At 33.4% G+C, this 114,570-nt stretch carries 128 protein-coding genes and 2 tRNA genes (1 of these 130 only partly in view); 77 read left to right on the top strand and 53 right to left on the bottom strand.

From position 1 onward, the window contains the following. Positions 1-689 carry the 3' portion of a cupin-like domain-containing protein gene (locus tag RM538_RS10570; RefSeq protein ID WP_311333402.1) on the top strand. The gene continues 175 nt to the left of window position 1, outside the view, so the window shows 689 of its 864 coding nt (coding positions 176-864); its start codon lies off the left edge, out of view; the stop codon is at positions 687-689. A 2-nt stretch (positions 690-691) separates the two neighbouring features. Here RM538_RS10570 and RM538_RS10565 read toward each other — a convergent pair whose 3' ends face one another. The 3 genes from RM538_RS10565 to RM538_RS10555 all read right to left on the bottom strand — a co-directional run bounded on the left by RM538_RS10565 (position 692) and on the right by RM538_RS10555 (position 3,375). Further along, positions 692-1,165: a regulatory protein RecX gene (locus tag RM538_RS10565; protein ID WP_311333401.1), complete on the bottom strand. Its 474-nt coding sequence runs from the start codon at positions 1,163-1,165 to the stop codon at positions 692-694. 58 nt (positions 1,166-1,223) lie between these two features. Further along, the gene (locus RM538_RS10560; RefSeq protein ID WP_311333400.1) at positions 1,224-2,765 is read right to left on the bottom strand and encodes a ribonuclease E/G; all 1,542 of its coding nucleotides are present in this window, start codon (positions 2,763-2,765) and stop codon (positions 1,224-1,226) included. Positions 2,766-3,084: 319 nt separating this feature from the next. Then, positions 3,085-3,375: an HU family DNA-binding protein gene (locus RM538_RS10555; RefSeq protein ID WP_311333399.1), complete on the bottom strand. Its 291-nt coding sequence runs from the start codon at positions 3,373-3,375 to the stop codon at positions 3,085-3,087. 125 nt (positions 3,376-3,500) lie between these two features. Between RM538_RS10555 and mutY the strand changes: the two genes are divergently transcribed. The 5 genes from mutY (at position 3,501) to RM538_RS10530 (ending at position 7,965) form a co-directional block, all read left to right on the top strand. Then, the gene (gene mutY / locus RM538_RS10550; RefSeq protein WP_432279808.1) at positions 3,501-4,577 is read left to right on the top strand and encodes an A/G-specific adenine glycosylase; all 1,077 of its coding nucleotides are present in this window, start codon (positions 3,501-3,503) and stop codon (positions 4,575-4,577) included. Between the two features lie 53 nt (positions 4,578-4,630). After that, positions 4,631-5,089 carry a single-stranded DNA-binding protein gene (locus RM538_RS10545; RefSeq protein ID WP_311333397.1) on the top strand — a complete coding sequence of 153 codons (459 nt, stop codon included), beginning with the start codon at positions 4,631-4,633 and terminating at the stop codon, positions 5,087-5,089. A gap of 21 nt (positions 5,090-5,110) precedes the next feature. Then, positions 5,111-6,439 (top strand): gliding motility-associated protein GldE, encoded by a 1,329-nt coding sequence (locus RM538_RS10540; RefSeq protein WP_311333396.1) that lies wholly within the window; start codon positions 5,111-5,113, stop codon positions 6,437-6,439. Continuing rightward, positions 6,436-6,990, top strand: a complete 555-nt coding sequence (gldD, locus tag RM538_RS10535) for a gliding motility lipoprotein GldD (protein WP_311333395.1) — start codon at positions 6,436-6,438, stop codon at positions 6,988-6,990. The genes RM538_RS10540 and gldD overlap by 4 nt, the downstream gene beginning before the upstream one ends. An 87-nt stretch (positions 6,991-7,077) precedes the next feature. Continuing rightward, entirely contained in the window at positions 7,078-7,965 is an 888-nt protein-coding gene (locus RM538_RS10530; RefSeq protein WP_311333394.1) for a DMT family transporter, read from the top strand. A 41-nt stretch (positions 7,966-8,006) separates the two neighbouring features. Here RM538_RS10530 and RM538_RS10525 read toward each other — a convergent pair whose 3' ends face one another. Together RM538_RS10525 and RM538_RS10520 are read right to left on the bottom strand one after the other, a co-directional pair. Continuing rightward, positions 8,007-10,073: a M16 family metallopeptidase gene (locus tag RM538_RS10525; protein ID WP_311333393.1), complete on the bottom strand. Its 2,067-nt coding sequence runs from the start codon at positions 10,071-10,073 to the stop codon at positions 8,007-8,009. A 23-nt stretch (positions 10,074-10,096) separates the two neighbouring features. Continuing rightward, positions 10,097-11,413, bottom strand: coding sequence for a M16 family metallopeptidase (locus RM538_RS10520; protein ID WP_311333392.1), 1,317 nt, complete (start codon positions 11,411-11,413; stop codon positions 10,097-10,099). A gap of 202 nt (positions 11,414-11,615) precedes the next feature. On the opposite strand from RM538_RS10520, the gene RM538_RS10515 reads away from it, so the two are divergent. From RM538_RS10515 to RM538_RS10490, 6 genes are all read left to right on the top strand, one after another. Continuing rightward, a complete protein-coding gene (locus RM538_RS10515; protein WP_311333391.1) occupies positions 11,616-12,059 on the top strand; it encodes a DUF4199 domain-containing protein in 444 nt (147 codons plus the stop codon). Positions 12,060-12,174: 115 nt separating this feature from the next. Beyond that, the gene (gene rplU, locus RM538_RS10510; protein ID WP_311333390.1) at positions 12,175-12,876 is read left to right on the top strand and encodes a 50S ribosomal protein L21; all 702 of its coding nucleotides are present in this window, start codon (positions 12,175-12,177) and stop codon (positions 12,874-12,876) included. Between the two features lie 41 nt (positions 12,877-12,917). Next, complete coding sequence (rpmA, locus tag RM538_RS10505; protein WP_311333389.1) at positions 12,918-13,181, top strand: 50S ribosomal protein L27; 264 nt, start codon at positions 12,918-12,920, stop codon at positions 13,179-13,181. Positions 13,182-13,315: 134 nt separating this feature from the next. Then, a complete protein-coding gene (locus tag RM538_RS10500; RefSeq protein WP_311333388.1) occupies positions 13,316-13,900 on the top strand; it encodes a DUF3332 domain-containing protein in 585 nt (194 codons plus the stop codon). Positions 13,901-13,993: 93 nt separating this feature from the next. Then, a complete protein-coding gene (locus tag RM538_RS10495; protein WP_311333387.1) occupies positions 13,994-14,362 on the top strand; it encodes a hypothetical protein in 369 nt (122 codons plus the stop codon). After that, positions 14,331-14,534 carry a hypothetical protein gene (locus RM538_RS10490; protein ID WP_311333386.1) on the top strand — a complete coding sequence of 68 codons (204 nt, stop codon included), beginning with the start codon at positions 14,331-14,333 and terminating at the stop codon, positions 14,532-14,534. Before RM538_RS10495 ends, RM538_RS10490 begins: the two co-directional genes overlap by 32 nt. Before the next feature lie 53 nt (positions 14,535-14,587). Here RM538_RS10490 and ahcY read toward each other — a convergent pair whose 3' ends face one another. Then, positions 14,588-15,904 (bottom strand): adenosylhomocysteinase, encoded by a 1,317-nt coding sequence (ahcY, locus tag RM538_RS10485; RefSeq protein ID WP_311333385.1) that lies wholly within the window; start codon positions 15,902-15,904, stop codon positions 14,588-14,590. Positions 15,905-16,025: 121 nt separating this feature from the next. Here ahcY and RM538_RS10480 point away from each other — a divergent pair, with 121 nt between their 5' ends. The 9 genes from RM538_RS10480 to RM538_RS10440 all read left to right on the top strand — a co-directional run bounded on the left by RM538_RS10480 (position 16,026) and on the right by RM538_RS10440 (position 22,846). Continuing rightward, complete coding sequence (locus tag RM538_RS10480; protein ID WP_311333384.1) at positions 16,026-16,661, top strand: 4'-phosphopantetheinyl transferase superfamily protein; 636 nt, start codon at positions 16,026-16,028, stop codon at positions 16,659-16,661. Between the two features lie 6 nt (positions 16,662-16,667). Further along, entirely contained in the window at positions 16,668-17,369 is a 702-nt protein-coding gene (locus RM538_RS10475; RefSeq protein ID WP_311333383.1) for a phosphoglycerol geranylgeranyltransferase, read from the top strand. A gap of 90 nt (positions 17,370-17,459) precedes the next feature. Continuing rightward, on the top strand, positions 17,460-17,720 hold the full coding sequence (locus RM538_RS10470; protein WP_311333382.1) for a thiamine-binding protein: 261 nt from the start codon (positions 17,460-17,462) through the stop codon (positions 17,718-17,720). Next, positions 17,704-18,336, top strand: coding sequence for a nicotinamide riboside transporter PnuC (pnuC, locus tag RM538_RS10465; RefSeq protein WP_311333381.1), 633 nt, complete (start codon positions 17,704-17,706; stop codon positions 18,334-18,336). The genes RM538_RS10470 and pnuC overlap by 17 nt, the downstream gene beginning before the upstream one ends. Continuing rightward, positions 18,297-18,863, top strand: coding sequence for an AAA family ATPase (locus RM538_RS10460; protein WP_311333380.1), 567 nt, complete (start codon positions 18,297-18,299; stop codon positions 18,861-18,863). Before pnuC ends, RM538_RS10460 begins: the two co-directional genes overlap by 40 nt. Then, a complete protein-coding gene (locus RM538_RS10455; RefSeq protein WP_311333379.1) occupies positions 18,863-20,392 on the top strand; it encodes a DUF4301 family protein in 1,530 nt (509 codons plus the stop codon). Before RM538_RS10460 ends, RM538_RS10455 begins: the two co-directional genes overlap by 1 nt. Next, positions 20,392-20,796: an alternative ribosome rescue aminoacyl-tRNA hydrolase ArfB gene (gene arfB, locus RM538_RS10450; protein WP_311333378.1), complete on the top strand. Its 405-nt coding sequence runs from the start codon at positions 20,392-20,394 to the stop codon at positions 20,794-20,796. The genes RM538_RS10455 and arfB overlap by 1 nt, the downstream gene beginning before the upstream one ends. Before the next feature lie 196 nt (positions 20,797-20,992). After that, positions 20,993-21,361 carry a hypothetical protein gene (locus RM538_RS10445; RefSeq protein WP_311333377.1) on the top strand — a complete coding sequence of 123 codons (369 nt, stop codon included), beginning with the start codon at positions 20,993-20,995 and terminating at the stop codon, positions 21,359-21,361. A gap of 138 nt (positions 21,362-21,499) precedes the next feature. Further along, complete coding sequence (locus RM538_RS10440; protein ID WP_311333376.1) at positions 21,500-22,846, top strand: sigma-54-dependent transcriptional regulator; 1,347 nt, start codon at positions 21,500-21,502, stop codon at positions 22,844-22,846. Here RM538_RS10440 and RM538_RS10435 read toward each other — a convergent pair. Further along, the gene (locus tag RM538_RS10435) at positions 22,835-25,279 is read right to left on the bottom strand and encodes an ATP-binding protein (RefSeq protein WP_311333375.1); all 2,445 of its coding nucleotides are present in this window, start codon (positions 25,277-25,279) and stop codon (positions 22,835-22,837) included. The genes RM538_RS10440 and RM538_RS10435 overlap by 12 nt on opposite strands. Positions 25,280-25,595: 316 nt before the next feature. Here RM538_RS10435 and RM538_RS10430 point away from each other — a divergent pair, with 316 nt between their 5' ends. Next, a complete protein-coding gene (locus RM538_RS10430) occupies positions 25,596-27,809 on the top strand; it encodes a TonB-dependent receptor (protein WP_311333374.1) in 2,214 nt (737 codons plus the stop codon). Here RM538_RS10430 and RM538_RS10425 read toward each other — a convergent pair. Further along, entirely contained in the window at positions 27,806-28,240 is a 435-nt protein-coding gene (locus tag RM538_RS10425; protein WP_311333373.1) for a hypothetical protein, read from the bottom strand. The two genes, RM538_RS10430 and RM538_RS10425, sit on opposite strands and share 4 nt — an antisense overlap. A gap of 139 nt (positions 28,241-28,379) precedes the next feature. Here RM538_RS10425 and greA point away from each other — a divergent pair, with 139 nt between their 5' ends. Beyond that, on the top strand, positions 28,380-28,856 hold the full coding sequence (greA, locus tag RM538_RS10420) for a transcription elongation factor GreA (RefSeq protein WP_311333372.1): 477 nt from the start codon (positions 28,380-28,382) through the stop codon (positions 28,854-28,856). Next, positions 28,857-29,246: an HIT family protein gene (locus RM538_RS10415; protein WP_311333371.1), complete on the top strand. Its 390-nt coding sequence runs from the start codon at positions 28,857-28,859 to the stop codon at positions 29,244-29,246. Positions 29,247-29,250: 4 nt separating this feature from the next. Here the strand turns inward: RM538_RS10415 and RM538_RS10410 are convergent, their stop codons facing one another. Together RM538_RS10410 and RM538_RS10405 are read right to left on the bottom strand one after the other, a co-directional pair. Further along, on the bottom strand, positions 29,251-29,592 hold the full coding sequence (locus tag RM538_RS10410) for a hypothetical protein (RefSeq protein ID WP_311333370.1): 342 nt from the start codon (positions 29,590-29,592) through the stop codon (positions 29,251-29,253). Next, a complete protein-coding gene (locus RM538_RS10405; protein WP_311333369.1) occupies positions 29,592-30,758 on the bottom strand; it encodes a sensor histidine kinase in 1,167 nt (388 codons plus the stop codon). The genes RM538_RS10410 and RM538_RS10405 overlap by 1 nt, the downstream gene beginning before the upstream one ends. A gap of 94 nt (positions 30,759-30,852) precedes the next feature. On the opposite strand from RM538_RS10405, the gene RM538_RS10400 reads away from it, so the two are divergent. From RM538_RS10400 to RM538_RS10370, 7 genes are all read left to right on the top strand, one after another. Next, positions 30,853-31,683 (top strand): flavin reductase family protein, encoded by an 831-nt coding sequence (locus tag RM538_RS10400; protein WP_311333368.1) that lies wholly within the window; start codon positions 30,853-30,855, stop codon positions 31,681-31,683. A gap of 113 nt (positions 31,684-31,796) precedes the next feature. Next, positions 31,797-32,171, top strand: a complete 375-nt coding sequence (locus tag RM538_RS10395) for a DUF3127 domain-containing protein (protein ID WP_311333367.1) — start codon at positions 31,797-31,799, stop codon at positions 32,169-32,171. 162 nt (positions 32,172-32,333) lie between these two features. Further along, on the top strand, positions 32,334-32,513 hold the full coding sequence (locus RM538_RS10390) for a hypothetical protein (protein ID WP_311333366.1): 180 nt from the start codon (positions 32,334-32,336) through the stop codon (positions 32,511-32,513). Further along, the gene (locus RM538_RS10385) at positions 32,510-32,929 is read left to right on the top strand and encodes a pepsin/retropepsin-like aspartic protease family protein (protein WP_311333365.1); all 420 of its coding nucleotides are present in this window, start codon (positions 32,510-32,512) and stop codon (positions 32,927-32,929) included. Before RM538_RS10390 ends, RM538_RS10385 begins: the two co-directional genes overlap by 4 nt. 42 nt (positions 32,930-32,971) lie before the next feature. Next, positions 32,972-34,348, top strand: a complete 1,377-nt coding sequence (locus RM538_RS10380; protein ID WP_311333364.1) for a short-chain fatty acid transporter — start codon at positions 32,972-32,974, stop codon at positions 34,346-34,348. A gap of 150 nt (positions 34,349-34,498) precedes the next feature. Further along, positions 34,499-35,113 carry a leucyl/phenylalanyl-tRNA--protein transferase gene (aat, locus tag RM538_RS10375; RefSeq protein WP_311333363.1) on the top strand — a complete coding sequence of 205 codons (615 nt, stop codon included), beginning with the start codon at positions 34,499-34,501 and terminating at the stop codon, positions 35,111-35,113. Between the two features lie 93 nt (positions 35,114-35,206). Continuing rightward, on the top strand, positions 35,207-35,545 hold the full coding sequence (locus RM538_RS10370; RefSeq protein ID WP_311333362.1) for a tetratricopeptide repeat protein: 339 nt from the start codon (positions 35,207-35,209) through the stop codon (positions 35,543-35,545). On the opposite strand, the gene RM538_RS10365 is transcribed toward RM538_RS10370, so the two are convergent. Next, entirely contained in the window at positions 35,542-36,105 is a 564-nt protein-coding gene (locus RM538_RS10365; protein WP_311333361.1) for a DNA-3-methyladenine glycosylase I, read from the bottom strand. The genes RM538_RS10370 and RM538_RS10365 overlap by 4 nt on opposite strands. Before the next feature lie 189 nt (positions 36,106-36,294). Here RM538_RS10365 and RM538_RS10360 point away from each other — a divergent pair, with 189 nt between their 5' ends. Then, positions 36,295-36,921, top strand: a complete 627-nt coding sequence (locus RM538_RS10360) for a thioredoxin family protein (protein ID WP_311333360.1) — start codon at positions 36,295-36,297, stop codon at positions 36,919-36,921. Here the strand turns inward: RM538_RS10360 and RM538_RS10355 are convergent. From RM538_RS10355 to RM538_RS10325, 7 genes are all read right to left on the bottom strand, one after another. After that, a complete protein-coding gene (locus RM538_RS10355; RefSeq protein WP_311333359.1) occupies positions 36,918-37,643 on the bottom strand; it encodes a hypothetical protein in 726 nt (241 codons plus the stop codon). The two genes, RM538_RS10360 and RM538_RS10355, sit on opposite strands and share 4 nt — an antisense overlap. Positions 37,644-37,704: 61 nt before the next feature. Further along, complete coding sequence (truB, locus tag RM538_RS10350; protein WP_311333358.1) at positions 37,705-38,412, bottom strand: tRNA pseudouridine(55) synthase TruB; 708 nt, start codon at positions 38,410-38,412, stop codon at positions 37,705-37,707. Positions 38,413-38,421: 9 nt separating this feature from the next. Next, positions 38,422-38,790: a hypothetical protein gene (locus RM538_RS10345; protein WP_311333357.1), complete on the bottom strand. Its 369-nt coding sequence runs from the start codon at positions 38,788-38,790 to the stop codon at positions 38,422-38,424. Between the two features lie 7 nt (positions 38,791-38,797). Then, positions 38,798-39,589 (bottom strand): undecaprenyl-diphosphate phosphatase, encoded by a 792-nt coding sequence (locus tag RM538_RS10340; protein WP_311333356.1) that lies wholly within the window; start codon positions 39,587-39,589, stop codon positions 38,798-38,800. A gap of 3 nt (positions 39,590-39,592) precedes the next feature. Beyond that, the gene (locus RM538_RS10335; RefSeq protein ID WP_311333355.1) at positions 39,593-39,853 is read right to left on the bottom strand and encodes a DUF3098 domain-containing protein; all 261 of its coding nucleotides are present in this window, start codon (positions 39,851-39,853) and stop codon (positions 39,593-39,595) included. 31 nt (positions 39,854-39,884) lie between these two features. Further along, the gene (locus RM538_RS10330; protein WP_311333354.1) at positions 39,885-40,238 is read right to left on the bottom strand and encodes a hypothetical protein; all 354 of its coding nucleotides are present in this window, start codon (positions 40,236-40,238) and stop codon (positions 39,885-39,887) included. Further along, positions 40,222-41,100, bottom strand: coding sequence for a cell division protein FtsX (locus RM538_RS10325; protein WP_311333353.1), 879 nt, complete (start codon positions 41,098-41,100; stop codon positions 40,222-40,224). Before RM538_RS10325 ends, RM538_RS10330 begins: the two co-directional genes overlap by 17 nt. Before the next feature lie 144 nt (positions 41,101-41,244). On the opposite strand from RM538_RS10325, the gene RM538_RS10320 reads away from it, so the two are divergent. After that, on the top strand, positions 41,245-44,232 hold the full coding sequence (locus tag RM538_RS10320) for a leucine--tRNA ligase (protein ID WP_311333352.1): 2,988 nt from the start codon (positions 41,245-41,247) through the stop codon (positions 44,230-44,232). 83 nt (positions 44,233-44,315) lie between these two features. Beyond that, complete coding sequence (locus RM538_RS10315) at positions 44,316-45,005, top strand: zinc metallopeptidase (protein ID WP_311333351.1); 690 nt, start codon at positions 44,316-44,318, stop codon at positions 45,003-45,005. A gap of 77 nt (positions 45,006-45,082) precedes the next feature. Here the strand turns inward: RM538_RS10315 and RM538_RS10310 are convergent, their stop codons facing one another. Beyond that, on the bottom strand, positions 45,083-46,453 hold the full coding sequence (locus RM538_RS10310; RefSeq protein WP_311333350.1) for a saccharopine dehydrogenase family protein: 1,371 nt from the start codon (positions 46,451-46,453) through the stop codon (positions 45,083-45,085). 70 nt (positions 46,454-46,523) lie between these two features. On the opposite strand from RM538_RS10310, the gene RM538_RS10305 reads away from it, so the two are divergent. Both RM538_RS10305 and pckA read left to right on the top strand, forming a co-directional pair. Then, a complete protein-coding gene (locus RM538_RS10305) occupies positions 46,524-46,925 on the top strand; it encodes a DUF423 domain-containing protein (RefSeq protein ID WP_311333349.1) in 402 nt (133 codons plus the stop codon). A gap of 64 nt (positions 46,926-46,989) precedes the next feature. Continuing rightward, positions 46,990-48,600, top strand: coding sequence for a phosphoenolpyruvate carboxykinase (ATP) (gene pckA / locus RM538_RS10300; protein ID WP_311333348.1), 1,611 nt, complete (start codon positions 46,990-46,992; stop codon positions 48,598-48,600). 75 nt (positions 48,601-48,675) lie between these two features. Here the strand turns inward: pckA and RM538_RS10295 are convergent, their stop codons facing one another. Continuing rightward, positions 48,676-49,422: a uroporphyrinogen-III synthase gene (locus RM538_RS10295; RefSeq protein WP_311333347.1), complete on the bottom strand. Its 747-nt coding sequence runs from the start codon at positions 49,420-49,422 to the stop codon at positions 48,676-48,678. A gap of 27 nt (positions 49,423-49,449) precedes the next feature. Beyond that, positions 49,450-50,133 carry a DUF4271 domain-containing protein gene (locus RM538_RS10290; protein ID WP_311333346.1) on the bottom strand — a complete coding sequence of 228 codons (684 nt, stop codon included), beginning with the start codon at positions 50,131-50,133 and terminating at the stop codon, positions 49,450-49,452. 85 nt (positions 50,134-50,218) lie between these two features. Between RM538_RS10290 and RM538_RS10285 the strand changes: the two genes are divergently transcribed. Genes RM538_RS10285 through RM538_RS10275 form a run of 3 tightly spaced genes read left to right on the top strand, consistent with a single transcriptional unit; the run spans position 50,219 to position 52,748 of the window. Continuing rightward, the gene (locus tag RM538_RS10285) at positions 50,219-50,959 is read left to right on the top strand and encodes a polyprenol monophosphomannose synthase (protein ID WP_311333345.1); all 741 of its coding nucleotides are present in this window, start codon (positions 50,219-50,221) and stop codon (positions 50,957-50,959) included. Further along, the gene (locus tag RM538_RS10280) at positions 50,959-52,299 is read left to right on the top strand and encodes a dihydroorotase (RefSeq protein ID WP_311333344.1); all 1,341 of its coding nucleotides are present in this window, start codon (positions 50,959-50,961) and stop codon (positions 52,297-52,299) included. The genes RM538_RS10285 and RM538_RS10280 overlap by 1 nt, the downstream gene beginning before the upstream one ends. Then, complete coding sequence (locus RM538_RS10275; RefSeq protein WP_311333343.1) at positions 52,299-52,748, top strand: DUF4296 domain-containing protein; 450 nt, start codon at positions 52,299-52,301, stop codon at positions 52,746-52,748. The genes RM538_RS10280 and RM538_RS10275 overlap by 1 nt, the downstream gene beginning before the upstream one ends. Here the strand turns inward: RM538_RS10275 and RM538_RS10270 are convergent. After that, the gene (locus tag RM538_RS10270; RefSeq protein WP_311333342.1) at positions 52,745-53,800 is read right to left on the bottom strand and encodes an NAD-dependent epimerase/dehydratase family protein; all 1,056 of its coding nucleotides are present in this window, start codon (positions 53,798-53,800) and stop codon (positions 52,745-52,747) included. The two genes, RM538_RS10275 and RM538_RS10270, sit on opposite strands and share 4 nt — an antisense overlap. A gap of 40 nt (positions 53,801-53,840) precedes the next feature. Between RM538_RS10270 and tyrS the strand changes: the two genes are divergently transcribed. Continuing rightward, positions 53,841-55,139 (top strand): tyrosine--tRNA ligase, encoded by a 1,299-nt coding sequence (tyrS, locus tag RM538_RS10265; protein WP_311333341.1) that lies wholly within the window; start codon positions 53,841-53,843, stop codon positions 55,137-55,139. Next, positions 55,139-55,429 (top strand): DUF1272 domain-containing protein, encoded by a 291-nt coding sequence (locus tag RM538_RS10260; RefSeq protein WP_311333340.1) that lies wholly within the window; start codon positions 55,139-55,141, stop codon positions 55,427-55,429. Before tyrS ends, RM538_RS10260 begins: the two co-directional genes overlap by 1 nt. A gap of 12 nt (positions 55,430-55,441) precedes the next feature. Here the strand turns inward: RM538_RS10260 and RM538_RS10255 are convergent, their stop codons facing one another. The 6 genes from RM538_RS10255 to RM538_RS10230 all read right to left on the bottom strand — a co-directional run bounded on the left by RM538_RS10255 (position 55,442) and on the right by RM538_RS10230 (position 60,618). Then, positions 55,442-55,645 (bottom strand): hypothetical protein, encoded by a 204-nt coding sequence (locus RM538_RS10255; RefSeq protein WP_311333339.1) that lies wholly within the window; start codon positions 55,643-55,645, stop codon positions 55,442-55,444. A gap of 156 nt (positions 55,646-55,801) precedes the next feature. After that, positions 55,802-56,251, bottom strand: a complete 450-nt coding sequence (locus RM538_RS10250) for a YHS domain-containing (seleno)protein (RefSeq protein ID WP_311333338.1) — start codon at positions 56,249-56,251, stop codon at positions 55,802-55,804. A gap of 33 nt (positions 56,252-56,284) precedes the next feature. Further along, a complete protein-coding gene (locus RM538_RS10245) occupies positions 56,285-56,800 on the bottom strand; it encodes a DUF350 domain-containing protein (protein WP_311333337.1) in 516 nt (171 codons plus the stop codon). A gap of 7 nt (positions 56,801-56,807) precedes the next feature. Then, positions 56,808-57,845, bottom strand: coding sequence for a hypothetical protein (locus RM538_RS10240; RefSeq protein ID WP_311333336.1), 1,038 nt, complete (start codon positions 57,843-57,845; stop codon positions 56,808-56,810). After that, a complete protein-coding gene (locus tag RM538_RS10235) occupies positions 57,842-58,816 on the bottom strand; it encodes a LuxE/PaaK family acyltransferase (RefSeq protein ID WP_311333335.1) in 975 nt (324 codons plus the stop codon). The genes RM538_RS10240 and RM538_RS10235 overlap by 4 nt, the downstream gene beginning before the upstream one ends. A 92-nt stretch (positions 58,817-58,908) precedes the next feature. Then, positions 58,909-60,618, bottom strand: coding sequence for a T9SS type A sorting domain-containing protein (locus RM538_RS10230; RefSeq protein ID WP_311333334.1), 1,710 nt, complete (start codon positions 60,616-60,618; stop codon positions 58,909-58,911). A 236-nt stretch (positions 60,619-60,854) separates the two neighbouring features. Between RM538_RS10230 and RM538_RS10225 the strand changes: the two genes are divergently transcribed. Both RM538_RS10225 and RM538_RS10220 read left to right on the top strand, forming a co-directional pair. Continuing rightward, complete coding sequence (locus RM538_RS10225; RefSeq protein WP_311333333.1) at positions 60,855-61,538, top strand: response regulator transcription factor; 684 nt, start codon at positions 60,855-60,857, stop codon at positions 61,536-61,538. Then, positions 61,538-62,578 (top strand): sensor histidine kinase, encoded by a 1,041-nt coding sequence (locus RM538_RS10220; protein ID WP_311333332.1) that lies wholly within the window; start codon positions 61,538-61,540, stop codon positions 62,576-62,578. The genes RM538_RS10225 and RM538_RS10220 overlap by 1 nt, the downstream gene beginning before the upstream one ends. Here RM538_RS10220 and RM538_RS10215 read toward each other — a convergent pair. Further along, complete coding sequence (locus RM538_RS10215; RefSeq protein WP_311333331.1) at positions 62,552-63,613, bottom strand: glycosyltransferase; 1,062 nt, start codon at positions 63,611-63,613, stop codon at positions 62,552-62,554. The two genes, RM538_RS10220 and RM538_RS10215, sit on opposite strands and share 27 nt — an antisense overlap. Positions 63,614-63,697: 84 nt before the next feature. Between RM538_RS10215 and trmB the strand changes: the two genes are divergently transcribed. The 7 genes from trmB to RM538_RS10180 all read left to right on the top strand — a co-directional run bounded on the left by trmB (position 63,698) and on the right by RM538_RS10180 (position 68,257). Further along, positions 63,698-64,378 (top strand): tRNA (guanosine(46)-N7)-methyltransferase TrmB, encoded by a 681-nt coding sequence (trmB, locus tag RM538_RS10210; RefSeq protein WP_311333330.1) that lies wholly within the window; start codon positions 63,698-63,700, stop codon positions 64,376-64,378. A gap of 31 nt (positions 64,379-64,409) precedes the next feature. Next, positions 64,410-65,036, top strand: a complete 627-nt coding sequence (locus RM538_RS10205; RefSeq protein ID WP_311333329.1) for a LysE family transporter — start codon at positions 64,410-64,412, stop codon at positions 65,034-65,036. After that, positions 65,029-65,352, top strand: coding sequence for an MGMT family protein (locus tag RM538_RS10200; RefSeq protein WP_311333328.1), 324 nt, complete (start codon positions 65,029-65,031; stop codon positions 65,350-65,352). Before RM538_RS10205 ends, RM538_RS10200 begins: the two co-directional genes overlap by 8 nt. Positions 65,353-65,480: 128 nt before the next feature. Further along, complete coding sequence (locus RM538_RS10195) at positions 65,481-66,620, top strand: Mrp/NBP35 family ATP-binding protein (RefSeq protein ID WP_311333327.1); 1,140 nt, start codon at positions 65,481-65,483, stop codon at positions 66,618-66,620. A 1-nt stretch (position 66,621) separates the two neighbouring features. Further along, a complete protein-coding gene (locus RM538_RS10190; protein ID WP_311333326.1) occupies positions 66,622-66,867 on the top strand; it encodes a NifU family protein in 246 nt (81 codons plus the stop codon). Between the two features lie 3 nt (positions 66,868-66,870). Next, positions 66,871-67,923: an NAD(P)/FAD-dependent oxidoreductase gene (locus RM538_RS10185; protein ID WP_311333325.1), complete on the top strand. Its 1,053-nt coding sequence runs from the start codon at positions 66,871-66,873 to the stop codon at positions 67,921-67,923. 4 nt (positions 67,924-67,927) lie between these two features. After that, positions 67,928-68,257 carry a 2Fe-2S iron-sulfur cluster-binding family protein gene (locus RM538_RS10180; RefSeq protein WP_311333324.1) on the top strand — a complete coding sequence of 110 codons (330 nt, stop codon included), beginning with the start codon at positions 67,928-67,930 and terminating at the stop codon, positions 68,255-68,257. Here the strand turns inward: RM538_RS10180 and RM538_RS10175 are convergent, their stop codons facing one another. From RM538_RS10175 to RM538_RS10150, 6 genes are all read right to left on the bottom strand, one after another. Then, positions 68,258-69,154: a metallophosphoesterase family protein gene (locus RM538_RS10175; RefSeq protein ID WP_311333323.1), complete on the bottom strand. Its 897-nt coding sequence runs from the start codon at positions 69,152-69,154 to the stop codon at positions 68,258-68,260. 42 nt (positions 69,155-69,196) lie between these two features. After that, positions 69,197-69,973: a DUF3050 domain-containing protein gene (locus tag RM538_RS10170; RefSeq protein ID WP_311333322.1), complete on the bottom strand. Its 777-nt coding sequence runs from the start codon at positions 69,971-69,973 to the stop codon at positions 69,197-69,199. 170 nt (positions 69,974-70,143) lie between these two features. Next, positions 70,144-71,322, bottom strand: a complete 1,179-nt coding sequence (locus RM538_RS10165) for an acyl-CoA dehydrogenase family protein (protein ID WP_311333321.1) — start codon at positions 71,320-71,322, stop codon at positions 70,144-70,146. A 52-nt stretch (positions 71,323-71,374) separates the two neighbouring features. Beyond that, positions 71,375-72,034 (bottom strand): tRNA1(Val) (adenine(37)-N6)-methyltransferase, encoded by a 660-nt coding sequence (locus tag RM538_RS10160; protein ID WP_432279807.1) that lies wholly within the window; start codon positions 72,032-72,034, stop codon positions 71,375-71,377. A gap of 54 nt (positions 72,035-72,088) precedes the next feature. Beyond that, complete coding sequence (rimM, locus tag RM538_RS10155; protein ID WP_311333319.1) at positions 72,089-72,613, bottom strand: ribosome maturation factor RimM; 525 nt, start codon at positions 72,611-72,613, stop codon at positions 72,089-72,091. Between the two features lie 11 nt (positions 72,614-72,624). Continuing rightward, positions 72,625-73,173 carry a 30S ribosomal protein S16 gene (locus RM538_RS10150; protein ID WP_311333318.1) on the bottom strand — a complete coding sequence of 183 codons (549 nt, stop codon included), beginning with the start codon at positions 73,171-73,173 and terminating at the stop codon, positions 72,625-72,627. A gap of 156 nt (positions 73,174-73,329) precedes the next feature. On the opposite strand from RM538_RS10150, the gene RM538_RS10145 reads away from it, so the two are divergent. The 5 genes from RM538_RS10145 (at position 73,330) to RM538_RS10125 (ending at position 80,782) form a co-directional block, all read left to right on the top strand. After that, the gene (locus RM538_RS10145; protein ID WP_311333317.1) at positions 73,330-74,133 is read left to right on the top strand and encodes a DUF6252 domain-containing protein; all 804 of its coding nucleotides are present in this window, start codon (positions 73,330-73,332) and stop codon (positions 74,131-74,133) included. 118 nt (positions 74,134-74,251) lie between these two features. Continuing rightward, positions 74,252-78,601: a DNA polymerase III subunit alpha gene (gene dnaE / locus RM538_RS10140; RefSeq protein WP_311333316.1), complete on the top strand. Its 4,350-nt coding sequence runs from the start codon at positions 74,252-74,254 to the stop codon at positions 78,599-78,601. A 222-nt stretch (positions 78,602-78,823) separates the two neighbouring features. Beyond that, positions 78,824-79,141, top strand: coding sequence for a thioredoxin (gene trxA, locus RM538_RS10135; protein WP_311333315.1), 318 nt, complete (start codon positions 78,824-78,826; stop codon positions 79,139-79,141). Positions 79,142-79,236: 95 nt separating this feature from the next. Further along, positions 79,237-79,785: a ClpP family protease gene (locus tag RM538_RS10130; RefSeq protein ID WP_311333314.1), complete on the top strand. Its 549-nt coding sequence runs from the start codon at positions 79,237-79,239 to the stop codon at positions 79,783-79,785. Positions 79,786-79,852: 67 nt separating this feature from the next. Continuing rightward, positions 79,853-80,782, top strand: a complete 930-nt coding sequence (locus RM538_RS10125; RefSeq protein WP_311333313.1) for a DUF58 domain-containing protein — start codon at positions 79,853-79,855, stop codon at positions 80,780-80,782. A 125-nt stretch (positions 80,783-80,907) separates the two neighbouring features. On the opposite strand, the gene RM538_RS10120 is transcribed toward RM538_RS10125, so the two are convergent. Further along, positions 80,908-80,981: transfer RNA gene (locus RM538_RS10120), tRNA-Asp, on the bottom strand. Positions 80,982-81,315: 334 nt separating this feature from the next. Between RM538_RS10120 and RM538_RS10115 the strand changes: the two genes are divergently transcribed. Beyond that, positions 81,316-81,756 (top strand): nuclear transport factor 2 family protein, encoded by a 441-nt coding sequence (locus RM538_RS10115; RefSeq protein ID WP_311333312.1) that lies wholly within the window; start codon positions 81,316-81,318, stop codon positions 81,754-81,756. A 1-nt stretch (position 81,757) separates the two neighbouring features. Here the strand turns inward: RM538_RS10115 and RM538_RS10110 are convergent, their stop codons facing one another. Beyond that, entirely contained in the window at positions 81,758-82,414 is a 657-nt protein-coding gene (locus RM538_RS10110; protein WP_311333311.1) for an HAD family hydrolase, read from the bottom strand. A gap of 74 nt (positions 82,415-82,488) precedes the next feature. Here RM538_RS10110 and RM538_RS10105 point away from each other — a divergent pair, with 74 nt between their 5' ends. After that, a complete protein-coding gene (locus tag RM538_RS10105; protein ID WP_311333310.1) occupies positions 82,489-83,043 on the top strand; it encodes a nitroreductase family protein in 555 nt (184 codons plus the stop codon). A gap of 49 nt (positions 83,044-83,092) precedes the next feature. Further along, positions 83,093-83,857 (top strand): hypothetical protein, encoded by a 765-nt coding sequence (locus tag RM538_RS10100; protein ID WP_311333309.1) that lies wholly within the window; start codon positions 83,093-83,095, stop codon positions 83,855-83,857. 46 nt (positions 83,858-83,903) lie between these two features. Here the strand turns inward: RM538_RS10100 and RM538_RS10095 are convergent, their stop codons facing one another. After that, the gene (locus tag RM538_RS10095; protein WP_311333308.1) at positions 83,904-84,404 is read right to left on the bottom strand and encodes a DUF456 domain-containing protein; all 501 of its coding nucleotides are present in this window, start codon (positions 84,402-84,404) and stop codon (positions 83,904-83,906) included. A 149-nt stretch (positions 84,405-84,553) separates the two neighbouring features. On the opposite strand from RM538_RS10095, the gene RM538_RS10090 reads away from it, so the two are divergent. The 4 genes from RM538_RS10090 (at position 84,554) to RM538_RS10075 (ending at position 88,041) form a co-directional block, all read left to right on the top strand. Continuing rightward, positions 84,554-84,910 carry a BlaI/MecI/CopY family transcriptional regulator gene (locus RM538_RS10090; protein WP_311333307.1) on the top strand — a complete coding sequence of 119 codons (357 nt, stop codon included), beginning with the start codon at positions 84,554-84,556 and terminating at the stop codon, positions 84,908-84,910. A 5-nt stretch (positions 84,911-84,915) separates the two neighbouring features. Then, the gene (locus RM538_RS10085; RefSeq protein ID WP_311333306.1) at positions 84,916-86,334 is read left to right on the top strand and encodes a M56 family metallopeptidase; all 1,419 of its coding nucleotides are present in this window, start codon (positions 84,916-84,918) and stop codon (positions 86,332-86,334) included. Further along, the gene (locus RM538_RS10080; protein ID WP_311333305.1) at positions 86,327-87,469 is read left to right on the top strand and encodes a tetratricopeptide repeat protein; all 1,143 of its coding nucleotides are present in this window, start codon (positions 86,327-86,329) and stop codon (positions 87,467-87,469) included. The genes RM538_RS10085 and RM538_RS10080 overlap by 8 nt, the downstream gene beginning before the upstream one ends. Positions 87,470-87,561: 92 nt before the next feature. Continuing rightward, positions 87,562-88,041 (top strand): energy transducer TonB, encoded by a 480-nt coding sequence (locus RM538_RS10075; RefSeq protein WP_311333304.1) that lies wholly within the window; start codon positions 87,562-87,564, stop codon positions 88,039-88,041. Here RM538_RS10075 and RM538_RS10070 read toward each other — a convergent pair. The 3 genes from RM538_RS10070 to RM538_RS10060 are packed head-to-tail and all read right to left on the bottom strand — an operon-like array spanning position 88,038 to position 90,858. Beyond that, on the bottom strand, positions 88,038-88,922 hold the full coding sequence (locus tag RM538_RS10070) for a hypothetical protein (protein WP_311333303.1): 885 nt from the start codon (positions 88,920-88,922) through the stop codon (positions 88,038-88,040). The genes RM538_RS10075 and RM538_RS10070 overlap by 4 nt on opposite strands. A 47-nt stretch (positions 88,923-88,969) precedes the next feature. Continuing rightward, positions 88,970-90,100 carry a glycosyltransferase gene (locus RM538_RS10065; RefSeq protein ID WP_311333302.1) on the bottom strand — a complete coding sequence of 377 codons (1,131 nt, stop codon included), beginning with the start codon at positions 90,098-90,100 and terminating at the stop codon, positions 88,970-88,972. Then, positions 90,097-90,858 carry a hypothetical protein gene (locus tag RM538_RS10060; protein ID WP_311333301.1) on the bottom strand — a complete coding sequence of 254 codons (762 nt, stop codon included), beginning with the start codon at positions 90,856-90,858 and terminating at the stop codon, positions 90,097-90,099. Before RM538_RS10060 ends, RM538_RS10065 begins: the two co-directional genes overlap by 4 nt. A 239-nt stretch (positions 90,859-91,097) precedes the next feature. On the opposite strand from RM538_RS10060, the gene ruvC reads away from it, so the two are divergent. The 9 genes from ruvC to RM538_RS10015 all read left to right on the top strand — a co-directional run bounded on the left by ruvC (position 91,098) and on the right by RM538_RS10015 (position 98,915). Next, complete coding sequence (gene ruvC, locus RM538_RS10055; RefSeq protein WP_311333300.1) at positions 91,098-91,652, top strand: crossover junction endodeoxyribonuclease RuvC; 555 nt, start codon at positions 91,098-91,100, stop codon at positions 91,650-91,652. A gap of 11 nt (positions 91,653-91,663) precedes the next feature. After that, positions 91,664-92,218, top strand: coding sequence for a hypothetical protein (locus tag RM538_RS10050; RefSeq protein ID WP_311333299.1), 555 nt, complete (start codon positions 91,664-91,666; stop codon positions 92,216-92,218). An 82-nt stretch (positions 92,219-92,300) separates the two neighbouring features. Continuing rightward, entirely contained in the window at positions 92,301-92,957 is a 657-nt protein-coding gene (locus RM538_RS10045) for a DUF3667 domain-containing protein (RefSeq protein WP_311333298.1), read from the top strand. Next, the gene (gene hemW, locus RM538_RS10040; protein ID WP_311333297.1) at positions 92,957-94,087 is read left to right on the top strand and encodes a radical SAM family heme chaperone HemW; all 1,131 of its coding nucleotides are present in this window, start codon (positions 92,957-92,959) and stop codon (positions 94,085-94,087) included. Before RM538_RS10045 ends, hemW begins: the two co-directional genes overlap by 1 nt. A 21-nt stretch (positions 94,088-94,108) precedes the next feature. Beyond that, positions 94,109-94,858 (top strand): cyclase family protein, encoded by a 750-nt coding sequence (locus RM538_RS10035; RefSeq protein WP_311333296.1) that lies wholly within the window; start codon positions 94,109-94,111, stop codon positions 94,856-94,858. Then, positions 94,855-95,781 (top strand): transglutaminase domain-containing protein, encoded by a 927-nt coding sequence (locus RM538_RS10030; RefSeq protein WP_311333295.1) that lies wholly within the window; start codon positions 94,855-94,857, stop codon positions 95,779-95,781. The genes RM538_RS10035 and RM538_RS10030 overlap by 4 nt, the downstream gene beginning before the upstream one ends. A 3-nt stretch (positions 95,782-95,784) precedes the next feature. Further along, entirely contained in the window at positions 95,785-96,141 is a 357-nt protein-coding gene (locus RM538_RS10025) for an MmcQ/YjbR family DNA-binding protein (protein WP_311333294.1), read from the top strand. A gap of 6 nt (positions 96,142-96,147) precedes the next feature. Continuing rightward, positions 96,148-97,920, top strand: coding sequence for a MutS-related protein (locus tag RM538_RS10020; protein ID WP_311333293.1), 1,773 nt, complete (start codon positions 96,148-96,150; stop codon positions 97,918-97,920). After that, positions 97,920-98,915, top strand: a complete 996-nt coding sequence (locus RM538_RS10015; RefSeq protein WP_311333292.1) for a metal-dependent hydrolase — start codon at positions 97,920-97,922, stop codon at positions 98,913-98,915. Before RM538_RS10020 ends, RM538_RS10015 begins: the two co-directional genes overlap by 1 nt. Positions 98,916-99,112: 197 nt before the next feature. Here the strand turns inward: RM538_RS10015 and RM538_RS10010 are convergent, their stop codons facing one another. After that, positions 99,113-99,358 carry a hypothetical protein gene (locus tag RM538_RS10010; protein ID WP_311333291.1) on the bottom strand — a complete coding sequence of 82 codons (246 nt, stop codon included), beginning with the start codon at positions 99,356-99,358 and terminating at the stop codon, positions 99,113-99,115. A 54-nt stretch (positions 99,359-99,412) separates the two neighbouring features. Then, positions 99,413-99,847 carry a YybH family protein gene (locus RM538_RS10005; protein ID WP_311333290.1) on the bottom strand — a complete coding sequence of 145 codons (435 nt, stop codon included), beginning with the start codon at positions 99,845-99,847 and terminating at the stop codon, positions 99,413-99,415. 63 nt (positions 99,848-99,910) lie between these two features. On the opposite strand from RM538_RS10005, the gene RM538_RS10000 reads away from it, so the two are divergent. Next, a complete protein-coding gene (locus RM538_RS10000) occupies positions 99,911-100,804 on the top strand; it encodes an ATP-grasp domain-containing protein (RefSeq protein ID WP_311333289.1) in 894 nt (297 codons plus the stop codon). On the opposite strand, the gene RM538_RS09995 is transcribed toward RM538_RS10000, so the two are convergent. The 5 genes from RM538_RS09995 to RM538_RS09975 form a co-directional block, all read right to left on the bottom strand. After that, positions 100,801-101,469, bottom strand: coding sequence for a peptidoglycan DD-metalloendopeptidase family protein (locus RM538_RS09995; protein WP_311333288.1), 669 nt, complete (start codon positions 101,467-101,469; stop codon positions 100,801-100,803). The genes RM538_RS10000 and RM538_RS09995 overlap by 4 nt on opposite strands. Positions 101,470-101,608: 139 nt before the next feature. Continuing rightward, positions 101,609-102,709: a DUF4407 domain-containing protein gene (locus RM538_RS09990; RefSeq protein WP_311333287.1), complete on the bottom strand. Its 1,101-nt coding sequence runs from the start codon at positions 102,707-102,709 to the stop codon at positions 101,609-101,611. Positions 102,710-102,895: 186 nt separating this feature from the next. After that, positions 102,896-104,857 (bottom strand): M56 family metallopeptidase, encoded by a 1,962-nt coding sequence (locus RM538_RS09985; protein ID WP_311333286.1) that lies wholly within the window; start codon positions 104,855-104,857, stop codon positions 102,896-102,898. Positions 104,858-104,859: 2 nt separating this feature from the next. Next, positions 104,860-105,225: a BlaI/MecI/CopY family transcriptional regulator gene (locus RM538_RS09980; RefSeq protein WP_311333285.1), complete on the bottom strand. Its 366-nt coding sequence runs from the start codon at positions 105,223-105,225 to the stop codon at positions 104,860-104,862. 81 nt (positions 105,226-105,306) lie between these two features. Continuing rightward, positions 105,307-106,554 (bottom strand): hypothetical protein, encoded by a 1,248-nt coding sequence (locus tag RM538_RS09975; protein ID WP_311333284.1) that lies wholly within the window; start codon positions 106,552-106,554, stop codon positions 105,307-105,309. A 98-nt stretch (positions 106,555-106,652) separates the two neighbouring features. Between RM538_RS09975 and RM538_RS09970 the strand changes: the two genes are divergently transcribed. Beyond that, positions 106,653-107,237, top strand: a complete 585-nt coding sequence (locus tag RM538_RS09970) for a PhnA domain-containing protein (RefSeq protein WP_311333283.1) — start codon at positions 106,653-106,655, stop codon at positions 107,235-107,237. On the opposite strand, the gene RM538_RS09965 is transcribed toward RM538_RS09970, so the two are convergent. Together RM538_RS09965 and RM538_RS09960 are read right to left on the bottom strand one after the other, a co-directional pair. Next, complete coding sequence (locus tag RM538_RS09965) at positions 107,234-107,968, bottom strand: hypothetical protein (RefSeq protein ID WP_311333282.1); 735 nt, start codon at positions 107,966-107,968, stop codon at positions 107,234-107,236. The genes RM538_RS09970 and RM538_RS09965 overlap by 4 nt on opposite strands. Positions 107,969-108,073: 105 nt before the next feature. Further along, complete coding sequence (locus tag RM538_RS09960; protein ID WP_311333281.1) at positions 108,074-109,462, bottom strand: dipeptidase; 1,389 nt, start codon at positions 109,460-109,462, stop codon at positions 108,074-108,076. Between the two features lie 71 nt (positions 109,463-109,533). On the opposite strand from RM538_RS09960, the gene RM538_RS09955 reads away from it, so the two are divergent. Both RM538_RS09955 and RM538_RS09950 read left to right on the top strand, forming a co-directional pair. Continuing rightward, on the top strand, positions 109,534-110,241 hold the full coding sequence (locus tag RM538_RS09955) for an aspartyl/asparaginyl beta-hydroxylase domain-containing protein (protein ID WP_311333280.1): 708 nt from the start codon (positions 109,534-109,536) through the stop codon (positions 110,239-110,241). Positions 110,242-110,288: 47 nt separating this feature from the next. Continuing rightward, a tRNA-Leu gene (locus tag RM538_RS09950) sits at positions 110,289-110,370 on the top strand. Between the two features lie 54 nt (positions 110,371-110,424). Here RM538_RS09950 and pdxH read toward each other — a convergent pair. Beyond that, on the bottom strand, positions 110,425-111,000 hold the full coding sequence (gene pdxH, locus RM538_RS09945; RefSeq protein ID WP_311333279.1) for a pyridoxamine 5'-phosphate oxidase: 576 nt from the start codon (positions 110,998-111,000) through the stop codon (positions 110,425-110,427). A 14-nt stretch (positions 111,001-111,014) separates the two neighbouring features. After that, positions 111,015-112,049, bottom strand: a complete 1,035-nt coding sequence (locus RM538_RS09940; protein ID WP_311333278.1) for an endonuclease/exonuclease/phosphatase family protein — start codon at positions 112,047-112,049, stop codon at positions 111,015-111,017. A 47-nt stretch (positions 112,050-112,096) separates the two neighbouring features. On the opposite strand from RM538_RS09940, the gene RM538_RS09935 reads away from it, so the two are divergent. Continuing rightward, complete coding sequence (locus RM538_RS09935) at positions 112,097-113,323, top strand: BaiN/RdsA family NAD(P)/FAD-dependent oxidoreductase (protein ID WP_311333277.1); 1,227 nt, start codon at positions 112,097-112,099, stop codon at positions 113,321-113,323. Position 113,324: 1 nt separating this feature from the next. Next, positions 113,325-113,852: a DUF1697 domain-containing protein gene (locus RM538_RS09930; RefSeq protein ID WP_311333276.1), complete on the top strand. Its 528-nt coding sequence runs from the start codon at positions 113,325-113,327 to the stop codon at positions 113,850-113,852. Here the strand turns inward: RM538_RS09930 and RM538_RS09925 are convergent. Then, the coding region (locus RM538_RS09925) for a tail fiber domain-containing protein (protein WP_311333275.1) at positions 113,844-114,570 on the bottom strand (727 nt) is incomplete at its 5' end. The two genes, RM538_RS09930 and RM538_RS09925, sit on opposite strands and share 9 nt — an antisense overlap.

The following is a 114,570-nucleotide window of genomic DNA, read 5'->3' as shown; positions in this document are numbered from 1 at the left end:
TGTATGATGATAGACCCGTAACACATGAAGATGGCTTTAACGAGCCACATGCAAAAATGTTGATGAGTGAATATATAGATTTACTCAAAACAGCCCCTACCAAATACCGTATTTTCCTCTGGAATATCTTGAAAGAAGTTCCAGAATTGCAAAAAGATTTTACCTACCCGGATTTTGGAATTAGGCTTATGAAGGGGTTACCTATGTTGTTTTTTGGGGGAGAAGACAGCCATACGTTTATGCATTATGATATAGACTTGGCTAATATTTTTCACTTTCATTTTCACGGAAAAAAAGAAATTATCCTTTTTGACCAACAACAGAATGATTATCTATATAAAATCCCTCATTCCTTAATAACTAGAGAAGATATAGACTTCTCCAACCCAGACTATTCTAAATGGCCTGCCTTAAAAAAGGCAGAAGGCTATAAAACACACCTAAATCATGGTGAAGTATTATATATGCCAGAGGGCTATTGGCATTATATGAAGTATGTTACCCCCGGATTTTCTATGAGTCTGCGTGCTATTGCGCGCAATCCTAAAAATCTAGCCAAAGCAGTATATAATGTTATTTGGATGCGTCATTACGATAACTTTATGCGTCGCAGAAAAGGACAAGCTTGGATAGATTGGAAAAATGAGCAGGCGGTTGAGCGGACACAAGCGAATCTTGAGGTTATTTAGATTTAAGAAAGCTGCCTAACCTTCCCCCAAACCAGCTCAGGTTCCCAGCCCCGATAAAAAAGATAATCGGCTAGTTTTTTCTTCTTTTTATTTATGTTTATTTCGGAAGTAAGTTGTTGTAGTCTTTTCTCAGCAAGCGCCTCAAAGGTCTGTAAATAGGCATCTTCTGGGATTTCTTTTAAAGCAATTTTTATATTGTATTGTCCAATAGCTCTAACTTTTAATTCTCTAACAATACGTTGCTTTCCCCATTTTTTTGTGTTGAATTTCCCTCTGGCAAATGCTTTTGCAAAACGGGTTTCATTCAAGTAGTTTTCTTCAATTAAATGTGCGGTAATAAGATTAATGGCTTCAGGAATCATTTTCATATCCCGTAATTTTTGTTGTACTTCTTTATGGCAACGTTCTTGGTAGGCACAGTAACGTTCTATGCGTTTTTTTGCTTCTTCTACTGTATATGTTTTTTGGGACGGCATATAGTTTCAAAAGTATGTAAAAACAAAAAACCCTGCCAATTACTTGACAGGGTTTGTATTATAATATCTCCTCGCCATTTTTATCGACAAAGTGATATTCAAGATACGTGTAAGCATCTCTCGGTTGAATTTTTACCCATTTTTTGTGCTCCATGAACCATTTGGTTCGCACAGATGGAAATCCTTTTGTTAAAAAGGCTGCTATAAAAGGATGCGTATGTAACGTTAACTTTTTATAGTCTTTTTTGAAGAGTTTTTTAACATCTTCGTTTATTCTATTGACCACGTTTATTGGTGCTTCTATTTCACCATCGCCTCCAGAGGGGGCTTCTTCTCGCGTTTTTATATTCATTTCGGGTCGTACGCGTTGTCTTGTAATTTGTATTAAACCAAACTTGGTTGGAGGTAGAATTTTATGCTTAGCACGGTCATCTTTCATTTCGTTTCTAAGATGCTCGTAAAGCTTTTTTCTATTGGCAGCAGTTCCCATATCTATGAAATCTACTACTATTATCCCTCCCATATCTCGTAAACGTAATTGTCTTGCTACTTCACTAGCAGCGATTAAATTTACTTCGAGTGCTGTTTCTTCTTGGTTATTAGATTTGTTACTTCTATTTCCACTATTTACGTCAATGACGTGCATAGCTTCTGTGTGTTCTATAACCAAATAAGCTCCTTTACTCCCCGATACGGTTTTACCAAAGGATGTTTTAATTTGACGCTCAATCCCAAATTTTTCAAAAATGGGAACTTTAGAGTCATAATGTCTTACAATACCTTCTTTATTGGGTGCAATTTCTTGCACATAATCTTTTATTTGTAGATAGAGGGTTTCATCATCAATACAAATATTGGTGAACGAATCGTTAAATACATCTCGAATAATAGATGCACCTCTGTCTAGCTCGCTTAGCACCTTACTTGGGTGGTGCGCCCCCCGTAGCTTTTTACACATCGCTGTCCAGCGATCAGTGAGATTTTGTAAATCTCTATCCAGTTCTGCTACTTTTTTGCCTTCTGCTACAGTACGTATAATAACACCAAATCCTTTAGGTTTTATGCTTGTAATTAAGCGTTTTAACCTTTCTTTTTCTTCTCTAGACTCTATTTTTTGAGAAATAGAAACTCTATCTGAAAATGGGACTAACACAATATATCTTCCAGCTATTGATAGCTCAGAGCTTATACGTGGTCCCTTAGTAGAAATGGGTTCTTTTACAATTTGTACCAGAATAGATTGATTGGATTTTAATGCATTGTTAATGCCTCCATTTTTATCAATCTCTTTTTCTAATGGGAATTCTTTTAAAGAGTACTCTTTAAGTTTACCTGTGCTTACACGTTTTACGAATTTTAAAAGCGAAAGTACTTTTGGACCTAAATCATGGTAATGCAAAAATGCATCTTTTTCATACCCTACATTTACAAATGCAGCGTTGAGACCTTGAACAGTTTTTCGAATTTTGGCGATATAAATATCTCCTACCGAAAATTTATTGTCCTCTTCCTCTTTATGTAATTCTAATAGTTTTCCATCTTTTAAAAGGGCAAAATCAACTTCTTGTGAACTGGATCTAATAAATAATTCGTAGCTCACTATTCATGATTTTTTCCCGACATTTTATCGGGATGGATTAAACAATAATTTTATCACAGGTTTTTTGCTACCAATTGGTAGCGATTAACCCGTTGAAATAGCTAGTCTTTACAGTTAAAAAGGTGTTGCTATTTCGTTTTCAAAGAACGATTTTGTATTGCTGTAAACAAAAAAAGTAGTGAAATACTACTTTTTCTTGTGGCGGTTAGCGCGTCTTCTTTTCTTACGCTTATGCGTTGCTACCTTATGTCTTTTTCTTTTTTTACCACTTGGCATATGTATAATTATTTTTTGTTTTGTATGCTACAAAACGTTATTATTACTTTACTTCTACGTTAGTTTTAACACCTTCTACAAATACTTTAGCAGGCTTAAATGCAGGTATATTGTGTGCAGGAATTTTAATTGTTGTATTCTTAGATATGTTTCTTCCTGTTTTTTCTGCTCTCTTTTTAATTATAAAGCTTCCAAAACCTCTTAAGTAAACATTGTCACCACCTTCTAGTGAGTTTTTCACTTCGTCCATAAAGGTTTCAACTGTAGCTTGTACATCCCCTTTTTCCATTCCTAATTTTTCTGAAATCTTTGCTACGATATCTGCTTTCGTCATATTCTTAATTTTTAATTTATTCTTTATAGGTTTATTTTTTTCAAGACGGCAAATATAATCATTTTAAAATCAATTTGTCAAAGGTAATGGGTTAAAAAATAAATAGATAAACTTACATTTGTCTAATGTTGAAAATGGATACTGAATTTTCTAAAAGGCTTATTTCTTGGTACCTACAAAACAAACGAGAATTGCCATGGCGTACTACGACAAACCCTTATGCTGTTTGGCTTTCAGAAATTATTCTACAACAAACCAGAGTTGCTCAAGGATTACCTTATTACCAAAAGTTTATAACTACATTTCCAAGTATTCATGATTTAGCTGCTGCACCTCAAGAACAGGTATTAAAACTATGGCAGGGATTAGGGTACTATTCAAGGGCAAGAAACCTCCACGAAACGGCAAAAAATGTTGTGGTTAACTATAATGGAAAATTTCCAGATAACTACAAAGAACTACTCAATTTAAAGGGTGTTGGTGATTATACAGCAAGTGCTATTGCTTCAATTTGTTACAATGAAGCTGCTGCAGTTGTAGACGGCAATGTGTATAGAGTATTGTCTCGTATTTTTGGAATAGAAACACCTATAAACAGTACAAAAGGGCAAAAAGAATTTAAAGCTCTTGCACAACAATTAATAAACCCTCAAAAACCAGGGACTCATAACCAAGCAATTATGGAGTTTGGTGCTCGATATTGTGTGCCGCAAAACCCAGATTGTAGTAACTGTATATTTAATGATAGCTGTGAGGCCTTTGGTAAAAGAAAAGTTGCTTCCCTTCCTTTTAAATTGAAGAAAGGTGCTATCAAAAAGCGGTATTTCAATTATTTGGTTTTTATTTCAGAAGATAACAAAACACATATAGAACAACGTACCAAAAAAGGTATTTGGCAACAATTGTATCAATTTCCTTTGGTTGAAACGAAAAATCAAGCAACCATTAAAACTTTAATGGAAGACAATGACTTTTTAAAACTTACAAATCAATTTTCTGAAGTTGATATTACTCAATATAACAATGCACCCATACTTCATAAGTTATCACATCAGCATCTCTATACAACATTTTGGATTATTTTTATTTCTGAAAAGCTCCAAAACGGAATTGCCATTAGTACAATTGATGACTATGCAGTACCTGTTTTAATTTCAAATTTTATTTCGGAATTTACGACATTCAATAATTTGAAAAATTAACTATATTTAAAGAACAAAACATACCTTTGTACAGGTAAAAACAATATACAACTATGAGTGGAACATTGAATAAAGTAATGCTTATTGGGCATACAGGAGATGAAGTTAAAATGCATTATTTTGAAGGAGGAGGAAGTATTGGTCGTTTTCCGCTTGCAACTAATGAAAGCTATACCAATCGTACTACTGGAGAGAAAGTAGTAAACACAGAGTGGCACAATATTGTTGTACGTAATAAAGGTGCAGAAATCTGCGAGAAATATTTAAAAAAGGGAGATAAGGTTTATATAGAAGGGCGTCTTAAAACTAGAAAATGGCAAGACGATTCTGGTAATGATAGATATAGTACAGAAATACAATGTACAGACTTCACTTTTTTAACACCTAAAAATGAAAGTGGATCTACAATGCCTCAATCAAACGGCGGGACACAGCAACCCTCTCAACAAGCTACGAGTTCTCAACCCAAAACCGAAGAACATCTAGGTGAAGAGGATGATCTTCCGTTTTAAAGTTTAACTAAGCACACCATTTTGGATATAGAGCCTCCTAGTTTATTACTCATAAATGCGCTAAGCTTTCCGCAAATTATAAGCTTGGTAGTGCTTTTTGTACTACTTTTTTGCTCTGCCTTAATCTCTGGTGCAGAAGTAGCTTTTTTCTCTTTAACATCCACAGATTTTGACGCCTCAAATGGAAATGAACCTCCCAAAAAAATGGAGCTGGTTCAGCGGTTATTGTCTAAACCTAAAAAGTTACTCGCAACTATTCTTGTAGCCAATAACTTTATAAATATTGCTATAGTATTATTATTTGACTCACTCACTTCTTTTCTCTTTGCGAATATTGATTCTGTTTTATGGGGGTTTTTAAACGTACGATTTATAGTTGAGGTTGGTGTTGTTACATTTTTAATATTACTCTTTGGCGAAATTTTACCAAAAATTTATGCAAGCCGAAATAAAGTTTCTTTTGCTTCTATGATGGCATTTCCGTTACGTTTCCTAGATGTTATTTTTACTCCGTTGAGTATGCCTATGCGCGCAATCACAATTTTTATGCAAGAACGTTTTGGAAAAAAAACAAGTAATATTAGCGTTGATCAATTATCTCAGGCTTTAGAACTAACTAATGAAGAAGATACTACTAAAGAAGAACAAAAAATATTACAAGGTATTGTCACTTTTGGAAATACAGATACCAAACAAGTAATGAAACCTCGTATGGATATTTTTGCTTTGAACGAAGAACAACTGTACAAAGATATCATGCCTGAAATTATTGATAAAGGCTACTCCAGAATACCGGTTTATAAGGATAACATAGACAATATTACAGGTATCTTATATGTAAAAGATTTAATGCCGTACATAGAGCGTAAAAATTTAGATTGGCAAGATCTAAAAAGAGAAGCGTATTTTGTTCCTGAAAATAAAAAACTAGACGATTTACTGAACGAGTTTAAGGAAATGAAAATGCACCTTGCTATTGTTGTAGATGAGTATGGAGGTACAAGTGGATTAATCTCTTTAGAAGATATTATAGAAGAAATTGTAGGTGAAATAAGTGATGAGTTTGACGATGATGATTTAATTTTTTCTAAACTTGATGATAATAATTATGTTTTTGAAGGAAAGACTCCACTCAAAGATTTTTACAAAGTAATTCAACTAGAAGACAATCAAGTGTTTGAAGATGCCAAGGGAGAATCTGAAACCCTAGCAGGATTTTTATTAGAAATTTCCAGAGGATTTCCTAAAAAAGGAGAAGTACTAAAGTTTCATGAATATTCGTTTACTATTGAAGCGTTTGAGAACAAACGTATAAAACAAATTAAATTGACAATCACGTCTGTAATATGAGGTTTTTTCTGGTTCTTTTAGGGTTTCTTTTTTTAACTTCTTGTGGTGAGGATACAATTGTAAAACCAAACGCTCTATTAGCTTTAGAATACCCAGTGGGGGAATATAAAAAGCTTGAAACAGATTGCCCTTATGCCTTTTTAAAAAACACAAATGCTCAAATTAAAAAACAAAAAGGGTGTGGTCTTAACATTTATTACCCAAATATGAAAGCGTCGGTTTTTATAACCTACCAAAAAGTAAAGGACTCTAACCTTACGGGTTTATTATATGATGCCCAAAAACTTGCTTATGGTCATAATATTAAAGCCAATAGTATCCCAGAGCAGCCTTTTGTAAATCCTGATAATAACACCTATGGAATGTTATATATGATAAATGGAGATGCTGCTTCACAATCTCAATTCTATATAACTGATAGCACAAAGCATTTTGTAACTGGGGCATTATATTTTGAAGCAAAACCCAATTTCGATTCTATATATCCAGCAGTCATGTACCTTAGAGACGACATGCGTACTATAATGGAGACTATGGAGTGGAAAGAGTAGTACTTTACTCCTATCTTTTAAAGTCTAGTTAATTTCTAAATACAAGCATTAACATTCTAAATAATTTGTCACCTTTGCAACTTCTTTATGAAAGGTATCGATAAAAAATGGGTGTTTCTTTTTATTCTCTCTGTAGTTTGGGGGAGTAGTTTTATACTTATTAAAAAAGCGCTTATAGGGCTTACACCTCTTCAATTAGGAGCTTTAAGAACTATTTTTGCAGCAATTTTTCTACTTATTATTGGATTCAATAAGCTAAAGCTAATTAAAAAAACAGAATGGAAATGGATTACCATTTCTGCATTTGTTGGAACTTTTATTCCTGCTTTTTTGTTTGCATTTGCAGAGACAGAAATAGATAGTGCTATTGTTTCAGTATTAAATTCTACTACACCAATAATGACTCTTTTGCTTGGTGTTGCAGCATTTTCTATTGGTTTTTCAAAAAATCAATTGGCAGGAGTAATTGTGGGTCTTTTGGGAAGCTTATTACTTATTTGGAGCGGAGCAGCTGTAAATCCAAATCAAAATTATTGGTATGCTTGTTTAATATTAATTGCATCGGTTTGTTATGCAACAAATGTTAACATCATTAAACGGTATTTGCAACATACTCCAGCAATGGCAATTACAGCTGGACACTTTGTAGTGATTTTAATACCAGCAATTTTGGTCTTATTTTTTTCTGGATTTTTTAACCAAGCAACATTAACTTCAGAAGAATTGATGCCTTCTTTAGGCTACTTGTTATTACTTGCGGTAATAGGAACTGGTCTAGCTAAAATTTTATTTAATACACTAGTACAAATAAGCACTCCTGTTTTTGCTACTTCTGTGACGTATACTATTCCTATTGTTGCTTTGTTTTGGGGTTTGCTTGATGGTGAAAAGTTTAGTCTTCAACAAGGAGCCGCTGCCTGTCTTATTATTTTTGGGGTGTATTTGGCAAATAGAAAGAAAAAAAAGACCACTTAAAACAAGTGGTCTTTTTCTTCACAATTTATTTGGATTTTAAATTATTCAAAATCGGCATCAGAGACACCTTCATTTATAATAATCTTACTAATAACAAACTTTAATTCTTGAGGTCCAAAAGATTGTGAAATAATGTGAGGCATTTTTATGCCATTAACTTCTTTGTAATCTGCAAAATTTGTAGTGGTTTTTACTTCTTGTCCATTTGCTTTTTGTACAGCATCTGTTCTTACTTTTAGACCAGTGCTTTTGTCGTAATAGTTAACACTATCGCCTCCTAAGGAAACAGCATATGCATCTTTACCGTCTATATTCTCAATTCCTTTTAATGTTGCACCTTCTGCAGTAAGTTCTGGGAAAGGTTTTGCTTGCATCAAAGCAGCTTCGTTTTGCTCATCTGTATATTCAATGCGTTGTCCTTGTGCCACCATATATCCTTTTTTCCCGTCAAAAATTACTTTTTGCATTGGATTTCCACCCATAGAAACTACAACAGAAGATTGACTTTTAGTTGTTGTTATTGTCTCAAGACCTAGCTGCATTCCTTGCATTTCTGCACTAGCAACCATTTTTATAGATTTTACATTTAATAGTGCGTCTTTCCCACCAATTGCTTTAATGTAATTGTCCAATACAGATTGTGCTGTTACACCCGCATCAATTTGCTTGTTATAATTAGGCTCCTCTGTAGGTTCACCAAACTTATCGAAATATGATACAGGAATTGGTTTTCCATTAGGCCCCTTTAAGTTTTTAAGCGATGTAATCACTTCACTTCCTTTACCAACAATTACAATTCTTAGATTATCAGACTTAAAATATTTCTTAGCAACTCTATTAATGTCTTCTGGAGTTACTGCATTAATTTTCTTTAAGTAGTTTTTGTAGAAGTCTTCAGGAAGATCCTGTGTTTTAATATTTAGCGCATAGTTTGCGATAGTTCCAGGTCTTTCTAATGCCAAAATAAACCTCCCGGTAAACTTTGCTTTTGAGTTAATTAATTTTTGACGATCAATTTTTTGCTCCGCCATATTATTAATCTCTCTTAAAATTTCTACAACTGAACTATCTGTTACCTCATTACGTACACTTGCAGTAGCAGTAAAACGAGTTACCTCTTTATCTCCTCCAATGTTTGAATACGAACCGTACGTCCAGCCTTTATCTTCTCTTAAGTTTAAAAATAAACGCCCTTCTCCACCGCCACCAAGAATATCGTTAGCTAATAGAACAGCATGATAATCTGGGTCACTCATCTTTAAATTTACTAGATTTTGTACTGTAACTTCAGACTGTACAGCATTAGGCATGTCTATAAAGTTTACTTGAGTGTATTGTACATCCTTAGGCGTAGTGTAGGTTAATTCTGGTACTGCAGACATCTTCCAATCTCCTAAATGTTTCTCTAATAATCGCTTAGTTTCATTATAATCTACATCACCAAGAACAACTAAATAGCCATTTTTTGGAGAAAAGTAATCACTGTAAAAGCTTTTTACATCTGCAAGAGTTAGCGCTTCAACTTTTTCTTGTGTAACAAACTCCCCTTTTGGGTGGTTTTTCCCATAAGCTAATGCAGTATTTACTCTCCCGGAAACAGCAGTTACCGATTTTTCTTGACTTTTAAGACCTTCTAAAACTAAATCCTTTTGTTTTTTAAACTCTTCTTCTGTAAATAATGGGTTTTTAATAGCATCTGCCATTAACTCTAGAACTCTAGGAAAGTACTTTGAAAGTGAACTTGCAAAAGCGCTTTCAGAACCAAAATTTACATTCGCTCCAAGAAAATCTACTTCTTCATTAAAGTCATCTTTAGAAATTGATGTTGTACCATTACCCATCATTGAAGCAAAAATACCTTCGACACCTGCCTTGTTTCCAGATGCGTGCATTGGGTTGTCCATTAGTAGTTGAACACGTACTCTAGGCAACTTGTCATTTTCAACTATTAGTACCTGCAAACCATTTTTCATGGTAAAACTTTGTGGTTTTGTCAAGTTTATAGTAGGTGCGGGCCCTGGTTTAGGTTGTTTGCTTCGGTCTATTTGAGCCGTTATTGTAGTTGCAAATACAAAGGTTGCAATTAAAAATGTTATATATTTTTTCATCTTACTATTTTTAAATTTTTCTATTACTTAGTACTTTCTGGTAAATATTCTAATCGTACTCTCTGGTTAGGATTTAGATATTTCTTTGCTACATCTCTTATTTCCTCTCTGGTAATAGATCTATAAATCTCGTTTTGTTTATTAATTAAACTTGTGTCTTCATAGAAAACGTGGTAATCTGCTAATGAATTTGCGATACCTGCAATTGTAGAATTAGCATTTACATATCTGTTTTCATAAATATTTTGAAGTTTTTCAAATTCTCTTTCTGAAATTAATTCGGTTTGTATTTTTACAATCTCTTCGTCAATTTCTTCAGTTAATGTTTCTAATGAAGTATTGTTTAAAGGAAGTCCAAAAACAGCGTAAGTGCCGTAATCTTCTTGCTTAAGATTTATTGCCTGAACTTGTAATGCTTGTTTTTGTTCGTCTACTAATTTTTTATATAGTCTAGAACTTTTTCCTTCACTTAAAATTGAAGAAATCATATCTAATACATACGCATCACGTTCTGTCATTGCAGGTGTTCTATATGCATGAATCAATGCGGGAATCTGTATATTTGGGTCGTAGTATTTTGCGTCAATTTGACTTGTTAAAGCAGGTTCCTTGATATCTATTTCTGGTACATCTGCACCTCTTGGAATTGCTGCAAAATAATCCTTGATCATCTTTTTAGTGTCTGCTTTGTTGATGTCTCCAGCGACAACTAAAGTAGCATTGTTAGGAACATAAAATTTTTCATTAAATGCTCTAAACTCCTCAAGGGTAGCAGCATCTAAATCTTCCATCTCACCAATTGTTGTCCATTTATAAGGATGTACTTTAAACATGTTCTCCTTAATGGCTTTAAGTATATTTCCGTAGGGTTGATTATCAACACGAAGTCTTTTTTCTTCTTTTACAACTTCGTTTTGAGTGTCTACTCCTATTTGGTTAATTATAGGGTGTAGCATACGCTCACTTTCCATCCATAAACCTAACTCTAGGTTGTTAGAAGGAAATATTTCGTAATAATAAGTTCTATCATCTGTTGTATTGGCATTATTGCTTCCTCCGTTTGAACTTACCATTTCAAACCACTTACCACGCTCAATATTCTTAGTGCCTTCAAATAAAAGGTGTTCAAAAAAGTGAGCAAATCCAGATCTTCCTGGGGCTTCATTTTTTGCGCCTACATGATACATTACAGAGGTAACAACAACGGGTACAGTATTGTCTTGATGTAGTATTACGTGGAGACCATTATCAAGCGTGTATTCTTCAAATTCTACTTTCTGGGCATTAATGCCTAGGATGGTTATGCATATTAGTAATATGCTGAGAAATGTTTTTTTCATATTAATAACTTTTGTTTTGAGTGTTAGTAGCATTGTGATGTAATATGTTACTTTATTTATTAACTTTTTCCTGAAAAATTTAAAATACCACATTTAACGCTGGTTTGCAAAGCTAACCTGCTAATTTTAAAGCTTAACAATATTTTTGGAATAACTATTTCTGTGATTTCGTAAATTGTGGTGTAACCAACAAGAAACAACAATGAACAAAGTAATTATACGCTACGGAGTTATAATAAGCATCGTACTTATTGCATATTTTTTAATTTCAAAACTAATAGGACTGCATCAATATCCAGTATTTAGTGCTGTAAATGCTGTTATTTTTGGTTTTGGAATTTTGATGGCTATGAAAAACTTTAAATCAAATCAATCTGAATTTAAATATCAAAACGGGTTTCAAGTAGGGTTTTTCACAGGAGTATTTGCAACTATAATTTTCACAGCATTTATGGCTGTTTATGTATATATGATTGACAAAGAGTTCTCTGGAGCTATATTAGATTCTTATGGACTAGATTATAATAAAGGATCGCTTATAATGCTAATAACCCTAGCAATTATGGGAATCTCCACCTCTTTAGTATTAACTTTATCATTTATGCAATTGCTGAAAGAATCATGGAACACAAATCAGAAGCAATAGCGCTCATATTTAGGCAATAAAGACTTTGTAAATTCGGTTTTTAAAATTATATTTGCACCCGCTTTAAAATGAAGCGGGTTTTATTTTTAAATTAACTAATATTAAACGTTACGCTATGTACGCAATTGTAGAGATAGCAGGGCAGCAATTTAAAGTTGCAAAAGACCAAAAAGTCTTTGTAAATCGTTTAGCTACAGAAGAAGGAAAAAAGGTCTCTTTTGACAATGTACTTCTTATTGGCGACGGTGACAAAGTAACTGTTGGCGCCCCGGCTATAAACGGCGCTCAAGTTGGAGCAAAAGTCGTTAAACACCTTAAAGGTGATAAAGTAATAGTTTTCAAGAAAAAGAGAAGAAAAGGATACCGTGTAAAAAATGGTCACAGACAAGCTCTTTCTGAAATTATTATAGAAAGTATTGTAAGCTCTGGAGCAAAGAAAGCCGCTCCTGCTAAAAAAGCTGCACCAGCAAAAGCTGAAAAAGCAAAACCTGCTGCAAAAGCAGAGAAAGCTGCACCAGCTAAAAAAGCTGCTCCTAAAGCTCCTGCTAAAAAGGCAACTGGAAAAGCAGATGATCTTAAAAAGATTGAAGGTGTTGGGCCAAAGGCAATGGAAGCAATGGTTAACGCAGGAATAGATACTTTTGCAAAAGTAGCAAAGTCAAAACCTGAAAAGCTTTCTGAAATTTTAACAGAAGCAAGTTCAAGATTAGCTCATTTAGTAACAGACACTTGGCCACAACAAGCAAAATTAGCTGCAGATGGTAAGTGGGATGAGCTTAAAGAATTACAAGACAAATTAGATGGTGGTAGAGCGTAATTGCTTTTCACTAAAGTTTAACCTTATAAACCTAAAATAACATGGCTCATAAAAAAGGAGTTGGTAGTTCAAAAAACGGTAGAGAATCAGAATCGAAACGCCTTGGTGTTAAGATTTTTGGTGGTCAAGAAGCTGTTGCTGGAAATATCATCGTTAGACAAAGAGGTAACACACACCATCCAGGTGAAAATGTGTATGGAGGAAAAGACCACACATTACACGCAAAAGTAGATGGAGTTGTAAAGTTTACTAAAAAGAAAGATAACAAATCTTATGTTTCTATTGTACCGCACGGAGAAGCGTAAGCATTTGTAATACAGTTATATAATATTAAAACCTCAACTGGAAACAGTTGAGGTTTTTTGTTTTTAAGCAACAGAGCCCCATTTTGCTAACTATATTTTGTAACTTCATAGTTATTAACTAAAACTATTTCACAATGAAAAAACTAATTATTTGTAGTACACTATCCCTCTCTTTATTATGTTCAAGCTGCTTAGGCTCTTTTAGTGCTTTTAATAATCTTAAAGATTGGAATCAAGATTTAAGTGATAGCAAGTTTGTAAATAACCTTGTGTTTTGGGGATTAAACATTATTCCGGTTTATGGATTATTCTTCCTAGGTGACGTTATTATTTTTAATGTTATTGAATTTTGGAGTGGAAGTAACCCAATAGCTATGAAAGACGGTGAATTTGAAACTCAAATTGTGGTTCACGAAGGCACAAAAATGGAAATGACTGCTTCAAAAAATCGTTTTGAAATCGTAATACTTGATGGAGAACGAAAAGGAGAACGTGTAGATTTGGTTTACAAGCCTTCAGAAAAATCGTGGAATGCTGTTAAACAAGATGGAGAGTTAATAAAATTGTCTTCAATAAAAGATGGTTTAATAGTGTATCACTTGCCTAATGGTGAAAATTTTAAACTTAACCCTAATACTCCTAGAGAAGAAGGACTTGCTACTATAGAACAAAATGTATTTAACTATACTAAAAGTGAACTTACGGTAGTAGGAAACTAGAACTTTTATAAACATTTTAAAACCCCTCATTTTTTTGAATTGAGGGGGTTTTTTTATCGGCATTATTTTTGAAGCTAGTCTTTTAAAAAAACTATGCGTTATTTCTTACTATCCATTTGTTTTTTGTTTACTTTCTCTTGTATCCCTTTAGCAATAGCGCCAGATTTAAAAGATGGCAAAGTAATGAAAGGCAAAAAGTTTAAAAGACAACTACCTAATCAATACACCTATATTTTTGAAGATCCAAAAAGGGCGAATGAGTTTTATAAATACGTAAATGCAAAGTTTCAAGTAGATTATGATGATATAGAAGGAGATGTTCCTGTAACTATTGGAGAAGAGAAGTATTTCCTAACATTTTATGAAGCAGAAAAACAAACAAAGACTATTAACTTAATACCTATGGTTATTGATGCTGGTTTAGAAAAAAATGGAGTTTCCTGTACTAGAAGATGCTCATGAATATAGAAAAGGGACTTGGTATATTGTACTTACAGCTAGAGATAGTAAACTAGTTGATGCTTTAAATCCAAATTATAAAAACCATGTTGTTATTGAAAAGTATTTTAAAGCTATGCGTTATGAGTATTTAACTACACAAGAATATATTGAGGTCTATTTGAAAGCGAAATAAAAAACCCTCACATTGCTGTAAGGGTTATAAAAATTTCAAAATTTTAAATTCTATTAGTATCTATAATACTCAGGCTTAAATGGCCCTTGTACTTCAACACCAATATATTCTGCTTGATACTCTTTAAGTTCGGTAAGCTCTACACCTATTTTTTCTAAATGTAAACGAGCTACTTTTTCATCAAGATGCTTTGGTAGCATATATACTTTATTTTCATACTTATCACTATGGTTCCAAAGTTCAATCTGTGCAAGGGTTTGGTTTGTAAATGAGTTACTCATTACAAAGCTAGGGTGTCCAGTTGCACAACCAAGATTTACTAGGCGACCTTCAGCTAATAAAATAATATCATTACCATCAATAGTATATTTATCTACTTGAGGTTTAATCTCAACTTTGGTATCACCATAATTATCATTTAACCAAGCTACAGCGATTTCATTATCAAAATGACCAATGTTGCACACTATGGTTTTATCTTTCATTGCCTTAAAGTGCTCACCTGTTACAATGTCTTTGTTTCCAGTAGTAGTAATTACAACATCTGCTTTGTGTAATACATTTTCAAGCTTTTTTACTTCAAAACCATCCATTGCAGCTTGTAAGGCACAAATAGGATCTATCTCTGTTACAGTAACTATAGAACCAGCTCCTCTAAACGAGGCTGCAGTTCCTTTTCCAACATCACCATAACCACAAACAACCACACGTTTTCCTGCTAGCATAACATCTGTAGCACGACGTATTGCATCTACAGCACTCTCACGACATCCGTATTTGTTATCAAACTTAGATTTAGTAACACTATCATTTACATTAATTGCAGGCATTACTAGTGTTCCGTTTTTCATACGGTCATATAAACGGTGTACTCCAGTTGTTGTTTCTTCTGATAGGCCTTTAATTCCTTTAGCTAATTCTGGGTACTTGTCAAACACCATATTAGTTAAGTCTCCTCCATCATCAAGAATCATATTAAGTGGTTTACGGTCTTCCCCAAAAAATAAAGTTTGTTCTATACACCAGTCAAATTCTTCTTCATTCATACCTTTCCAAGCATATACTGGGATTCCAGCAGCAGCAATTGCAGCGGCAGCTTGATCCTGTGTAGAAAAGATATTACATGAACTCCACGTTACCTCTGCACCAAGAGCAATTAAAGTTTCAATAAGTACTGCAGTTTGTATTGTCATGTGTAAACACCCTGCTATACGAGCTCCTTTTAGTGGTTGCTCATCTTTGTATTCTTCACGTAAAGACATTAATCCAGGCATTTCTGCTTCGGCAAGTTCAATTTCCTTACGACCCCAATCTGCTAGGGATATATCTTTTACTTTGTACGGTACGTATGTTGTCGTTTCTGCGGACATAAAATTGTATTTTAATCTCCCAACTAGTGGGAAACTCATTAATTATTATTTACTTTTAATCTTGAAAAGGGAAGTCCCTTATTTTCAGACTGCAAAAGTACGTAATATTCACTAATTTATAATGCCTCTTTACAAAACAATAACAGTAAATAACCACACTAAAGTTCTCATTTGGAAGATAGAAGAATCTTTTGAAGAACTCTCAACAGGTATTGAGCTAACGTCAAATTGCAATACACGTGTACAAGGAATGAAAAGCGATTTACACCGAAGAGGTTTTATGAGTGTTCGCCATTTACTTGCTGAAGAGAATTACACCGATTTTGACTTGTACTATGATGAAAATGGGAAGCCACACTTAAAAGACGGAAAGTGTATTAGCATTACACATTCGTATATTTTCTCGGCAATAATTATTAGTAATAAAGAAGTTGGAGTGGATATTGAAAAACAACGACCTAAAATTTTAAAAATAGCACATAAATTCACTCCAATTGAAGAATATAGAACCCTTGCCAATGATGATGCAGTAATGCGAAAATTAACAATGGTATGGGGTGCAAAAGAAAGTTTATACAAGAGTTTTGCTATGCCTGGCTTAAGTTTTTTACAGCATATATATGTTGAAGACTTTAGACTAGAAACTATGGAAAGTATAGCGAATGTTTCTTTTAAAGAAAAGGAGCAGGATTATAATGTATGGTTTTTAGAGTTTGAAGGTTTTACATGCTGTTACGCGCTTATTTCTGAAAAATAAAATAGCATGATAAGTTTTTACGAATCCATAGTTACTTCAGAAAAAAAACTACTAGCAATTTTAATAGATCCAGATAAGTTTTACGAAGAAAATGTAAGTCATTTTCTTTCTAGAATCCCAGTACAAACTACCCACATTTTTGTAGGAGGAAGTACAGTAGCTAATAATAAAACGGAAGTAACTGTAAAGGCTTTAAAAAAGGAAACCAATCTTCCCGTTTTTTTATTTCCAGGCAATTATGAGCAAATTACAAACACGGCAGATGCCATATTGTTTTTATCATTACTCTCTGGTAGAAATCCAGAATACCTTATTGGACAACAAGTGAAAGCTGTGAGGATGCTAAAAGAATCAACACTCGAAGTTATCCCAACAGGATATATTTTAATAGATGGAGATAATGAGAGTGCAGTTGCCAGAGTAAGTCAAACGCAACCCATGCCACAAGACAATATTGAAGCAATTGTAAATACTGCATTGGCGGGAGAATACCTTGGCGCAAAACTTATCTATCTTGAGGCAGGAAGTGGTGCGAAAATTCCTGTAAATACTAGCATTATTGAAGCTGTAAAAAAAGAGATTACTCTACCACTTATTGTTGGAGGAGGGATTAGAACAAATGAGCGAAAAGAAGCTGCCTATATTGCTGGGGCAGATATGGTAGTTATGGGAACGGTGTTTGAAGAAGAACTACTAGAAAGTAAATAACAATAAACAAATTCTAAATACCAAAACTGTATTTTTGAAATTTCAAACAAAGTATAACTAAAAAAGATTACTGTCTTTGCAGGAAGTATTATGAATATCTCTGTAGAACTTACCTTGACACCTTTACAAGACAATTTTGAACCTGCCATCATTAACTTCATTAAAAATTTGCGCGCTTCTGGATTAACAGTTTTAGAAAATCCACTTAGTACACAGGTTTATGGAGACTATGATGCTGTGATGAAAGTTTTAACCCAAGAAATGAAAATTGCCTTAGATGCGGTGGAAAGAGGATTACTATATATTAAAATTGTAAAATCAGACAGAAGCGACTATGAGCCCCATTTTTGAGTTTCTTTTTGGGCAGTATAAAGGATATGAAACACACCAAATAGTGCTTGAGGCCATAGGTGTTTTTTTTGGACTAGTATCTGCATTGTGCTCTTGGAAAAATAGTGTTTGGGTATATCCTACAGGTATTATTAGTACGGCAATATTTGTGTATTTGCTCTGGCAATGGGAATTGCTTGGTGATATGGTTATACAAGCGTATTATTTTATAATGAGTATTTATGGTTGGTACATTTGGACAAGAAAAGTTACTCCAGATACTTACACACCTATTACAACTACCACAAAAAAAGAGCACAAAACAACACTCTTTATTTTCCTAGGAGCACTGCTATTTATCTATATTATTTATGAGGCATTCGATAAATGGACTTCTTGGACTGCATATGTAGATACGTTAACAACAGGCTTGTTTTTTGTTGGAATGTGGTTACTTGCTAAGCGAAAAATTGAAAATTGGTTATATCTCTTGGCAGGAAACATAATAAGTGTTCCTTTGTATTTTTACAAAGGGTATACTTTGAGCAGTATATTATATCTAGTGTTTATTGGAATTTCAATTGCAGGATATTACGCATGGAAAAAATACTTAAACAACAACCCAGCGATTGCATAAAGATAGTATTGTTTGGGCCAGAATCTACTGGAAAAACTACACTAGCTAGGGAATTATCCATGCATTTTAATTCCTCATGGGTGCCAGAGTATATGCGCGAGTATCTTCAAGAAAAATGGGATACAAGTAAAAAAGTTTGTGAAATAGATGACTTGTTGCCTATCGCAAAAGGACAAATAGAAGCAGAGAATAAAGCTTCAATTCAAGAAAAAAAAGTACTCTTTTGTGACACTAATTTGCTAGAGTTAAAGGTATATAGCGAATATTATTATAATGGATTTTGTCCAGAAGCAATAAAAAATGCAGCCTTAACAAACAGGTATGATTTCTATTTCTTAACAGATATTGATGTGCCATGGGTAAAAGATGATTTAAGAGATAGACCTAATGATAGGTCAACTCTATTTAGTATTTTTGAAAAGGAATTAATACAAAACAAGTTACCGTATCAATTACTAACTGGTACAAAAAAAAATAGATTACAAACAGCAATTACTAAAGTAGAAAAGCTGCTACATCCCAAATAATGCTAACAAATACTGACCTCACTCAAATAAAAAAACACGGTCTTTCCGTAGATGATATTATAAAACAGTTAGAAACCTTTAGAAGAGGGATTCCTCCTGTAGATATTGTTACAGCAGCCTCAGTAGGAAATGGTATTGAGGTAATTCCTGAAGAAGTACAGCATAGGCTGGTATCTCTTTACGACGAAAAAAAACAAGCATTAGACATTGTAAAATTTGTGCCTGCTTCTGGTGCAGCAACACGAATGTTTAAATTTTTACACGAGTTTTTACAATCTTTTAATCCGGAAGAGGATAGCTTTAAAAAATATATAAAGAAGTATCGAAAACAAGAGGTTGAAACATTCTTCAATAATTTTAAACTTTTCCCATTTGTAAATTCAGTAAGAAAAACTATTAGAGAACAATATCCAGACTATAAAACCTCTAACAAAGGAGAGCGTAATATTTGTATAGCAAAAGCAATGCTTGAGAAAGAAGGTTTGGGATACGATGATTACCCAAAAGGGCTAATCCCTTTTCATAAATATAAAAAGTATGCAACAACAGCCTTTGAAGAGCAGTTGTACGAGTCTGCTTTTTATGCTTCAGCTTCTAGTGATGTATACCTTCATTTTACATTTGCAGAAAAACACGTTCCGTTTTTTAAAGAAGAGTTTGAAGCAATAAAAAAAAGAGTCACTTTTAAAACAAAAAAAGAATTTCATATTTCTTATTCTTTTCAAAAAAAGGAAACAGATACACTTGCGGTAAAAAAGGATGATACTCCTTTTAGAGATGTTAATGGTGAACTGGTCTTTAGACCTTCGGGACATGGTGCATTATTAGATAATCTTAATGATGTAGATGCCGATGTGATTTTTATAAAAAATATTGACAATGTGGTTATTGAACCATACGTAGAAGAATTAGCGTTTTACAAAAGACTACTTGCGGGTAAATTGCTTTTTCTACAAGCAAAAGTGTTCGATTATATAAGAAAACTACAAGAAGAAACTATTACAGAAGATTTATATAAAGAATTAAAGTCTTTTTTCTGGAACGAACTTAATTGTAAGGATGTCCCAGCAGACAAACACCAAATGCTCTACTTATTAGATAGACCAATACGTGTTTGTGGAGTTGTAAAAAACACCGGTGCACCTGGTGGAGGGCCTTTTTGGGTTAAAAATGAATATGGACATGTGTCTATTCAAATCGTAGAAATGTCTCAAATAGATAAGAAAAAAGCTGAGCAAATTAAGTTACTAAACGAAGCAACACATTTTAACCCAGTAGATATTGTTTGTTCTACAAGAAACTATAAAGGAAAAAAGTATGACCTAGAGAAATTTGCCAATCAAGATTTAGGTTTTATTGCCTCAAAATCTTACGATGGTAAAACCATTAAAGCTTTAGAAAGACCTGGGTTGTGGAACGGGGCTATGTATAACTGGAATACTGTTTTTGTTGAAGTACCTCAAGAAACCTTTAACCCTGTTAAAACGGTTAACGATTTGCTTAACAAGGCTCATAGACCTGATGCCTAATGCAAGAATCCATTATTTTAAATGAACTTTCTTTTAAGGCCATTCTTAGTAGTGGTGCAGGAGGTCAACATGTAAATAAGACTGCCTCTAAAGTTGAGGTTACTTTTAATTTATTAAATTCTGAAGGGCTTTCAGAAACCGAAAAACAAAGACTACAAGAAAAATTAGCTTCTAAGATTACACAGGAAGGGAACATTGTTCTACAATGTGGAACTTCCCGAAGTCAACATAGAAATAAAACAACAGTTATAAAACGACTACTTGACTTACTTAAGAAAAATATAATTGTTCCAAAAAAGAGAAAGAAAACAAAACCCACTAAAAGTGCTATTGAAAAGCGACTCAAGCAAAAAAAGAATACTGCACTTAAAAAGGCGAATAGAAAACCACCTAAAATAGATTAGTACACACTTTTTTGTATAAAAAATACACAGTTTATACGCGTTTTATACACTTTTGTAGTTTAGCTTTTTTTATTTTTAATACAATAAGTTGTTGTATGTCATGGACTTACATAAACATCACTAAAAATATTCTAACTGGCATTACTTTTTCTTTAGCTAGAACAGAAATAATAAATAATCTAAAAAAGTAAACATTATGAAAAAGTTAGTTTTAGCAACAGTATTCGCATTTGGGACCGTAGTAGCAGTTAACGCACAAGAGAAAACTACTCCAGAAACACAAGAAACTCCAAAAGTTGAACAACAAGCAGATGAAGAAGCAAAAATGATAGCTCAAGCAAAAGGCATTGCAGCATTTAAAGAAATTAAAATTTCTGAGTTACCAGATGCAGTTGTAACTGCCGTTTCAAAAGATTTTGAAGGAGCAGAAATTAATCAAGCGTTTGTAAACGAGCAAAAACAGTACAAACTAGTTTTAAGTACACAAGCAGATGGAAAAAAAGCTAAGAAAACTGTTTATGCAAATGCAAAAGGTGAGTGGTTAAAGACAAAAAGCCAATCATAACATTGAAGAAGCAGTAATTGCAATAAGTTTTTTACTAGATTCAAGAAAGAGCGTCTTATAATAAGACGCTTTTTTTTATGAAAACTTTAAAGGCATCTTCTTTGTCAAGGCTTTATTTTTGAAATTTGACAAAGGCTTATGAGTAATGATATTTTAATAATTGAAGATGATATTGCGTTCGGAAACATGCTTAAAACTTTTCTGGAGCGAAAAGGTCTCTTTGTCTCAGTTTCTTCTACAAAGACTGGTGCTGAAAAAATAATTAATTCTACCTCCCCAGCTCTAATTATTACAGATATTAAATTACCTGATGGTTCAGGAATGGATATTTTAAAATTTGTAAAGGATAAATACCCTAGTATAGCAGTTGTTTTAATGACTGGATATGCAGAAGTAACTATGGCAGTTGAGGCTATAAAAAAAGGAGCTTTAGATTATATCTCAAAACCATTTCGGCCAGAAGAGTTGTTAATGGTTATTAACCAAGTATTAAAGGAAAAATCCAACAAAAAAGTAACAACCAGTAAGAAAAACAATTCACCCTTAAAAAAAACAAGCTCAACAAATTATATTACAGGCTCTAGTGAAGCTGCAAAGAAAAACCACCAATACATACAACTTGTAGGACCTACAACTATGAGTGTTCTTGTACAAGGCGAAAGTGGAACAGGTAAAGAAGTAGTTGCAAAAACAATACATGACTTTAGCGATAGGAAAGAAGAAGCTTTTATAGCGGTAGACTGTGGCGCGATTCCTAAAGAAATTGCGTCGAGTGAGTTTTTTGGACACGTAAAAGGAAGCTTTACAGGAGCAATAAACGATAAAAAGGGACATTTTGAAGCAGCTCACAGGGGAACTTTGTTTCTAGATGAAGTAGGAAACCTCTCTTACGAGAATCAAGTACAACTATTAAGGGCATTACAAGAAAGAAGAATTAAGCCAGTTGGGAGTAATACAGAAATTGAAGTTGATGTTCGACTTATTTCAGCGACAAACGAGGATCTTACCAAAGCTGTTAACGAAGGCACCTTTAGAGAAGATCTATATCATAGGCTTAATGAATTTTCATTACAAATACCTTCATTAAATGAACGTAAAGAAGACCTTCACTTATTTATAGAATTCTTTTTAGAACAAGCCAATTCTTCTTTAAAAAAAAATATTCTTGGTCTTTCGCCAGAGGTTTCAGAAGCTTTTAAAAACTATAATTGGCCAGGAAATTTACGAGAATTAAAAAATGTAATTAAACGCTCTGTTTTGTTAACCCAAGGTGAGCAAGTTCCTATTGATGTTATCCCTAGAGAGGTGAGCTCATTTAATGAAAATAAAGAAATAAAAAACTTTAATATTCAAACAAGTGAAAAAGAGTCTATTTTGGCTGCACTTAAGGAAACAGGGTATAATAAATCTAAGGCTGCAAAGCTGCTCAACATCACTAGAAAAACACTTTACAATAAAATGGAAAAATATAAACTAGATTCCTAAGTCTGTTTTAATTTGAGATTCTAAAGCATCAATTTTTTGCTGTAAATTAATGTAATAATTCTCTAGGTTTGCCTCGGCTGCTTCATCAATTTTTTCTAAATATTCCAAAGACACAATTGCTTCTTCCGCTTGAATCTGTCTAAACATTGTAAGCATCCTATGTGCAATTTTATTAATTGCACCATAGTCTTTATTCTTTACAAGAACTGCAAGAGTTTTATTGTCTTTTCTAGTTTGCTCAATAAACACATGTAGTATTTCATCCAACTTACTTTTTTCTTCAATAAATAATTTTAATAGTGATAGGTTATATAATTCACCACTCTTTTTTTTAGACTGAATTGAAGTATCTTGAGCAAATTCTATGTCTGGAAATAATTTAATTATTACACTAATTAGTTGTTGCTTACTAAAGGGCTTAGGAAGCATAGCAGAAAAGCCTTTCTTTTTGTAATAAGCTTTATCATGCTCTTTACTGCCAGTCATTGCTATAACTGGTTGTTGGTTAAAAGTTTCTATACTTCCAAGCTTTAGTTTTTCCAAGAACATAAACCCATCTACAGTAGGCATTTGTATATCTGTTAAAATAAAATCGAAAACTAGATTTTTATAATTACTAAGCTCTTTATAGGATGTAAAAGCATGTGTTGAAATTCCGAGTTGAGTAAAAACATCTTTAAGTAATGCAATAATAGTTGGGTCGTCGTCAAGTATAACAACAGTAAGTTTTTTTGAAACTACTTGAGAAGTGTTATTAGACTCTTTAATTTTAACAGGACTAGAAGTAACCTCAAGAGGAAGTGATAGCTTAAAACTACTCCCTTTTTCTAGCTCACTAGTTACGGTTAATGAGCCGTTGAGTAGTGAAGTTAGTTTTTTTGATATTGTAAGACCCAGGCCATACCCTCCAAAATTACTAGAATCATCATCATTTGCCTGTGTAAATTCTCGGAAGATAACATCTTGTTTATCTGGAGCAATGCCAACTCCTGTATCTTTTACAATAATTACAACCTCAAAGATGTTATCAAGTAGTTTTTTTGATGTGACCTTTACTGTTACACTTCCCTTTTTAGTAAACTTAAATGCATTACCTATTAGATTGTTTACTATTTGTTGAATCCTTAATGGGTCACTTTTAAAAACTAGTGATTCAATTTCTTGATCGATTTCTAAAATCAATTCTACATTTTTGTGATGGTTAATTTCTGCAATAGCCTCACTAACTTGTCTTATTAAATTACTTAACGAAAAAGGAGCTTTTTCAATTACTAGTTTCCCAGCATCTAGTTTAGAAAAATCTAGCAAATCGTCTACGAGTTTTGTAATATAACTCGTGCCTGAGTGTATTTGTGAGATATATTGTTTCTGTTTAAGAGAGTTAGAAGTATTGTCAAGTAATTCTGTATATCCAGTTATAGTTTGTAATGGAGTCTTAAGATCATGACTAACAGTTGCTATTAATTGCTCTCTACTTTTAAGAAGATTTTCAGCATATTTTTTACTTAATTCAAGAGATTTTTTAAGGCGTTCTATCTTAAAGAAATCCGTTAGAATAAAATAGGAAAAAACAAGCGCTAGTATTAGAGAAATAGCTCCTGCTATTTTTAAAATGTCTCTTGTTTTTTGAACTGAGGCATCCCTATTCTCTGTAAGTAAGGTGTTATTTTTAACAACTTCTGCATCAAAAGTTGCAATAATACTTCGTAGTTTTTGTGAAAGGATTAAGTCGTTTTTTATTAATTCGTTCTCTTTTTGTTGTAGAGATTTTCTAGTTCGGGAGTTTTCTTTTTTGGCCTCTGCAACAATATATCTAGAGGCTGCTAGCATAGAATCTACTGTAGTGACCTTAACTGTGCTAGTGTCTGTAAATTTTGTTGTATTAAAGTAATCTACCCATTTACTCCATACTTTTCTTTCTTCCTCATTAAGACTTTCAGGATTATTTGTGGTATTCCCAAGTGTGAATTTCCCCATTGAGTTTTCTAGGGTACTCATTTGCTCTAAAATGTCGTCTAAGGAGGTATCCTTGTTGGTTGTTAATTTTAAAAAGCGAAGTTGATCTATATTTTCTCTTTTTCTTTCTAAGAGTATTGTAACGCTATCGAGTTGTTGTAGTTGGTTTTGACTAGTTATGAGCTCTTTTATTTCTTCAATTTTTTTAAATAGTGAATCTGTTTTGTCTTGATATTTTTTGTAATCTTTTTCGGTTTGTGTTAGGAGTGCCAATCTTGAAAAACCATCGGTTTCAAATACTTGATTTATAAGTGTTCCTGTTTCAATAAACTTTTTGTCTTCGGTAATTTGTGGGGAAAGGTTTGTTGCTTTTTTGTACTCAGAATATAAAAAGTAGGAAACCAAAACTGCTACAGCTCCTAATACTAAGTAGCTTAAAACAATTTTAAAGGTAAATTTATTCTTTATGCTTGCCATTTGTCAAATTTAAATACAATTTAAGCGGGGCTTTATTAAGGTTTTTATAAATTATTTAGGGTTAGTTAAGATGTTTATTCTACCTTTGTCAAACATCTCAAAGGGGTGCTAGATAGATTTAAAATTATTTGGCTGAGATTATACCCATAGAACCTAGAACAGGTAATGCTGTTTAGGAAATAACGTCACACCGAGTGCATTCGAGATGTATTTATAATCGATAAATTCTTTAATTCGATTGTACTCGAGCAGACACCATTTTTATTAATTATAAACCAAGAATAATACCCCTTTTATTCGTAAACATTTTTTACGGATGAAACGATTATTTTTTATGGCAACTTTAGTAGGAAGCTTCCTAGTTGCCAAGGCTCAAGAAAAGCCTAAAGATTCTACCAAAGTAGAGGCTCTTGAAGAAGTTTTTATCAAATCGGTTAGAGTAAAAGCAGACTCACCAATTACACATTCTAACTTAGAAAAAGAAGAATTAAAAAAAAGAAATCTAGCGCAAGACATTCCATATATGCTTAATTACTTGCCTTCTGTAGTAACTACAAGTGATGCTGGAGCAGGAGTAGGGTATACTTATTTAAGAGTACGAGGAAGTGATGGATCTAGAATAAACGTGACCCTTAATGGAATCCCTTTTAATGATGCCGAAAGCCAAGGAACTTTTTTTGTGAACCTTCCAGATTTTACTTCATCTGTAGAAAGTTTACAATTACAACGTGGGGTTGGAACTTCTACAAATGGTTCTGGAGCCTTTGGTGCTAGTTTAAATATTTTAACAGATGGTATTTCCGAACAAGCCTATGGAGAAATTTCTAGCTCTATAGGGTCTTACAATACTACTAGAAACAACCTTAAATTCTCTACAGGATTACTTAACGAAAAAATTGAAATTGCTGGTCGCTTGTCAACTATACAAAGTGATGGATATATTGACAGGGCTTCTTCAGATTTAAAATCATACTTTTTACATGCAGCCTATACAGATAGGAACACACTTATAAAAGCAATTGCATTTGGAGGTAGAGAAGAAACCTATCAAGCATATTACGGAATTGATGCTGAAACTTTAGAAAATGACAGAACATTTAATTCTGTTGGACAGATTTTTGACGATGAAGGAAATTTCGAAGGGTTTTACGATAATGAAGTTGATAACTATGCCCAAGATCATTATCAATTACTCTGGAACCAGAAATATAATAATAATTGGAGCACTAACTTGTCTCTAAATTATACATATGGAAGAGGGTATTTTGAACAATATGTAGATGATTTTTATTATTCGAATATTTTATTTAGTGGAGACTCCTCTTTTGAGTTTTTAGGGGCAGATCCAGTAACAGTTAATGGAGAAGAAATTACTAGTACAGATTATATAAGAAGACGTTGGTTAGACAATGACTTTTATGCAGTAAACGGAACCGTAAATTACAAGAATAATACTGTAGATGTTACTGCAGGCGCTTTTTATAGTTATTACGATGGAGATCATTTTGGTGAAATATTATGGTCTGAATTCCCTACAGGATACGGGTATAAAGATCGCTATTATGATAGTAATGGTGTTAAAACCGAATTTACAGTATTTAGTAAGGCCACTTGGAGAATTGATAACAAATGGAGTGTTTATGGAGATTTACAAGGACGATTTGTAAACCATGAAACAACGGGGTTAAATAGTGATAGAGAAGTTTTTGAAGTAAACCAGAGTTACTCCTTTTTTAACCCAAAGGCTGGTGCGTCTTTTCAGCTAGATGCTAAAAACCAGTTTTATGCATCCTACGGAAGAGCCAATAGAGAGCCAAGAAGAAGTGATTTTGAAGAAGGCCTGTTTACTGCAGAACGCTTAGATGACTTTGAGTTAGGTTGGCGATATGCTTCAGAAAAACTAATGATAAATACCAATGCTTTCTATATGGATTATAGAAATCAACTAGTCTTAACAGGAGCTATAGATGATGTTGGTGCTCCAATTCGTGCTACAAGTGGTAAGAGCTATAGATTAGGGCTAGAAGTAGATGCGGTTGTATCTATTTCAGAAAAAATTAGTGTACAACCCAACCTTGCACTAAGTAGTAATAAAAATGTAGATTTTATCTTTCAAAGAGATGGAGAGTTGGTAAACTTAGGTAATACAAACCTATCCTATTCTCCAGAAATTGTGGCAGGTAATGCATTTTCGTATAGGCCTATGCAAAACCTAGAAGTTTCTTTATTATCAAAATTTGTGGGAGAGCAGTTTCTTGGGAATATAGATAGCGAATTATCTAGATTAGACAGCTATTTTATTAACGATGTAAATGTAGTTTATGAAATTAAGGGCGTGCCTTTTGTAAAGTCTATTTACCTATCGGCACTCGTAAATAACATCTTTAATGTGGAGTATGTGTCTAATGGGTTTTTCTTTACGTTTGATGATGACTTCAGCGAACCAGGAGTTATTACAACGGTAGAAGGAGCTGGATTTTATCCACAAGCTACAACTAATTTTCTATTAGGGGCTACGGTACGATTTTAATTAGTAATCCTAATCACATCGTTTGTTCTGGTAATTCTATATTGTTGCATAGGAAATAACGTAGGATCTGTTTGATGTTCTCCTGTGATAATGTTGTACTCATTGTCATCACTAGAACAAGGGCATGTAGCGATAGGAGCTTCTACTTCCATTCTAGAACAAGAAGAAGGCGTGTGGTTAGGATCACTTAACTCAAAAGCGGTGTACAAGTCATTGTTTACATTATAGACAACAATGCCTTTTATGCCCTGACTATTTATTAAAACACTTCCCCCAGGGAAGTTTAAAGATTGATATTGCGGCAAACTTAAGTTTAATGTTAAATCCACAAGAGGGTCAATAAGGTTTGGGTTATCATTTCGCACATCATCATTGTTAGAACAACTTGAAAAAATAACTAGTAATAAGGATAAAAGTAAGAGACGTTTCATTTACAATTTTATATAATTTCAAAAATACAACAAATACCCAAAAACTAATTTTTTGTATATTTGTATTTACAATCCCGTCGTGCATGGGATTTTTTAATTCCCTAAACTGAAGGGGTTGTAGATTAAAAACGATGAAGTTATGAGTAAAGTATCTTATTATACTGCGGAAGGTTTAAAAAAGTTAAGAGACGAGTTAAATCAATTAAAAGACATAGAACGCCCTAAGGCATCACAGGCTATTGCCGAAGCTAGGGATAAAGGAGATTTAAGTGAAAATGCAGAGTACGATGCTGCTAAAGAAGCTCAGGGTATGCTAGAGATGCGTATTTCTAAAATGGAAGAGGTTTTAGCTAATGCTCGTGTTATTGATGAGTCGCAGCTAGACACCTCAAAAGTTCTAGTACATTCTACTGTAAAAATAAAAAACCAAACTAATGGAATGGAGATGGTCTATAAATTGGTAGCACAAAGTGAAGCCGACTTAAAAACAGGTAAAATATCTGTAGATTCACCTATAGGAAAAGGATTGTTAGGAAAAAAAGTAGGAGAAACTGCAGAAATACAAGTCCCTAATGGGGTAATGAAATTTGATGTACTAGAAATCACTAGAGAATAAATGGCTTCAATATTTACAAAGATTATAAATGGAGAAATACCATGCTACAAGGTAGCAGAGGACAAAGATTTTATAGCCTTTTTAGATATAAACCCAAACGCAAAGGGGCACACACTTTGTGTGCCTAAAAAAGAAGTTGATAAAATTTTTGATTTAGACGAAGATACTTATCAAGAATTAATGAAATTTTCCCGTAAGGTTGCTTTAGCGTTAGAAAAAACTGTTAGCTGTAAGCGTATTGGGATGTCTGTTATTGGGCTAGAAGTACCACACGTGCATGTGCATTTAATTCCTTTAAATGAAATGAAAGATGCTACTTTTTCTCATAAAGTTACTCTTAGTGAGGAAGAGTTCAAAGCCTTAGCAAGTTCAATTGCTAAAAATCTATAATATCTTATTTAGCAAAGTAATAAACTAAATATAGCAGCAGTAAAATATCTCCAATAACTAAAATATACCCTAGTGTTTTAAGCTTAAAAGAGGCTTTATTTGGATCGGCTAATTTTTTGTGGTATTCATACACTCGCTCAATATCTTCATCCCAATTCACAGGATAAATAGTATTGTTACAATTATGACAAAATAATGTTTCCTCTACTTCTTTAGATGGCATTATAAATAAAGGGTTTTCTGCTATTTCTTGAGAAAAAGTAAATTCTAAATCATTATTTGCATAACAAGTAGGACAATTATTTGCAATTTTAGATTTATGTAGTATTTGTCTTTCTTTAGCCATTATTCTTTTAATATTTTTAGAGAGATTTGCAATGTAGTTCCCTTTCCAATGCTACTACTAGACACTTTAATCTTTCCGTTGTGATATTCCTCGATTATACGCTTTGCGAGCGATAGTCCTAACCCCCATCCACGTTTCTTGGTAGTGTAACCAGGGTTAAATATTTTTTTAAAACTACTTTTAGGAATTCCTTTTCCAGTATCAGTAACATTTACAATGGCATATTTACTATTTTGGGAAATACTTACTGTGATTGTTCCCTTACCTTTCATAGCATCTATTCCATTTTTCACTAGATTTTCGACGGTCCAGCCATATAGTTGAGAATTTAGCATTACGTATAATGGCTCTTTTGGAGTGTCTATTTTAAAATCTATTAGCTTAGAACTTCTATTCTTTAAATAATCAAAAGCTTCTTTTGTTTCTTTAATAAGCTCCGTTTTTTCAAGCTTTGGGACAGAACCTACTTTAGAGAAGCGTTCAGTTATTGTTTTTAAACGATCAACATCCTTTTCAATTTCAGCGATATAATCTGGGTTTATATTTTCAGATTTCAAAATTTCGGTCCATCCTACAAGTGATGAAAGTGGTGTGCCTATTTGGTGTGCTGTTTCTTTTGCCATACCAGCCCATAGCTTGTTTTGGTCTGATGATTTTGAGGTTTTATAAAAGAAATAAATTGCTGTAATAAACAAGACTAAAATGAGTATTAAACCAGCAGGATAATATTTAAGCTTGTTAATTATTGGAGAATTTCCATAGTAAATAGTTTGTAGTTTTTCTCCTTGAAAAGTAACTTCAAGGGGGGTGTATTCTTTTGAGAAACGCTCCACATATTCTTCATACCTATTATTTGTAACTATTTCTAGGGAGTCTTTTGATGAAAAATTACCTAAGGTGTAACTGTCTTGCGAATGCGTATATACTACAAGAGGGGTAGTAGAATTGCTAGATATAGTTTTTAAAATTAAAGGGCTTAATTCTGCTTTATCACTTAATTGATATTCTTCAAGTTCTTGTTGAGCAGATGCCCAAAGGGACATTTTATTTCGTTCATTCTCTTTTAACTGATTAAAAAAAGAATACGTATTCCATAAAATAAGACTAATAATAGTAACCGAACCTAAAATATAAATCCAACGGTTTACCGAATTTTTGGTAATCATATTGCAGTATTATTGGCTAAATATATAAAGTAAATATGTGACTATTATTGTTTAATTTCATTTTTAAGCACTTAATATTAAATATCTTTGTACAATGATTACAATAGACCCAAAAGAAGTTTCTACAGGAAAATTGCATAGTTATTTACTGGGAGCTGTTGCTCCTAGACCTATTTGCTTTGCAAGTACAATAGATTTAAAAGGAAATGTAAATCTTTCTCCTTATAGTTTTTTCAATGTATTTAGTGCAAACCCTCCAGTTATGATATTTTCTCCAGCAAGGAGAGTTAGAAATAATACAACCAAACATACCTTGGAAAATGTGCTAGAAACCAAAGAAGTAGTTATAAACATAGTAAGCTACCCTATGGTACAACAAATGTCATTGTCTTCTACAGAATATGCTAAGGGAGTAAATGAATTTGTAAAAGCAGGTTTTACAGAATCTCCTTCACAAAAAGTAAAACCTCCAAGAGTAGCCGAGGCTCCTGTACAATTTGAATGTAAAGTAAAAGAAGTAGTTGAGCTTGGTAAAGAAGGAGGTGCAGGTAATTTAGTAATCTGTGAGGTGGTGCAACTACACATTAATGAAGCTATATTAGATACCGAAGGAAAGATTGATCCAGTCAAGATTGATGCGGTGGCACGTATGGGTGGAAACTGGTATAATAGAGCTAAAGAAGGTATGTTTGTAGTTCCCAAACCTCTCACAACCTTAGGGATTGGTGTTGATGCCTTACCTGAAAAAATACGGTTAAGTAAAATTCTTACTGGGAACGATTTAGGGATGTTAGGGAATGTAGAAGGGTTACCAGAAAGCGCGTTACAATTTGTTTCAGAAGATATTAATACCCACAAAAGAGCTCAAGAATTATTAAAAAAAGGGGATGTTAAAGAAGCTTGGAAAGCTTTAACCACTTCTTGATAACTCGTTAAAAAACAGTATAGAAAAGTAAGGGTTTTACCTTTGAAGTTTTTACTTTTGAAACTAAATTACAGCCTGTTTGATTACAAACAATAGAAAGCATAAATTAGAATATGGAAATTCAAGGAAAAATAAAATTAATTGACGAAACTAAAACCTACGGAAACAACGGTTTTAGAAAAAGAGAATTAGTAATCACTACTGAAGAGCAATACCCACAACATATATTAGTTGAGTTTGTACAAGATAAAACAGACCTATTAAACAATTATCAAGTGGGTCAAAATGTAAAAGTAAGTATCAACCTTAGAGGTAGAGAGTGGACAAACCCTCAAGGAGAGGTAAAGTATTTTAACTCTATACAAGGATGGCGAATAGAAAATGTAGACCAATCCGTTTCTGCAGATATGCCTCCTATACCTCCAGCAGAAGCTTTTGAACCTGCAAACGACTTAAAAGAAGAAGATCACGATGACCTTCCTTTTTAGCTAGTTAAGATTTAAATAATCATAAAATCCTGCCAATTGGTAGGATTTTATCGTTACTAACAACCAAATGTTAGTATTTTTTGCCCAAATTCTCTTATTTGATGTATTTTTATTTTAAATTGGTATAATAAATGCACGTTGTTTAGCATTAAAATTATGTAAATGGTCGAAGAAAATAAAAATAAAGTTGTTTTGTATACATATATAGCTAAAGATTTAAAAACCGATAAAATTTTAGCGCAAGGAACTAAAATTGAAGAAGTTGATAAAATCGCTGAAGCTAGTGGGAGAGAGTATATTTTAAGTTTTGTCCCAAGTTCAAAATATTCTTTTGTCTTTTGAAAGTAGAATATCCATTTACAGAACAGGAAGGAAGATATAGACCTCTAATTCCTCTACTTTATACTAACCCCAAAAACGGGAAGAGCTATATTGCTGAAGCTTTAATCGATACAGGATCTGATTTAACAATATTTCCAAAATTCTTAATTAACAAAGTAGGATTAAATGTTGTCGAAGATTCTAAGACTTCCATTGATGGATATGGAATTACTCAAGCACCAGTTAAATTTTGGAATCACAACTTAGATATCACAATACTAAATACATCAAATAAACCAATAAAATCGTTTAAAGATATTACTGTTGGATGTACGGGATTAGAAAATGCATCTCCACTTATTGGGTCTAACATCTTTTTTAATGGATTAAAGATGACATTAGATTATAAAAAGAAGATTATAATACTAGAGTTTTAGGAATGAATCTTACCAATTGGCAGGATTTTTTATTTTTACTAGATGCAAATAACTACTACTATAGAAAATCTCTTTAAAAGATTTTTACCCTCTCCTTTTACAATAGCCGTTTTACTTACTATACTCACCATAGCCCTAGCCTATTTTTTTACTGAAGCTCCAGGTTCAGAAAATCACTTTTTAGCAATACTATCTTATTGGGAAAATGGTATTTGGAACACTAACCTACTGGTTTTTGCTTACCAAATGATGCTTATACTAGTACTTGGGCATATTTTAGTTCTTAGCAAGCCTATGAGCAAACTTATTAAGAGGTTAACTAATCTTGTGAGTAATACATCAAATGCTGTGGTTTTAGTATGCGTAACCACTTTATTAGTTTCTTTTTTCAATTGGGGCTTAGGACTCATTTTTGGAGCTATTATGGCACGTAAAGTTGCGGAAGCTGCCCAGGAAAGAAATTTTAAAATAAACTACCCACTAATTGGTGCCGCAGGATATGTTGGTCTTATGGTTTGGCATGGAGGTATAAGTGGTAGCGCCCCTCTTAAAGTTGCCGAAAGTGGACATTTGGCAAGCTTAATGATGGGCATTAGTGATGTAGGAGTAGTACAAAATTTACCAAATGCAATATCTTTTTCTGAAACTATTTTTAGTACACAAAATCTACTTTTATTTCTAGTGTTGTTAATTTTATTACCGTTTGTGTTATATCAAACTTCAAAAAGAGTAAAAACTACAGAAATTAATTTACCGGCTTATGTAACTGAAAGTCCTCAAACCAAAAAACTTGAAGGTGCAGAACGGATTGATTTTTCAAAATGGGTAGGTATTGGTTTTGGAGTATTGGTGCTAGGCGTATTTTTTTATCAATATTTCGGTAATTTAAGTAGTCTAGCAATAACACCAAACTTGCTTAATTTTTTTATGCTTGGGCTAGCGTTAGTTTTGCATGGTAATTTTTCAAGTTTTCTAAGAGCATTAGACGAAGCTATTAAAGGAGCAACGGGAATATTAATTCAATTTCCTTTATACTTTGGTATTATGGGGATTATGCGTGATAGTGGCATGGTGGTGGAAATTTCTAACTTTTTTGTTTCTATTGCAACAGAAACTACACTTCCTATTTTTACTTTTTTTAGCGCAGGTCTAGTAAATGTTTTTGTGCCTAGTGGAGGAGGACAATGGGCGGTACAGGGGCCTATTGTTGTTGAATCTGCTTTAAAATTAGGAGTGCCATTACCTAAAGCAATTATGGCCCTAGCATATGGAGATCAAATAACTAATATGCTGCAACCCTTCTGGGCATTACCTTTATTGGGAATCACAAAATTAAAAGCTCGAGAGATTTTACCATATACTTTGATACTTATGTTAGTAGGATGTGTGGTGTTTTTAACTGGATTATTACTTTTTTAATAAATTGCTTAGAGGGTAGGTATCTATAAGGCTTACTTATCCAGTTTTGACAATAAAAATGCTCGAACACTTTTACTTAAGTGTCAAAATTGTATTTATAAAACAATCTTAAATTAATACCTTGTATCCTTAAATAGCGGTTTTAATTATATGTTTCTACATCCTTCAAAAGCAAATAAAGACGGACTCTTGGCAGTAGGAGGTGATTTGTCTCAAGAGCGTTTGCTAGCCGCATACAATTCAGGTATTTTTCCTTGGTATGAAGAGGACCAACCTATTTTGTGGTGGTCTCCAAACCCAAGAATGGTCTTGTTTTTGGAGGACTTTAAAGTTTCAAAAAGTTTAAAAAAGACAATTAGAGATAATCACTTTTCAGTAACATTTAACACTAAATTTAAAGATGTAATTACCAATTGTGCAACCATTACTAGAGGAGGACAAAAAGGTACTTGGATCACAGAACAAATGATTGATGCTTACAGCAATTTATATAAAAAGGGGCATATACTTTCTGTTGAGGTATGGCAAGGAAAAGAGCTAGTAGGGGGGCTATATGGGGTTGATTTACAAGACAAAAAAATATATTGTGGAGAAAGTATGTTTAGTAAGGTTAGTGATGCATCAAAAGTTGGATTATACTATTTGGTTAATTTTTTAAAAGTTAAAAAATATAGATTTATAGATTGTCAAATGTATACGCCTCATCTAGAAAGCTTAGGAGCCAAAGAAATTGAAAGAGAACAATTTTTAAAGTGTTTAGAATAATTTTTTCGATTAAATACATGGTTTTAGGTTATTTAGAGTTTAAATAATGCTTTTAAAAGACTATATTTGTAAAACAAATAAGAATTTTCTTACATGAATTTTTTTAAACCTTTTGTTTTTATACTTTCATTAGTTTGTTTCTTTACTATTTCGGCACAAACAGATGTAAATAGTGATGTTGATGTTACTAAAGTCTATGAACAGGTTGTTAAAGAAGGCTATGGAACACCATTAGTGTATAAAGATTTGGCAAATGCTCACTATTTTAAGAGCAACTACGAGCAAGCAAAAAAGTGGTACGAAAAATTATTTGAAACAGAACCTACAAAAGATCTTACCCTAAAATTTAGATATAAACAATCACTTAAAGCGCTTGGATTGTACACCGAAGATAACAAGTACTTATCCAATAAAACTGTTAGTACAAACTAAACTTCATTGTATCTAAAACAATCTACTAGGTGATCATTTACCATACCAGTTGCTTGCATATGTGCATACACAACAGTAGAGCCTACAAATTTAAACCCTCTCTTTTTTAAATCTTTGCTAATAGCATCACTCAAAGGTGTATTTGCTGGAGCTTCAGCCATAGTTTTAAGGTTATTTTTTATTGGAGCTCCGTCTACAAAGCTCCAAATGTAATCACTAAAACTACCAAACTCTTCTTGTACTTTTATAAAAGCTTGTGCATTAGTCACGGTTGCTTTTACCTTCAGCTTATTTCTTATAATGCCGGCATCTTCAAGTAAACTATCAATTTTTGATTGTGAATACTTAGCAATTTTTTTATAGTCAAAACCGTCAAAAGCTTTTCTAAAGTTTTCTCTTTTCTTTAGTACTGTAATCCAACTTAGTCCTGCTTGAAAAGTCTCTAGCATTAAAAATTCAAAAAGTGTGGCATCATCTTTTACAGGAACTCCCCATTCTTTATCGTGATACGCAATATATAGTGGGTCTTCTCCACACCATGGACATCTTTTTTTAATCATTTTATTGATTTAGTTTCAAATAATATAATCAATTATACTTTTCATAATTGGTCGCTTCTAGTGGATTTTTCGTTCCTCAAAGTCACTCGAACAGATAGACAATAAGGTTTTTATAAACATCAAATCACAGTACGTTAAATATAGTAAGTTTTAGTAGTTTTAGGCGTCTTAAAATTCATGAATACTTCTATGCAAAAAGAAATTAGTACTACAGAAATAGTGAAACTTTATAAAGATACACTTGCAATTGCAATAAGCTATCCTGAATATAGAGACCTAGTAGCAACCCATACAGAAAATAAGACAACTACTGGGCCAATTCAAACAGAAGACCTTGTACAATATACTTTGCTTAACAATTCGAGAATGAATAGACATGATAAAAAGATGGTTGTTCCAGATACAATTAATGCTTTTTTTAGTGGTTTTACTAAGAAACAAACGTGGTTAGTTTTAACCGAAAGCTGGTGTGGTGATGCCGCTCAAACCATGCCTATGTTGTATAAATTATCTCAATTAGCACCTTCTATAAATCTTAGGGTAGCGTTACGAGATAAAAATGTAGCACTAATGAACCATTTTTTAACCAATGGAGGAATGTCTATTCCAAAACTAATAATACTTGATAATGAAAGTGATTCCATTGTAGCAGACTGGGGGCCTAGACCTTCTCCCGCTATTAAAATGGTGAATGAATTTAAAGCGCAACATGGAAGTTTAACTCCAGAATTTAAGCAAGATTTACAGATTTGGTATAATAAAGATAAGGGGATTAGTACTGCAGAAGATATTTATAAATTACTAAAAGAAAACTAACGTTTTCCTGGGAAATTATAAGTAATAGTACCAAGTTGCTTGCTTTTTCCACTTTTTGAGGTAAATCTCGCTTTAGATGCGTATTCTAACGCACTATCGATAAGACAACCATTAGTAGTTGTAGATAGATTTTTGTTGTAGTCCATTTTTACTACTTTCCCAATATCACTTACTTGTATAGAAATAACAACTTTTCCACCTCCATCACAGGTATACACAGGGTTAGGTAATGCAAGTGTTTTTCTTTCTACAAGGCGATAACTTATTGTAGTTTTTCTACTATTGCCATTACTTTCTAGCTTAGTACTATTCTTCTTTTTACTATCTTCAAGCTTCTTTTTAGTCTCTTCAATCCTCTTTTTGGCTTCTCTTACGCGAGCCCCATTATCGTTTCCATAGGTTTCAGCAATAGCGGCATCTAACTTTGCAAGTTTTTGTTCAGTAGTTTCTTCTGGAGTCTCATTACGCTCGTTTTCTAAAGACTTTATAAACTTTTCAGCTTCATTATAGGCTCTATTTGTTTCAATAGCTGTTTTGGGAGCTTCAATTAGTTCTTCTAATTCTTCCTCTGGAAGAAGTAATTCTTCAGAATATTCAACATCATAACTCTCTAATACAACTTCTTGTTGCTTCGTTAATTTAATACTGTAAAGTGTGAGGTATAAAATTCCGAAGAGAAGCGCAGTAATTAAAAATGCTCGTAATGAATAATTAAAATTCATAGCTACAAAGAACACATTTTTTGCCGAAAAATACTACAAACAACTGAATATTAAGGCTTTTTTAACGTGTTAGTGCTGCTTCAAAAGCTTTGATACTAACAGCATTATCTACTTTAAAATCACCTATTTTAGTCCTTCGTAATGCCGAAAGATACCCGCCATTGTCTAAAGCTTTACCAAAATCATGCGCAAGAGACCGTATGTAGGTTCCTTTACTGCAAGAAACTTTAAAATGTACATCAGGAAAGTTAATTTGAATGATTTCAAAAGATGAAATATGCACTTTTCTTGTAGGAATGTCCACTTTTTCTCCTGCTCGAGCATATTCATAAAGGCGCTTACCGTCTTTTTGCAATGCTGAAAAAATAGGAGGTTTTTGTTGGATTTCGCCAATAAATTGAGATGTAGTTTCCTTTATTAGTGCTTCAGTTAGTTTTGAGGTATTAAAAGTGCTGTCAACCTCAGTCTCTAAATCATAGCTAGGTGTAGTAGCGCCTAATGTTATAGTTCCTGTATATTCTTTATGCTGTGCTTGGTAGGTTTCAATTTTTTTAGTGAATTTACCTGTGCATAAAATAAGCAATCCTGTTGCGAGAGGGTCTAGTGTTCCCGCATGCCCAACCTTTATTTTTTTAATACCAAATTGCTTTTTAATAAGCCATCGAATTTTATTTACTACTTGAAAAGAAGTCCATTCTAATGGCTTGTCTATCAATAATACTTGTCCAGCTTGGTAGTCTTCTAATGTGAGTTGTGTTTTTTTTGACATGTCTGTCTTTTAAATAAATGATTCATTTTCAAAATAATCATTTAATTGATTTGAGATTATAGTGTACTCACTTTTTGCTTGATTCATACCAATTATCCCGCCAGACATACCAGAAGAAGCCTTTAGAAGCCTAAGTGTTAAGTTTTCTTCTTCAAGAAATAACACATCCATTTTATGATAAGTAACAAAAGCTCCTAAAAGTAATCGAGTAGTGCGGTTTCCTTTTTCGTAGGTGTTTTTATTGTAAGTAAAACCTAAATTTTTATAACCGCATTTTTCAAAAAAAGTGTCTAAAACAGGTTTTACTTTTGAGGTGTCTTTACCTTCAAATTTAAAGTCAAAAGCGTCTCTATTATTTTCTATTCCAAGGTATTTCATTTTAAAACTATTTTAAACTAACAATAATGGCAATCACACCTACTATTAGACAATAAATAGCAAAATAGGAAAGTTTGCTTTTACGAACAAGCTGTATCATCCATGTACAGGCTATTAAACCAGAGACAAAGGCAGCTAGAAACCCTAACCCCAAGGTTGTATAGTTAGTAGCACTCGTAGTGAGTTCTCCACCAAGAAGGTCTTTTGCAATTTTTCCAAAGATTAAAGGAATTACCATTAAAAATGAAAACCTAGCTGCTTTACTTTTGTCGTTACCTAGCAATACCGAAGTAGAAATAGTAGCACCACTTCTGGAGATACCTGGTAGCATAGCTATTGCTTGTGCAATACCAATTACAAAAGCATTTTTAAAGGATACTGGTTTTTCTGTATTTTTAGCTTTGTCCGCAAGCCATAATAGTATGGCTGTTACTATAAGCATAGCACCTACAAAAGCGATACTTCCCCCAAAAAAGGCTTCTAGTTGTTCTTCAAAAAGTAAGCCTATCACAACAGCTGGTAGCATAGAAACACCTATTTTAAAAACAAATTGCGTTTCTTCATTCCACGAAAAAGAGAATAGTCCCTTTAGGATTTCTAAAATATCTTTTCTAAAAACAACAATAGTGCTTAGTGCTGTTGCAAAGTGAAGCACAACAGTAAATAATAAGGATTCTTCAGGAACACTAGTATCGCCAAGAATGGCTTTGCCTAGTTCTAGATGACCGCTAGAGGAAACTGGTAAAAATTCTGTGAAGCCTTGGACAACTCCAAGAACAATAGCTTCCCATACTTCCATAGATTATTTTTCTTTGTGCGGATTTAATAAAATAGCATACACCTCAATACCAAAACCTATTAATATAAGTGCAGGTGCTAAGCGAATGCGTCTCCAGCTATAAATTTCTGGATTAAAAACCGTTGGGTCATCACTACCACCACCCATCATTAAAATAAAACCAATGGCAATAAAGGCAATCCCAATAAGCATAAACTTATAGTTTTTGGCTTCAAAAATAAACGACTTTTGTTTTGCTGCTATTTTTCTTTTTTGTTCTCCCATGATGTATTTGATTTTTGATTGATGTTATACTTTATTCTGTTGATTGCTTTGTAAATTCAGTAAAAATAATACTATCGCTAACTTTTATTTGTGCAATATGATTAGAGCCTCCCACTAATGTATTTGCAAGATGCAAGGTAGCTTTTTTATTTAAAACGTATCCTCGCAATCCTTCCAGGGTGTACCCTTGTTCAAGCCCTCTATTAATGTAATAGAAATCTCCGTTATCTTCTGCAAATACAATATCCTTTTCACCACCTTCATAAATTTTATTTACAGTAATTTCTACAACCTCACAGTCTTCTGGTGATCCTGTAATAACAATGCAGCTTTGCAACAATAGTGCTACACATACAAACGTAATTATTTTAATAATAGAGTTCATCTGTTCTTAAATTTAAGAAACGTTGTGTGGCAAAAAATGTACTTATCCAAGTAATTACAAATCCCATTAAAAAGATAAATGCAAACAAACTACCAAGTAACAACGTATCGTCCAACAATTGTAATTCTGGAAAAGTTTTGTTGAGGTAGAATAAAACCAATGCCATACCTATCATCGCAACTAAAGACCCTAAAACTCCTAGTCTAACGCTCTTCCAAATAAAAGGACGTCTAATAAATCGTTTGGTTGCGCCTACCATTTGCATGGTCTTAATGGTAAAACGCTTTGCATAAACAGATAAACGTATAGAACTGTTTATTAACAACACAGCAATAAATGTAAATACGCCACTTATAATAAGCACCCAAAGACTTATTTTTTTAAGATTATCATATAGTTTTTGAATTAGAGGCTTATCGTACACCACTTCATCAACAAAACTTTTAGTCGAAATTTCAGAAACTATCTCTTCAATTTTTTCTGGAGTAACATATTCGGCAATCATTCTAACATCAATACTATTCTGTAGTGGGTTATATCCCAGAAACTCCATATAATTCTCTCCAATTTCTGCAGTATGCTTTTCAGCAGCCTCTTCTTTAGAAACAAAAGTTGCAGATTTGGTGTATTCTGCTAGGGCTAAACTCTGTTTTAACTGCGTTATTTCAACTTCTTTAGCATTGTCTTTTAAGTAAATTGAAATAGGAATTTGTTCTTTAAAATGGTCGCCAACTTTTTTACCGTTAAGTACCAAAAGCCCTAAAAGCCCCAATAAAAATAAGACTAAAGAAATACTTATTACTACCGAAAAGTAAGAAGATATCAATCTGCGTTTTTGGTATTTTTCAAAAGAAGATGCCATATACTAGGTTAGAATTTAGTTGTAAAAATACAAAACTAAAGAGGACTGCTCAAGAAGTTTTATACCCTTGTAGTTTACTAACGTTTAAACTTTTGTCTTTCGTACAATAGCTGTAAATTTGACGCCTATTTTCAAATGAAAAACATGAGCAAGTATCATTTTAACGATATTGAAAAAAAGTGGCAAGACTACTGGACAAAAAACCAAACATTTAAGGCCAGTAATCAAAGTGATAAGCCTAAATATTATGTATTAGATATGTTTCCTTATCCATCAGGAGCAGGACTACATGTGGGGCATCCATTAGGATATATCGCAAGTGATATTTATGCACGATATAAGCGTCACAAAGGATTTAATGTATTACACCCACAAGGATATGATAGCTTTGGGTTACCTGCAGAACAGTATGCAATACAAACGGGGCAGCACCCAGCAGTTACTACAGAGGCAAATATAAAAACCTATCGTAGACAACTAGACCAGATTGGTTTTTCTTTCGATTGGAGCCGGGAAGTCCGAACTAGTGACCCAAACTATTACAAATGGACCCAATGGATTTTTATCCAACTCTTTGAGTCATGGTATAATAACGAAACGAACAAAGCCGAAGCAATAGAAACATTGGTTTCAATTTTTTCTTCGGAAGGAAATAGCAAAGTAGACGCCGCTTGTGATGATGATGTACCTTCTTTTTCTGCTGAAGACTGGAATAGTTTTTCTGAATCAAAGAAGCAAGAAATTTTATTGCAATATAGATTAACCTACCTGGCAGAAACTGAAGTAAATTGGTGTCCAGCTTTAGGGACTGTTTTGGCTAATGACGAAATTGTGAATGGTGTTTCTGAACGTGGAAGCCATCCTGTTATTCGAAAAAAAATGATCCAATGGTCCATGCGCATTTCTGCCTACGCAGAGCGTTTGTTACAGGGATTAGAAACCATTGACTGGACAGATGCTTTAAAAGAAAGTCAGCGTAACTGGATTGGTAAATCGGTTGGAGCTTCTGTTACATTTAATGTACAAAACCATGACGCTACTATTGAGGTCTTTACAACACGTCCAGATACCATCTTTGGTGTTTCATTTATGACCTTGGCACCAGAGCACGAGTTGGTTTCACAAATAACAACTACTGACCAAAAAGAACAAGTTGAAGCATACATTACTGCAACTGCAAAGCGAAGTGAACGCGATCGTATGGCAGATGTAAAAACCATTAGTGGTGCGTTTACGGGAGCCTATGCAGAACATCCTTTTACTAAAGAACCTATCCCAATTTGGATTGGGGATTATGTGCTTGCTAGTTATGGAACTGGGGCTGTTATGGCGGTACCTTGTGGTGACCAGCGAGATTATGATTTTGCAAAGCATTTTAATATTGCGATCCCAAATATTTTTGAAGGAGTAGATATTAGCGAAGAAGCCTTTGCCGATAAAGCAACTACCAAGATTGCAAATAGTGATTTCCTTGACGGAATGAATTACAAAAAAGCAACCAAACGTGCTATTTATGAACTTGATCAAATAGGTCAAGGTAAAGGAAAAACAAACTATCGTTTGCGCGATGCTGTGTTTAGCCGTCAACGCTATTGGGGAGAACCCTTTCCGGTATATTATAAAGATGGAATGCCGCAAATGATAGCCAAAGAGCATTTGCCCATCACTTTACCAGAAGTAGAAAAATACTTACCTACCGAAGAAGGTGAACCGCCATTGGGAAGAGCAGATGTATGGGCTTGGGATACAGAGAAAAACAATGTAGTTAGCAATGACCTTGTAGATCATAAAGCAATTTTCCCATTAGAGTTAAACACTATGCCAGGTTGGGCAGGCAGTTCTTGGTACTTTTTTAGGTATATGGAAGAGCAAGCCAATCGAGGAGAAGTATTTGCAACAGAGGATGCACTTAAGTATTGGGAAAATGTAGATTTATACATAGGCGGTGCAGAGCATGCCACAGGGCATTTATTGTATAGCCGTTTTTGGGTAAAGTTTATGCATGATAGAGGTTTTGTGGATGTAGATGAACCTTTTAAAAAGTTGATAAACCAAGGAATGATTTTGGGAACGAGTGCTTTTGTATTTAGGTTAAATTACATGTTCTTTGATAATTCTGAAGATGACCAAACAGGAGTTCAAGTGATAAAAAGTCTTGAAAATGTTTATTTAACTTACTCAGAGGAATTGATAAATATTGATTCCAATGAAAATTCAGAGTATTTAAATAACCTAAAAAAGAGACTTGCTCTGATTGCTAGCGTGGAAGATTATATGTTGGAAAGTTTAACTATTATTCCTACTCCAATTCATGCTGATGTATCATTTGTTAATTCTTCGAATGAATTAGATATTGAAGCTTTTAAAAACTGGCGCCCAGAATTTAAAAATGCTGAGTTTATTACTGAAGATGATGGAACTTTTAAAGTTTCTAGGGATGTAGAAAAAATGTCCAAATCAAAATACAACGTCGTAAACCCAGATGATATTTGCGAACAATATGGAGCAGATAGTTTGCGTTTGTACGAGATGTTCTTGGGGCCATTAGAGCAATACAAACCATGGAATACTGCGGGTATTACTGGAGTACATAGTTTCCTAAAAAAACTATGGAAGTTATATCATCAAGGAGCCGAAGGAAGCTTTATGGTTTCAGAAGAAGCGCCTACAAAAGATAGCTTAAAAACACTTCATAAAACTATTAAGAAAGTAGAAGAAGATATTGAGAACTTCAGTTTTAATACATCAGTTTCTACGTTTATGATTGCGGTTAATGAGTTAACTGCTCAAAAATGCACCAGCAGAGAAATACTAGAAAATTTAATTGTCTTGATTTCTCCCTACGCGCCACATATCGCAGAAGAGCTTTGGAAAAAGTTAGGGAAAAGTGAGAGTATTAGCACAGCTCCATTCCCTGTTTTTAACGAAAGTCACTTGGTTGAAAGTAGTAAAGAGTATCCAATATCATTTAACGGAAAAATGCGTTTCACGCTAGAATTGCCATTAAATATGAGCAAAGACGATATTGAGGCTGCCGTAATGGCACATGAGAAAACCGCGCATTATCTCGAAGGTAGAACGCCTAAAAAGGTAATTGTTGTGCCAGGAAAGATTGTAAATATTGTGGGGTAACAAACTAGCATACTTTTTGCTATATTTAGTTTGAAATTAGGTTTAATAATTAAAATAGATACCCACTTTTGTGGGTAATAAGTATGATAGGATATTATATACTCGCAGGAATTATATTTTTAGTAAGTACGTATGTAAGTAATAAGCTAAAAAGTAAATTTAAACACTACTCAAAAGTTAGGTTACAAAATGGAATGAGTGGTAAAGAAATTGCCGAAAAAATGTTGGCAGACAATGGTATAACCGATGTACAGGTTATTTCTACACCTGGACAACTTACAGACCATTATAATCCAAGAAATAAGACCGTAAACTTAAGTGATGTTGTCTATAATGAACGTAATGCAGCTGCAGCAGCTGTATCGGCCCATGAGGTAGGTCATGCAGTACAACATGCAAAAGCATATAGTTGGTTAAAAATGCGAAGTGCTATTGTACCAGCAGTAGGAATAAGTAGTAAACTTTCTAATATTGTAATAATGGCGGGATTGGTGCTTTCAGTATCAGGGTCTTTACTTGGGAATACTATTTTCTTAATAGGGATTATCCTTTTTGCAGTAACTACACTTTTTGCATTTATCACATTACCAGTTGAGTTTGATGCTAGTAAGCGTGCCTTGGTATGGTTAGAACGTGAAAATATGGTAACCCAAGAAGAGCATGCGGGAGCTAAAGATGCCTTAAAATGGGCGGCAAGAACTTATGTAGTAGCAGCTTTAGGGTCGTTAGCAACCTTACTATATTTTATAATGATTTTCTTAAACAGAAGGTGATTTTAATGATGAATTAAATGTAAAGTCCAAGTTTGTGATCATTAATCTTGGACTTTTACCCTCAACCTTGTTTTATATTAACCAACAACTCCTTCAGGATTGTAACCTAAATAGGGGACATGTTTTTCATTAAATGTGATTCCGTAGCTTTCTAATTCTTTTAAAATAGGTTCATAAACTTCTTTTGCTATAGGAAGTTGTACGCCGGGTGTCGTAATTTCTTCATTTAAAATTTTAAGCGCAGCAATAGCAACAGGTAAGCCAACGGTCTTTGCCATAGCAGTATAGGTTTGGTCATCCCCTTTAATAACCATAGTACTGTCTATTTGTTTTTTCTCCCCATCTAGTTCGTATCCAAATTTATGGTACATCACAATCATATCTTTGTCCTCTGGAGCTAGTGTCCATTTATCTTCTAGAATACGTTGTAATGCTTTTGCAGGGGTTGCTTCTTTGATGCCTATTTTCTTTTCAGGATTAAAAATATCTAGCTCCAAAAGCTTTTCCCACATTAAATCATCTTGGTCTATTTTAAGTGCATGACGCATTTTTAGTTCTACCGAGTCTGTTGGAGAATATGGCAAAAATAGATTTATAAAGTCTCTGTACGATAGTTTTTCAGAATCAGGGATACTATACCCATCATCTGTCATGCCTAATTGTACAAACATATTCCATGCTTTACTAAATCCTACACGGCGTAAGGTTCCTCTATATAGTGTAAGTACATCTTCAAGCCCATAAATACTTTTGTACTTTAAGGAGTTCCTATTTGCATACCCTTCAAACCTTCCATATCCTTCAACATCTAAAAATTCTGTACGTCTAAACAGTCTGTGATATGGGATGTATTTGTAGGTGCCTTCTTGAATAAATTCTGCGGCACCTCCTTGTCCTGCAACAACAACATTTCTTGGGTTCCAAGTAAACTTATAATGCCAAAGATTTGTGTCACTTTCAGGGGCTACTAATCCTCCTGTAAAACTTTCAAACAACAACATTTTTCCACCTTTATCTCGTATGCGGTCTATTACATGCATGGCACTCATATGGTCTATACCTGGGTCAAGACCAATTTCATTCATAAAAACCAAACCTTTTGTAGTTACTTTTTTGTTGAGGTTTTGCATCTCATCACTTATGTATGAGGCAGTAACCATATGCTTACCAAATTTTAGGCAATCTCTAGCTACTTCTATATGAAATCGAGCAGGAAGCATAGAAATAACAAGGTCATTTTGTTGTACTGCTTCTCTACGTTGTACTTCATTAAAAACATCTAGAAGAATACCACGTCCATTGGGGTGCCCATCTGTAAATTTTTGGGCATTTTGAATAGAAATATCACCAATGGTTATAAAAAGTTTTTCAGCTTCAGATTTATCTAACAAATATTTAATTAAACTAGTCGCAGAACGTCCTGCTCCAATAATTAATATGTTTCTCATGCGTTGGTTTTTGGTATCTTTGTACGAAACTTTTGTTGGCTAGCGAAAGTACTAAATTGTAGAGATAACTATGAATAAACTTGATAAAAAAATTGTAAGTATTGCCTGTTTTCTGGCTGCATTAACAATTGGAATTGGCGCTTTTGGCGCTCATGGATTAGAAAGATTAGTGTCTCAAGAAGCTATTAATACTTTTGAAACAGGAGTGCGTTACCAAATGTACCATGTTGTTGCATTGTTCATTATTGGATTAACAAGACGTATTCCAGAAAAGGTAAAGAAAATTGTGTTTCGAGTTTTTTGCTTAGGAATGTTACTTTTTTCAGGATCAATCTATCTACTTGCTTTAAAGGCAGTTCTGCCTTTTTCAATTTCATTTGTAGGTCCAATCACCCCAATAGGTGGATTACTTTTTATAATAGGGTGGTGTTATCTGGGCTATAATTTATTAACAATTAGAGGGGATAATTAAGTTTTTTTAACGATAATTTCTATTTCATATTTATTACTTTTGTCCCACACAACAAACTAAAAGTATGGTAGATAAGAACCAAACTACGAAAACGATTTCGATAGACAAATACGGAATCAAGAGTGCAACAATACATTACCAACTTTCTGCAACAGAACTTCACGAAGAAACATTACAAAAAAACCAAGGTAAAGAAGCTAATAGCGGTGCGCTAGCTGTTAATACAGGTGAGTTTACAGGTCGTTCTCCAAAAGACAGATTTATAGTAAAAGATGATATTACACGTGACAAAGTATGGTGGGGAGACATAAATATCCCTTTTGAGGCAGATAAATTTGACGCGCTTTACGATAAAGTAACAAATTACTTATCTGAAAAAGAAGTGTATGTTAGAGATAGTTATGCTTGTGCAGATGAAAACTATAAATTAAACATACGTGTAGTTAATGAGTATCCTTGGTCCAATATGTTTGCGTATAATATGTTTTTAAGACCTACTGAAGAAGAACTTGATAGTTTTGATCCAGAATGGCTTATTATAAACGCGCCTGGATTTATGGCAGATCCTGAAGTTGATGGTACAAGACAACATAACTTTGCTATTTTAAACTTCACTAAAAAAATTGCACTAATAGGAGGAACAGGATACACAGGTGAAATCAAAAAAGGTATTTTTTCAGCACTTAATTTTATTCTTCCTGTTGATAAAAATACAATGCCAATGCATTGCTCTGCTAATGTAGGAGAAGATGGTGAAACTGCTATCTTTTTTGGGCTTTCTGGAACGGGCAAAACAACTCTTTCTGCAGATCCTAAAAGAAAACTAATTGGTGATGACGAACATGGCTGGACGGCTGAAAACACCATTTTTAATTTTGAAGGAGGGTGCTATGCAAAAGTGATTAATCTATCTAAAGAAAATGAGCCAGATATTTACAATGCAATTAAACCTGGAGCCATACTTGAAAATGTAATCATGGATGACAATGCTAATGTAGATTATACAAATACCTCAATTACTCAAAATACAAGGGTAAGTTATCCAATTTATCATATAGACAATATTCAAATACCTTCTATTGGTAAGAACCCTAAAAATATTTTCTTTTTAACAGCAGATGCTTTTGGAGTATTGCCTCCAATTTCAAAACTTACTCCTGGTCAAGCAGCCTATCACTTTATAAGTGGTTACACGGCTAAGGTGGCTGGTACAGAAGCAGGAATTAATGAACCAGTTCCTAGTTTTTCGGCTTGTTTTGGAGCGCCATTTATGCCGTTACACCCAACTAAGTATGCAGAGATGCTAAGTAAAAAAATGCAAGAAGCTGGTGTAAACGTTTGGTTGGTAAATACAGGCTGGACAGGAGGTCCTTATGGAATTGGAAGTAGAATGAAGTTGAAATATACTCGCGCTATGATTACTGCAGCGATGGATGGCTCACTAGAAGAGGCAAATAAGGATAATTATCATATACATTCTGTTTTTGGGTTACAGCAACCTAGAGTTTGCCCAAATGTTCCAACCGAAGTGTTAAGCCCAAGAAAAACTTGGAATAATGATGAAGGATACTACGAGACGGCACACAAATTAGCTAAGTCATTCAAAGAAAATTTCAAAAAATTTGAAAGTTATGCTAATGAAGAAATTCTAGGCGGAGCACCTTTAGGTGGTTAAACCAAAAAAAGAAGCACAAAAAAAGAGCTATCGTTTTGTTAGCTCTTTTTTTATTGAAATAGATGATTAATCTATTTATTTCTTATTTGCTTGCTTAATGTATTTTTCGAGAGCCATTGTCATGGAAGGAGTATCTGGAGTAGGCGCTTTTATATCCACACGTAATCCATTTTCAGTAGCAGCTTTTATAGTAGTGTTCCCAAAAACAGCAATACGTGTATCATTCTGTTCAAAATCTGGAAAGTTTTGAAGCAAAGATTCAATACCACTTGGGCTAAAAAACACTAAGATGTCATAGTACACATCTCTTAAATCAGACAAGTCACTTACAACAGTTCTGTAAAAAGTAGACTGCTTCCAGTTTACACCAAGCTCATCAAGTACTTTAGGAACTTCAGGTTTTAATTTATCTGAAGAGGGAAGTAAAAACTTCTCTGTTTTGTATTTTTTAATGAGTGGTGATAGCTCTGTAAATGTTCTTTTCCCTACATAGATTTTACGCTTTCTATAGACTACATATTTCTGTAAGTAATAGGCCACAGCTTCACTCTGGCAAAAATACTTCATTGTATCTGGCACTTTAAATCGTAATTCTTCAGCAATTCTAAAGTAGTGGTCAACGGCGTTTCTACTAGTAAGTATAATGGCAGTATAATCATTAAGATCAACTTTTTGTCCACGAACTTCTTTTCCAGATACGCCTTCAACGTGTATAAAAGGGATAAAATCTATTTTAACTTTCTGTCTATCGATTAAATCGAAGTATGGGGAGTTTTCAACCTTAGGTTCGGGCTGAGAAACTAAAATAGTCTTCACTTTCATATGCATCTTTATTTTAAATCTTACGTACTATATCAATACTTTATAGAGTATGATGTAGGGTGAAAATTCGAGAGCGCAAAGATACAAAATAAAATAAAAGAAATTGCCTATAATTAATTTACTGTGTGTTTTATAACTGTAAAACAGCGAAATACAGTTGAGAAGCACGATGATTGCTGCAATAACTATAAAAATTGTTGGACTAGGGTTTACTACATAAAACAAAAAAATAGAACAAATAAGTGCGAGTATTCCTATTAAGTTTCTATGGGTAAGTTTGTAGTAAAGATATTTATTTACAAGAGTATCTATAGAAAGCGTGGTTCCCACAATTTTTTCTACACAAAATTTACAGCAGGCAAATAGCGTATATGCAGAAGCAATTTGTATAAAAAGGTAGTTGTTAGTAGAAACTTCTTCAGGAAAAAAAACTGTAAAACTGCTATATAACAAAAGTGAAAAACCAATAATTTGTATCACAAAGAGTAGCATATTAAAGGGATGTTGTACAACATTGCCTTTACCTTGTACTAAAAAATAAGTATCTGTTAGTGGGAGCTTTATAAATTCTTGAAACCTATTTGGGTATTTGTACTTTACAATGGTAAGTAATACTATACAACAAACAAGTAAAGCTGTTATCCAGTCAAGCGAACTTACTTCTCTTTGTACATATTGTAATGCAATACTCATGGTACTAATGTACAGCATAAATCCCTTTTATAAAAAGCGACTTAGCTTGATTTTGAGCTGTCAAGTTATAGTAAAAATAGTACATTTGTTCTAAAATTTGCGTATGTCTAATGCGGTAGTCGTTATACCTACTTACAATGAGATTGAAAACATAGAGAGGCTGCTTAGAAACATTTTTTCTTTGCAACGCGACTTTGATGTTTTAGTTGTAGATGATAACTCTCCAGACGGTACTGCAAAGCAAGTAAGAACACTTTTTTCAGAATTTCCGGAGCGCTTACATTTATTAGAAAGAGAAGGAAAAATGGGTTTGGGGACTGCATATATAGCAGGGTTTAAGTGGGCATTGGCAGCCCATTATGAATATATTTTTGAGATGGATGCAGATTTTTCTCACAACCCAAATGACTTAATACGTCTTTACAATGCTTGTTTTAAAGAGAATTATGATGTAGCTGTTGGATCCCGTTATGTAACTGGAGTGAATGTTGTAAACTGGCCAATGAGTAGAGTTTTACTTTCTTGGGGAGCTTCAAGATATGTGAGAGTGATTACTGGAATGAAAATCTATGATACGACAGCAGGTTTTATTTGTTACAAAAGAGCTGTTTTAGAAAAAATTAATCTTGATAAAATAAAGTTTGTAGGGTATGCCTTTCAAATAGAAATGAAGTTTAAGGCTTATTTGGCAAAATTTAAAATAGTGGAGGTTCCTGTTGTTTTTACAGACAGGACTAAAGGAGAGTCTAAGATGAGTGGCGGAATTATTTCTGAAGCAATCTTTGGCGTACTAAAAATGAAATTTAGAAGTTTATTTGGGGGAAACAACTTTAATGAAATTTAATGGGGACAATTTTAATTAAAAATGCAACGATAGTTAATGAAGGCAAAAGCTTTCAAGGAGATTTACTAATTGAAGATGATAGAATTAGTGATATTTCAGAAAGCATAAGTGTGAAATCTTCAGACACAAAAGTAATTGATGCAGATGGGATGTTTTTAATTCCAGGTATGATAGATGACCAAGTGCACTTTAGAGAGCCAGGACTAACACATAAGGCAACTATTGCTACAGAGTCTAAGGCAGCTGCTTCAGGAGGTATTACCTCTTTTATAGAAATGCCTAACACAGTTCCGCAAGCAACAACAATTGAGCTTTTAGAAGATAAATTTAATATAGCAGCAGAAACATCTTGGGTAAACTATTCGTTTATGTTTGGAGGGACTAATAATAACCTTGAAGAAATCCTTAAGGTTGATAAAAATAAAGTTGCCGGATTAAAGTTGTTTTTAGGGTCTTCAACAGGAAATATGTTAGTGGATAACCCTAAGACTTTAGAAGAGATTTTCAGCAAAACAGATTTATTGATTTCTGTGCATTGCGAGGATGAGTCAACTATTAAAGCAAATACAGAAAAATATATTGCAGAATATGGAGAAGACATCCCTATTGAACTTCACCCTATTATTAGAAGTGAAGAAGCTTGCTATTTATCATCTTCAAAAGCAATAGAGCTAGCAAAAAAAACAGGAGCACGTTTGCATGTTTTTCATCTTTCAACAGAAAAAGAAACACATCTTTTTGATAATAAAAAGCCACTAGCTGAAAAGAAAATTACCGCAGAGGTTTGTATTCATCATCTTTGGTTTACAGACGAAGATTATAAAACCAAAGGCACAAAAATAAAGTGGAATCCAGCTGTAAAGACCCAAAAAGACAAAGATGGTTTATGGAAAGCACTTAATGACGACCGTATTGATGTTATTGCAACAGACCATGCACCACATACATTAGAAGAAAAAGATAATGTATATACTAAGGCGCCATCAGGAGGGCCATTAGTGCAACATGCACTAGAGGCGTTATTTGAGATGAGCTTTAAAGACCGAATAACTGTAGAAAAAATTGTAGAAAAAACTGCGCATAACCCCGCTATTTTATTTCAAATTGAGGATAGAGGATTTATAAGAAAAGGGTACAAAGCAGATTTGGTTTTGGTAGACCCCAATGCTCCTTGGACAGTAACAAAAGATAATATTGCGTATAAATGTGGCTGGTCTCCTTTTGAAGGAAGTACTTTTAAAGCAAGAGTTGTGTATACCTTTGTAAATGGAGCCATTGCTTATGACAACGGAAAATACCCTGCTGAAAACAGAGGAGAACGTTTAACTTTTACTAGATAATGAAGTTTCTTTACTACCTATCATTTTTTCTTTTGCTATTTTCTTGTAGTGATGTAAAGCGACCAGAAAAACCAAAAGACCTTATTTCTGAAGAGAAAATGGTTTCTATTTATACGGAAACTTATTTAACTAATGCCGCTAGAAGTGTAGACAGCAGGTTTATTAGAGAAAACGGAATTAAGTTAGATAGTTTTATATACTCGAAATTTGGTATTGACAGCCTTCAATTTGTAAAGAGTAATACATATTATGCTTCAGATATGGATACATATGAGTCCATATTTTTAAAAGTTGAAAAAAATCTTGCTGCCCTAAAAATAGAGAAGGATAGTATTGTAGAAGTTATTGATAAAGAGGAGGGTATTACAAAAGAAAAAAAGGATAGTGTTGTTAATGCCGAAGAAGGACTCTTAATAGAATCACAGACCTCTGAGGAGGAAGATAATTAACTTTCTTGCTTGTAGCGTTTAACTACTCTCTCTAGTGTTTCTTCAATAGGAGTAAAATTAAGCTCAAATTCTTGTTCAATTTTTGAAGCATCGTAACTAGATACTGTAAACATGGAGCTTACAATAGATTTAAGAAGCTTTCTTTTTGTTCCAAAAAGAGTAGAAATAAACCAGTCTATCGTTGTAGCAACTAGTAAAATCCATTTAGAAATATAAGTGCTTGGAGGCTTACTTCCTGCAATTGTTGCGATTTTCTCAAAGAAATCTTTGTACAATACATTTGCTCCATTGAGAATATATTGCTCATTAGATACATTACTATTCATACAAGTAATTAATGCTTTTACAACATCTATAACATCTACAAAGCCATTACCTCCTTTGGTTATATATCTTTGGCCTTCTATGGCATTTTTAATAAGCTTGCTACTCCCTTCATCCCAAAACCCAGAACCTAGAATAATACTTGGGTTTAAAATTATAGCGTTTAACCCTTCCTGTGTACCTCGCCAAACTTCCATTTCTGCACCAAATTTTGTAATTGCATAAACGCTATTTTTACCTTCAGCATTCCATTGGGTTTTTTCAGTAATAGCGCTGTTGTCGTTTGTCTTTCCCAATGTAGCAACAGAGCTAACATATACAATTTTTTTAACCTTATTGGCTAAGCACATATTTACAATATTTGCTGTTCCTTCAATATTACTTTTCTTGAGCTTATAATAATTTTTAGGATCAAAACTTATATATGCCGCAGCATGATAAACGTGTTTAATGTCTTTAAATGCTTCAGTAAGTGCAGGAATATCTGTAAGGTTGGCTTCACACCATTCAATTCTAGCATAGGTCTCTTCAACTTCTTTTGTGTAATAAGAGAAAACTTTTTTTACAGCAACTAAGTCACTATTTTTTCTATGGATAGCACGAACGGTAGTGTTACTTTTCAATAAAAAATATAACAAATGGCTTCCCACAAGACCTGTACCTCCTGTAACTAAAATCATACTATAAAAGTACTCTTTTTTACAATACTCTTTTGTGTTTGCAGGCATCAACCTATCTTTGCAAGGTTAAAAAAATAAACAACGATAGATGAGTATTTCAAACTTTGTAGAAGAATTAAAATGGAGAGGGATGGTGCATGATGTAATGCCAGAAACCGAAACCCATTTACTAGAACAAATGAGAGCTGCCTATATAGGTTTTGACCCAACGGCAGACTCCTTACACATAGGAAATCTAGTTCCTATTATGTTACTTTCTTTCTATCAAAGAGCAGGACACAAACCTTATGCTTTGGTTGGTGGTGCAACTGGAATGATTGGAGATCCATCTGGAAAGTCTAGTGAACGTAATTTACTAGATGAAAAAACATTACGTCATAATCAAGAATGTGTTCGAAAACAGCTATCTCAATTTTTAGATTTTACTAGTGGTAAGCCTAATGAAGCTGTGATGGTTAATAACTATGACTGGATGAAGGAGTTTTCATTCTTAGATTTTATTCGTGATGTTGGAAAACATATTACTGTAAACTACATGATGGCAAAAGACTCTGTTAAAAACAGAATCTCTGGAGAAGACACGGAGGGTATGAGCTTTACAGAGTTTACCTACCAACTCGTACAAGGCTATGATTTTTTACACCTTTATAAAAATCACGATTGCACTTTACAAATGGGCGGGAGTGACCAATGGGGTAACATTACTACTGGTACCGAATTAATACGAAGAATAGGTGGTGGTAAAGGATATGCTTTAACATGCCCTCTAATTACTAAGAGTGATGGAAGTAAGTTTGGCAAAAGTGAAGGCGGAAATGTTTGGTTAGATGCAAAGCGAACCTCTCCTTATAAATTTTACCAATATTGGTTAAACACAAGTGATGAAGATGCCGCAAAGTATATTAAGATTTTTACTTTTTTGGATAAAGAGACTATTGAAGGGCTTATTACTGAACATGGAGAAGCACCACACACTCGTTTATTACAAAAAAGATTGGCACAAGAAGTTACCACGACTGTTCATGGCATTGAGGAATATGAAAAAGCAGTTGCTGCTTCTGGAATATTATTTGGCCGTTCTACTTCACAAGATTTAAAATCACTAGATGCCGAAACATTCCTGGATATTTTTGAAGGAGTGCCTCAAGCCGAAATAACTCGCCAAGAGATAGAAGAAGGAATAGATATTATTGGAGCACTTGCTGAAAAGACAGGTTTTTTAAAATCTAATGGAGAGGCTAGAAGAGCTTTAAAAGAGAATTCCATCTCTGTAAACAAAGAAAAAGTTACAGATAGCTATCGTGTTACAACTTCAGACTTGATTAATAATCAGTTTGTGCTATTACAAAGAGGAAAGAAAAATTATTTTATAATTAATGTAAAGTAGTGCTACAACTAAGACCCACTTGTGAAAATTGTAACAGGTCACTTCCGCCAGAAAGTACGGAAGCTTATATCTGTTCTTATGAGTGTACTTTTTGTGCCTCTTGTGTGGAAAATGTTTTGCATAATGTGTGTCCTAATTGTGGAGGCGGTTTTCAACAAAGACCAATTAGGCCTAAAGACGAATTAATGCGAAATCCAAGTAGTACTAATATTGTTTACAAGCCAATAAATCAAGAAAAGTTTAAAGTGCTTTTGGGAAAAAACAAAGATGTTTTACCAGAAGAGCGATAGTGGTCAAGTACTTCAGAAAGTAATTATATTAGTCCATTTCAAAATAAATAAAACTAAAACGGTAATTCCAGTACTTGCATAAATTACTGTTTGCCAGTAATAGAGTCTAGTGCTCCAAAGTTTCCATACCTTATTACCAGCTTGTTTTCTTGAATAAGAAGCTGTAAGCTTCCAAAACAGAAACCCTACGACTAGTAAAATTAATATGGCTAACATCCAAGTATTCACTATATCTATTTATTTGTAGTTGTCTTATTCTAAGATACAAAAAAATAAATAATACTCTGTAAAAGGTGAATGCTTAAGAAAAAAGAAAGCTCTCCTTTATGGAGAGCTTTCCAAATTAACTAACCAACCAATTATGAAAAGGGACTAATTGCCCTTCAGCACAATACTCTTCCAGTTTGCATCTGCTTCTTTTTGTAAAGCTTCTGCACCTTCCTCATTCCATTTTTCTAGGGTGTTGGTTCCCCAACTATTATAGAATAAGTATAATTTGTTATCTATTATTTGAAATGTCTTTGGATTTACACTTACCTTATCTCCTTTTAAAGCAATAGCATATGCACAGTACCCACCATATTGTGGAACATACATAGCTGGGTTTTCTAAAAAGGTTTTCTTGTTTTTATTATTTGAAAACTTATATTTTACACCTTCATAAGTTGCAGTATAAGTCTTATCTCCTTTTTCAGCAGTATTTGAAAAATAAGAAACTACATCGTATCCTTCTGCGGCATACCCTTTTTTAAGGTTAACATGCTCTTGCGAAAACGCAATAGTGCTAATAAAAAACAGTAATAATAAAATTTTCTTTTTCATAACATGATTTAAGTCGGTAGTATGTATACTTACTTACAAAAAGTTTGAAACTTCTGGATATGGTACCAAAGAGCTTACTAATAGCGCAATTCCATCTTTTACTATTAGGGTAATACTTATAAGTATTGCAACAACTAGTAAGGCAACCGAAGTGTTATTCTGTTTAATTTCTTGAAACTCATTAACTCCTCTGGTAAGTATTGAGAATAAGAAGAAAACGGACCCATTAATAAAAATTGCAATAATAAACCCTATTGCTAAATACAGCCCAGAATACCCCAAAATTGAGACTCCACTAATTGCTTCACTTTGTGTAACAGACAATCTTATAAGATTAGTAATTGATGGAACAATTTCGCTTAAAATTAAGCCGATAGAAAGTACAATTCCTGAGGTAAATATGGTAAAAGCCATATTATCCCCACGTAAGTCTTCTTTAGCAAAGAATAGTCTTTTTAAAATTTTATAGGATAGAAATATAATAACAACACTAGTTACAATGGCGAGAATTATTTCTATAATGGAAAGCACAAATAATTGAGTATTCATAATTTTTTTATTTACTGGTTAGTATAACATCCCAATGGACAACATCTTTAAAATTATATGGGAGAGTTCCTGCTTTATAATATTTTGCTGTGGTTTCCCATAGCAGGTATTTTTTACCGTTATATAATTTATAGGTTCCAGCCGCAGGAATATTAAGTCCTATAATAGAGTGTTTGTAAAAATCACTATTAAGTATTGCAACGTCATAATTAAAATGCTTTAAAATTGCATAAATAAGTACCGTTCTAGTGTCACAATCTCCTTTTAAGTTTTGTAGAAAAGCTATGGGTGTTTGTACACCATATAAAATTCCACCAATACAACACTCAGGACAGTCTTCAAGAATAGCTTTTATACTGTCTTCGTAGTAAGGTGCTGGTTGACATTCTTCTTGAAAAACAAAAGAGTAAGGGATATCTTGAATACAACTTACTACCATTTCTGCAAACTCCATTTGATTGAGTTTCTTTTCGAAATTTATTTTTTCAAAAGTATTTAAAACGAGGTCAAGGCTTGGAGTTTCGGTATAGTCAATATAATCGTACAAACCTCCCCAAAAGTTTTTGGTTTTTGTGTAATCGTATTTTGAGGTGTTTCCTTGTAACCTTAAAAAATCTCTTTCTCGTATGGTTAATGTTCCATTATAATTATTCCCGTAGTTGTCTTTCCATATTCTATTGCTTTGATATACAGGAACAGAATCGTTTTCTTCAAGGTAGTATACTTTTTTTACTCCTTCTGTTTCAGAAAATGTATGATTTGTTTCTTCAAAAGCTGGAAAAAGTGATCCTAAAAAACTGAAAAACACTTTAAAACCAAAAAGCAGAAATAGGATAATTATTCCATTTCTAAACATTGCTTTTTTATAGAGTCCGCTAGAAAGAATATTAACAAATAGCACAGATAAAAAAACGGCAATGGCAAGCGATATGTATGTAGAAAAATTTAAAATGGAGTGAATAAAAACAAACCCAACCAAACTAAATATGCCTGTGAGTATAAACCACAAGCATCCGTTTTTTTCTTTGATAGGAGCTTTTGTCATAAGACTAGTAAGTTGCAACCGCGTATATCGCTATCATCAAATCTACCCAAAATTTTAAAACTACCATCATGGTGTAATTTTCCTAAATCTTGAGTAGCTATAAAAGAGCAAGAATAGTAATTAGCAAGATCAATTACATTTAGTCCTCCAGTCTTATTTTCTACATAGGTTAAGGCATCTTCTGTGTCACGTGTTAACACCTTCATCCACGGTGGACAATTGTAAACTCCGTCACCTTTGGAATAGGCTTGAGAGAGTAGTTCTGTCATCCCATATTCACTATGTATTTTATTAACTCCAAACCCTTCTTTTAAAATTGTATGGAGTTCTTCTTTTATCATTTCTTTTCGTTTTCCTTTCATGCCTCCTGTTTCCATTACTATAGTATTCTTTAATTGTAACTTTTGTTTCTCTATAACATCTAGTAATGCGTAGGAGACCCCTAATAAAATTGTTTTTTTATTGCAGGCTTCAAGGGATTTAATTTTTAAAAGTAATTTATCTAAGTTGTTAAGATAAAAACCGCTGTCATTTGAGTGAGTTTCTTTTATCAAACGGTCAACCATATAAATTAAAGAAGAGCCTTCTCTTTCTAGATAGGAGGGTAATAAGGCTAGAATAACATAATCCTTAATATTACCATAGGTGTTAGTAAACCCTTTTAGAAAACTAGTTTCATATAATGTCGTAGATGCTACATGATGATTGCTAGTAATACTTCCTGTTGTTCCACTACTTGTAAAAGTGATTTTCGGTTTTTCTGAAGAAGAAATTACGTTATGACTTTTAAAAAACTGAATAGGTAAAAAAGGTATGTCCTTAATGTTTTTTACGCTTGAAGGGTTGATGTTTAAAAAGTCACAAAAGGTTCTGTAAGCTACTACATTTTTATACTGAAATTGAAATGTCTCTATAGCTGCGGCTGTAAATTGAGCTTCAGTAGTGATTTCAAATATAGAGTTTGGTAGCATGAAGATTTTTTCTGAAAAAAATTCATTCAAAAATAAGCAAATAAAAAAGCCTCTTTAAAAAAAGAGGCTTTTAAAAAATATGTTTTAAAAAATTACTTAATAACCAACTTTTTAGTTACTGAAGCATTTTCTTGTGTAATTTTTACTAAGTAAATACCGCTTGTTAAAGCAGATACATCTAATCTGTTTATGATAGAAGTATTAATTACTTGTTTTCCAATTACATTGTAAACAGCTACTTGGATTTCTCCTGTTGTTGAAGTAGACTCAATATTTACAAACCCTTGGTTTGTTGGGTTAGGGTACATAGTAAATCCTATAGTGTTTACATTATCAACTCCTAAAGTAACATCACTACTAGCTTCGTCTGCATTTCTTGATGTGATGTAGTAACCACCGTCATCTTCTCTTTCAGTAATAATACCAGTTATTAAAACTGCGTTTGCAGGAACATCACTTCCTATGTAGTTAACATCAAAGAAAGTAGTACGGAAATTAAAGCTTCCTCCAGCATTTGTTAATGGATAAACAGTTCCTACATCCCATGTAGAGCTAGCTGAGTTATCAATAGTTACCTCTTGTTGAATTTGAACTAACTCAGACTCGTAGTTACCAGGGTTAGCAGTTAGATCTGCCATACTTACAACTTGAGGATCAATTTGATTTCCTGTAGAAGAAGGAGTACCAGGGTCTAGTGTTGGTACAAACTGTAACATTCCGTTAAATGAACTAAGAGTACCTGTAATTCCTGAAATACCATCACCAAGCTCATAAGATGTTGTTATGTTTTCTCCACTATCGTCTATTAAAATAGCACCAGTTGCATCTTCAATAAACTTTTGATTTCTAAAATCTTGCTGGAATGTTAAAATAGCTTCACCAGTTAATGTGTAAACTTCACCTTCAAGAGAGCCTCTTAACGTTGCTATATCTGCTACGTTAGTTCCTGGATCACATGCTGGAGATGTAATAGTATTTGAAATATTACATAGTGCACTTGTTATAGTGTATGTAAAATCTGTTCCTTCGTTAACTCCAGAAATGATAATAGAACCAGAAGCTGTACTTGAAGGATTGTCACCAGAGACAGTACCCGCAGTAGTCACAATTGTATAAGTTTCTGTACCACCACCTGTAAAGTTTAACGTTGTAGTATAGGTATCTGTTCCTGCTGTTACAGCATCACAAGTTACATCGTCTACAAAAACACTTAGTGCACAAACTGTAGAGCAGTTAATATTTGTTGCTCTTAAGGTAGGAAGTCCAACACAATACGTTCCATCTGCAGGGTTTCTCTGAATAGATTCAGTATCCTTCATACCGTTTGCATTTTCGTCATACTGAACAGTTTCACCAAGAGCTGTTAAAAGATCTGTATCATCAGGATCTCCAGTTCCATAAACTAACGCATCAATTAAATTTGTGTTTGTTACTGGCGTACCGTTTGGAAAATTTGCTGCATTGTCTTGATAAATTGCTATAGCATCTGCTCCATTTTGTATAGTGTTGTCAGGTCCTAAAGGGATATCAACACCAGGTACAGCATCACTACCTATAATTAAATATCCGTTTCCATCTGTTGTAAATCCAGATAAGTCTACAGTAGTATAACTCTCATCACTTGAACCATTATATAAAACAACTATATACCCGTTAAGGTTAAAATTTGGAGTATCAGAAAGTAGTTCAATAAATTCTGTTGTATCAGTACTAGTTTGGTCTGCATCAACCTCATTGATAACAATTTGACCAAAAGAAAAGCTAGCAGTTAAAAGTGCTAGTAAAAGTGTAATTTTTTTCATTCTAATTAATTTAAATTTTTTGCAGGGCAAATATACGTAAACAAATGGGCTTTTTTTACTACGGTTAAGTCTTTTATCAACAGTTTAACGATATGGTAACATTCACTAAGTTAAGCTGTTGTATTTTGTGGGCTATTATGTTACTAGAGGGTTAACAATTCTAGTTTAGTAACAATATTTAAAGTTGATTTAATATTATATTTGTAACACAACAAAATGGCTAATACTTTCCAAATATGAAAAAGAAAGACACCAAAATATTACTAGTTGATGATGAGCCTGATATCCTTGAAATTGTAGGCTACAACCTAACTTCAGAAGGATACAAAGTAACTACTGCTGAAAATGGAATTGAAGCGATCTCAATAGCTAAAAAATTAAAACCACATCTTATTATTCTTGATGTGATGATGCCAGAAATGGATGGTATTGAAGCTTGTGAAAAACTAAGAGCAATCCCAGACTTATCTGAAACTGTTATCACCTTTTTAACAGCAAGAGGTGAAGATTATTCTCAAGTTGCAGGTTTTGACGCAGGTGCAGACGATTATATAACTAAACCTGTAAAGCCAAAGGTATTAGTAAGTAAAGTAAAGGCGCTTTTAAGAAGGTTTAAGGAACCTTTAGAAGAAACAGCCAATATTAAACTTGGAAACCTCGTAATTAATAGAGAGGAGTACAAAATTATAAAAGGTAAAAAAGAAATGGTTTTGCCTAGAAAAGAATTTGAGCTACTTGCTCTTTTAGCATCTAAACCTGGAAAAGTATTTAAAAGAGAAGATATTTTGGACAATGTATGGGGCAATGAAGTTGTAGTTGGTGGGAGAACAATAGATGTCCACATAAGAAAGCTTAGAGAAAAAATAGGAGATGAGAAATTTAAAACTGTAAAAGGAGTTGGATATAAGTTTGTTGTTTAATGAATATAAACTATAAAAAAACATACCGTTTTGCGGGTTATACATCTTCTGCGATAACTATACTTTTAACACTCGCCATGAGTGTTTTTTTTTATTTTCAAGCCTCCCTCAACTGGTGGCTTTTAGTTGGATTTGCTGTATTATGTTATGTTTTTTGTTTTTTTATCATCCAGTACAGAGTCCAACGCTTTGTTTATAAAAGAGTTCAGAAAATTTATGACGATGTAAACTTATTAGAGTCCTCTAATTTAAGCTCTCGAATAACTACAGATATGGATACGCTTACAAAAGAAGTAGAGCGCTTTGCCGAAAATAAAAAACTTGAGATAGAAGCTTTAAAAATTAGAGAGAATTACCGTAAAGAGTTTATTGGTAATGTTTCACATGAGTTAAAAACACCACTTTTTACTGTTCAAGGTTATATTTTAACGCTTTTGGATGGTGCTATGAAAGATAAATCTTTAAGAAAAAAATATCTTCAACGAGCAAATAAAGGAGTAGAGCGATTAATTTATATTATAAAGGATCTTGATATGATTACCAAGCTTGAAGTAGGTGATCTTAACTTAAATGAAGAAGATTTTAATATTATAGAATTAGTCCAAAATGTATTTGATCTTATTGAAATGAAGGCTGCAAAGAAAAACATTACGCTAACTTTTGATAAAGATTATGAGGATAGCATTTTTGTCCATGCAGATAGAGAGCGTATCCAGCAAGTGCTAACTAATTTAGTAGTAAATTCAGTTAAATACGGAAAAGAGGACGGTACTATTGAAGTTAGTATTGAAGACTTAATAAAAAACAAAGTAATTGTTCGAGTTACAGATAATGGAGAAGGAATTGCAGAAGAAAATATTTCTAGATTGTTTGAACGTTTTTACAGAGTTGATAAAAGTGGCTCTAGAAAAGAAGGGGGTAGTGGCCTGGGACTTTCAATAGTTAAACATATTGTGGAAGCTCATAATGAAAAAATTTACGTTGAAAGTCAACTAGGAGTCGGTTCAGAGTTTTCATTCACTCTCGAAAAGTCTGAATAGTTTTTTGAAGTCTTGCCTTTTAGATAATTCACCTAGGCCTTTGTAGGCAATTATTTTTTTTAATTTTTTTTCTGAAAACTTATGTTGTTTACAAGAAGGAGCAATTCCTTGTTCTTTTAACTTTTTGGCAAGATATTCCTGTTCGTATTGACCAGGAGTAGGGATAAAAAAGGCTTTTTTACCCATTGCTGCTAGATCCATAATGGTAGTGTAACCCGATCTTGAAATTACAAGTTTACTCTCGTTTATAGTTTGTTCTAAATCATTGCTAAGTAAAAAATTAATAATTGTGATGTTGCCTTTTACAGTTTTTGTTTGTTTTTCCTCTAGTACACCTTGAACAAGAATTATTTTTTTTCTACTCCCAAATAATGTGCCTATTAATTTTTCTTCAAGCATTGTGCGTTGAGGTTCAGGCCCAGATAGTAAAATAAGAATGTCATATTTACTATCCATCTTTTTAGCTTGCATTCTACTTAAAGGGCCTATATATTTTATTGGAAATTTTGGATTCTGTAGGTGTCCAAGTTTTCCACTTAGATTAATGACATCATCTACGTCTGGCACCCAACATTCAGTAAACTTTTTAATTACTTTTTGGTGCATGAAACTAGTAAACTTTGTTGTAGTACCAGAAAGCACCTTTAATTGATGTGTTATAAATATCGAGGGTATTTTTTTATTCCTAACTCCTAATCTATTATCACTTATAATTCCATGAATGCGACCTTCAGCAACAAGCTTTTTAATTACATTTTTTTCTTCGCTAATAGTTTTTTGAATATGCGGAAGTTTAACTAATATTTTCCATTTAAAGTTTACTCCGTTTTTAGGGTATGTAATATTATAGGGCGGTAATTCTATGCTTTCAAGTTCAGGAAATTCTTTTTTCAATAATAAAAGTGCTCCACCGTCACTTGCAATAATAACATTGTAATTATGAAATAGTAAGCCTTTAATGATAGGAATACAACGAGTAGCATGACCTAAGCCCCAATGTAATGGTGCAACTAGTATGGTTTTTTGGGAAGTCATAAAAACAAAGGTATAGATTATAATTTCCGAAGACTATTTCCGTAATTTTACCAAATAGTTATCTAATATTAAATAGTCACATTTGTGGGGAGTAAAAATAAATTAAAACGATTTAAAGAAAACGATTCTTTTAAGAATGTAGTACAACCTACGCGAGAAGAAGTGTTTTCAAATAGTTTAAGATTAAAAGGCAATTGGAGAGCAAATTTTTTTAAAAATGAAAACCCTATCGTTTTAGAACTGGGCTGTGGTAAGGGGGAGTACTCTGTTAACTTAGCCAGAAAATATCCTAATAAAAACTTCCTAGGTATAGATATTAAAGGAGCTCGATTTTGGAGAGGCGCAAAAACTGCACTTGAAGAAAATCTTGAAAATGTTGGTTTTCTTCGTACTCAAATTGAATTAATAGACCACTTATTTGATGAAAATGAAGTTGATGAAATTTGGATTACTTTTCCTGACCCACAAATTAAATACACACGCACAAAACATAGGTTAACCAATCAAGATTTTTTAAAAAAGTATAAAACTATTTTAAAGCCTGATGGTTTTGTTAACCTTAAAACCGATAGTGAGTTTATGCATGGTTACACATTAGGGTTACTACATGGACTTAATGAACCTATTGAGTACGCACACCACGATGTATATGGAAATGACCATTCTCCAGAAGAAGTAACTTCCATACAAACCTATTACGAAAGCCAATACTTAGAGGTTGACAAGAAAATTACATACGTAAAGTTCTCATTTCGTTCTAGATAATTTCTGTATATTTAGCTAGTAATCAACCTTCATGTCCTTACTACTCAACTTTTGTATTGGTTATATTGCAGCGTTAATAGGTGTTATTCCACCAGGATTACTCAACATGTCTGCTGCAAAAATTAGTATGAAAGAAGGACGAAAGAAAGGGCTTCTTTTTTCAGTAGGAGTTTGTATAACAGTTTTTATTCAGACTTTTTTAGCCTTAGTTTTTGCTAGATATCTTGATATGCATCCAGAAATTGTAGGGTTGCTACAACAAGTTGCTTTAGGTATATTTATTTGTATTACTATTTACTTTTTTTTTATAGCCAAAGATACCAGAAGACAAGTTCCTAAAGATGTAAATAAATCTACTACTAATAGAATTTTTTCAGGTATTTTACTAGCAGCGCTCAATGTACTTCCTCTTCCGTATTGGGTATACATTAGCATTACTTTTGCTGGCTTTGGTTGGTTTAAGTTTACGCAACCTCACTTATGGATAGCTGTAATAGCATCAGTGTTTGGAACATTTACAATGCTTGCAATCTATGTTCAGTTTTTTAAGAGAAAAGAAGAACGTGGTCCTTCAAAATGGAATATGAATTATATAATAGGCGCCATTACCGCTATTATATCTGTGATTACTGCATTCAAAATTTTTCAGGATGTCTAGTGGTTTTTTTAAGAAAGTTCATGAAGTTGCAAAACTAATTCCTCATGGAAGGGTAACTAGTTATGGTGCTATAGCAAAATACCTAGGGGCTCCCGGAAGTGCTCGTATGGTTGGTTGGGCTATGAATGCTTCTGGTAAAGATCCTGATGTTCCAGCACATAGAGTAGTTAATAGAAAAGGGTTACTTACAGGAAAACACCATTTTAATGGAACAAACTTAATGCAGCAATTGCTAGAGTCCGAAGATGTAGAGGTTTTTGAAAACCAAATTCAAAATTTTGATACACTTTTTTGGGACCCTATGAAAGAGTTATGACAACACTTTTTTTAAATCTTCAGTAGACTTATTGCACAATAAATCATTTCAATCAACTTGCTTTAAAATCAAAGTGCTAACTCGTATATTTGTACTTTAGAATCATTCTTAATATTGGTTATTGATTTATGAAGTTAAACAAGCAAGAAATTCTTAAGTCTCTAGAGACTATTACCATTGCTGGTGAAGGAAAAAACATGGTGGAAAGTGGCGCCGTTACTAATGTCATGACCTTTGCAGATGAGGTGGTGGTAGATATAACAATGTCAACTCCAGCTATGCATATAAAAAAGCGAGCAGAAAAAGATATTGTAGAGACAATACATAAAAATATAGATAAAGAGGCAAAAGTGCAGGTTAACATAAAAGTAGAAGCTCCTGCAAAGCCAAAAAACCCTAACTTAATTAAAGGGAAGCCAATCCCTGGAATTAAAAATATAATTGCCGTAGCTTCTGGAAAAGGAGGTGTAGGGAAATCTACAGTAACTGCAAATGTAGCAGTAACACTATCCAAAATGGGCTTTAAAGTTGGTATCCTGGATGCAGATATATATGGTCCTTCCATTCCAATAATGTTTGACGTGGCTCAAGAACGCCCTCTTTCAGTAAACATAGATGGAAAAAGTAAAATGAAGCCTATTGAAAGCTATGGAGTAAAAGTACTTTCCATAGGGTTCTTTACTCAACCTAATCAAGCAGTAATCTGGAGAGGTCCCATGGCTGCCAAAGCATTAAACCAATTAATATTTGATGCTGCTTGGGGAGAACTTGATTTTATGCTTTTGGATTTACCGCCAGGTACAGGAGATATACATCTAAGTATTATGCAATCTCTACCCATCACAGGGTCTGTTATTGTAAGTACCCCGCAAACGGTAGCACTATCAGATGCTAGAAAAGGAGTTGCAATGTTTCAACAAGAAAACATTGACGTTCCTGTTTTAGGGATTATTGAAAATATGGCATATTTTACACCAGAAGAATTGCCAGAGAATAAATATTACATTTTTGGGAAGGAGGGCGCAAAACATCTTGCTGAAGACTTACAAGTACCATTCTTAGGAGAGGTGCCCCTCGTACAAAGCATACGAGAAGCAGGAGATGCAGGAAGACCTGCAGCTATGCAAACTGCTACCGCAACAGAAATAGCTTTTGAAGAAATTACAAAAAATGTTGTTTCTGAAACTGTAAAAAGAAATGAAACATTACCTCCTACCGAAGCTATAAAAATAACAACTATGGCAGGTTGTAGCGCAGTAAAAAAATAATATGACAGCACAAGAATTACAAACTAAAGTAGAGATTGCTCTCGATGAAATCCGCCCATTTCTTCAAAGCGATGGAGGCGATATTTCACTATTAGCCATTGAAGATGGTGGAACTACCGTAAAAGTACAACTTGAAGGGGCTTGCGTGGGTTGTTCAGTAAACCAAATGACTCTAAAAAGTGGTGTAGAAATGACCATAAAAAAACATGCACCACAGGTTGAAAATGTAATTAATGTTGAAGCATAGTTTATGATTACCACAGACATCTTGATAATTGGAGCAGGACCAACAGGTCTTTTTACTGTTTTTGAAGCTGGACTATTAAAACTAAAATGCCACCTAATAGATGCACTTCCGCAACCAGGGGGGCAATGCAGCGAAATTTACCCAAAAAAACCTATTTACGATATTCCAGCTTTTCCAGAAATTTTAGCTGGAGATTTGGTTGCCAATTTGATGAGGCAAATTGAGCCTTTTCAACCTGGATTTACTTTGGGAGAACGTGCACAAACTATAGATAAACAAGAGGATGGAAGCTTCATAGTCACTACTAATAAAGGAACAAAGCATCACGCTCCAGTAATTGCTATTGCTGGTGGCCTTGGCAGTTTTGAACCTAGAAAACCACCCATTTCAACTATCGCTGCCTATGAAGATAAAGGGGTCGAATACATTATTAGAGACCCTGAAGTATACAGAGGTAAAGACGTTATAATAGCTGGTGGTGGTGATAGTGCACTAGATTGGAGTATTTTTTTAACAGATGTAGCTTCTTCAGTAACATTAATTCATAGAAGAAATGAGTTTAGAGGGGCTTTAGATTCTGTTGAAAAAGTACAAGACCTAAAAAATGAAGGAAAGATTAGTTTAATTACTCCAGCTAATGTGATAGACATTTATGGTGAAGGAAAAGTAGAAGGAGTTACTATAAAAAGGGGAGCAACTTCTTTTAATCTAGCTTGTGATCATTTTGTGCCATTATTCGGTTTATCCCCAAAACTAGGCCCTATCGCAGATTGGGGGTTAGAGATTGAGAAAAATGCAATCAAGGTAGATAATACATTAGATTACCAAACAAATATACCGGGTATTTATGCCATCGGAGATGTAAATACATATCCTGGGAAATTAAAATTGATACTTTGTGGTTTTCATGAAGCTACGTTAATGTGTCAAAGTGCTTATCAACGTATATTTCCAGACAAAAGATACGTTATGAAGTACACTACAGTTGGCGGAGTAGAAGGGTTTGATGGAAGTAAAAAAGAAGCACCTAAAGCAGTTATAAAGAAAATAGAATAGTTTTTTGAAAGATATAACTATACATATTAAGGATAGAGAAGGAAATAACCATACTATTCAAGCTCCAACAGATATGAATATGAATTTGATGGAGGTCATAAAATCTTATGAGCTTGCATCAGAAGGAACTATTGGAGTTTGTGGAGGTATGGCAATGTGTGCATCATGCCAATGCTATATTGAAAGTGAGCATGAATTGCCAGAAATAAGTGATGCTGAAAATGCTATGCTTGCTGAAGCTTTTTATGTAGAAAATAATAGTCGCTTAGGTTGTCAAATTTTTATTTCTGAAAACTTAGATGGGTTGTCAATTACTCTTGCACCAGAAGAATAATCACTCTGTTTTATAATCACTTATTTTTTGTGGTCCTTCTAAAAGTACTCGTATTACTTTGAGTGTTCCACTTTCGGTAGTGGCTATTTGCCACTTTATTAGAGAAATAGTTCCTTTTTCAATCTCTAGACCTGTAATGCTTCTAGGATGAACACAACTACCATCATTAAAATAAGCAATATCTCCTGGTTCTGGAAAGCGGGGTCTATGTGTATGTCCTGTAATTGTAAAGGTGTTTTTGTTTTCAATAATCCATCGTTTAGTACGTCGTTCTACTTTTATCAATTCTTTAAAATTCTTAGCTGGACTTGTAGGGTCACCAATGCCAAATATTTGTAACTGTCGCCACAAAGCCCTTACCATAAATCTATTAAATTTCCACCCTCTATAATTCCACCAATCTGCTTGATGGCCATGCATCATAAAAATTTCCTGCTTTGTTTCTTCATGTTCTAAGACAAGGCCTTCATTAAAAGTAACATTAGGAAATAGTGGCTTGTCTTTGCCAGTAACTTTGTCAAAATAGGAGTACAAATGCTTCTCTACATATTTTTGGTTACGATACACCATATCGTGGTTTCCAAGAAGCCTATAGAGTCTTCCTTCTTTAAAGAAAAGCTGTAAAACTTCAAATACATTTTTATGTGCTTCAAGAATGGATTTGAATTCTAAATTTTCCCAAAGTTCGTCACCATCCCCTAATTCACAGTAAGTATAACCAGAGTTGTAATAGTGTTTTAGAGCATGAAAATATACATTACGATTATTTGCAAAATCATCTGCGAAGCTATTGTCTCCCCTATGGCAGTCACTAAATACTATAAATTTAGAAGCATCATTAAAAGAAATGCGTTTCGCATTTTTATAAGCATTTGTAATTCTAGTTTTTGAAGACATCTAGCATTTCTTTGCTTATAAAGATACAACTTTGGTTAATTTTTATATTGGTTTTGGCTCTAATAACTCGTCTAGAATACCATCCCATAATTGTTCTCTTGCATGTAATGAGGCTACTACAATATGTTCTACTTCCCTCCATTTTTTTCTGTCATTTCCACAAAGTTGCTCTACCATTTGTAATGCCATGGGTCCGTGTTCATCTCCATCCAGCTCAATATGTCTGTCAAAATAATACTTAAAATTTGACAAGTCTTTTTCGGGAAAGTTTTCTTGAATGTTTTTAATTATAACACTAAACATATCTGGGATTAAATCTTCTCTGCCAAAAGTAAAAGCAGCTGCAATCTCGTGCATTTTCCCTTTTTTTATGGTATTGAATGTAAAGTTTAGAAAAGTGACAATAGCTTTTGGAAGCTTAGATTTTTCAATTGCTTTAAAGATGTTTTTTTCAGTTTCAATAGCGATAAGTAAATTATCTATTTTTAAAGTACTTGCTTCTGCTTTTTTCATAGCATCTAAGTACATTTCAAAATGACTTTGACGTTTTCCATCTTTATTTATGTCGGTTTCTTCTGCAAGTACAATTTCATTAATAAGATAACGAGTTTCTGGGTTTCCAATGGGTTTCCAGGGTGCTGTTGTACAAGTAAGCCCTTGTTGCAATGCCTTAAGTAAAGACATAAAATCCCATACTGCAAAAACATGAAACTCCATAAAGGTTTGTAAGTCTAGTGGAGTCTTAATTTCTGAATATAAGGGATGTTCTAAGAGTGTATTTCGGTATCCTTTTATCTTGCTTTCAATTTGGGAAATCATAGAATTTTTTTACAAAAATAAAAAGGCTTTACCAATTTGATAAAGCCTTTAAGATAAGTTTAAAACAAGTTTTAATTGCTTACTAATACTCCGTTTCGATAGTTATGAGGATACCTAAAAATTATAATGTTTTTTCGCATGAATGCCCCGTGAGTTTGTTCCGGGCCAATTTACTTAAAAGCATTAAGGCCTGTGATATCAAGTCCTGTTATAAGTAAATGAATATCATGAGTGCCTTCATAGGTAATTACACTTTCTAGATTCATAGAGTGACGCATTATGCTGTATTCTCCAGTTATACCCATTCCTCCAAGCATTTGTCTAGCTTCACGAGCAATGTTTATTGCCATCTCTACGTTGTTGCGCTTTGCCATAGATATTTGAGCAGAGGTTGCTTTGTCTTCATTTTTAAGTTGCCCAAGACGTAGTGCAAGTAGTTGTGCTTTTGTGATTTCGGTAATCATTTCAGCTAGTTTTTTTTGTTGTAACTGAAAAGCTCCAATTGGTTTCCCAAATTGAATTCTCTCTTTACTGTAACGTAATGCTGTATCGTAGCAATCCATAGCTGCTCCAATAGCTCCCCATGCAATACCAAACCTAGCAGAATCAAGACACCCAAGCGGTGCTCCTAATCCTGATTTATTTGGGAGTAAATTTTCTTTAGGCACTTTTACATCTTGAAATATAAGCTCTCCAGTTGCACTAGCACGTAGTGACCATTTATTATGCGTTTCTGGAGTACTAAAACCTTCCATGCCTCTTTCAACAATAAGCCCGTGAATACGTCCTTCTTCATTCTTTGCCCAGACTACGGCAACATTACAAAATGGAGAATTAGATATCCATAATTTGGCTCCATTTAAAAGATAATGGTCTCCCATATCTTTAAAATTGGTAACCATGCCACCAGGATTACTTCCATGATCTGGTTCTGTAAGTCCAAAAGACCCCATCCATTCTCCTGTAGCAAGTTTTGGCAAGTATTTTTTACGTTGTTCTTCTGTTCCATATTTCCAGATAGGATACATAACTAACGAAGATTGAACCGAAGCTGTAGAACGCACTCCGCTATCTCCACGCTCAATTTCCTGCATGATTAAACCGTACGATATTTGATCTAATCCAGAACCACCGTACTCTGTTGGGATATAAGGTCCAAAAGCACCAATTTCTGCCAATCCCGGAATAATAGATTTCGGAAATTCGGCTTTTTGAGCTGCTTCTTCTATAATAGGAGAAACATCTCTTTTAACCCAAGCACGTGCTGCATCTCGTATAAGTTTATGTTCTTCGGTTAGTAAGTCATCAATATTGTAATAATCTGGAGCTTCAAATAGATCTGGCTTCATGGCTAATTTTTTTAGAAAGTCTTACAAATGTAAAAATCGCAATGAGAATGACCTACATTTTCAAATAAAAATTGGACACTATTTTTTGATATTCAGTAGTGTATTGATGTCTTTCGGTTTCAATTACTAGTGTTTCAATTTGTGGGGCTTGTTTTTTAAAAGAAAAAAGAATCATACTTCTTTTTATTTCGGCACTAGGTCTTCCTTTTACGCGACAAATTTTAAGTGGGTAAAGATTGCTTTCAGAAGCTAATTGAATAAAGTGATCTTCTTCTTTTTTAGGAATTATTACTGAAAAACATCCATCGTCTTCGAGAAGATGGGATGCGCACACAAGTAAATGCTTAAAGGGCAATGCATCTTCAAAACGCGCAGTATCACGACTTAAACTTTCAGTTTTAAAAGTATCTCTGTAAAAAGGAGGGTTTGAAATGATGAGGGTATACTTTTCATCAATTTCACTTGCAAATTCCTGAACAGAGGCATGATAACAAAACAGTCTATCTGTCCAAGGCGACGCTTCAAAATTTTGAGTACATTGTTCATGAGCAAGATCGTCAATTTCAATGGCATCAATAGTTTGTGCACCACAGCGTTGCGCCATTTGGAGTGATATAACACCTGTTCCGGCACCAATATCTAGGATGCTATCTGTATGCTTTGCAATAGGAGTCCATGCACCAAGTAGCACTCCATCTGTGCCAATTTTCATGGCACATTTGTCTTGATGAATTATAAATTGTTTGAATTTGAAGGATTGTGACATCTATAAATATAATTCAATCAATCCTTCAGGAACTTGCAACGTTATTTCTTTAGATTTCCTGTTAAGATTGACAATAAATTCGTCATTAATAGGGATAAGAATTTCTTTTTCATCTTTTTCGATAACAAATAAATGCTGTGCTGTATTATCATTTACACCAATAATGGTACCCACTTCTCCAAATGAGATATCTGTTACAGTAAAACCTATAATTTCATGGTAGTAAAATTTGTTGCCAGTTAGGGGAGGTAAAAACTGAAGTGGTAAATACAACTCTTTTCCTAGTAGAGCATCTGCATCAGCTTCGTTTTCTACTTCTTCAAATTGTACCCTAAGAAGTGACGATTTGTGAAGGGAACTTGTTTCAATAAAAAATGGAATCAGATTTTTGTGTTGTTCCACAAAAACAGATTCCATTTCTAAAAATTGTTCGGGGTCATCAGTATCAAGCTTGATAAGTAACTCTCCCTTAAAACTATATTTTTTAACGATTTTGCCAACGAAGAAACAGTCCTTCTTTTGCATCGTTATAAAATTTATTCTTCTTCTTTTGCAGCTTCAGCAGCTGGAGCTTCTTCAGTTGCATTCTCTAAAACTTCATCGGTAGCTTCACTTTCAGCAGCAGCTTCTTCAACTTCAGGAGTAGCTTCGGCAATTCTAGCTTCATTAACAGCTTTTTCAGCCGCTAATGCTTCTTCTTTTGCTTTTTGCTTCGCATCAGATAATTTAGACTCTTTTGCTGCTACTTTCTTAGCTTTTTCTTCAACCCAAGCATTGAATTTTTCTTCTGCTTGTTCTTCGGTTAATGCTCCTTTTGCAATTCCTCCTGCAAGGTGATGCTTTAGCATAGCTCCTTTGTAAGATAAAATAGCTCTAGCAGTATCTGTAGGCTGTGCTCCATTTTGTAGCCACTTTACAGCACCATCAATATCAAGTTCTATTTTTGCTGGGTTAACATTTGGATTGTAGCTACCTATTTTGTCTAAGTATTTACCATCTCTTTTAGCACGACTATCTGCGGCTACTATCCAGTAATAAGGCTTTCCTTTCTTACCGTGTCTTTGTAATCTAATCTTTACGGGCATATCAATTAATTTTAAAGGTTCCCGACCTTGGTTATAATTTATTTATTATTATTCCGTTTAAGGAGGGCGCAAAGATACTATATTTTTTTAATTGAAATTACAAAGATTACAATTTTTCTTTTACATTTGTGAATTAACAGTTGATCCCCAGTCACTATGAAACAGATAATTACGCTCCTACTTTTAGTTACTGTCTTTACTTCCTGTGAAGAGAATATTCAAGACAATACTCCTGCTATGCAAGGGTCTATTAATGAAGAATTTTTTAGAGCAAATGATTCAAGAGGAACACTCAATGAAGACGGAAGTTTTTTAATTCAAGGAATTAACGGTGTTGAAACAATGACACTTCGTCTTAGAGAGTTTAGAAGAACAACGTATCAATTAGGAGGTAATTCTTCAAATTATGCCACCTTTGAAGATAAAAATGGAAACGTATATTCTACAGACCCGTTAGGCTCTGGAGAAATTGTGTTGAGGTCGCCTTCAACAGTTGAGTCTGGTCTTGCTTATGGTGATTTTAAATTTATGGCGGTTAGACCTGGGATTGATACAATATTTGTAGATAAAGGCTTCTTCTTTGAAGTCCCTTTTGGTAATGGTGAAGATGACGACGATACTGTTAATGCAGGCTCGTTTGTTGCAGATATAGACGGGGTTACTTTTAATCCTTTTACTGTTTCTGCAGTAGATACAGGAAACTCCATTGTTATTCTTGCTTCTACTAGTAATATTAATATTACAATAAGTGTCCCAAATGATGTAACTCCTGCTAATTACTCATTACCCATGACTGGTTTTACTGCAACTTATGCAGATGGTACTATAACCGAATCTGCTAATAGCGGAACAATCATTGTCTTAGAGCATGATACAGCTACAAATGAAATAAAGGGGACTTTTGCCTTTGAAACAGATTCTAAATCTATTTCTCTAGGACAATTCAACGTAGTTTATTAAAAAAGTTAGCATAGCAATAGTTAACAACTCTTAACAACTTTACTTCCTTGTATAGTTGTGTTTTTTTACTTTTACTAGGTAAGCTTTGCCACCTTTTCTGGCATTCTAATTCTATTACATGTACTTAATTTTTGATACCGAAACAACGGGTCTTCCTAAACGTTGGGATGCTCCTGTAACAGATACAGATAACTGGCCTAGATGTATCCAGATTGCTTGGCAATTACATGATAACATGGGTAATGTTATTGAGCATCAAGACTACCTTGTAAAACCAGAAGGTTTTAATATACCTTATGACGCCGAAAAAATTCATGGTATCTCTACTGAGTTGGCTGAACAACAAGGAATATCTTTGAGAGAAGTTGCAGTTGCCTTTAAAGAAGCGCTCTCTAAAACCAAATTTATAGTAGGGCAAAATGTTGGTTTCGATGTCAATATAATGGGAACAGAGTTTCATAGGTTAGGACTTGAAAATTCATTGCCCTCATTACCTGTTTTAGATACTTGTACCGAAACTACTGCACAATTATGTCAATTACCAGGGGGTAGAGGTGGTAGGTTTAAACTACCAACACTTACTGAGTTACATGAGTTTTTATTTAAACAGCCCTTTGCTGAAGCCCACAATGCTACTGCAGATGTTGAAGCAACCACACGCTGCTTTCTTGAGTTAGTTCGAAGGAATATTTTTACTGCTCAAGAGCTAGATGTTCAACCTGACTATTTCGAAAAGTTTAGAGAAAATAACCCTAACGAAATTGAACTAATAGGGTTAGAACATATTAACTTAAAAGCAGCTTCAGAAAAAATTAGAAAATCTTTTGAGGCAGCTCAAGAAGCGCAAGAACTTTCAAAAGAGGAGAAACAAGATAATATAGAGATACTGCAAGAAGCACCTTTTGCGCATCTACATAACCATTCTCAATTTTCAATCCTGCAATCCACATCATCAACCCAAGATTTAGTAAATGCTGCTGTAAAGTATAATATGCCTGCAGTTGCATTAACAGATAGTGGGAACATGATGGGAGCATTTCATTTTGTAAGAGCTGTTAATAATTACAACGCATCCCTTGCTGAAGAAGAAAAAGAGAAATCTATTAAAGCTATTGTTGGTTGTGAGTTCTTTGTTTGTGAAGACCACACAAATAAATCGCATAAGGACAATGGCTATCAAATGGTATTTCTTGCTAAGAACAAAAATGGGTATCATAACCTAGCAAAAATGTCTTCTATTGCTTATACAGATGGGTTTTACTATGTTCCGCGAATCGATAAAAAAGTAATTGAGCAGTATAAAGAAGATATTATTGTTTTAACAGGTAGTTTGTATGGGGAAATAGCAAGCAAAGTTTTAAATATTGGTGAGAAACAAGCAGAAGAGGCCTTAGTATGGTGGAAAGAACATTTTGGTGATGATTTATACATGGAAATCATGCGTCATGAACAAGAAGATGAAAGAAGAGTAAATACAGTTCTTGTTGACCTCGCAAAAAAGTTTGAAATAAAAATAGTTGCATGTAATAACACCTATTATATAGATAAAGAAGATGCAAATGCGCATGATATTTTACTTTGTGTAAAAGATGGTGAGAAACAAGCAACACCTATAGGGAGAGGGAGAGGTTATCGCTATGGACTTCCTAATCAAGAATACTATTTTAAATCACAAGAGGAAATGAAAACGCTCTTTGCAGATTTACCAGAAGCTATAGAAAATATTGCTGAAGTTGTCTCAAAGATTGATCCTTTTACATTAGCTCGTAAAGTATTACTACCTAATTTTTCAATTCCTGAAGAATTTTTAAACCCGGAAGATGCCGATGGTGGAAAGAGAGGGGAGAATGCCTATTTAAAACATCTTACCTATAAAGGAGCAGAAAAGCGCTATACAGAGATTACCGAAGACATTAAGCAACGTCTTGACTTTGAACTCGAAGTTATTGCCAATACAGGATACCCGGGCTACTTTTTAATTGTGCAAGACTTTATTGCAGAAGCCCGTAAGATGGGAGTTTCAGTAGGACCTGGACGTGGTTCTGCTGCAGGAAGTGCTGTTGCATATTGCTTAGGGATTACTAATATAGACCCTATTGAATACGATTTGCTTTTTGAGCGATTTTTAAATCCAGACCGTGTTAGTATGCCAGATATTGATATCGATTTTGATGATGAAGGTAGAAGCAAAGTAATGGATTATGTAATTGAAAAGTACGGAAGCAATCAAGTAGCTCAAATAATTACCTATGGTACTATGGCAGCTAAATCCTCTATTCGAGATACAGCTAGAGTGTTAGATTTGCCCTTAAATGATGCCGATAGGATTGCTAAACTTATTCCAAATATGACTAAGCTCAATAAAATTTTTGGATTAAGTGATCAAGAACTTCGTGGTAAATTTAGAAGTGATGAACTGCCAAAAGTAAACGAGCTTTTAAACTTAAGTGAGGGTGAAGACTTGGAAGCACAAACCATAAATCAAGCAAAAATACTAGAAGGGTCAGTACGTAATACTGGAATACATGCTTGCGGTGTAATTATTACGCCAGATGATATTACCAATTTTGTCCCTGTTGCCACAGCAAAGGATAGTGACCTATATGTTACCCAGTTTGACAACTCTGTTGTAGAAAGTGCAGGGCTATTAAAAATGGATTTTTTAGGGCTTAAAACGCTTACCCTTATTAAGGATACAGTAAAGCTTGTAAAACATAAACACAATATTGACTTAGATCCTGATGCTTTTCCTCTAGATGATGAAGAAACATACGCATTGTTTCAAAGAGGAGAGACAGTTGGGATATTTCAATATGAATCTGCAGGAATGCAGAAGTATATGAAGGAATTAAAACCCACGGTTTTTGCAGATTTAATAGCGATGAATGCTCTTTATAGACCAGGTCCTTTAGAGTATATCCCTAGTTTTATTAAGCGAAAAAATGGAGAGGAAGATATAGACTACGACCTCCCAGCGATGGAAGAATACCTTAAAGAAACTTATGGTATTACGGTATATCAAGAGCAAGTGATGTTGTTATCTCAAAAACTAGCTGGCTTTACTAAAGGTGAAGCAGATGTGTTGCGTAAAGCAATGGGAAAAAAACAAAAAGCAGTACTTGATAAAATGAAACCTCAATTTATCGAGCAAGCTGCTGCCAAAGGTCATGATTCTGAAAAGTTAGAAAAAATATGGAAAGACTGGGAAGCGTTTGCGAGTTATGCATTTAACAAGTCACACTCAACTTGCTATGCTTGGATTGCTTACCAGACTGCTTATTTAAAAGCACATTATCCTGCAGAGTACATGGCGGCTGTTCTATCAAATAATATGAACGATATTAAACAAGTTACTTTCTTTATGGAAGAATGTAAACGTATGGGTGTTGAGGTTTTAGGGCCAGATGTAAACGAATCGTTTTATAAATTTACTGTAAATGATAAAGGGGCAATTCGTTTTGGAATGGGGGCAATAAAAGGTGTAGGAGGAAATGCTGTTGCAACTATTGTAGAGCATAGAAAAGATGGAAAATATAGATCAATATTTGATTTAGCAAAGCGAATAGACCTGCGCTCAGCAAATAAAAAAGCATTTGAAAACTTAGCACTTGCAGGTGGTTTTGATAGCTTTGATACACATAGAGCACAGTACTTACATGACGAAGGTGATGGTGTTATGTTTCTTGAAAAAGTATTGCGATATGCTTCAAAATACCAAGAAACACAAAACTCGTCACAAGTAAGTTTGTTTGGAGATGCAAGTGAGGTGCAAATTCCAGAACCAGAAGTTCCTCCTTGCGAAGAGTGGGGCACAATGAAAAAGCTAAAACTTGAAAAAGAAGTAGTTGGAGTTTATATTTCTGGCCATCCCCTTGATGACTTTAAAATTGAAATGAAAAACTTTACAAACTGTAAAGTGGCAGACTTTAATGAATTAGAGAAGTTTGTAAATAGAGAGTTATGTTTTGGTGGGATTGTAAGTGATGTTCAACATAGGGAGTCTAAAGCAGGAAAAGGCTGGGCTATTTTTACTGTTGAAGATTATGAAGATAGTTATGAGTTTAAAATTTTTGGGGAAGAGTATTTAAAGTGGAGACACTTTTTAATCCCCAACAACTTTGTTTATGGACGGGTATTTGTAAAAGAAGGATGGGTAAATAGAGATACTGGAAAAAAAGGAGACCCAAGGTTGCAATATAACCATATGCAGTTGTTGCATGATGTAATGGATAACCAAGCAAGAAAGCTCACCTTACAGATACCAATTGAAAAACTTGCTAATACTACTGTGGAAGACTTAAAAGACCTCTTTAAAACTTACAAGGGCGATAAACAACTACACTTTACTATTTACGAAGTTGAAAACAAAGTGAAATTGAGTATGCCTAGCCGAAAGACCAAAATTAATATTTGCAAGGAGCTATTGGATGAATTAAATGAGCAAAATGTAAAATATAAATTGAATTAAGGTTACGTTTCGGGCAGGGATAGTAGCGGCATCCTTTTTGTCTCCTTGAGCGCAGTCGAAAGGTCTTTGACTAAAAGATACAGCGAATAGCCCGGTGACATTGTTTTTAATGGTAGCTCGCATAATTATAATAAATAATACTATCAAGCTTTCTAATACTTTGATTGTAAGGTTTGGAACAAATTTTGACTACTTTTGTGTATTATTAAAAAATAAAACAAAATGGCTTTAGAAATAACAGACGCAACTTTTGAAGAAACAGTATTAAATAGTGACAAACCAGTAGTGGTTGACTTTTGGGCAGCTTGGTGTGGTCCTTGCCGCATGGTAGGTCCAATTATTGACGAATTAAGTAAGGATTACGAAGGGAAAGCAGTTGTTGGAAAGGTAGATGTAGATGCAAATCAAGAATTTGCAGCCAAGTATGGAGTGAGAAACATCCCTACAGTACTTGTATTTAATAATGGGGAATTAGTAGGTCGTCAAGTAGGTGTTGCAGCAAAAAATGTTTATGCTGAAGCAATAGACGGACTTTTATAATACTTTTTACATAGAAAAATAAAATGAAAAGGTTTGGCTTGTAGTCAAGCCTTTTGTTATTTTAGTAATCACATATAACTTGAATGATATTAAAGATGAGTTCAGAAAAAAAACAAAAAGTACAAGATAGAATTGAGAGTCAACAATTAGATGACAGAACCATATTTTTATGGGGAATGGTAGAAGACAAAACGGCTAGACATGTTGTAGATAGGTTGTTGTATTTAGATTCAATTAATCATGATGAAATAAAGCTTTATATAAACAGTCCAGGGGGATATGTTACATCTGGATTTTCTATGTACGATACCATAAAACAAATTAAGAGTCCAGTCTCCACTATATGTACTGGCCTAGCAGCTTCTATGGGAAGTATTTTATTGAGTGTTGGAGAGAAAGGGCGCAGATTTATACAGCCTCATGCTAGAGTAATGATACACCAGCCTAGTGGTGGAGCCCGAGGACCAGCTAGTGATATAGAAATTTCGGCTCAAGAAATTTTAAAAACAAAAGAGTTGAGCGCAAAAATTCTTGCAGAAAACTGCGGGCAAGATTTTGATAAAATAATGAAAGACTTTAATCGTGACCATTGGATGGACGCAGAAGAAAGTGTAGCCTACGGAATTGTAGATGGTATTCTATAAAAAGTAGAAAAATAGAAAAACGAAAGTAAGCGTTTATGTTTTTACTTTCGTTTTTTGTTTTTAGAGTATGGATATAGAAAAGCAAATAAACCAAATTACTGGATTTAAAAATTTAGAATTACTCGCTACCCAAGTGGTAGAAGGGTTTATTTCTGGGATGCATAAAAGTCCCTTTCATGGATTTTCGGCAGAATTTGCAGAGCACAAAATTTACAACAATGGAGAAAGTACTAAGCATATAGATTGGAAACTTTTTGCAAAAACAGATAAACTCTACACGAAACGTTACGAAGAAGAAACCAATCTACGTTGTCATTTAATTATCGATAATAGTAGCTCGATGCACTATCCCAAACATAAGGAGTATTCATTAGAAAAAATTAACAAAATAGCTTTTTCGGTATTAGCGAGTGCCGCAATAATGAATTTACTAAAACGGCAACGTGATGCAGTTGGTCTTAGTGTGTATAGTGACACATATGAGTTTTATACTAATGAAAAGGGGAGTGAACGCCATCACCAAATGTTGTTAAATCAATTAAATCTGGCACTTTCAAAAAATAAATCACAAACAACCACAAAAACTTATACCCATTTACACCTAATTGCTGAAAAGTTAAAAAGAAGATCACTTGTTTTTCTTTTTACCGATATGTTTCAAAGTGATACCGAAGAAGAAAAGCTTTTTGAAGTATTGCAGCATTTAAAATACAACAAACACGAAGTGGTGTTGTTTCATACCTACGATGCAAAAAAGGAATTAGAGTTTGACTTTAGTAATCGCCCTAAACGATTTGTGGATGTTGAGACAGGAGAGCATGTTAACTTATATGCAGATAACATTAAAGAAAACTATGAGGCTGCAGTAAAAGCTTATTTTACTGAATTAGAACTTAAGTGTGGACAATATAGAATTAAATATGTTCCAGCAGACATTAATAAAGGATTCCAAAAGATTTTAACTACGTATTTGGTAGAACGGCAAAAGTTTGGGTAAACTTCCTTAAAACAAAAAAAGCCCATCCATTTGGATAAGCTTCTCATCAGTCTATTTCTAAACCACGAGCCACATTTAGGTGACTCAACACAACATTGTAAGTTTCCTTGAAGAAGGAAATCTTGCGGTCTGGACGAGACTCGAACTCGCGACCCCCTGCGTGACAGGCAGGTATTCTAACCAACTGAACTACCAGACCGTGCTACTATTTTTAAGACTTTAAAAGCTTGTCTACTATTATCGCTAATAGCGACGGCAAATATACACTACCTTTTTATTATGACAAATAAATTTTTATTTTTTTTTCATTCTTTTGAACTAAAAAATTAGTTTAAACTAATTTTTTAGTTATATTTACTTTTAGTTTTAAAATTTCTTACTATGAAGTATACATTAACAATAGCTTTTCTACTTATTGCTAACGTATTATTTTCTCAAAAATATATTGGCTACAAAGTATAGGAATATTGTAACTAGTTTTATAACTAAAGCATTACTTAAAGTTTAAACATCAATCAATTAAATCTAATATTATGAAATATCTATTATTACTATTTTGTCTAGTTACTGTTGGAGCTTTTGCTCAAGAAACAATCGATAAAGATGAGGTACGTAGTGCCTGTATGGATTACCTAGAGGGGTTTTATGAAGGCGATACCTTAAAAATTAAAAGAAGTCTACAGCCTAGTTTAAATAAACTTGGTTTTTGGAAAGATAAAGAAACGGGAAAATATAAATCTCAGGGGTATATGACCTTTCAAGAAGCGGTTAATTATTCAAAAGGAGTGTTGGAAAAAAAGAAATTTCCTAAAGAAGATGCCTCCAAAGAAGTAGAAATTTTAGACATAAGTAAAACTACGGCAGCTGCAAAAGTAACTGCTTGGTGGGGTACAGATTATGTGTTGCTTTCTAAGCAAGGAGACAAATGGATGATAGAACAAGTGCTTTGGGAAGGTCCGTTAGAAAAGGAGTAAATTAAACGAGCTTATATGCACTACTGTATTTTATTTCATCAAAACTTGAAATAACTTTATCTGCTAGACTATAGTCTTGTAATGTAGAGTGTTTACTGTTATAACCCACGCAATAAATACCCGCGTCTTTGGCTGCTTTTATTCCATTAGTGGAATCTTCAATAACCATACAGTTTTCCCTTGGTGTATTTGCGGCTTCTGCAGCTTTGATAAAAATTTCAGGATGAGGTTTACTTTCTTTTAAATCGGCACCACTAAGTTTTGCTACAAAATACTGGTTAAGGAAAAAACGGTCAAAAATCCTATTGATGTTAGGCATCGATGCCGAAGAGGCTAATACAAGAGTAAGTCCGTTTTTGTAATAGTCTTTTATTAGTTCTAACACCCCATTTAACAAGGTTAGCGAATCATCATTTTCAAAAAGGTGTTTAAAATGTTTTCTTTTTCGATCTACGAGTGCTTCAGGAGCTTCAGAAAGTGAAAAGTGAGCAACTAATTTTTTGCAAATGTTTATAGTAGATTGCCCTGTGAAGCTAGTATATAACTCTTCAGAAACAGTTAAATCATAATCTGAAAACATAGCAAAATATGCTTTTCTGTGTAAAGGTTCGGTGTCTACAATTACACCGTCCATATCAAATAAAACTGCTTGAAGCATAGAAACTCTTTTTAGATAAAAACAATTGTTGTAAAGATATTTGTTTTGTAACTTTTCAGAAAAAATAAACGTAAATGCTTTCAGAAATTATTAAGGGACGTAGAGCTGTATTTCCTGTACAATACAACCAAGAACCTATAACAAAAATAGAAATAGAAACAATTTTAGAGGCGGCTAATTGGGCACCAACACACCGAAGAACAGAACCTTGGCGTTTTAAAGTTTTACAAGATAAGTCTAAAATAAAGTTGGCTACTTTTCTTTCTGAAACCTATAAAATAAGTGTTGAAAATTTTAAAGAAACTAAATATTTAAAATACCAAACCAACCCTCTTAAGGCTGGATGTATTATTGCTATTTGTATGAAGCGCGACCCTAAAGAAAGTATTCCAGAATGGGAAGAAATTGCAGCTACAGCAATGGCAGTACAAAACATGTGGTTGACTGCACATAACTTAAATATTGGAGCCTATTGGAGTTCACCAACTATAATTGACCAGATGCATCTTTTTTTCAATCTAGAAGAAGGAGAGCGTTGTTTAGGTTTCTTCTATATGGGGAAGTATGATGATGACTTGCCAGAGGGAACTCGAAAATCTACAATAACTGATAAGACAGAATGGTTATAAAAATGTGATGACATTTGTTTTTTGTTTCGATGTTATAAAAAACGTAACCATGAAACAATTTAAGCTTTATTTAATTGCACTTTTATTAGTAGTACTTTCTTGTAGTAAGGATGATGAAAACAATCCACAAAACGATTTTTCAAATTTTACATCACAAATTTGTGAAAATGCAGTTGGTGTAGATGCATTATACTGGGATTATTCTAATGCATTACCGGTACCTCTTACACAGATTCCAACTATCCAAAACCCTGGTGAATTTTTTATTCATAGTGCCTACCCACAGTTAGGCTTTACTTTACCGCAGGGATATACTGCATTTGAAATTTCACAAAACAACCCTCCAGCGGTAGGAGTAGATGTTATCAGAAACGATAATAATGTGATATGGCGTTATGTTCCTTTAGTTTCTTTTCAAGGAAATGTAGGGATTAATGATGTTGTAGCAAGTCAAGTTAATAGTATGTTTAATTTTCACAACTTTAATAGCTCTAATTTTAATGTAATTTGTTCAGAAACCAAAACAAGTAATAGTGGAGGACTTCAATTTACATTTGGGGCAAGGCTTATAGAGTTTGGAAATTTTACGGGATTAGTATGGGTAAATACATTGTATGTTCCTTCGGTAGATAGTACATCTATTTCTGTTTCAATTTCATCTGCACCTACAGCAGAATTTGATAATGAAGTATTTAATACATTTTTGCCTATTAGCTTTCAGTTGCTAGTTATAGATGATGAGGTAAGAGATACAGACTTAGATGGAGTTCCAGATAATCAAGATGCAGATCCGTTTGACCCAAACGTACAGTAAGATAAAAATAACCCTTTCTAAAGTTCTCAGGAAGGGTTCAATTTTTTTAAAACAACAATTCCCAATTGGCAATTACTTTCCAAATAAACAAACCTAAAAAGACTAATGTAGTAAGGAGTTTTATGAAGGTAGAAGCAAGAAAGCCCATAAAACTTCCAAACGCGGCTTTAAGTGCTTGAGGTCCTTCGGTTTTATTAAATAGTAATTCGCCTAACAAAGCACCAAGAAAAGGACCAATTAAAATACCAAAGGGGGGAAAGAAAATAATTCCAATAAAAAGACCTAAAGTTGTTCCCCAAGCTCCAGCTTTACTGCCACCAAACTTCTTGGTTCCCATGGCTGGTATAAGATAATCCATCACATAAATAAAGATTGCAACAACTCCAGTAATTATTATAAACGGCCAGCTAAAGGGAATAGATGGAGCCAAATATAAGAGGAGTAAACCTACCCAACTTACTGGTGTACCTGGAATTACAGGTAGAATACTACCAACTATACCAACAAGCATAAATATAAACCCAAGTGAGATAAAAAGAATGTCCATACAGTATATTAGAATCTAAAAATAACAATAAGTTACATTTTTGTAACTAAAAAATTAGTTTAACTAAAAATTTAGTTGTAAGTTTGAAACTCAAAAATAATTTTAATTGAAATAATAATAAAAAGTTACCCACTTTAGTGAGCAATACTATGAAACAACTTACCAAAGCAGAAGAAGACATTATGCAAATACTCTGGGATCTTGAGGAGAGTAATGTAGCTACTATAATAGACCAATTACCAAAACCAAAACCAGCTTACAATACAGTTTCTACCATTGTAAGAATACTTGAGAGTAAAGGCTTTGTGGATTATCGTAAAGAAGGGAGAGGCCACATATACTTCCCTAAGGTTTCTAAAACCGAATACAGTAATCAATCAATTAATAAGCTCGTTGATGGGTATTTTCAAGGCTCGTTTAAAAGTATGGTTTCTTTTTTTATGAAGAAAAACGATATCAGTATTAAAGATATGGAAGCTATTATGAAAGAAATTAATAAAGATTAGAAATCATGATACACTATATTTTACAGATCATCGCATTTCAGTTAGTTTTCTTACTAGTGTATGATATTTTCTTAAAGAAGGAAACTTTTTTTAACTGGAATAGACTCTATTTATTGGTTACACCTATACTAAGTTTTGTCTTGCCACTTATTAAAATTGATGCAATCCGACAACAAATTCCAGAAAATTATATAGTACAATTACCTGCTGTTATAATTGGTGAAAAAACTAATGAGGTCCTTGTAAATACTAATAATGTGTCTAATTCTTTTTCTTTTGAAATAATACACTTATGGTACTTAGGGATAACTATTACAGGAACTATTTTACTTGTAAAACTCATTAGACTTTATCTCCTTAAACAAAGAGGGGTTACAAAAATTATTGAAGGGCATGAAATAATTCTTCTCCCAAAAACAGATGTTGCGTTTACTTTTTTTAATACCATATTTATTGGAGAAACACTTACACCAACACAACAAAAAACTATAATAGCACACGAGTTAATACATGTACAACAATACCATAGTATAGACTTATTATTTTTTGAAATCCTTCGCATTATTTTCTGGTTTAACCCACTTGTATATGTATATCAAAACAGGACAGCTGTATTACAAGAATATATTGCAGACGCTGAGGTGACAAAGGCAAAAAATAAAAAGGACTACTACCAATCACTATTATCTCAGGTATTTGATACTTCAGTAGTATCCTTTACAAATACATTTTTTAAACATTCATTAATCAAAAATCGAATTATCATGATTCAAAAATCAAAATCTAAAAAAATCTTTCAATTAAAGTATTTATTATTGGTTCCCTTAGTATTTGGTATGTTAGTTTACACCTCTTGTTCCGATGACAAAACGGGTGTTTCTGAAGAAGCCAATCAGGTTTCAAGTTCAGATACAGAAATAATGACAAAAATAAATGAGCTTTCTGAAGCTATAATGAAAAAAGGAAATTTAACTGATGAAGAAAAAAGAGCCTTAGACTTTTTAGCAACTGAAGCTAAACCTGGAGATAAAGTTTACACTTCAGTTGATGAATACTTAGAAGAAACAGAGAGCATTCCTTTTGCTGTTATAGAAAAAGTACCTGTGTATCCTGGATGTGACACTTCTCAAGAAAATCAAGAGCTTAAAAAATGCATGACCGATGCGATTACTAAACATATAATCGAAAATTTTAACACCAAAGTTGAAAAAGATATATCTGGTCGCCAACGTATTTCTGTTCAATTTAAAATTGATAAATCCGGTAATGTAAAGGACGTAAAAGCTAGAGCTGCACATCCAGAGTTGGAAAACGAAGCTGTTAGAGTAGTAAGTTTGCTTCCTAAAATGAAACCTGGAGAACAAAAAGGCAAAAAAGTAACTGTAGTATATGCTTTACCAATAGTTTTTGAAATTAATGAGTAGACTATTCTTCTTATTTATAATAGTATACATAGCTAAAGCTTCATCGCAAACAGATGGAGCTTTAGCTATTGGTGATAGTTTGTATGCGCTTGGGAATTATGACAGAGCTATTACTTATTATGAGAAAGCACCTTCAACTAGTATTCAAAAAAGTAAAATTGCTAAAACGTATAAAGCAAAAGGGAATAACAAAAAAGCACTACAATATTATAAAGATGCTGTGACAAAAAATCCAGATGCTGTAATATCTGTTTATAACTATGGAAAGTTAGCCTTAGATGCAGGAAAACTTACTATTGCAGATAGCGTTTTTGAACTTCTTTCAAAAAAGTATCCAAACAACTTAAACTACACTTATCAAAAGGGATTGGTACAAGAAGCTAAAAGAGACTCAATGTCATTTATGACTTTTATGTTTATTGCTCTTAAAGATAGTACACATCTTAATGCTGCCTATAAGGTTGCAAGAAGGTTGGTGACTAAGAGAAATTTTAATAATGCCATGCCATATATAGAAAGAGGACTTGAAGCTGACCCCGAAAGTATACGTTTTTTAACTCTAAAGGCCTTGGTCGCTTACTACTCTAAAAACTACCATCTTTCAATAAAGATTTTTGAAAAGTTACTTTCATTAAACCAAAGTAATGAGCAGTTGCATGAAAATCTCGCAATTAGTTATGTGCAAACCAATCAATTTGAGAATGCAATTGAACAATACACTATTTTAATTAATGAGTTTAATGATAAAAGCCCTTCTTGGCATTTTGCACTTGGTAATGCCTATAGTGCGCTGCGATATTTTGATAAAGCAATAAGACATATTGAAATTGCCTTAGTACTGCAAGATGTAAGTCTGGAGAGAGAATATCTTGCCCTTGCCACTATTTATAAACGACAAAAGGATTATAAACTGGTTTTTGAAATGATGCAAAAGGCAGTTGGAGAGAACCCTTCTAGTGATACGCTTCAATACCAATTGGCCATTTCAGCAGATACATATTTTGAAGATAAAGCGTCTGTAATAAGTTACTATGAAAGGTATATTTCAAAATTTGGTGAGAAGGGAAATTATATAGAATTAGCAAAACAACGGGTAAGTGACTTAAAAAATGAACTTCACTTAAGCAAAGATTAATTTGTTGCTAAAAGCTTATTGAAGTACCTTCAGAATATATAAAACACAATTATCGATTAAAAAATTGTAATTTTCGGGCAATAATGTAATGGATGAAAGTGTTTTTTGCCCTTTTTTTAGTCTTTTTCTGTAGTTCTTGTCAGTTTTTTGAAACTGAGAAGATACCTTCAGAAGTTTTTTATGATGAAGAAAAACAAACAATAGACTGGAATGATGTAGATCAGTTTCCTGTATTTAAGTCATGCAGTAATTATTCAGAAAAAGAAGCACAGCGCACTTGTTTTGAAAATACGTTAAACCAAAGACTACTCACTACACTTCAGCAAGAAGAGTTACAAATAACTACCCAAGAAATTATAGATACTGTCCTAGTTCATTTTACAGTTAGTAAAGAAGGGATGCTTTCAGTAAAACAAATGGACTTAGATAGTCTTACCGCTACTCGATTTCCTAATTTTAAAGAAGCTGTATTAAATGCGATTTCTAACTTAGAAGTAGATGCCCCTGCATACAAACGTGGTATTCCTGTTACTACAAGTTATACTTTGCCCATAGTGTTGCAATCAAATTAAAGGTTAATTTTATACCCTACAGCAAGATTGATCGGGAACTCGTCTCCCTGTTCAATACCTAAAGCAAAAATATCAATGTAATTAAGTGTCAAAAACCCTTTTCCAAGTGCAATATCTGCGCCAATTCCAAATGCACCAGGTGCTCTAAGATCACCACCAGAGCCTTTGAGTAATTCATCATCATCATTTCCTTCTCCCACGACTAGAACATCACGTGACACATATACATAAGAAGCAAACTTTACATTGGCGTAAATGTCTATAGTACTACTTTTCACAAATTTAAAACGATAGTTTAATGAAAACTCACTTTTATTAAAATCGTAGTCGCTATTTCCTATAGTTTGTTCAAACTGTGCTACTACAGAGTGTCTTTTTAAGTTTTCAAGCTCTATAAGTTCAAAATCAATCCCAAAAGTGGGTAAAAAAGTATTGTCTGGATTTACAAAATAGGCTGTATTAGAATATCCTACAAAAGCACCTAATCTGGTTTTTAATTTTCCACCTTTCTCTTTTGGTGTAAAATTAGAATCTACTTTTTTATTATACTCATTTACAAAATTAAGTAATGAGGTTCTGGTTAATTTTACTTTGTCAACCGTCATTGGGCTATCTATGGTTAATACCTTTAAAGACTCTTTGTATTCTTCTTGATAATCTCTATTAGTTTTTGTGTTTTTAAGCTCTGTGATAGCTTCTCCTTTTTTAATAAAGTAGCGGTACTCTCCATTTACAGTAGTCCAAAGTAGGGTAAGTGGTCCTTCTACTTCAGTAGTTAAGGTATAAGTTTGACCATTAACTGTATATTGTTTTTGTTGTGCCGAAATAGTAGTGATACAAAAGCAAAAAATGATAATTGGTAGAATGCGTAGGAGTTTCATAAGGGCATGATTTTGATAGCTAAAGGTAAAAAAAAATTGCAGACCGCCTATTTTTTAAACTTCCTGTTTTTCCATTGATAGTTACCTAATAAGCTCTTTGTAAAAACCAATAGACTCAAAATAGGGTATATTATGCTACTTACTAGAAAATGTATAGTAGATATTTTGCTCGTGTAGATTTCTTTAGTTTTTGATAATAGCATATAATCCAGCATAAGTTTTAATAAAAAGACACTAGCTAAAAAATAGAAATAACAAAATTCAAAAAATGATGTAACACCAAGAACCACTAAAAGAAAATTAATAGCTACCACAACTAGCCCCGTTAGTTTTACAAGTGCAGACTGTTGTTTTGTTGTTTTAGAAGCCCAACGTACTCTTTGTTCTATAATTGCTCTGCAGTTTTTTTCTAGACGAGTAGTAACGGTAGCTTCATGGCTTTTTAAATACGCGATTTTTTCTTGATACTTTTTTGCAAACTTCTCTAATAGAAATATATCATCTCCAGAAGCAATTTTATTATTGTCTTTAAAGCCTTCAACCTCTATAAATGCTTCTTTACTGTACGCAAAGTTAGCTCCATTACATAATAAGGGCTGCTTAAGACCAAAAAAACCTATGGTAGTAGCTTGTAAACTTAAAATGTCTAATTGCTGAAATATTTGTAAAAAGTTATTGGCTTTTTCCCCTTTTACAGGAGCGGCTATTGCAATTGGGTTATGTTTTTGTATAAATGAATCATAAACTTGTAACCACTTTGGTTTAACCTCCCCATCTGCATCGGTTGTGAGAATCCAAGGGTGTTTTGCTTTAGAAATACCTAAGGTAATCGCATCTTTTTTTGGGGAGTTTGAAATAGGTTTGTTTTCTATAATTGAAAACGGAATGGCTTTATCTGAAGTTTCAAAAAAACGATTTATTATTTCAACCGAAGCATCTGTAGAAGCATCATCTATAAAAATAAGCTCGAAATATGATGTAGGATATTTAATTTTTGAAAATGAACTAAGCAAATTTGGTAGATACTTCTCTTCATTTCTAAAAGGAATAATAATAGAGAATTTTGTTTCTAAATTGAGTTCTTCAGAAGAAAAAATAGGAACTTTACTAAACCCAATAGTTAAACTAGCAATTAGAATAGTATACAAAAGGGTAATACAGACTATTGCAACTATCATAAGCTTTTGGGTTTGTACTGTATAAAAATGAGATTACCTATAAAAGCAGGTAACGCAAAATTTAATAACCACATATATAAAACACTACATAATACAAGAACTTCAGGAACCCCCATTAATGAGAATACCCAGACTGCAATACCACCCCTAACTACTACATCCAAGATAAAAAGTGTGGGAGTAATTGAGACTAACAGATACATGGTAAATATAAGAGGTGCTGTTTCATTTACTTTAGTATCAGCTCCCAAAAACTTTAGCACTAAATAAAATAATGCGCTAAAAACAATGTATCGTAAAATGGAGAGCGCTCCTATTTTAAGGTTGAAAGTAGCAGGTAATTCTCTAAAAAAAATCCATATATTCTTTAAAGAAAATCCTTTCACTAAAAGTTCACGTTCTTTAAATAAATAACCCAATACTATAAATAAAACTATAACAATAATCGCAAGAATAATATTTGTTGGTTTAATGGATATTGAATAGCTAGATACCGTTATGATAACTCCTATAATACCAAAGAGAAGTGTGGTTAAAAGCTGCATTCCGTTCCCAAGAAAATTAAGCACTAAAATTTTTTTCCTTTTTTTAGATGGATAAAACATAGCCTTAGCTCCATAATCCCCAATACGATTTGGAGTTAATAACCCAATGGCATGAGCAGATAAACTTTGCTTTGCAGCCGTTTTAAATGAAATTAAATGTACTCTTGAAGCAAGAAGTTTCCATTTTAAAATCTCTAACAACCAATTTGTCATGGCTAAAAAAAGGCATAGGAAACCAAAAAACAGTAAAATTTCAATGGGGTTTGATTCCCCTACACTTTGCAGGAGTGACTGTAAACCTATTGGGGCTTGGCTTATTTTATAGTAAATATACCATAAAGTCGCTCCCAAAATCAATACCTTTAGAGCGGTAAGTAGATATTGTTTAGCTTTGTGTGAGAGGGAAAACATCATAACGAAGTTACATAATTTAATATAACACAAATCTCCTATTGGCAACTGAAAAAATAATATTAGGTATTGACCCCGGAACTACAATTATGGGATTTGGACTCATAAAAGTTGTAGGAAAAAAAATGGAGTTTTTACAACTTAACGAGTTGCAACTATCTAAATATGACGACCACTATGTGCGCTTACGACATATTTTTGAGCGAACTATAGAGTTAATAGATAGTTTTCACCCAGATGAAATTGCTATTGAAGCCCCTTTCTTTGGTAAGAATGTTCAATCCATGCTTAAATTGGGAAGAGCACAAGGTGTAGCAATGGCCGCTGGTTTGTCTAGACAAATCCCCATTACAGAATATTCTCCTAAAAAAATTAAAATGGCCATTACTGGTAATGGAAATGCCAGTAAAGAACAAGTTGCCAAAATGTTACAAAGCTTATTAACACTTAAAGAACTACCTAAAAATTTAGATAGTACAGATGGACTGGCTGCTGCTGTATGTCATTTTTACAACGCTGGAAAAGTAAGTACAGGAAAAAGCTATACAGGATGGGCTGCTTTTGTAAAACAGAACGAAAAGAGAATTAGTAAGTAATTATTTTGGCGATGGAAGTTCTAGAACAAATTCGTAGAATTATAGATGGTAATCTTATCTACTGCCTTCCATTTACAATAATAAGTTTAATGCTTATTGAACTATTTTTCAATAATAAGTTTAAAACCAAAATAGTACTCAATTGGATTAGATGGATTATAATTAGTTACACAGCTATAATTCTTATTAGCTTTATTGTTGGGATGCTTATAAATCCTCAAGAATATGCAATCGTAAATAGAGCTACAGGCGATTATAAATGGGCCTATTGGGTAATGAGTTTTTGCACTTTAATTTTACCTCTCTCCTTATTAAACAATAAGCTAGCTAAAAGAGGACTCTATGTATTGGCTATTAGCATTTTGATGAAGATTGGTTTTTATTTAGAACGTTTTACGATAGTTACAACAAGTTTTCATAGAGATTATAATACATCACAGGGTTTTGATTTCAAAATTATTTTTAATGGAATTGTCATACCCTTGATTCAAGGAGTGATAATAGCATTTGTATTTTTATTTTTTGCCCAAGTGTATAAAAGAGAACCAAAAAAAGTAAACTATTAGCACCAAACAGAAACATACTTGTAAAAATTGTGATACTCTTTTAGAAGATAACTTTTGTGCTTTTTGTGGGCAGAAAGCTGCTGTGGATAGAGTTACATTTAAAGAAACACTTTCTGACTTTTTTGATGCTGTTTTTTCAGTAAACGCTCCTTTGCTTAAAACACTACGATTATTATTTTTAAATCCTGGTAAGCTATTTAGAGAATACCTTTCAGGTAAAAGAAAAACGTACTACAAGCCCGTAGCTTTTTTTATTATTATTACTGTAGTCCATATCCTAATACGAAACCTTATTGAGTTTGATGCTTTAGAAAATGTAAAAGTTCAAAAAAGAGAAGGCTATGATACTACCCTTACAGTTGCAGCAGGCAAGTTTATGTTTCAAAATGTAAACAATTTCTTGTTCGTTTTTGTGGGAACTATGGCACTCATGTTAAAAATGTTTTTCTACAAACGTTATTTTTTGGCAGAGTATGTTGCGGTCTCCTTTTATATGGTAGCTGCATATACTATAATTGGGACTTTTAATGCTTTTTTTATGAAGTTTGTAGATAATAGTATACAGTATCTGGCTATTATCGCAATGCTAATTTATTATTGTCTCGCCTTGGTTTCATACTTTAAAAAACCAGCCTTTTGGATTATTGTAAAAGGTTTTTTTAGTTATGTCTTTGCTACAATTTTATATATGATTATTGCCTACGGAATTTCATTTTTAATAGTTTGGTCTCGTAGCTAATGGCTGGTATCTATATACATATTCCGTTTTGTAAACAAGCGTGTCACTATTGTGATTTTCATTTTTCTACATCTTTAAAAAAGAGAGATGAAATAATTACTGCTATCTGTAAAGAGTTGGAGTTACGTAAACACGAAATGTCACAAGAAGTAACCACTATTTACTTTGGAGGTGGAACGCCTAGTGTTTTAATGCCTTCAGAAATTGAGCTTATAATTAATCAGCTACATAAACAGTATAAAGTTATTTCTCACCCTGAAATTACATTAGAAGCAAACCCAGATGACCTTTCAGAAAAAATAATTAGGGAGTTTTCAAAATCTCCAATAAACCGTCTTAGTATAGGTGTGCAATCTTTTTTTGAAGAAGATTTAAAACTCATGAATCGTGCACACAATGCTGCAGAAGCATATAAGTCGATTGAATTAACAAAGCAGTATTTTGAAAACTATAGTATTGACCTTATCTACGGAATTCCACAAATGAGTAATCAACGTTGGTTAGAAAACATAGATAAAGCTATGCAATTAAATGTGCCCCATCTTTCTTGTTATGCATTAACGGTAGAGCCTAACACAGCTTTGCAAACCTTTATTAAAAAAGGAGTTATTGCTCCTGTAGAAGACGCTGTGGCACAAGAGCATCATTCACTATTAGTTGAGGTTACAGAAAAAATGGGATACAATAATTATGAGTTTTCAAACTTTGGAAAGAAAGGTTTCTACTCTCAAAACAATATGGCATACTGGCAAGGCAAGCCTTATTTAGGTGTAGGCCCTTCGGCTCATAGTTATAATGGAGAACAACGCAGCTGGAATATCGCCAATAATAGTATTTATTTAAAAAAAATTACCAAGGGAGAAGTTCCTCAAGAAATAGAAAAACTCTCTTTAACAGATAAATATAATGAATATGTAATGACACGTTTACGAACAATGTGGGGTATATCTCTGGACGAGGTAAATACACTATTTGGTAAAACGTATTTAGAATATTTACATAAACAAGCCCAGCAACATATTACAAATGGGTTATTAGAAATTAAAGAGCAAAGAATGCTAGTCACTAAAAAAGGCAAGTTTTTAAGTGATGGTATAGCAAGTGACTTATTTTTATTGAATTTACAATAAGTTCATTGTATCTTAGAAGCTGTGAAGGCAACAATAAAAATAAAAGAGCACTTATATACAGTTAATTTATCTAACCCTATTGATATTTCTATCGCGCTGCGAGCTTCAGAAAAAAATCCTGAGGCATGGTATTTATCACCACCCACTATAAAACCTGTAGTTTTAGATAATTGGGTGGGAAGTGTACAGGAAGGAGCCTCGGTAAACTTTAACACTATAACATTTAATCCACATGCTCATGGAACACATACCGAATGTGTTGGGCATATATCCAAGGAGTTTCATGCAATTTCAAAAACACTTGATCGTTTCTTTTTTGTTGCTGAACTAATTTCAGTAGCGCCAGAATTAAAAGGAGAGGACGAGGTTATTTCAGAAAAACAAATAAAAGCACTACTTAAAAACAAAAAACCTGAAGCCTTAATTATACGAACCTTACCTAATACAAAAGATAAAAAGCAGCGCCAGTATAGTCATACTAATTGGCCGTATTTAGACCATAAAGCAGCTCAATTTTTAAGAGAGATAGGTGTAGAGCATTTGTTAATAGACTTACCAAGTGTTGACAAAGAAAAAGACGATGGCGCATTGCTAGCACATAAAGCATTTTGGGATTACCCTAAAAACCCAAGACTAAATGCTACTATAACCGAATTTATTTACGTGCGAAATAGAGTAAAAGACGGGAGTTTTATACTCAACCTACAAGTAGCTAGATTTAATAATGATGCTGCACCAAGTAGGCCTGTTTTATATGAAATTGAGTCATGAGGATAGTAGGTTTATTTTTTCTCTTTTCATTTTCCTTCTGTTTTTCCCAAAACTATGAGCAAGTAGATGCTACCATACAGTTATATCCTGAGCGAGTAAATAGTGCAGAAGAACTTTCAAGATTTATTACACGAGATTTTAAAACCGAAGACGATAAAGTACGAGCTATTTATTCTTGGCTTATTAAAAATGTTGCCTACGACCCAGATGAGTATAAACAATTTGATTATAGCTTTAAAAACTACAGAGACCGAAACCAAAAAGAGGAAAAAACAAGGGCTAAAATTATACAGAGAACCCTCTCCAAAGGGATAGCCGTTTGTGAAGGCTATGCAATGGTTTTTGAGCGCTTATGCCAATTGCAAGGCATGGATAATTATTTAGTTAGAGGGGATATAAAAACAAGTTTTGATGACATTGGCAGACCCTTTAAAACCGTCCATATGTGGAATATAGTTATTATTGACGGTAAAGCACACTTGTTTGACGCTACTTGGGGAGCTGGAAAATACAACGGTAAATTTATAAAAGAACCTAATTACTTTTTCTACAAAACACCACCACATCTTTTTGTAAAAACACATTTTCCAACACAGCAAGAAGATACTTTGTTAAAGGAGCAAATTACAAAAGAACAGTTTGCATCGTGGCCAATAATAATAGCACCAAAATTGCCACTAGATGCTATAGAAAACCCAGTTAATGGAATTATTTCTTCTGAAAACCTTTTAGGTGAAATTAACTTTAGTATCAAATTAGATAGTGAACAAGCGATTAGTTATAGCTACGGAAATACTAAAACTCCAATAGAAACTACAAAAGAAAATGGAATGACTACTTTTACCATTCCAATTGAGTTAGGACAAGAAAACTTGCTTATTTATTTTAACGATACCCCTGCCTTAGCTTATAAAGTAAAGTAGTTTATGGATATTGAAAACTTTAGAGAATATTGTTTATCCAAAAAAGGAGTTACGGAAAGTTTTCCTTTTGATGAACACACCTTAGTCTTTAAAGTAATGGGTAAAATGTTTGCTTTATGTGGTCTAGAAAGAGTACCGGCACAAGTGAACCTTAAATGTGACCCAGAGCGCTCAGTAAGCTTAAGAGCAGAGTATGACGGTACAATTATTCCGGGATACCATATGAGCAAGCTACATTGGAATACCGTTTATATGCAAGAAATCCCACCAAAATTACTAGTAGAGTTGATAGACCATAGTTACAATCTGGTAGTCGCAAACCTTACTAAAAAACTTAAAGAGGAACTTAATACCTTATAATACTTAATGCAAACACCCCAAGAATTTTACAGTTCTCAGATTGAAGAAAAGTCTGCTAATCTAGCCCAAATTAAAAAGCGATTGTTACTGCTAAGTCTTTTGCGATTAGGCGTTTTTTGTGTAGTTGGATTTGCAATGTATCTAACTTTTGCTAATACGCCTTTATTTGTTGGGATACTAGTTGGAGGGCTTATCTTATTTATTTTTTTGGTAGTAAAGCATACAGGTGTAACCTATAAAAAAGAGTGGTGTAAAAAGCTATTAGCACTTAATAAAGATGAATTAAAGGTGCTTAATGGACAACGAGACCATTTATTTTCTGGAGAAGAATATAAAGACGATACCCATGCTTATTGTAATGACATTGATCTTTTTGGGGAAGGCTCTTTTTTTCAGTACATAAACAGAACAGCCCTAGAGACTGGAAGAAATACCTTAGCTTTTTTACTTAAAGAGAATGTAATTAATAAAATTCAGATAAAGCAAGAAGCTATAAAAGAGCTAGCAGCAATACCAAAATGGAGACAAGATTTTTCGGCTACAGCAAGTTTAGTTAAAACTGAAGTGTCTGCTAAAAAAGTAATAAAGTGGCTACAAGACTATCAACCTTTTGTTCCAAAAATAATGCAATGGATGCCTATTGTATTTTCAATACTTTCAGTAATATTTTTCACGGCATACTTTTTAGATTTTATTTCGGGATATGTAGTGTTTGGATGGTTTTTGGTGGGGTTGGCTATTTCTGGTGCATACCTAAAAAAGGTAAATACACTTTCGGCTCATACAGCTCAAATTCAGAGTACATTTCAGCAATATTATAAGCTTTTATCAAAAATTGAAGCACAAGAATTTTCTTCTCAATTGCTTTCAGAAAAAAAAGTAAGTATCATTGATAAAACTAAGAATGCATCTTCAATTTTAAAGCAATTTTCTAAAAGATTAGATGCCTTAGACCAACGTAATAACATGTTGATTGGGGTTTTGGCTAACGGATTTATGCTTCGAGATTTAAAACAATCATTATTAATAGAACAATGGATTGCGACCTATAAAGATGAGGTGAATACTTGGTTTAAAGCAATTACTTTTTTTGATAGTTATAATAGTCTTGGAAACTTTGTTTTTAATCACCCAAAGTATGTTTTTCCTATTATTAATAACAATGATGTGATTATTGACTCAAAGCAAATAGGGCACCCATTACTTAATCCAAATAAAGTGGTGCGAAGCGATTTTTCAATTGCTAAAGAAACTTTCTTCATTGTTACAGGAGCAAATATGGCTGGGAAAAGCACTTTTTTACGTACAGTTGGATTACAAATTGTGATGGCAAATTTAGGATTACCTGTTTCTGCTGAAAAAGTAAATTATAGTCCTATAAAATTAATTTCTAGCATGCAGACTTCAGATAGCTTAACAGATGACGAATCCTACTTTTTTAGTGAGTTAAAAAGACTAAAATATATTGTAGAAGCCATTAAACAAGACGAATATTTTATAATTCTGGATGAAATCCTGAAAGGAACCAATAGTACCGATAAGGCACAAGGTTCTAGGAAGTTTATTGATAAGCTAGTTGCTTCAAAATCTACAGGAATTATTGCAACACATGACCTTAGTTTGTGTGATGCTGCAAATGAGTATGAAGAAGTTAAGAACTATTATTTTGATGCCGAAATTGTAAACAACGAACTATATTTTGATTACACTTTAAAAAAAGGAATTTGTCAAAATATGAATGCTTCTTTTTTATTAAAAAAAATGGGTATAGTTAACTAATGGATTCAGTAACTCAAATAGTTCTAGGAGCAGCTGTTGGTGAAGCAGTTTTAGGGAGAAAAGTTGGCAACAAGGCAATGTTGTATGGTGCTATTGGAGGAACTATTCCAGACTTAGACATTATTTGTAACTACTTTGTAGATACAGTAACTGCATTAGAATGGCATCGAGGAGTTACACATTCTATTCTTTTTTCTATAGTTGCGGCTCCTTTGTTTGGTTGGCTTATTTCTAGGTGGGAAAAAATAGCTACTGCAAAAGATTGGTCATGGCTTTTCTTTTTTTGTTTTCTAACCCACCCCTTACTTGACGCGCATACCACTTGGGGGACACAACTTTTTTGGCCGTTTGATTTGCGTTTAGCGTATAAAAACATATTTGTTATAGACCCATTGTATACACTCCCTTTTTTAGTGTTTTTACTATTGGCAATGCGTCGAAATCGAACAGACCTTAAACGACGTAGACTTAATAATTTAGGGTTATGGGTAAGTAGTAGTTATCTACTTTTAACAATTGCATTAAAAGGATTTACGTATGTGAAGTTTAAAAATAGCTTAGATGAACAAGGCATATTTTATACTGAAATTGAAACAAAACCAGCACCTTTAACGACTATTTTATGGACAGCCAATGTTGATGTTGGAGATGCTTTTTTAATTGCAGATTATTCTTTATTTGATAGTAAACCAATTGAATTTTATGACCACCCAAAAAACCATCATTGGTTGGGAGATTTAAAAGAGAATGAAAAAATAAAAAGGCTTATAAAATTAACAAACGGTTGGTATACCATTACTCAAAAGGATGGCAATCTATACTTTAACGATTTACGTTTTGGAGTACTAAGTGCAAACCCAGCTAGTAAAGAATACGTCTTTAGTTTTTTGTTAGATGGAACAAGAGAGAAATTAACCATAACCGAAAATCAAAAAAGACCGGAAGACGCTGCAACTCTATTAAGCGATTTATGGGTGCGTATAAAAGGGAATTAAGATTCAAAAGATATATAGTTTGAAAAACTCGTCAGTTCGAGTGAATTTTTTGAGTAACAATGAAAAAAAATCGTACTAAGAAGAACAACTTTGCTATTAAATTAGTTCTTGATACGATTTTTTGTTCTTCAAAATCACCCAAACTTACGCTTAATCTTATAGACAATCATACTAAGGCAGCAAATAAGAATAAGTGCTTATTCCTTTATTTCTGTGCCAAATTTATCCATTTCAGTATCACACTTTTTACAAGTATAACCCCCAAATAATGCTTGTCTTTGATTAGCTGGCTTTCTAACAATAGGTTGTTTTGTGTTACACTTTGGACAAAAAACTCTTTTAAAATTAATGCCAAAATCTGAGTATTTACTGTTTTTGCCAATTAACGAAAACAAAAATAGGAGCAATAAAAGTAAACCAAGGCTAACTAAAAATACTTTCATTTTTTTAATAACTTATTTTAAAATAATCCTAAAATATCTACTGTAAATAACTAATTAAGAACTCATATCCGCTACTATTTTCCAGGCACCGTTAATCTTCTTAAAAATGATTAAAAAATTACCATTAGCATCGCCAACCTTTCTTTTAAGGTAGTACCTGCCCATTACCCAGTAGCTATTATCTTCAATTTTTGAAATATCATCAATCTCAAAATTTAAGGTGCCACTATGCTCCTTTGTTGGGTATCCTTTTTTGTAATTATCTAGCGTTTGTTGCCACCCTTTTGTGAGTCCGCTTTTACCATAAAACTTTAAGGAGTCACTTTTCCAATAACCATCCATAAAACCTTCTAAGTCATTGGCGCTCCAAGCTTCTTGTTGAATTTTCATTACTTCAAGAATAGCTTTTTTGTCCTCTATTTCTGTAGATTGCGCTATACAAGATGTTGTTGTTATTGTAAAAATTAAAAGAAAGAAAAAAGTTCTCATTGTGTACATTTGTTTCAGCTAAAGATACTTCCTTTTTATACTTTTATAAAGTAAACTTTTGTAATGACAGATATCACCATTGTAACCGCTAAGCAATACCTAACGCTTTCTGAAGAAAATGAATATACGGCAAACATTGCAAAAGAATACTACTTACTAAAAAATGCACTTGAAGAAAAAGGTTTTACTGTAGCGAGAACCCATTGGGATAATCCAGATTATGACTGGTCAAAGACTAAAGTAGCTGTTATTAGAACTGTTTGGGATTATTTTGAAAAGTTTGAAGCATTCTCGAAATGGATGAAAGTGGCAGCAACCAAAACAAAACTTATCAATCCACTAGCATTACAGCAATGGAATAGTCATAAATTTTACCTCTCTAATTTAGAGAAAAAAGGAGTAAGAATAGTACCTACGGAATTTGTAAATAAAGGAGCAACCCAAACTTTGCGAGAAATTTCAGAAAAAAGAGACTGGCAAAAAATGGTCATCAAACCAGCGATTTCTGCAGCGGCGTTCCATACCTATGTAGTTTCAAAAGAAGATTTTGAAGATAAAGAACAGCTTTTTAATGAGCTCTTACAAACAAGAGATATGTTAGTACAGGAGTTTCAAGAAACAATTACAACAATGGGTGAAGCGTCTTTAATGGTGTTTGGAGGAAAATTTACCCACGCCATATTAAAGAAAGCCAAAGAGGGAGATTTTAGGGTACAAGACGATTTTGGCGGGACTGTGCACCCTTATACACCTACAGATAATGAAATAAAATTTGCAGAGTTTGCTAATGCTCAATGCCCTGTGAATCCTATATATGGAAGAGTTGATATTATTTGGGACAATGAAGGTCTTTGTTATCTGTCTGAAATGGAATTTCTTGATCCAGAAATCTGGTTGCGCAATGCTAAAGAAAGCGCTACTGTTTTAGCTGAAGCGATTAGTAAAGAGCTTAATTAAAATTCCTCTTCAAAAAGTACACTTGGGTTGGGACATAGTTTTTTCCACTTTTCAATTTCTGAAGGAAATGCTACGCCATTATAATTTTCAGTTTCATTTAATAAATCAGTAATAAACTGAAAATGAAGATGCGAGACCCAATGCCCATTTTCCTCTTCACTACCTAAATAAGCTAGTAGTTCTCCTTGTTTAACGTTTTTCCCTTTAGGCGAAATAACTAATGACTCTTTACTTAAATGTCCATATAATGTATAAAATGGAGCTGTTTCTGTCTCGTGCTTTAAAACCAATAAAGGACCGTAATCTTTATGATAATTATTATCATGAGCAATTACAATAGTACCATCAAAAGGAACATGAACAGCTGTGCTTTCGGGAAGCCAAAAATCTGTTCCTAGGTGGATGTTTCTATATTCTTTTACTCCATGTAATGTGCGTTCAAAATTAGGAGTATTGTAAAAGGCACGTTCTTCTAAGTATCCGTTGGCCAGTAAACTCATTGGATATTTATTTTGAAATTTTGTAATCTTTTCTCTAGCCAAGTCTAGGTTTTCATGTAAAGGATCTTCTCTAAAGAAATCACTATTTACACTCATGTCAATAGCTGTAATTTCTGTAAAATTTACAGTAGGGAAGAGCGTGTGTAAGGATGTTTTTGGAAACATCAGGCAAAGGTAAATATTTATTTCACTCGGAATTCATGGAGCAGAGGGAACCTTCAGAAATTTTAACAAAAAAACCTCACGGTTTTCTTTACTTGATAATAAATAAACAATGAGGCTTTTTAAAACAAACTCTTAAACCCTATAAAACTCCCTTTTGCTTCTTGTAAAAAGCGTTGGCTTGATCTTGTAGTAAAGAGCGCGCAATTTTACGCTTGTAGTCGTACAATTCTTGTTCTTCTGCTATATCTGCATATACGCGATTATTTACATCTCTATCTGTTGTGACAAGGACATCACGTTGTGTTTTTTGTTGTGCTACCCAAGATTTTAGCGCGCTTTCTTCTTCTTCTAGCTTTAAGTCGTAAGCTCCTTTTGGCGATAGTAGCTTTGCAATAATTGGAGAAGTTTCAATAGCTAAAAACAAAAGAAAAATAAAGAAAGAAGGTAGCCAAGGTAATTTGTCTAGAGCATTAACACGTGCCATTAACCCATCGAAACCATCAATAACTGGCTGCGTCTCGGCAACTTTATCTTGATACTCTTTAGCAAGGAGTGCCATTTGTGCTTCGTTAGTTTCTATCTTTTCAGCATTAGTAATACGTAATTCTTGTAAAGCAGCTAACTCTGCATCGTGCTTTTCTCGTTTTTCTTTGTACACAGGTCCTTTTCCTAGAAGTTCGGTTCCAGCACGTCCTTCGGCTTCAGCAATATAGGTTTCATATAACTCATTTACAGAAGTTTCCTTATCAGCTATTTCTTGCTTTAAGGCTTCGTTTTCAGCAGTAAGAGCGTCAATTGCTGGGGTGTATTGTAAGGCTAATTGATCTTTGTTTGCCAAAGTCATATCGTTTTTTTCTTCAAGAAGAACTTGATTAATTTCCTTTTCAAAAATTTTCATTTCTAATGGTTTAGAAATAACGATAGCAATTATAATAGCAAGTGCAATACGTGGGGTTGCTTGTAAAAATTCGTCAAAAAAATTGTCTCTTTTTTTAATAGTAGAAACAATAAACCTGTCGAGATTAAAAATCAATAGGCCCCAAATGAGACCAAAGAAAATGGCAGTAAACAAATTATCGAATACTGTATAAAGTGCATAAGAGCCAGCAATTGCAGCCATAACAGCCGTAAAGAAGACGGTAGCACCAATGCCAGCATATTTTGTGTTTTCTCCAGGAGAGCAGTCTTCAAGAATAGCAGTATCTGCACCAGAACAGAAGATAAAAAAACGTTGTAACATAGTATGATTGTATTTTGATTGACAGACTATTAGAACGTGTATTTCTTGATTTTGTTACACATTTACTGGAATTATCTTCTTTACACTTTCAAAGTATTTTAGCCTTTCCTTTTTTAAATAAACCATTCCTCTTTAAGAAGTAAGAGGAATGGTTTTACAATTCTATGTTGTGTTGGGTTTTTTATTCTAGTTAGAAAGTTTTACAACATGGGTACCATTATTAGTATTTGTCGAGATATTGATGTTTTTGTTCTTCTTTACAATACCTATTGCCTCGTCACTTGTTATTTTTTTATTGTTGTAATAAAATGTTGCTCCTTCTTTTGCCATTTCAATTACATGATCTAATGGAACTGGTGGTGCAGGTGGTGGTGGAGGTGGTGGTGGATCTTTCTTGTCTAATGCTGGTGGAGGTGGAGGTGGTGGAGGTAATAATTTAAAACCTCCGTTAGCTTTGGCGTAACGAGTTTTTTGAAACTCTGCCTCAACTTTATTTAAAAATTCTTTAGAAGAACCTTTAATTAGTATAGAAGGGTGTGCCGATGTGTAATCTGTTTCTTCCCAATCTTTTGTGTACTCATCTAGTTTACGGGCAAAATCCTTTAACTTAATATATTTATTATTGAGCTTAATTTTATTATTTATTATTTCTAGAACAAACGCTTTTTTGTTATTTCTTTCAGCACCTTCAAGGTATTCTTGTGCATAAGTTTTTTGAGTACTTGTACTTTTTTTATTGGGCTTTGGAGGTAAACATTCTGGGAAAGGTTCTGCATCTGTCTTTTGCTTATCAGACATTAGCCTATAAATCGTTTCTAAACGTTCAAGGTCTTTTAGTTTTATAACACGTTTTTCAATAGCAATGGCATTGTACTTTTTTGCTAGAGCGTTATATTCTTTCATTTGTTCTCGAGAAGCTCCTTTTTTGGACTCATCCTTATATAAATTTTGTGTGTTTGGATTAGCAATTGGTCTGTTTCCTTTTCCACGAACTACTTCTTGATTTCCAGCAACTAACCTATAAAACCCATAATCCCAGAGCGCATCAAATATAAATTGAACTTCTTCATTAGGGACTACCTTGGGTTGTATAATGTGTATATTTAAAATGTTGTTGCGGTCTTCTGTGCTAATGTCTTGATGAAAACCAGATGCTACTCTAGCTAATGTTTTTTTGGCAGTCTTAATTCCATTTAGCTCGTAAGTACCATCATTCAGTATTTTTATATCCATACTTCGTGCAGTTAAGTCAGGATTAGTAGTAATCACTTCTGTAGGTTCATTAAAGACCTCCTTTTTGGTACTAAAGCCGTGCAGTAATAATGCCAGTAATGGTAGTAGTAAAAGGGACTTTAAACCTAAATTCTTTTTTGATGTTTGTGTTTTCATAACTGTAAATCGTTTTTTAATTGATGAATAATTAATTGAATGTGCCAACTGTGGCGTTAGAGCATTTGATGAGAATGCCAGTAGTGTTTTTTGATATTTTGTAGGCTCAAACCCTTGATGTAATACAGAAGCATCTGCCAAAAACTCATGATTTAATTTGGCACTTTTCTTTATAAAATAAAGTAGTGGGTTAAACCAAAAGAGGATTTGCAGTAGTTCTAGGAATAAAACATCTAACGTGTGCTTTTGTTTAGCATGTGCTTCTTCGTGTATAATTACCTCTGGTGGAATTTCATTACGTTCTATTTTCCTTTTACTGAAAAATATATATCGTAAAAAAGTATGAGGGACTACTTTTTGACCTAGTAAAACATGGGTGTATTTCTTAACTTTTAGGGTGGGGTTGGATTTAATTTTTAAAATAATTTGATTTAGATTTCTAAAAAACCGAAATCCAAAAATGGCAACTCCTATGAAGTACAATGACCATAAAATTATTGGAGTATAATTTATTTTTTCTTCAATAATTGTAGTGGGAACAACATTTGATGTTTCAGAAATTACAAATGCTTTAGTTTCGGCTATTGGAAGTGAAACATAGGATGTAAATGTTATAAATGGGATACCAAAAGAAAGTACAACAGCTAATAGTAAATAAAAACGCTTAAAAAAATGGAAACTAGTAGTTTCAAAAAACGCTTTGTAAAAAATATAAAAAGCCAAAAGGCAGCCCGAAGATTTTAAGAGGTAGATTTCCATGACTACTTATTTTTAATTTGTTGATCAATGATTTTTTTTAAATCCTCAAGTTCTTCTTTACTTAGATTGGTTTCTTCAGTAAAAAAGGAGGCAAACTGGGAAGCACTATTATTAAAAAAGTTTTTAATTAGCCCATTTACATGAGTAGAGAAATAGTCTTTTTTCTTAACTAAAGGAAAATACTCCCTAGAACGACCTAATTGCTTATATCCTACAAAATTCTTGTCTTGCATACGCCTCAAAAGGGTTGCAATAGTGGTGGTTGCAGGTTTTGGGTCTTCATAACCTTCAATAAGGTCTTTCATAAATGCTTTTTTCTGTTTCCACAGAATTTGCATGAGTTGTTCTTCAGCATTAGATAATTGCATTGTTCTACAAAATTAGAATTAACTCTACAAATGTAGAATATAATTTTTAATTCTACAAATGTAGAGATTAAAAAAACTTGATTATCTATTATATGGATACTCGTTTACCCAATGAAAACCACGATTAATAAGCCTTATTTTTGATAAGTCTCGTGATTTACACTTAATAAGGAGGGTGTCACTATCCAAAATCCCTGAAAGCGTTAAAAGGCTATCTTTTTTTTGAATTGTAAAGTTGTTGGTGACGGTTGTATCATTTCTTTTACGTATTGAAACTTTTGTTAAGTTACTGTCAAGCTTAAAGCTATAATAGTTAATACTGTCATTTATCATTTTTACATTAGCGTAATTTTTTTGGTCAATTACTAAATATCTCCACCTATCGTTTAAAGTAATTAATGGAGGTAGGGTATCGCTGTTTTTTACAAAATGAGTTACTTCCCAAATACCATAGAATTCTGGTTTTTCACGTTTGTCTCCAAAATTTCTTTCTCGGCTATACCCTTGAAAACACATAATTGCCACCAAGCCTAATGTACAAACTAGCTTAAACCAGAATATTACTTTATGGTACACTTTATCTACAACTGGTGTATAATAGTTTACAGCCATGGCGTCTTTATTTTTAATAAACACGTTTGTAAACCTTTTAATGTCTTTAAAGAACAATATGGCTGCTAGAACAAAAAGATTGATAGAAAATAGCTTTACGGGGATGTCATAGAATAAATTCATCATAGCTACATGAAACATAACCCCCATGGTAATAAAAGCTCCTAATGTTACTGTACGTCTTGGTATAAGTAATAAACCGCCTATTACTTCCATAGCGCCAACAAAAATGTTGAAACCTTCACTTTGTGCCATATACGTCCATGCTAATCCCATGGGTGACAAATCTCCAACGGGTTGTAATAACCTCATTAATGAAGGTCCAGCAAACTGCGTTTTATAAATTTTTACAAAGCCATAAGTAAACATGAAAAAGATTAAAAACATTCTTAAGAGTACAGTAAGCCAATAAAATAGTGTGTTGTAAGAAACTCTTTTTCTGTCTATAGCAGTCCAAATAATGCTTCCCAAAACCATTAGAAATATTTGAAAAACCAAACTTATATAAGCCATAGTGGTGTCTCCACTTCCAGTCATAAAATATTCTAACTTACCTTCAGTATGTAATATGTTTTCTCCAATCCATACAAAAAGCCCCTCAAAAAGTCTACTCCCAAACATTAGGAAAATGTAAGTTGTGGCGTATAGAAAAATAAAACGAAATAAAACTTTGGTCCAAAATGACCAAGGAGTAGTAAGGTCTTGAGTGAAATTCATTAGTTAGCTATTCTGGTATTAAAATAGACGAGATACATAAAGGTGCGTTGCGTTCCTAAATTTTAAAATACATTTGTATATAAATATAACAATCAAAAATGAGTTTAGAACGAGAAGTGTCTAAGAGAGCAAATAATGTTTGTGAGTTTTGTTCTTCTGAAGAAAAACTAGGGGTTTATGAAATTCCAAATTCGCCAACTTACAAAGAAAAAGTAGAAACTTCCTTATGGCTCTGTAGCATTTGTAGATCTCAACTTGAAGATGCAGATACTAGAGATGTAAATCATTGGCGGTTATTAAATGATAGTATTTGGAGCCCAGTTTCTGGTGTAAAAGTATTGTCTTGGCGTATGCTTCACAGACTTAAAGCCGAAGGCTGGCCCCAAGACCTATTGGATATGATGTATCTTGATGAAGAGGAGAAAGAATGGGCAGCTGCTTCTGGAGATGCAGAAGATAAAAGCAAACAACTTGTTCATAGAGATAGTAACGGAAATATTTTACAATCTGGAGACAGCGTGGTTTTAATTAAAGACCTAAAAGTAAAGGGATCAAGTATGATTGCAAAACAAGGAACTGCAGTACGTCGTATCTCGCTAGACCATGAAAATGAAACCTACATTGAAGGGAAGGTAGATGGACAACAAATAGTTATTATAACAGACTACGTAAAGAAAATCTAATAGTAAGTTATATCAAATGTGATTGTAACATCTTCAGTACTTTTATAATGTGAGATAGGATTGCTTTTCTTGTCATAAGTAACCACATCATTTTTATAATCTGTACTTAATAACTCTCCTCTTTTTGTGTAATAATATGTGTTGTTAGAGTTGTTTCCATAGGCATCTGTTAGTGCTTCAGAAATTACGGTATGTGTTGCTATATCTTGATAGCTGTAAACACTACTTTGGGATATTGCCCCAGTATTTTTATCATAGAAAATAGCACTAGTAACTCTATCTAGGTTGTCATATCCGTAACGCTCTATAATAGTTCCAGTACTTAAATCATCCTTTTGAATGTATAGCCCTTTTTCATTATAGTGATATTTACTGCCAGAACCATCAGAGTATTTTTCTTCAACTATATAGCCATCTGCATTAGTTTTATACTTGGCATTTGTATAATCTGTTTTTACAGATTTTAAAAACCCATTTTTATCATAATTATATTTTGTTATCCCAAAACCAGTATCTAATGTGGTCGATTTTCCTTCTTCATCAAAACTAAATAACATATCAATATTTTCATTTTTATACCTAATAGATTTTACCTTGTGATAAATAAGGTAATGGTCTGTGGTATATTGAAGGGGTATTGGATTGTGAGGAGCCACTCTGTAATTCATTTTGTATTGAGAATGAATTACAGAGACTGAAAATAGTAATAGTAAAAAAAGTAAATTTTTCATATCTCAAATGTTTTACGTTAGCAAAGTATGAGATATTGTATTGTTAAACCATACGGCAGTTGTCGTATATAAAAAAGCCTCTCTATGCAGAAAGGCTTTCTAGTTTTATGTATTCATTTCAGTAAAATAATGATAAAATTGTGGAATGGTCTCAATTCCCTTTAGGTAGTTCCAAACGCCAAAATGTTCATTAGGAGAGTGAATAGCGTCGCTGTCTAAACCAAAGCCCATTAAAATAGTTTTACTTTGTAGTTCTTTTTCAAATAATGAAACAATAGGAATACTACCACCACTACGCTGTGGGATTGGTGTTTTGCCAAAAGTTGATTCATAAGCTTTTTCGGCAGCTTTATAACCTTTACTATCAATTGGAGTTACATATGCCTGCCCGCCATGATGTGGATTTACTTTTACGGTTACACCTTTAGGTGCAATACTTTCAAAATGTGCTTTAAATAAATCTGTTATTTTTTTCCAATCTTGATCTGGCACTAAGCGCATGCTAATTTTTGCAAAGGCTTTACTTGCAATAACTGTTTTAGCACCTTCGCCTATGTATCCACCCCAAATTCCGTTGACATCTAGTGTAGGACGAATACTATTTCGCTCATTTGTTGTATAACCAGCTTCGCCATAGACATCTTCTATATCTAATGCTTTACAATAGGCTTCTTTACTAAAAGGAGCTTCAGCCATTTTAGCACGTTCTTCTGTCGAGAGCTCTTCTACATCATCGTAAAAGCCTGGAATGGTAATATGATTGTTTTCATCGTGTAAAGAAGCAATCATTTTTGTTAATATGTTGATAGGGTTTGCTACTGCGCCACCATATAGACCACTATGTAAATCTCTATTAGGGCCGGTTACTTCTACCTCAACATAGCTAAGCCCACGAAGTCCCGTTGTAATACTTGGGATGTCATTAGCAATCATTCCAGTATCGCTAATTAAAATAACATCATTAGCAAGTTTTTCTCTGTTTCGTTCTACAAACCATCCTAGACTTTCACTACCTACTTCTTCTTCACCTTCAATCATAAATTTTACATTACACGGCAACTGGTTAGTAGCAGTCATATACTCTAACGCTTTTACGTGCATATACATTTGCCCTTTATCATCACAACTACCTCTAGCAAAAATAGCACCCTCGGGATGTAATTTTGTTTTTTTAATAACTGGCTTAAAAGGAGGGCTGTCCCACAAATCAACTGGATCTGGAGGTTGTACGTCATAATGTCCATACACTAAAACAGTAGGCAGGCTTTTATCAATTTTTTTTTCTCCAAATACAATGGGATATCCGGGTGTCTCACATATCTCAACGGTATCGCATCCAGCTTTTTCTAAACTACTTTTTATAATTGATGCAGTTTTAATTACATCTTCTTTGTAAGCAGAATCTGCACTAATACTTGGGATTTTTAATAACTGAACAAGCTCTTCAATAAAGCGGTCTTTGTGTTCTTGTATATAGGGTCTCGCACTTTTCATAGTCAGTTTTTGGTGTTTCTTCAAAAATAAAGATTTTGACTAACTTTATTGTTGTTATTTATGTTAGATATATGAAAAATAGTTACTTTAAATTACCTTTTTCTTTTCTGGAAGAAGAGCTTGTAAATGATTTTAAAATTTGTTTAGAAAATAAATTTACAGATCATTTTAATAGTAGTGATTATGAAGGAGTATGGAGTTCTATTTCCTTACGTTCTCCTTCTGGAAGTATATCTGATATAAAAGCTCATTCTAATAATAACTTTATAGATACCAAACTACTCGATGCTTGTTCATATTTTAAAGAAATTATAGGTCAGTTTAAATGTGAAAAAGAATCTATTAGAATCCTAAATTTAGAGCCTAATAGTAAAATTAAAGAACATAGAGATTTAAATCTTGGTTATGAAGACGGGGTTTTTAGAATTCATATACCAATAATTACAAATAATGAGGTTTTGTTTTTTATTAATAATAAACTAGTGAAAATGGCTGTTGGGAGTTGTTGGTATGGAAACTTTAATTTACCTCACAGAGTAGAGAATAACGGTGCTACGCAGCGAGTACATCTCGTTATGGACTGTATTAGAAATAATTGGAGTGATACCTTATTTGAAAAAATAGGGTATGACTTTTCTTTTGAAAAAAAGGAACCTATTTACGATATAAAAACAAAAAGAAAAATGATTGAAGCATTAAAACTTCAAGACAATGAGGCAGCTAAAGAACTAATAACCACTTTACAAAGAGAAATTGCAACAACATTAAAAAATAAATAAAAAGTAATTTTTCTTTTAAAACAATTAATTATATTTGCCGTCCCTTTGCGGGCGTGATGGAATTGGTAGACATGCTAGACTTAGGATCTAGTGCTTCACGGCGTGGGAGTTCGAGTCTCCCCGCCCGCACAAATAAAAAAGCTAACTTTAACGAGTTAGCTTTTTTATTTTATTGTTACTACATCAAGGCTGTAAAATACTAATTTCCCAAGTGTTTTTAACCCTGCTGTAAAGTTTGCGTTCGTGAAGTCTAGTTTCCTTAAACCTCATAAACTCAATTCGTGTAGGTTTAATAATAATACCACTCCAAGTTTCTGGGCATTCTATTTCTTTTCCTTCAAATTCTATTATTTTTTGATTGAATTGATTTTGTAAATACTTAATACTCTCTATTTTTTTTCCTTGTTGAAATCCAAATGATACTATTTGAGAGGATCGATTTCTTTCATTAAAATATTTTCTTGCTTTATGGGTTGAAACCTTTGTTACATCTCCCTGTATACGTACTTGACGTTGTGTCTCTGTCCACCAAAAAGATAATGCTGCTTTGGGAGTTTCTTCGACTTCGGTTCCTTTTCTTGAGTTTAAGGGGCCTGTTATTACAAATCCTTCTTCAGTAACTTCTTTTAAAGAAACAAACCTCGAATTTGGATAGCCATCCAATCCTATTGTAGATAGACAACATGCTGCAGGTAATTTTAGTTTGCTGGCTTGCTTTTCTTCAGAAAACCACTTTTCAAAAAGCTCTAATGGGTTCATTTACATATTGTTTATTACTTAGTTTCATCAATTATCTCTTTAATTATAACTTTTTCTTTATTGTCTAATTTAGGATTAGAAGCTTTTTTGGCTTTTTTTTTAAGATGTATCTCGTAATACATCCCAAAATGGTCACTTCCAAAATACTTTGACCGCTCCATTTTTTTTACAAAAAGATCTTCTGTGTGAAATAAATGATCCAATGGAAAACGCATAAACCAATATCCTGCATGATAAGTAGGGAAAAACCCCCTGCCTACTCTAGGGTCTATCATGCCTGTCATTTTTTTAAAAAGTCTAGTTGTTCGGCTCCAAACAACATCATTCATGTCACCACATACAATGGTGGGTTTATTTTGATTTCTAATTTTTTTCCCTGTAATCATTAACTCTGCATCACGCTCTTTGCTGGTTTCATTTTCTGTTGGGCTAGGGGGAGCAGGGTGAAGACACGTAAAAAATATAGTATTATTAGTATCAATTAGAAATTCAAAAAAAATAGAAGGAACATCATCTTGTACTTGAAATTGTGTAGAAACATTATGCAATTCTTTTTTTGAATACAAATGCATACCATAGTAATTTTCTAATGGGATTTTTACAGTATAAGGGTATTCTTTTTCTAGTGATTTAAGTTTGTTTTCCCATTCTTGATTAGACTCCATAGTTAACACTAAATCTGCATCAAACTTATTAACTTCTTTTAAAAAAGAACTGAAACTCTTATTGTCCTGTAATATATTGGCAGCAAATATTGATGCTTTTCCAACACTTGGGAAAGACGGTTTTTTTCTAGGATAAATTGAACTATACCTAAACACTTTTTGTAATTGGTAACCAATGCTTACGAGTAACCCTAGAGCAACTATAATTTCAAAAACCGATAGTTCCCAACCTAAAAGAAGTAGTAGCCCCAATAGTATAACTTCTATTACAATGGATTGTAGCCTTACAAAATCTGCAGTTCTAAAAAACCAATGCGGATTCTCTATAGCTGGTAAAAAAGCTGAAATAGAGAAAAAGACACAAACTATGTACAGTACAATCATACCTTAAAATTACGAGTTTTACTTTTAATAATGTCTATTTTTGACATATGAATATTGAGTACGATATACTAATAATAGGTGGCGGAGCAGCAGGTTTTTTTTCTGCAATAAATACAGCAGAACAAAACCCAACTTGTAAAATAGCCATTTTAGAAAGAGGAAAAGAAGTACTCACTAAAGTAAAAATTTCAGGTGGTGGTAGATGTAATGTAACCCATGCTGAATTTATCCCTAAAGATTTATCCAAAAACTACCCTAGGGGAGAAAAAGAACTGTTAGGCCCCTTCCATAGTTTTATGACTGGAGATACCATTGCATGGTTTCAGGAAAGAGGAGTAGAATTAAAGATTGAAGAAGATGGACGAATGTTTCCTACTAGTAATAGCTCTCAAACTATTATAGATTGCTTCGTTTCTGAAACAAAAAGATTAGGTATTGATGTGCTTAAAAATACTTCTGTTAAAAATATAGTTAAAACTGCTGAAGGCTTTACTCTTTCAACAACTTCTGAAGTTTTTTGTTCTAAAAAACTTGTAGTTGCGTCTGGAAGTAATCCTAAAATTTGGAAACTTCTAGAAAATTTAGGACATACCATTATTCCGCCTGTACCATCATTATTTACTTTTAATATTAAAGAGGAGTCTATTCTAGATTTACAAGGAATCACTACTGAAGTAACAGTAGAAGTTTTATCTGAAAAAGGCAAAGTAACATTAACTAGTGAAGGGCCTTTGCTTATAACTCATTGGGGTATGAGTGGCCCAGCTATTTTAAAACTATCTGCTTGGGGAGCACGTATTTTAGAGCCCACTAACTATAAATTTAAAATTCGAGTTAATTGGTTAGAGTATTTTAATCTAGAAGATGCAACGGAGAAACTATTGGAATTAAAACGTCTAAACCCAAAACAAACATTACAAAAATATGCTCAGTTTGATTTGCCAAAGAGACTATGGCAAAATTTACTTAGAGCTGCATCCATTCCAGAAACTCAAACTTGGGCAGATGTTACAAAAAAACAATTAGTAAAACTTTCAGAGATGCTAACGAAAAGTATATTTCAAGTAGAAGGGAAGAGTACATTTAAAGAAGAATTTGTAACTGCTGGGGGTGTAAACTTAAAAGAAGTAAACTTTAAAACTTTTGAGAGTAAAATTAACTCTAATCTTTATTTTGCTGGTGAAGTATTAAATATAGATGCAATTACTGGCGGGTTTAATTTTCAAAATGCTTGGACAGGAGGTTATATAGTTGCTCAATCAATTTCAAATTAATATGGTAAAATATGTTGCTTTAATAAGGGGCATTAATGTTGGAGGTCATAAAAGGTTTTTAAAGACAGAACAGCTAGATATGCTTAATCAGCTAGGGCTTAATGAACCAAAAGTATATTTACATACTGGCAACTGGTTATTTAAAAGTGAGGAAACAAAAAGTGTGTTATCTCAAAAAATTATCAAAGCAATTCAATCAAAATTTGGTTGGGAAGTACCTGTTTTAGTTTTAACAATTTCTGAAGTTAAAATCATCCTAGAAAACTGTCCTTTTACTGAAGAAAAAAAACAGAAAAGTTACTTTGTTATATTTTCAGAAACTCCAGCTAAGCATTTAGCTGAAGAAGTCAATAAAATATCCTATCCAAATGAAGAAATAGTAATAAAAGATAACTGCCTTTACTTTTATAGCTCAGTTGGGTATGGAAAAACAAAGTTTAGTATGAATTCTTTTGAAAAGAAATTACAAGTAAACGCTACTTCCAGAAACTTTAATACGCTTAACAAAATACTAGACTTGTCAATCTAAACCTGTGCTTACCTCTGTGTTTTTATCTTTTGATAGCATCGTATAAATAGCCTCAATTTGCTTTTTTAATTGCGCATTTTCACGTTCTAAATTTTCAACTTTACTATGTAAAGCTTTAATACTTTGTACATACAAAGCATCATAAGTGCCATAAGGTGTTTGATAAAATCCAAGATTATCCTTTTTTACATTTTCTGGGAACACACCCATAAGTTCCTGTGCTATAAAACCATATTGTTTTCCTTTAGGTCTTTTAGTTCCTGTTTGAGTGTCATTCCATTGGTAAGTAACACCGCGCATTTTTAAAAGTTGACTCAATGCTTTTTCTTCAGAAAAGGTCTCAATGTTCCTTTTTAATCTAGCATCACTATTTGCTAGCCAGTCGCCAGCAGTAGTTTTTGAAGCATCGCCTTCAATTTCTAGGATGTTTGTAGTAGGTAATCTTGAGATTCCCATTTTACCATCTTTTAGAATATTTAAAGCATTATTTGTAGTATTGTTGGCTACAACAAAAAGTCTATCAGAGCCTATAGCAATAGTAGTGCTAGAAGGAGTGTAAGAGGCACTTTCATAACCTACTACGGTTTCGCCAAAAGAATATGCTGTTACAGCATTTCCAAATGCATGAGAATTATCTCCAGCTGCGACACTTCCACTCCCAGCAGCAAAACTCTCGTTACCCGAAGAGGAGGATCCTTGAAAGGAAATAGCGGAGTTC

Source organism: Patiriisocius hiemis, from assembly GCF_031846325.1.
Taxonomy (GTDB): domain Bacteria; phylum Bacteroidota; class Bacteroidia; order Flavobacteriales; family Flavobacteriaceae; genus Patiriisocius_A; species Patiriisocius_A hiemis.
This window is presented reverse-complemented; position numbering and strand designations above follow the sequence as displayed.

Coding starts and splice junctions, on each gene's coding strand:
- RM538_RS10005 (WP_311333290.1), bottom strand. CDS start 99,847: ATGAGAACTTTTTTCTTTCTTTTAATTTTTACAATAACAACAACATCT.
- RM538_RS10225 (WP_311333333.1), top strand. CDS start 60,855: ATGAAAAAGAAAGACACCAAAATATTACTAGTTGATGATGAGCCTGAT.
- aat (WP_311333363.1), top strand. CDS start 34,499: ATGTTTCTACATCCTTCAAAAGCAAATAAAGACGGACTCTTGGCAGTA.
- RM538_RS10240 (WP_311333336.1), bottom strand. CDS start 57,845: ATGACAAAAGCTCCTATCAAAGAAAAAAACGGATGCTTGTGGTTTATA.
- RM538_RS10015 (WP_311333292.1), top strand. CDS start 97,920: ATGGATTCAGTAACTCAAATAGTTCTAGGAGCAGCTGTTGGTGAAGCA.
- RM538_RS10390 (WP_311333366.1), top strand. CDS start 32,334: ATGGTCGAAGAAAATAAAAATAAAGTTGTTTTGTATACATATATAGCT.
- RM538_RS10320 (WP_311333352.1), top strand. CDS start 41,245: ATGAGCAAGTATCATTTTAACGATATTGAAAAAAAGTGGCAAGACTAC.
- RM538_RS09965 (WP_311333282.1), bottom strand. CDS start 107,968: ATGAAAAATTTACTTTTTTTACTATTACTATTTTCAGTCTCTGTAATT.
- RM538_RS10495 (WP_311333387.1), top strand. CDS start 13,994: ATGCGTTATTTCTTACTATCCATTTGTTTTTTGTTTACTTTCTCTTGT.
- RM538_RS10415 (WP_311333371.1), top strand. CDS start 28,857: ATGGCTTCAATATTTACAAAGATTATAAATGGAGAAATACCATGCTAC.
- RM538_RS10075 (WP_311333304.1), top strand. CDS start 87,562: ATGAAAGTGTTTTTTGCCCTTTTTTTAGTCTTTTTCTGTAGTTCTTGT.
- greA (WP_311333372.1), top strand. CDS start 28,380: ATGAGTAAAGTATCTTATTATACTGCGGAAGGTTTAAAAAAGTTAAGA.
- RM538_RS10030 (WP_311333295.1), top strand. CDS start 94,855: ATGAGGATAGTAGGTTTATTTTTTCTCTTTTCATTTTCCTTCTGTTTT.
- RM538_RS10275 (WP_311333343.1), top strand. CDS start 52,299: ATGAAGTTTCTTTACTACCTATCATTTTTTCTTTTGCTATTTTCTTGT.
- RM538_RS10050 (WP_311333299.1), top strand. CDS start 91,664: ATGGAAGTTCTAGAACAAATTCGTAGAATTATAGATGGTAATCTTATC.
- RM538_RS10145 (WP_311333317.1), top strand. CDS start 73,330: ATGAAACAGATAATTACGCTCCTACTTTTAGTTACTGTCTTTACTTCC.
- RM538_RS10515 (WP_311333391.1), top strand. CDS start 11,616: ATGAACAAAGTAATTATACGCTACGGAGTTATAATAAGCATCGTACTT.
- rplU (WP_311333390.1), top strand. CDS start 12,175: ATGTACGCAATTGTAGAGATAGCAGGGCAGCAATTTAAAGTTGCAAAA.
- RM538_RS10520 (WP_311333392.1), bottom strand. CDS start 11,413: ATGAAAAAAACATTTCTCAGCATATTACTAATATGCATAACCATCCTA.
- RM538_RS10305 (WP_311333349.1), top strand. CDS start 46,524: ATGAATAAACTTGATAAAAAAATTGTAAGTATTGCCTGTTTTCTGGCT.
- RM538_RS10010 (WP_311333291.1), bottom strand. CDS start 99,358: ATGAAAGTATTTTTAGTTAGCCTTGGTTTACTTTTATTGCTCCTATTT.
- dnaE (WP_311333316.1), top strand. CDS start 74,252: ATGTACTTAATTTTTGATACCGAAACAACGGGTCTTCCTAAACGTTGG.
- RM538_RS10355 (WP_311333359.1), bottom strand. CDS start 37,643: ATGAATTTTAATTATTCATTACGAGCATTTTTAATTACTGCGCTTCTC.
- RM538_RS10370 (WP_311333362.1), top strand. CDS start 35,207: ATGAATTTTTTTAAACCTTTTGTTTTTATACTTTCATTAGTTTGTTTC.
- RM538_RS10125 (WP_311333313.1), top strand. CDS start 79,853: ATGGATATAGAAAAGCAAATAAACCAAATTACTGGATTTAAAAATTTA.
- RM538_RS10310 (WP_311333350.1), bottom strand. CDS start 46,453: ATGAGAAACATATTAATTATTGGAGCAGGACGTTCTGCGACTAGTTTA.
- RM538_RS10565 (WP_311333401.1), bottom strand. CDS start 1,165: ATGCCGTCCCAAAAAACATATACAGTAGAAGAAGCAAAAAAACGCATA.
- RM538_RS09955 (WP_311333280.1), top strand. CDS start 109,534: ATGAAAAATAGTTACTTTAAATTACCTTTTTCTTTTCTGGAAGAAGAG.
- RM538_RS10345 (WP_311333357.1), bottom strand. CDS start 38,790: ATGAAATACCTTGGAATAGAAAATAATAGAGACGCTTTTGACTTTAAA.
- RM538_RS10285 (WP_311333345.1), top strand. CDS start 50,219: ATGTCTAATGCGGTAGTCGTTATACCTACTTACAATGAGATTGAAAAC.
- RM538_RS10255 (WP_311333339.1), bottom strand. CDS start 55,645: ATGTTAGCCATATTAATTTTACTAGTCGTAGGGTTTCTGTTTTGGAAG.
- RM538_RS10455 (WP_311333379.1), top strand. CDS start 18,863: ATGCTAACAAATACTGACCTCACTCAAATAAAAAAACACGGTCTTTCC.
- RM538_RS10405 (WP_311333369.1), bottom strand. CDS start 30,758: ATGATTACCAAAAATTCGGTAAACCGTTGGATTTATATTTTAGGTTCG.
- RM538_RS10445 (WP_311333377.1), top strand. CDS start 20,993: ATGAAAAAGTTAGTTTTAGCAACAGTATTCGCATTTGGGACCGTAGTA.
- RM538_RS10490 (WP_311333386.1), top strand. CDS start 14,331: ATGGAGTTTCCTGTACTAGAAGATGCTCATGAATATAGAAAAGGGACT.
- RM538_RS10335 (WP_311333355.1), bottom strand. CDS start 39,853: ATGGGAGAACAAAAAAGAAAAATAGCAGCAAAACAAAAGTCGTTTATT.
- RM538_RS09970 (WP_311333283.1), top strand. CDS start 106,653: ATGAGTTTAGAACGAGAAGTGTCTAAGAGAGCAAATAATGTTTGTGAG.
- mutY (WP_432279808.1), top strand. CDS start 3,501: ATGTTGAAAATGGATACTGAATTTTCTAAAAGGCTTATTTCTTGGTAC.
- RM538_RS10105 (WP_311333310.1), top strand. CDS start 82,489: ATGCTTTCAGAAATTATTAAGGGACGTAGAGCTGTATTTCCTGTACAA.
- RM538_RS10200 (WP_311333328.1), top strand. CDS start 65,029: ATGTCTAGTGGTTTTTTTAAGAAAGTTCATGAAGTTGCAAAACTAATT.
- pdxH (WP_311333279.1), bottom strand. CDS start 111,000: ATGAACCCATTAGAGCTTTTTGAAAAGTGGTTTTCTGAAGAAAAGCAA.
- RM538_RS10215 (WP_311333331.1), bottom strand. CDS start 63,613: ATGACTTCCCAAAAAACCATACTAGTTGCACCATTACATTGGGGCTTA.
- RM538_RS09940 (WP_311333278.1), bottom strand. CDS start 112,049: ATGATTGTACTGTACATAGTTTGTGTCTTTTTCTCTATTTCAGCTTTT.
- RM538_RS10085 (WP_311333306.1), top strand. CDS start 84,916: ATGATACACTATATTTTACAGATCATCGCATTTCAGTTAGTTTTCTTA.
- RM538_RS10090 (WP_311333307.1), top strand. CDS start 84,554: ATGAAACAACTTACCAAAGCAGAAGAAGACATTATGCAAATACTCTGG.
- RM538_RS10100 (WP_311333309.1), top strand. CDS start 83,093: ATGAAACAATTTAAGCTTTATTTAATTGCACTTTTATTAGTAGTACTT.
- RM538_RS10115 (WP_311333312.1), top strand. CDS start 81,316: ATGAAATATCTATTATTACTATTTTGTCTAGTTACTGTTGGAGCTTTT.
- RM538_RS10295 (WP_311333347.1), bottom strand. CDS start 49,422: ATGAAAGTGAAGACTATTTTAGTTTCTCAGCCCGAACCTAAGGTTGAA.
- RM538_RS09990 (WP_311333287.1), bottom strand. CDS start 102,709: ATGTTACAACGTTTTTTTATCTTCTGTTCTGGTGCAGATACTGCTATT.
- RM538_RS10315 (WP_311333351.1), top strand. CDS start 44,316: ATGATAGGATATTATATACTCGCAGGAATTATATTTTTAGTAAGTACG.
- RM538_RS09935 (WP_311333277.1), top strand. CDS start 112,097: ATGAATATTGAGTACGATATACTAATAATAGGTGGCGGAGCAGCAGGT.
- RM538_RS10340 (WP_311333356.1), bottom strand. CDS start 39,589: ATGGAAGTATGGGAAGCTATTGTTCTTGGAGTTGTCCAAGGCTTCACA.
- RM538_RS09995 (WP_311333288.1), bottom strand. CDS start 101,469: ATGTTTCCAAAAACATCCTTACACACGCTCTTCCCTACTGTAAATTTT.
- pckA (WP_311333348.1), top strand. CDS start 46,990: ATGGTAGATAAGAACCAAACTACGAAAACGATTTCGATAGACAAATAC.
- RM538_RS10250 (WP_311333338.1), bottom strand. CDS start 56,251: ATGAAAAAGAAAATTTTATTATTACTGTTTTTTATTAGCACTATTGCG.
- RM538_RS10025 (WP_311333294.1), top strand. CDS start 95,785: ATGGATATTGAAAACTTTAGAGAATATTGTTTATCCAAAAAAGGAGTT.
- RM538_RS10205 (WP_311333329.1), top strand. CDS start 64,410: ATGTCCTTACTACTCAACTTTTGTATTGGTTATATTGCAGCGTTAATA.
- RM538_RS10110 (WP_311333311.1), bottom strand. CDS start 82,414: ATGCTTCAAGCAGTTTTATTTGATATGGACGGTGTAATTGTAGACACC.
- gldD (WP_311333395.1), top strand. CDS start 6,436: ATGAGGTTTTTTCTGGTTCTTTTAGGGTTTCTTTTTTTAACTTCTTGT.
- RM538_RS10175 (WP_311333323.1), bottom strand. CDS start 69,154: ATGTCTTCAAAAACTAGAATTACAAATGCTTATAAAAATGCGAAACGC.
- RM538_RS10500 (WP_311333388.1), top strand. CDS start 13,316: ATGAAAAAACTAATTATTTGTAGTACACTATCCCTCTCTTTATTATGT.
- ahcY (WP_311333385.1), bottom strand. CDS start 15,904: ATGTCCGCAGAAACGACAACATACGTACCGTACAAAGTAAAAGATATA.
- RM538_RS10065 (WP_311333302.1), bottom strand. CDS start 90,100: ATGATAGTTGCAATAGTCTGTATTACCCTTTTGTATACTATTCTAATT.
- RM538_RS10525 (WP_311333393.1), bottom strand. CDS start 10,073: ATGAAAAAATATATAACATTTTTAATTGCAACCTTTGTATTTGCAACT.
- RM538_RS09960 (WP_311333281.1), bottom strand. CDS start 109,462: ATGAAAAGTGCGAGACCCTATATACAAGAACACAAAGACCGCTTTATT.
- RM538_RS10290 (WP_311333346.1), bottom strand. CDS start 50,133: ATGCTGTACATTAGTACCATGAGTATTGCATTACAATATGTACAAAGA.
- RM538_RS10410 (WP_311333370.1), bottom strand. CDS start 29,592: ATGGCTAAAGAAAGACAAATACTACATAAATCTAAAATTGCAAATAAT.
- tyrS (WP_311333341.1), top strand. CDS start 53,841: ATGAGTATTTCAAACTTTGTAGAAGAATTAAAATGGAGAGGGATGGTG.
- pnuC (WP_311333381.1), top strand. CDS start 17,704: ATGAGCCCCATTTTTGAGTTTCTTTTTGGGCAGTATAAAGGATATGAA.
- rpmA (WP_311333389.1), top strand. CDS start 12,918: ATGGCTCATAAAAAAGGAGTTGGTAGTTCAAAAAACGGTAGAGAATCA.
- RM538_RS10130 (WP_311333314.1), top strand. CDS start 79,237: ATGAGTTCAGAAAAAAAACAAAAAGTACAAGATAGAATTGAGAGTCAA.
- RM538_RS10220 (WP_311333332.1), top strand. CDS start 61,538: ATGAATATAAACTATAAAAAAACATACCGTTTTGCGGGTTATACATCT.
- RM538_RS10430 (WP_311333374.1), top strand. CDS start 25,596: ATGAAACGATTATTTTTTATGGCAACTTTAGTAGGAAGCTTCCTAGTT.
- RM538_RS10395 (WP_311333367.1), top strand. CDS start 31,797: ATGGAAATTCAAGGAAAAATAAAATTAATTGACGAAACTAAAACCTAC.
- RM538_RS09985 (WP_311333286.1), bottom strand. CDS start 104,857: ATGGAAATCTACCTCTTAAAATCTTCGGGCTGCCTTTTGGCTTTTTAT.
- RM538_RS10470 (WP_311333382.1), top strand. CDS start 17,460: ATGAATATCTCTGTAGAACTTACCTTGACACCTTTACAAGACAATTTT.
- RM538_RS10280 (WP_311333344.1), top strand. CDS start 50,959: ATGGGGACAATTTTAATTAAAAATGCAACGATAGTTAATGAAGGCAAA.
- RM538_RS10475 (WP_311333383.1), top strand. CDS start 16,668: ATGATAAGTTTTTACGAATCCATAGTTACTTCAGAAAAAAAACTACTA.
- RM538_RS10530 (WP_311333394.1), top strand. CDS start 7,078: ATGAAAGGTATCGATAAAAAATGGGTGTTTCTTTTTATTCTCTCTGTA.
- RM538_RS10170 (WP_311333322.1), bottom strand. CDS start 69,973: ATGATTTCCCAAATTGAAAGCAAGATAAAAGGATACCGAAATACACTC.
- RM538_RS10480 (WP_311333384.1), top strand. CDS start 16,026: ATGCCTCTTTACAAAACAATAACAGTAAATAACCACACTAAAGTTCTC.
- RM538_RS10245 (WP_311333337.1), bottom strand. CDS start 56,800: ATGAATACTCAATTATTTGTGCTTTCCATTATAGAAATAATTCTCGCC.
- RM538_RS10365 (WP_311333361.1), bottom strand. CDS start 36,105: ATGATTAAAAAAAGATGTCCATGGTGTGGAGAAGACCCACTATATATT.
- RM538_RS10545 (WP_311333397.1), top strand. CDS start 4,631: ATGAGTGGAACATTGAATAAAGTAATGCTTATTGGGCATACAGGAGAT.
- RM538_RS09980 (WP_311333285.1), bottom strand. CDS start 105,225: ATGCAATTATCTAATGCTGAAGAACAACTCATGCAAATTCTGTGGAAA.
- RM538_RS10190 (WP_311333326.1), top strand. CDS start 66,622: ATGACAGCACAAGAATTACAAACTAAAGTAGAGATTGCTCTCGATGAA.
- RM538_RS10160 (WP_432279807.1), bottom strand. CDS start 72,034: ATGAAAATTGGCACAGATGGAGTGCTACTTGGTGCATGGACTCCTATT.
- RM538_RS10270 (WP_311333342.1), bottom strand. CDS start 53,800: ATGCCTGCAAACACAAAAGAGTATTGTAAAAAAGAGTACTTTTATAGT.
- RM538_RS10330 (WP_311333354.1), bottom strand. CDS start 40,238: ATGAACTCTATTATTAAAATAATTACGTTTGTATGTGTAGCACTATTG.
- RM538_RS10400 (WP_311333368.1), top strand. CDS start 30,853: ATGATTACAATAGACCCAAAAGAAGTTTCTACAGGAAAATTGCATAGT.
- truB (WP_311333358.1), bottom strand. CDS start 38,412: ATGTCAAAAAAAACACAACTCACATTAGAAGACTACCAAGCTGGACAA.
- RM538_RS10235 (WP_311333335.1), bottom strand. CDS start 58,816: ATGCTACCAAACTCTATATTTGAAATCACTACTGAAGCTCAATTTACA.
- RM538_RS10150 (WP_311333318.1), bottom strand. CDS start 73,173: ATGCCCGTAAAGATTAGATTACAAAGACACGGTAAGAAAGGAAAGCCT.
- rimM (WP_311333319.1), bottom strand. CDS start 72,613: ATGCAAAAGAAGGACTGTTTCTTCGTTGGCAAAATCGTTAAAAAATAT.
- RM538_RS09975 (WP_311333284.1), bottom strand. CDS start 106,554: ATGAATTTCACTCAAGACCTTACTACTCCTTGGTCATTTTGGACCAAA.
- RM538_RS10425 (WP_311333373.1), bottom strand. CDS start 28,240: ATGAAACGTCTCTTACTTTTATCCTTATTACTAGTTATTTTTTCAAGT.
- RM538_RS10185 (WP_311333325.1), top strand. CDS start 66,871: ATGATTACCACAGACATCTTGATAATTGGAGCAGGACCAACAGGTCTT.
- RM538_RS10060 (WP_311333301.1), bottom strand. CDS start 90,858: ATGACAAATTGGTTGTTAGAGATTTTAAAATGGAAACTTCTTGCTTCA.
- trxA (WP_311333315.1), top strand. CDS start 78,824: ATGGCTTTAGAAATAACAGACGCAACTTTTGAAGAAACAGTATTAAAT.
- RM538_RS10165 (WP_311333321.1), bottom strand. CDS start 71,322: ATGAAGCCAGATCTATTTGAAGCTCCAGATTATTACAATATTGATGAC.
- RM538_RS10070 (WP_311333303.1), bottom strand. CDS start 88,922: ATGAAACTCCTACGCATTCTACCAATTATCATTTTTTGCTTTTGTATC.
- RM538_RS10435 (WP_311333375.1), bottom strand. CDS start 25,279: ATGGCAAGCATAAAGAATAAATTTACCTTTAAAATTGTTTTAAGCTAC.
- RM538_RS10325 (WP_311333353.1), bottom strand. CDS start 41,100: ATGGCATCTTCTTTTGAAAAATACCAAAAACGCAGATTGATATCTTCT.
- RM538_RS10195 (WP_311333327.1), top strand. CDS start 65,481: ATGAAGTTAAACAAGCAAGAAATTCTTAAGTCTCTAGAGACTATTACC.
- RM538_RS10555 (WP_311333399.1), bottom strand. CDS start 3,375: ATGACGAAAGCAGATATCGTAGCAAAGATTTCAGAAAAATTAGGAATG.
- arfB (WP_311333378.1), top strand. CDS start 20,392: ATGCAAGAATCCATTATTTTAAATGAACTTTCTTTTAAGGCCATTCTT.
- RM538_RS09930 (WP_311333276.1), top strand. CDS start 113,325: ATGGTAAAATATGTTGCTTTAATAAGGGGCATTAATGTTGGAGGTCAT.
- RM538_RS10360 (WP_311333360.1), top strand. CDS start 36,295: ATGCAAAAAGAAATTAGTACTACAGAAATAGTGAAACTTTATAAAGAT.
- RM538_RS10095 (WP_311333308.1), bottom strand. CDS start 84,404: ATGGACATTCTTTTTATCTCACTTGGGTTTATATTTATGCTTGTTGGT.
- RM538_RS10380 (WP_311333364.1), top strand. CDS start 32,972: ATGCAAATAACTACTACTATAGAAAATCTCTTTAAAAGATTTTTACCC.
- RM538_RS10080 (WP_311333305.1), top strand. CDS start 86,327: ATGAGTAGACTATTCTTCTTATTTATAATAGTATACATAGCTAAAGCT.
- RM538_RS10460 (WP_311333380.1), top strand. CDS start 18,297: ATGGAAAAAATACTTAAACAACAACCCAGCGATTGCATAAAGATAGTA.
- RM538_RS10000 (WP_311333289.1), top strand. CDS start 99,911: ATGACAGATATCACCATTGTAACCGCTAAGCAATACCTAACGCTTTCT.
- hemW (WP_311333297.1), top strand. CDS start 92,957: ATGGCTGGTATCTATATACATATTCCGTTTTGTAAACAAGCGTGTCAC.
- RM538_RS10230 (WP_311333334.1), bottom strand. CDS start 60,618: ATGAAAAAAATTACACTTTTACTAGCACTTTTAACTGCTAGCTTTTCT.
- RM538_RS10440 (WP_311333376.1), top strand. CDS start 21,500: ATGAGTAATGATATTTTAATAATTGAAGATGATATTGCGTTCGGAAAC.
- RM538_RS10020 (WP_311333293.1), top strand. CDS start 96,148: ATGCAAACACCCCAAGAATTTTACAGTTCTCAGATTGAAGAAAAGTCT.